Raw genomic sequence first — 115,343 nt, forward strand, 5'->3', positions numbered from 1 at the left:
GCGGCCGAAGGGGCCGTCGATCGGTGCGGTGACGATGGCGTGTCCGTCGGCGACGAGCGCGTCGTGAATGGCCTGAACGTCGGTGGCGTGCAGCCAGATCGCGGCCCCGAAGCCGGGCTGTGCGACGGAGGTGAGATCGGTGCCGGGCACGATCTCGCGCAGCGCGAACGCGATCGGCTTCGTGTCGAAGACGACGGCGTGCGGCGGGCCGGTCCGCGCGCGGACGAGGCCCAGATACTGCTCGTAGAACGCCTGTGCGGCGCTGAGGTCGCGTGTTTGCAGCGAGACGAAGTCGGGTCCGGTGACGGGCATGGTCGTTCTCCTTCTTGTGTGTCAGATTTCTGACATGAACTACGGTATGTCAGGATACTGACATGGGTCAAGACGGGGTCGACCTGGCGACATCGCTGGGGTACCTGCTGAAGGAAGCGTCGAGCGCGCTGCGCGTAGCGATGGAGGAGGTGTTGCGACCGCTCGGGATGAACGTGACGCACTACTCCTGCCTCGAACTGCTGGCGCAGCGCCCTGGCCTGTCGAACTCCGAGCTCGCGCGGGGCGCGTTCGTGACCAGGCAGACGATGAACGTGCTACTCCAGGCGCTGGAACGGGACGGCTACGTGACCAGGCCCGCGGCCGCCCCCGTGGGAAAAGTGCTGCCCACGCGACTCACCCCGCGCGGCCGCCGAAGCCTGGGTCAGGCCACCGTCGCGGTCCGCTCCGTCGAGCGCAGAATGCTCGCCGACCTGAGCGTGGATGAGCAAGCCGCCGCGTCCCGAATCCTGCGCAGCATGATCCATTCCCTGCGCGACAGCGGCGACGACTGACGCGTTGTCGGCCCCGTCCGTGCCGCACTAGCTATCTGGATCGCATTGGGGCGCAAGGTGTTTGAAACCTTCCGACCGTGGTCGCATGAATTATGTTGAAAGTGTGGAGATTTCGTGTCGACCAGGGCGGTCGGCGGTCGGCGACGGGTAGGTTGCGGGGCAAAGGTCTGAGTTCTCGCCGCGAGCGGCGGAACTGTCTCGGTAGGCGCCGAAGTTGTCTCGCCAGCCCGCGATCGACGAATTCCTGCCGTCCTCGACGGACGGGTTCGACCTCGTGAAACTGCACAGAAGCCGTTCTGGCGCGCGGTCGACCCGGTCCTGGCCGCGGTCGCGGCCCTCGGTTTCGCCCTCGTCCTGCGCCTCGTCTGGCGCGCGCGGACCCTGCCGGATCGGCATCTGTGCTGGTAGCACGCGGTGTCTTGGCATTCGACGCAGTATGACAGCAGCGTACCGGTCGGAATTGAGCATTCTGCGCATTCGCGTGTCGCTCACTTGCGCACATCGCATTCTCGTGGATGCTGTGAGGTAGAGCACATGCGCACCCGTGAGGAGGCGGACACCGATGTCAGAGAAGATCGACTTTCCGGTCCAATTGGTCCAGCCCGACGGCCGTCGCGTGCTAGCTCGAGAACACGCCGCGTTGATCGCCGACATCGGGCCCGATCAACTGCGGAACCTATACGAGGACATGGTCGTCACGCGGCGGATCGACACCGAGGCCACGGCTTTGCAGCGGCAGGGGCAGCTGGGTCTCTGGGCGCCGCTGCTCGGTCAGGAGGCCACCCAGGTCGGTTCGGCGCACGCGCTGCACCCCGACGACTACGTGTTCTGTAGCTATCGCGAGGCCGCCGTCGCCTACTGCCGCGGCGTGCATCCCACCGAGATCACCAGGATGTGGCGCGGTGTCGCGCACTCGTGCTGGGATCCGAGCGCGGTCAACATGACCAACCCGAACATCATCGTCGGATCGCAGGGGCTGCACGCGACGGGCTACGCGTACGCCGCTCATCTGGAAGGCGCGGAGATCGCGACAATCGCCTACTTCGGTGACGGCGCGAGCAGTCAGGGCGATATCGCCGAGGCGCTCGGTTTCGCGGCGAGCTGGAGCGCGCCGGTGGTGTTCCTCTGCCAGAACAACCACTGGGCGATCAGCGAACCGGTGCGGGTGCAGAGCCAGACCCCGATCGTGCGCCGCGCCTACGGTTACGGCATCCCCGGCGTGCAGGTCGACGGCAACGACGTGCTCGCGGTGCTCGCCGTGACCAGGCAGGCGATCGCGCGGGCGCGCAGCGGCGGTGGTCCCTCGTTCATCGAGGCGCTCACCTACCGGATGGGCCCGCACACCACCGCCGACGACCCCACCCGCTACCGCTCGTCGGCCGAGACCGAGGAGTGGGCGCGCCGCGATCCGATCGATCGGCTGCGGCGGCTGCTGGAGCGGGAGTCGTTGTTCGACAACGAATTCCAGCGCCGCGTCGCCGAGCACGCCGACGAGGTGGCTCGGCAGGTGCGCACCTCGACCATCGACATGCCCGATCCGGCCCCGATCGACCTGTTCGATCACGTCTACGCCTCCCCGCATGCGCTCATCACCGAAGAGCGACGGGAATACGCGGAGTATCTGGCTGGCGATCCCAGCGATGCGGCCGCGCGACCGGAAGGAGTCCCTTCATGATCACAACTTTCGCCGGCGCATTGAACACCGGATTGCGGCGCGCACTGGAGGACGACCCCAAGGTACTGCTCATGGGCGAGGACATCGGGCGCCTCGGTGGTGTGTTCCGGGTGACCGACGCGTTGCAGAAGGACTTCGGCAACAATCGGGTCATAGACACGCCGCTGGCCGAATCCGGTATCGTCGGCACGGCTTTCGGCATGGCGCTGCGCGGCTTCCGGCCGGTGTGCGAGATCCAGTTCGACGGATTCGTCTACCCCGCCTTCGACCAGATCGTCTCGCATGTGGCGAAGATCCACTACCGGACCCAGGGAAAGGTCATCGCGCCCATCACGATTCGCATTCCGTTCGGTGGCGGGATCGGTTCGGTGGAGCATCATTCGGAATCGCCGGAAGCCTATTTCGCGCACACCGCCGGGTTGCGCGTGATGAGTCCGAGCAATCCCGCCGACGCGTATCTGATGATCCGCCAGGCGATCGCGCTGGACGACCCGGTGATCTTCTTCGAGCCCAAGCGGCGCTACTGGGACAAGGCCGACGTCGATTTCCTCGCGCTGGATCGGGACGGCGATCTGCCGCTGGAGCGCGCCAGGGTCTGCACCGTGGGCGGTGACGCCACCGTCGTCGCCTACGGCGGCACCGTCGCCACCGCCCTGACCGCCGCGAAAATCGCTGCCGAGGAAGGGCATTCGCTCGAAGTGATCGACCTGCGCAGTCTCTCGCCGATCGATTTCGACACCATCGAGCAGTCGGTGGCCAAGACCGGCAGGCTCGTCATCACGCACGAGGCGCCGGTGTTCGCCGGCCTCGGCGCCGAGATCGCGGCGCGGATCACCGAGCGGTGCTTCTATCACCTGGAGGCGCCGGTGCTGCGGGTCGGCGGATTCGATATCCCGTATCCCCCGGCTAAGCTCGAGAAGTTCCATCTCCCCGATCCCGACCGCATTCTCGCCGCGGTGGATCGAACGCTCGCCGCTTGACGCCGGTACGCCGCAGTGAGAGGTGCCCACGTGGAAGATCGTGCCAACGAGCCCGGCCCGGGGAACGTCCTGGAATTCCGCCTCCCCGATCTCGGGGAGGGACTCGCCGACGCCGAACTGGTGTCCTGGTCGGTCGGGGTCGGCGACGAGGTGGAACTCAACCAGACGATCGCCGAGGTGGAGACGGCGAAGGCGGTGGTGGCGCTGCCTTCGCCGTTCGCCGGACGGGTGGTCGAATTGCTCGCGGAACCGGGCCAGACCGTGCCGGTCGGTGCGCCGCTGATCCGCATCGGCAGCGATCAGGCGCCCGCGCAACCGCCGCAGGACAGCGCGGCGGGCGAGACGAACGGCAACGGTCGCACCGCGGTGCTCGTCGGCTACGGGCCGGAAGGGGAAGCTGTGTCCAGGCGGCGCAGGCCCGCCGCCGCGCCGAACCCGCTGCCACCGCAGGGTGGTGATACACCCGAATCGATCCCGGAACAGCCTGCGGCACAGCTGGTTTCATCTGGCGATGCCGACAGTGCGGCGCGGCTGTCCACCGCTCGCGCCGCCGCGACGCCCGCGGCGCGGCGCCTGGCCCGCGAACTCGGCATCGATCTGTGGTTCGTCGCGGGCTCCGGCCCCGGTGGTGCCGTTACGGTGGACGACGTGCGGGGTGCGGTCCCCGTTTCCCAACCCCGCGCGACCGCGCCCGCCCCGGCCGGGGATACGCACGCCGACCCGAGCAGACCACAGGCGAGGGAGGAGCGGGTGCCGATCACCGGCGTCCGCAAGCGCACCGCGGCGGCGATGCTGGCGAGTGCGCGCACCATTCCGCAGGCCAGTACCTTCGTCACCCTCGATTTCACCGCGTCGATGGAACTGCTCGACCACCTGCGCAGCACGAAACCCTTCGCCGGGCTCACCCTCACCCCGCTCGCGCTGGTGGCGAAGTCCGCGCTCGCCGCGCTCGTCGAGTTCCCCGGCATCAATACGTTTTGGGACGAACAGAATCAGGAGATCGTCACCAAGCACTACGTGAATCTCGGCATCGCGGTGGCCACCGACCGCGGCCTGCTGGTACCGAACGTCAAAGAAGCGCAGTCGCTGAGCCTGCGCGATCTGACCAGGGAGATCGGCTGGCTGGCCGAGACCGCCCGCTCCGGCGGCGCGAGCCCCACCGACCTGCGCGGCGGCACCTTCACCATTACCAATGTCGGCGTCTTCGGTGTCGACACCGGTGTGCCGCTGGTGAATCCAGGTGAGGCGGCGATCCTGTGCCTCGGCTCGATCCGCAAGCGCCCGTGGGTGTTCCGCGACGAGCTCGCCGTCCGCTGGGTCACCACGCTGGGCATCAGCTTCGATCACCGCATGATCGACGGCGAACTCGCCTCCCGGTTCCTGTCGACGACCGCCTCGCTGCTGGAGGACCCGCTGACGCTGCTGAGCCGCATCTGAGGTGCTCGCCGGGGAACTCGGAATGTCACCTGGGGGAAACATTGCCGGGGGTTTGCCGTAAAGAACGGCGACTAGTTGTTTACCCATGGGAGAGGCAGCGCATTCCGTCGACAGCCGGTTGCCGTTCGGTCGGCAGCTGACCTTCGGCATCCAGCATGTTCTGATCATGTACACCGGGTGCATCACGGTGCCGCTGGTGTTCGGGGCGGCGGTGGGGCTGGACCGGAGCACGGTCGGGCTGCTGATCAGCGCGGACCTGCTCATCGCCGGGGTGATCACGCTGGTGCAGAGCCTGGGCATCGGCAGGCTGGCCGGCGCGCGGTTGCCGATCATCTGCGGGGCGACCTTCATCGCGCTGGACCCGATGGTGCTGATCGCCAAGGAGTACGGGATGGCGGCGGTATACGGGTCGATGATGGTCGGCGGTGTGGTCGGAGTGGCGCTGGCCTGGCCGTTCGCCCGGATGGCCAGGTTCTTTCCGCCGCTGGTCTCCGGGACGGTGCTGACCATCGTCGGTGTCTCGCTGATCGGGTCGGCGGGCAGGCTGATCATCGGAAACGATCCGGCGGCGCCATCGTTCGCGACGCCGTCGCATATCGCGCTGGCGGCCGTGGTGGTGGTGCTCGCGGTCGGCTTCATGTGTGTCGCGCACGGGATGTGGTCGCAGCTCGGGGTGCTGTTCGCGCTGGCGGTGGGGATCGTGATCGCGGTGCCGATGGGGCTGGTGGTCACCGACGGCATCGGCGAGGCCGCCTGGGTCGGCCTGCCCGAGCCGTTCCATTTCGGCGCGCCGCAGTTCCCGATCGCGGCCGTGGTGGCGATGAGCATCGTGATGGCGATCGTGTTCGCCGAGTCGACGGCGAGCATGCTGGCGATCAGCGAGATCACCGGAAAGCCGGTCGGCAGGGCCGATCTGGCCCGCGGCCTGATCGGCGACGGACTGTCCGGCGTGCTCGGCGGCGTCTTCACCGCGTTCGTGGACTCGATGTTCAACCAGAACGTCGGCGCCGTCGCGGCGACCAGGGTGCACAGCCGCTACGTGACCGCGACCAGCGGCGCGATCCTGGTGGTGCTCGGGGTGCTGCCGCGCTTCGGTGAGGTCGTCGCGGCGGTGCCGAAACCCGTTGTCGGTGGGGTCGGTCTGGTCCTGTTCGCGACGATCGCCATCGTCGGCATCGATACCCTGCGCAAGGCCGACATCGGCGACCGGGTCAATGCCGTCATCGTCGCCACCTCGCTCGGCGTCGGGTTGCTTCCGGTGCTGGCGAAGGGCATGTTCGACAAGTTCCCGTCCTCGGTGCAGATCCTGCTCGACAGTGGCATCGCGATGGGCGCGGTGACGGTGTTCGCACTGAACCTGCTGTTCAACCACAGCCGGGTCGGGGCATACGCGCGCCGCGACGAACTCGCCGATGCGCCTGTCGCACAGCTGGATCCGCCCACGGTAGCGGCAAGCACCGCACCGGCCTAGATGCTCGGGCCCGCGCCGGAACTCGGCGTCGCGCCCGACTGCTCAGTGCCTGAGCGACAAGACCTTTCGTGCGACCAGACCGGCGAGCAGGGCCCAGAAGGCGGCGCCGATCCCGGCGAAGCCGACGCCGGAGGCGGCGATGAGGAAAGTGAGCACGCCTGCCTCGCGGTGCTTTTCGGAGCCGAGGGCGCCGGTGAGCGCGGCGGCCAGGGTGGTGAGCAGTGCCAGGCCCGCGACCGTTTCCAGGACACCCGCGGGGGCGGTGGCGATGAACGTGACCACGGCCGCCGAGGCGAGCGTGATGCCCAGGTACACGGTGCCCGCGGTGAAGGTGGCGAGCCAGCGCTTCTTCGGATCGGGGTGCGCGGTGGGCGCGGCGGACAGCGCCGCGCTGATCGCGGCCAGGTTGATGGCGTGGCCGCCCGCGGGTGCGCCGATGATCGTGCCGAGGCCGGTCACGGTCATCGCCGCCCGCCAGGGGATCAGGTAGCCGAACGACTTCATCACGGCGGTGCCGGGAATGTTCTGCGAGGCCATGGTGACGATGTAGAGCGGTATCGCGACGCCGATGATCGCCTGCCAATTCCAGTGCGGGACAGTCAATTCCACTGTCGGAACCATGGCGGCGAGATCGAGCCCGCGGTGCTGGACCAGAATGCTGATGCCGGAGCCGATCGCCGCGGTGCCGAATGCCGCGATCACCGCCCAGCGCTTGGCGAAGCGTTGCAGGATCAGCCAGACCAGGATCACCGGCACCACCACCGCCGGGCTGGTCTGCACCGCCTTGACCGGCGCCAGGCACAGCGGCAGCAGCACGCCCGCCAGCATGGCCTGGGCGATCTCGACCGGAATCGCGGCGACCAGGTTGCCGAGCCGCTGCCACAGACCGGTGATCACGATCAACACCCCGGTGAGCACGAACGCCCCGACCGCGGCGGGCCAGCCGCCTGCCACCGCGCCCGTGCTCGCGAGCAGCGCGGCACCGGGGGTTGACCAGGCCAGCGTGATCGGCATCCGATACCGGAAGCTGAGCAGCATCATGCCGATCGCGGGGGTCAGGCACACCGCGAGCAGCCCGGACGCCGCCTGCGCCGGACTCGCGCCCGCGGCGCCGAGTCCGCTCAGCACCACCGCGAACGAACTGGTGAAGCCCACCAGCGCGGTGACGGCACCGGCGCCTAGCGGCTGTCCGAGTCCGACGGCGGCGGGCGGTGGCGCGTACTCCTCGGCGGGTGCCGCGGGCGCCGAGGAAAGGTTCGACATTGTGGCGATCCTGCCGGTAACTGGACTGCCGGTCACGGGCCAGTGCGGGGAAACTGGCCTGAATTCGGTGCGGGTGGGTACGGGTGTGGGTGTACCGGGTCGCGGTGCCTTACCGATGAGTAGTGCTGGGGTGCAGACACATTGCCCTGCTCAGATGCGTAATGTTGAAGGTATTCGGTGCGCGAAGGTGCGATTTCTGAACGAGGAGCTGGGTTGAGCGCGGTACTGATCTCGCCGGAGGAGCTTCGAGAAGCCTTGTCGGACAGGCAGGTTCGCCTGCTCGACGTGCGATGGGCGCTAGGCGACCCGGACGGCCCGCAGCATTACCTCGCCGGCCACATCCCCGGCGCGGTGTTCGTCGACATGGAAACCGAGCTGGCCGCGCCGCCCTCGCCCGCGCGCGGCAGACACCCGCTTCCCGATATCGCGCAACTGGAGAAGTGCGCGCGCAGCTGGGGCATTCGCCAGGGCGACGCGGTGGTCGTCTACGACGCGACCGGCGGCATGGCCGCGGCGCGGGCCTGGTGGCTGCTGCGCTGGGCAGGCATCGCCGACGTGCGCATTCTCGACGGCGGGCTGCCCGGATGGATGCGCGCGGACGGCGCGCTGGCCACCGGCACCGAGCCCGATCCCGAACCCGGCGATGTCGAGCTGACCCCGGGGCATCTGCCGGTGATCGACGCCGACGCGGCCGCCCGCTGGCGCGGCCATCTGCTGGATGCCCGTGCGGGCGAGCGCTATCGCGGTGAGGTGGAGCCGATCGACCCGCGCGCGGGCCACATTCCCGGCGCCGTCAGCGCGCCGACCGTCGAGAACCTGGACGCCAGCGGCCGCTTCCGTGCCGCGGCCGAATTACGCGACCGTTTCGCGGGATTCACCGCCGAGCCGGTCGCGGTGTATTGCGGGTCCGGCGTCACGGCCGCCCATCAGGTCGCGGCGCTGGCCGTCATCGGCATCGAGGCCGCGCTGTACCCGGGCTCCTGGTCGCAGTGGTCCAACGACCCGAAGCGGCCGGTCGCCACCGGAGCCTGAGCGCCGATTCAGCGACAGCCGCGCGCCACCGCGTGCAGGGCCGCGCGGTCGGCGGTGGTCACCGGTAGGTCGTAGCGGGCGGCGACGGTGAGATACCGGCCCGCGTAGAAGCAGTGGTTGGCACGGGCCGGTGGCAGCCACGCGGCCGGTGTCCGGTCGCCCTTGGCCTGGTTGGCGCGGCCGTCGGTGGCCAGCAGGTTGACCTCGAGATCGTTGGCGAAGCGGATCCGCCGCTCGCGCGGCCACCGGGCGGCGCCCAGGTCCCAGGCTGCGGCCAGCGGATACACGTGATCAATCTGCACGTCGTTGGCGTGGGCCTTGGCGAAGGTGAGCTCTTTGCCGGTGTAGGGGTCGTGCAGGATGCCGCCGACCACCACACAACCGCCGGTCCCCAGCCGGACACGCACCTCGACGAGCTGGCGGGCCAGCACGTTGTTTCGGGTGTCGCAGCCGTCGTGCCCGCCGGGGCCGTCGTTGTCGTCGGACCACGCGGTCCCGAACACGCAGCCCTGCCCGGGTCCGCACCCGCGTTCGTAACCCCCGGGATGCGGCCGATGCGGCACCACGCGCACCGCCGTCAGCAGGCGTTCCAGCTCGATTCTGGTCGGGCTACCGGGGGCGGGCGGCACCGCGCCGTCGCCCGGTAGCGCGCAGCCGGTGGCGCACAGCAGCACGAGCAGGCCGAGCAGCCAACGCCGAAGGTCCGCACCCATGACGCCAGATGTACCCGCAGGGACCGACATTCAGCGAACCCGAGGTGCGGCGGTGGTTCAGCGGGCGTCCCTCACAGCCAGGCGCGGGCCAGCAGCTCGTCGTCGGCGAGCTCGCTCGTGCGCGGCGGGAACCGGGTGGCCGAGATCGACTCCGCGTGTACCCCGTCGTGCCCGATCAGCCACGAGCCGCCGCGTTCCTCGCATTCGGCCAGTTTGGCGAAGGTGGCGAGCAGGAAGGTGATGGCCTCGTGCGGGTCGGCCGTGCGGGCCAGGCGCTGCGACTCACCGGGGCGGGACAGGTCGAGCCACACGCCGGACTGGCCGTCCAACCGCATGCCGACGATCTTCTCGGCCTTGATGAAGGTGAATTTGCGCCGCTCCCACGGCGTCGTCGGCGTGAAGCTCTGCTCGAGAACCTGGAGCAGAATCGTCATGGCTGCCTCCGCTTCCGTTGACACCTGACCGCGATTGTTTCTGCGATGACCAGCGGATATTCAAGTATGTTCCGCTGCGGCCCAGAAATCCAGAAAAGCCGGATCACGGCGGCCGTGGCGCTGTCGGACCCACCTGCTTGGATGGGCTGATGCTGCACGGTCTGTGGTCGCCGGGATCCGGGTTGCTGCTCTGGCACGATTCGCCCCTTACCGCGCTGCCCGAACCGCTGGGCAGCGTGTTGAGCGCGGCCAAGTTCCGGCACCGGGCACAGGTGCTGGTGGCGGGGCCCGGCGGCAGCACGACCGAGCAGGTCCGCGCGCACGCGCTCGCGCCGCAGCGCGCGGCCGAGGTGCTGCGGCAGCGGCTGCCCGCCGAGGCGGTGAGCGGTGACCTGCGGTTTCTTGCCCACGTCGCGCATGGGATCGAGCGCTGGGTGCGGGCGGGGCGGATCGTGCCGGAACTGCGCCGCGACGACGGTCAGTGGTGGGTGCGCTGGCGGCTGGTCGGCGGGGAACGGCAGCGCGCCTGGCTGGCCGAGCTGGCCGTCGCGATGCCCGCCGCGCTCCGGGTGGCCGGGCGGCCCAACGCCGTGCTCGACGATCTGGTCGGTGAACTCACCGACCCCATCGCGCGGGCACTCGTCGACCTGCCCGCGCCGACGCACCCGCTGGTGGACGCGCTGGTCCGCGACGTGGCCCTCGACCACGGCAGCTATCAGGTGGCCGAGCTGCTCGAACGATGGCGCGCCACGCTGAGCGGTGACGAACCGGAGCTGGTGCTGCGCCTGCTCGAGCCGGACGGCGAGCTCGGTACCGCCGACGAATCGGTGGCGCTGTGGCGGCTGGAGGTGTGCCTGCGCCTGGACGGGGAGGCGCCGAGTCCGGTTCCGCTGCACAGCGATCCGGCGCTGCTTCGGGTGGCGGGGGAGAAGCTCGGCGAGGCGCAGCGGGCCTATCCGCGACTGCGCGACCTGCCGAGCGATCCGCGTTCGATGGATCTGCTGCTGCCCACCGAGGTGGTCATCGATCTGGTCGAGCACGGTGCGCACGCGTTGCAGGCGGCCGGCGTGCGGCTGCTGCTGCCCCGCGCCTGGAATGTCAGCGCGCCCACGATGCGCCTGCGGGTGGAGAGCGCGGTGCCCGCGGCCGAAAGCACCGTCGGCATGCCGGGCCTGGTGTCCTACCGCTGGGAACTCGCGCTCGGCGACATCGTGCTGACCAAGGCCGAGATGGAGCGGCTGGTCCGTAGCAAGTCCGACCTGGTCCAGTTGCGCGGTGACTGGGTGCAGGCCGACCACAAGATGCTGGCCGCCGCCGCCCGCTACGTCGCCGCGCACGCCGACACCTCCGAGATCACCTTCGCCGATCTGGTCGGCGAGCTCGCGGCGGGCCGGGTGGAGCAGGTCCCGGTCACCGAGGTGAGCGCGACCGGCTGGGCCGCCGACATCCTGGACCGGACCAGGGAGCTCCCGCCGATCGAGCCGCCGGTCGGCCTCAAAGCACAGTTGCGTCCCTACCAGGAGCGTGGGCTCGCCTGGCTGGCGACCATGAGCCGCATGGGTTTCGGCGCGATCCTCGCCGACGACATGGGGCTCGGTAAGACCGTGCAGGTGCTCGCGCTGCTGGTGCACGAGCGCGAGACGGGCGCCCGCGCGACGAACACCGAGTCGGCCGGTCGTTCTCGCGCGGCGCAGCGGCCGGGTGCGACGGTGCTCTCGCTCGATGCCGCGCGGCAGCGCAAGGCCGCCAAGGACAAGGCGAGCGGCGGGGAGCAGGCGCGGAGTTCCGCCACGGCCGCAGGTGCGGCCGTGCGCCCGGATGGCACGCCGGGGCCGACCCTGCTGGTGTGCCCGATGTCGGTGGTCGGGAACTGGCAGCGCGAGACCGAACGATTCGCGCCGGATCTGCGGGTGTGGGTGCATCACGGCGCGGGGCGGCATTCGGGTCCGGAGCTGGACGCGGTGGTCGCCGAGGCCGATCTCGTGATCACGACCTATTCGCTGCTCGCCCGCGATCTCGACGAGTTGAAGCGGCAGGGCTGGGACCGGATCGTGCTCGACGAGGCACAGCACATCAAGAACGCCGGGACCAGGCAGGCCCGCGCCGCCCGTGCCCTGCCCGCGCGACATCGGCTGGCGCTCACCGGAACTCCGGTGGAGAACCGGCTGGAGGAATTGCGCTCGATCATGGATTTCGCGATGCCGAAGATGCTCGGCAGCCCGCAGACCTTCCGTGCCCGCTTCGCCGTGCCCATCGAACGCGAGCGAGACGAGAACGCGATCAGCAGGCTGCGCCTGATCACGCAGCCGTTCGTGCTGCGCCGGGTGAAGACCGACCCCGCCGTGATCACCGATCTGCCGGACAAGATCGAGATGACCGTGCGCGCGAACCTGACTGTCGAGCAGGCCGCGCTGTATCAGGCCGTGGTCGACGACATGCTCGCCAAGATCAAGGACGCGAAAGGCATGGCGCGCAAGGGCGCTGTGCTCGGCGCGCTGACCAGACTCAAGCAGGTGTGCAATCATCCGGCGCACTACCTCGGCGACGGCTCGGCGATCCTGCACCGCGGCGGGCACCGCTCCGGCAAGCTCGCCCTGGTGGAGGACGTGCTGGATGCCGTCCTCGCCGACGGTGAGAAGGCATTGCTGTTCACCCAGTTCCGCGAGTTCGGTGAGCTCATCGCGCCCTATCTGACCGAGCGCTTCGGCACCGAGATCCCGTTCCTGCACGGCGGGGTGCCCAAACAGCGCCGCGACACCATGGTGACCCGCTTCCAGGAGCCGGACGGTCCGTCGCTGATGCTGTTGTCGCTCAAGGCCGGTGGTACCGGGCTGAACCTCACCGCCGCCAATCACGTGGTGCACCTGGATCGTTGGTGGAACCCGGCGGTGGAGAACCAGGCCACCGACCGCGCGTTCCGGATCGGGCAGCAGCGCAATGTCCAGGTGCGCAAGCTGGTCTGCGTCGACACGATCGAGGAGCGGATCGACGAAATGATCAACGGTAAGAAGCAACTCGCCGATCTGGCGATCGGCGCGGGCGAGAACTGGATCACCGAACTCAGCACCGACGACCTGCGCGAACTGTTCACCCTCGGGGCGGAGGCGGTCGGCGAATGAGCACCGACGGCCCCGAGCAGGGGATCTATATCGACTACAGCCAGTTCGGCAAGCGTCGTCCGGTGCGCGGCGGGGCGGCGGCGCGCAGCAGGCGCGGTGGTTTCGGGCGCACCTGGTGGGGCAAGGCTCTGGTCGACGCGGTGGAGCAGATGGCAGAGCCGGGTCGCATGTCCCGCGGCCGGACCTACGCTCGCGCCGGGCAGGTGGTGAGCTATCACATCGAGCCGGGCGCGGTGACCGCCGAGGTGCAGGGCAGCCAGCCGCGGCCGTTCACCGCGGTGTTCACGGTGCGCCCGCTGCGCGAGGAAGAACTCGAGTTGCTGATCGAGACGATCCGCGAGGCGCCGGGCATGCTGGCCGAGATCGCTTCGGGCGCGCTGCCGACCGCGCTGGGCCCGCTGCTGCTGCCGACCACCGCGGCCGACCTGGACTTCAGCTGTAGCTGCCCGGATCCGGGCTGGCCGTGCAAGCACGTGGCCGCGGTCTGCTACCTGCTCGCCGAACGGCTCGACGAGCGGCCGCGGGAGATCCTCACACTGCGCGGGCTGGACCTGGACACGTTGATCGGCGGTATCGAACGTGACCTGCGCGCGGCGGATGACACCGACCCATACGGGGACGACGTCGAACTGCCGCGGCTGCCGAAGGTCGAATTCCGCCCGGCGACCGAGGATCTGGACCCGTTGCTGCTGCGTAAGGCGATGCGGATGACCGCGGCGGAGGAGCCGATCGCCGCGGCGGGACTGCGCGAACTCGCCGCGCTCTACCGGCAGTTGGAAGGCTGAGACCGACGGCACTGAGACCGACGGCACAGGGCATCGGCGCGAAGGCGAGCCGCACCGCGTTTGGTGAGCATCCGGCGTCGGGGCTTTCGGGGCGCCGCCGGACCTTCGGGGCGGGATCGAGTCCGGTGACACAGGGACCGGGACTTCCCGACACCGGATGCCTCCCTCAGTGTGCGCGTCACCCGGCCGCCCGGGTACTGCCCGTAGGTTGCCAGGCCGCTGCCCTTGCACCGAACTTCGGCAGCGCTCATGCCTTTTCGCGGGCCCCGGCCACCAGCACAGCAGCGAAGCACAGTGTCGCGATGATCGACATGACGATCACCGGCTCCGGGAAGTACAGCACCGCGAGCCAGCACAGTCCGCCCGACGCGGCCACGCAGACCCCGTTGAACAGCGACCAGCGGGCGAGCAACGGCGGGGCCGAGCGCACCGCGGCGATCGCCAGCAGCCCGAAAAGCAGTCCGAACCAACCCATCCCGACGCTGTATCCGGTGTTCAGGTCGAACACCGTGAGCTGGCGGCCACCCTCGAACAGCGCGGTGGAGACGTGCCGGGACAGCTCGTTGACCGTCGCTTCGGCGGGCGCGTCCGGGCCTGCGAAGACATGCACCACCAGCAGATGCGCCAGGCCGATCAGGCCGAGCAACGCCGAACCCGCGAAGTGGACCGGGACGGCCCAGCGAGCGGACAGGGTGGACGAGGGTGCCATCGCGGTCATCGCGACCTCCGTAACTCGGGCCGAGCGCTTGTTCCCAGAACGGAACAAAATTTATGTTATAGGCTGAGGATCGTGGCGGGCAAGAGTTCATGGCTGGAATCCGGACTGGAGATCCTCGGCACGGCGGGCCCCGCCGGGCTCACGATCGAGCGGCTGGTCGCGACGACCGGGCTGAGCACCGGCTCGTTCTATCACCATTTCTCGGGCATCACCGGCTACAAGGCGGCCTTGCTGGAGCACTTCGAGCAGGTGCACACCACCCGCTACGTGCGCGAGGTGACCGCCGCCGACGCGCTGGACCCGAGGGCACGTCTGGACCTGCTACTCGATCTCGTGCTGGCCGACGAGGAACCGGCCCGGTTGGACACCGCGGTCCGGTCCTGGGCGATCGAGGACCCCGCCGCGGCCGAGGTGAAAGCCCGGATCGACGCCGCCCGCCTGGGCATTCTGCGAAAGCTGTTGCAGGACAGCGGCTACGCGGAGACCGAAGCCGCGGAGACCGCGCGCATCCTCTATCTGCTCGTGCTCGGCGCGAGCAATATGCTGCCCGCGGTATCGGCGGAGGAGCTCCGGAGGCTGGCCCGGCGGGTCCTGTCATGAGCCCGGTGCGGGACGACCTTGGCGCGGCGGTGCCGATCATCGAGCCGCCGCGGCGGGTCGTGTCCCTGGTGCCCTCGCTGACCGAGGCGGTCGCCCGCACCTGTCCCGAAGTCCTTGTCGCCGCGACGCAGTGGTGCACACATCCGGCCGACCTGGGCGTCGAGCGGGTGCGCGGCACCAAGAACCCCGATGTGCGCCGCATCGTCGAGCTCGCCCCGGATCTAGTGCTGTGCAACATGGAGGAGAACCGGCGCATCGATGTCGAGCGGCTGCGCGCGGCGGGTATTCCGGTGTGGGTCACCAGGATCGAGACCGTGGACGAGGCCCTGGCCTCGTTGCGCCGGCTCTGCGTGGTCGCCCTCGGGGTCGGCCCTCCCGCCTGGCTGCTCGAGGCCGAATCCGTCTGGGCGGCACCGCCGCCCGTGCCGCCGCGCGCCGCGGTGATCCCGATCTGGCGGCACCCGTGGATGGTGGTGGGGCGCGACACGTTCACCGGCGATCTCGCCCGCAGGCTCGGCCTCCGTCTCGTGCACGCCGAGCGCCAGGAACGCTATCCGCGGCTCACCGAGGACGAACTGACCGTCGGCGTCGAACTCGCGGTGCTGCCGGACGAGCCGTACGTCTTCACCGAAACCGATGGCCCCGATGCCTTTCCGAACTGTGCTGTTGCCCTGGTCGATGGCCGCAGCCTCACCTGGTACGGCCCCTCGCTCGCCACAGCGCGGAACACGGTGACCCGCCAACTGTCTCGGGCCGTGCCCGGCGGCGCTCGACCGAATGCGTAGTCGAGGCGGGCCCGGCTACGCCGAGGTCGCGAACCGGTAGTCGGCGAGGTCGAAGTGCCCGCTGCGCCAGGCCGCCTCCACGGTGGTGGACGGGCGCAGCGGCACGTCGCCGTGCTTGTCGAAGTAGTAGCTGTTCGCCACCGCACAGCTGTCCTGCCAGAATACCTGCCCGCCACGGCGGTCCAGCATTTCCTGGAAGAACCGGTCGTTGGCTTCCTTGGTCACCTCGACGACCGTCGCGTTGCCCGCGCGGGCGTGGCGCAGGCAGCGCAGGATGTGCCTGGTCTGGTTCTCGATCAGGGCGAAGTAGGACGATCCGTTGTAGCCGTACGGGCCGATGATCGAGAAGAAGTTCGGAAAACCGGGCACGCTCACGCCCTCGTAGGCCTGCAGCCGATTCTCGTCCCACCATTTCTCCAGATCGAGGCCGCCGATGCCGCGCAGCCGGTAGGTCGGCATGTTGCCCGATTCCATCACCTTGAAACCGGTTGCCAGGACCAGGATGTCGACCGGATATTCGGTACCGGTCGCGGTGCGCACGCCGGTGCCGGTGATCGCCTCGATCGGATCGGTCTCCAGCACCACATTGTCGCGGTTGAACGTGGCCAGGTAGTCGTTCGAGAAGCTCGGCCGCTTGCAGCCCAAAGCGTAACGGGGCGTGAGCTTTTCCCGAGTCACCGGATCTTTGACCTGGCTGCGCAGGTGGGCGAGGCCCGCCCGCTCGCCGATCGCGGCGGTGGGCAGATTCTTGTGATAATGCGCCGCGATGGGGAAGGTGAGCTCGACATAGGTCTGGCTGATCAGCCGGGTCAGCGAGCGGGCGCCCGGCAGCCGCAGCGCCCACTGCACCGGCTTGGGCAGCGGGAGATCGAGCCGGGGCAGGCACCAGATCGGCGTGCGCTGGAACACGACGAGCTGCTCGACCCGCGGCGCGGTCTCCGGAATCACCTGCACCGCCGATGCGCCCGTGCCGATGATCGCGACCCGCTTGCCGCGCAGGTCCTGACGGTGATCCCAGCGCGAGGTGTGCATCGTGACCCCGGCGAAGGTGTCGACACCGGGAATCTCCGGCAGTTTGGGCCTGGTGAGCACGCCCGTGGCGCTGATGACGAAGCGTGCGGTCAGCTCGCCGCCGCTCGCGGTGCGCAGCCGCCAGCGACAACCGTGCTCGTCGAACTCGGCCTCGGTGATGGTGGTGCCGAACCGGATTCGCGGCCGCAGCCCGTATTTGTCCACGCACGATTCGGCGTAGGCCTTCAATTCCCGTCCCGGCGCGTAGGTGCGCGACCAGCCGGCCCGCTGCTCGAACGAGAACTGATAGCTGAACGACGGAATATCGACGGCGATACCGGGATAGGTGTTCCAATGCCAGGTGCCGCCGACGCCGTCGGCCTCGTCGACGATCAAGAAATCGTCGAATCCGGCCTCGCGGAGCTTGATCGCCGCGCCGATGCCGGAGAATCCGGCGCCGACGATGATCACCTCGTGCTCGATCCCGTTGTCGGACATGGCCACCTCCCACGTACCGGCGGCGCACACACCGCCTCGTGTGTTCCGGCGGCCGCGGGCTGGGGGATCGCGCGTAATTGGCCGCACCTGCCACCAATTAGGCGCGCGGTGGGGTACTTTGTCAACGATGAGCCTGCGCGTACCGGCCCGGACCTGGGGTGGGCGCACCGCGGCGGAGCGGAGCGCCGAACGCCGCGCGCGGCTGATCGACGCCGCCATGGCGATCTGGATCGATAGCGGCTGGGCGGCGGTGACGATGCGCGGAGTCTGTCAGCGCACCGCGCTCAACGACCGCTACTTCTACGAGCACTTCGCCGACCGGGACGACCTGCTCGGCGCCGCGTGGGATGCCGTGTGCGCCGAAGTATTCGCCGATCTCGCCGCCGTGGTCGCCGAGCAGGTAGACCGGCCGCCGCTCGTGCTGCTGCGCGCGGCCGTGACCAAAGCGGTGGCACTGCAATCCGACCACCACGGCCGCGCACGCATCCTGCTGGCCGACCACGCCGGCAGCGCCGTGCTCGAGCAGCGCCGCAAGACGATGCTCGGCGACGCGACCGAACTGCTCGTCGCCACGGCGCGGCCCCATCTGGCGCCCGGCGCCGACGAGGTCGAGCTCCGGATGAGCACGCTGGTCTGCATCGGCGGCTTCATCGAGCTGCTCACCGCGTGGCGGACCGGGGCGATGGACATCGACGGCCCGCGCATCATCGAGCACACCTGCGGTATCGGTGCGCTGTTCGCCGGCCGCTATCTGCCGCCGGAGGTCATTTCCGCTGATGCGTAACGGTTTTCGCGAGTCAATCGCCGATCCGGTACACGCGGCGGGCGTGCTCCGGCGATTGTCACACGGCGACGTGCCCCGAAGCTCGGGATCCGACGCCGGTTTCAGACGTTGCGGCGATATTGCCCGCCGACGGTGAAGAAGGCATCGGTGATCTGCTGCAACGTGCAGACGCGGGCGGCGTCCATCAGGACCTCGAAGATGTTGTCGTCGGTGCGGGCAACGGCGTCGAGGCGGGCGAGGGCGGCATGCGCGGCATCGCGGTGCCGGTGCTGGAACTCGCGGACCCGCCGCAGCTGAGACTGCTTCTCCTGCTCGGTACCTCGGGCCAGTTCGATCTCGCGGTGCGGCTCGCCGTGCGGATTGCGGAAGGTGTTCACCCCGATGATCGGCAGCGAGCCGTCGTGCTTGCGGTGCTCGTAGCGGATCGACTCGTCCTGGATCTTGCCGCGCTGATACCCGGTCTCCATCGCGCCGAGCACCCCGCCGCGCTCGCTGATCCGGTCGAACTCGGCGAGCACCGCCTCCTCGACCAGGTCGGTGAGTTCGTCGACGAGAAAGCTGCCCTGCAGCGGGTTCTCGTTCATCGCCACGCCCCACTCGCGGTTGATGATCAGCTGGATGGCCAGTGCCCGGCGCACCGACTCCTCGGTGGGCGTGGTCACCGCCTCGTCGTAGGCGTTGGTGTGCAGGCTGTTGCAGTTGTCGTAGATCGCGATCAACGACTGCAACGTGGTGCGAATGTCGTTGAAGCTCATCTCCTGCGCGTGCAGCGAGCGGCCCGAGGTCTGCACGTGGTATTTGAGCTTCTGGGCGCGCTCGTTGGCGCCGTAGCGGTCGCGCATCGTGATCGCCCAGATCCGCCGGGCGACCCGGCCGATCACCGAGTACTCCGGGTCCATGCCGTTGGAGAAGAAGAACGACAGATTCGGCGCGAAGTCGTCGATCGCCATACCGCGCGCGAGATAGGCCTCCACGTAGGTGAATCCGTTGGCCAGGGTGAAGGCGAGCTGACTGATCGGGTTCGCGCCCGCCTCGGCGATGTGATATCCCGAGATCGACACCGAGTAGAAATTGCGAACATTGTTGCGCACGAACCATTCCTGGATATCGGCCATCATGCGCAGGCTGAACTCGGTGGAGAAGATGCAGGTGTTCTGGCCCTGGTCCTCTTTCAAGATGTCGGCCTGCACGGTGCCGCGGACCGTCGCGAGGGTCGCGGCCCTGATATCCGCGGCTTCCTGTTCGGTCGGCGTGCGCCCCTGCTCGGTCGAGAAGCGTTGCAGTGCCTGATCGATCGCGGTGTTGAGGAAGAACGCCAGGATGGTCGGCGCCGGACCGTTGATCGTCATCGACACCGAGGTGGTCGGCGCGGTCAGGTCGAAGCCGTCGTAGAGCGCCTTCATGTCGTCGAGTGAGGCGATGGAGACCCCGGAGGTGCCGACCTTGCCGTAGATGTCGGGGCGCTCGGCGGGGTCGTGGCCGTACAGCGTGACCGAATCGAACGCGGTGGACAGCCGTTTCGCGTCGGCGTATTCGCTCAGTACCTTGAAGCGGCGGTTGGTGCGGAACGGATCTCCTTCGCCGGCGAACATCCGCGCCGGGTCCTCGTTGTCCCGCTTGAACGGGAAGACGCCCGCGGTGAACGGGAAATGGCCGGGCAGATGCTCCGACCGCAGGAACCGCAGCAGCTCACCGTGGTCGGTGTAACGTGGCAGCGCGACGCGCGGAATGAAGTTGCCGGACAGCGTTTCCCGGCGCAGCGGGGTACGGATCTCGCGGTCGCGGATCTGTACCACCCGTTCCTCGCCCCGATAGGACTCGGCCAGCGCGGGCCACTCGGCCAGCAGCGCCGCGTTGTCCGGCGTCAACTCGGCGCGGGCGGCGGCGGCCAGGTCGGCGACGGCGCGGTCGTCCGGCAGTTCCGCGGCGACCTGCTCCAGGCGCTGTACCCGCTGGGCGGTGACGAGCTGCGCGGTTGTCCGCGCATGGTAGGCGCGCACCGTCTCGGCGATCTCGGCAAGGTAGCGCACCCGTGCGGGCGGAATGATCTGGGCGAAGCGGGTGGAGGTGCGGGTATCGACCTTGGGCAGCACGCCGGGGTCGAGGTGCAGGCCGTGCGCGGTGAGCAGGCCGGTGAGGTGCTGATACAGCGCGGTGACGCCGTCGTCGTTGAAAGTGGCGGCGCTGGTGCCGAATACGGGCATATCCTCCGGTGCCGCGGTGAAGTCCTCCCGGTTGCGGATCAACTGGCGGGACACATCGCGCAGCGCGTCGGCCGCCCCGCGTCGCTCGAACTTGTTGATCGCCACCACATCCGCGAAGTCGAGCATGTCGATCTTCTCCAGCTGGGAGGCGGCGCCGAATTCCGGTGTCATGACATACATGGACACGTCGACCTGTTCGGTGACCGCGGCGTCACCCTGGCCGATCCCCGGTGTCTCCAGGATGATCAGGTCGTAGCCCGCTGCCTTGCAGGCGGTCACGATGAGGTCGATGTGGTCGGGCAGCTCCCGGCCGCCCCGGGTGGCCAGCGAGCGGAAGAAGATGTGGTCGCCGTCGAGGGCGTTCATCCGGATGCGGTCACCGAGCAGCGCACCGCCGCCCCTGCGGCGGGTCGGATCCACCGCGAGGATCGCGACGCGCAGCTTGTCCTGCTGGTCGGTGCGCAGCCTGCGCACCAATTCGTCGGTCAGCGAGGACTTTCCGGAGCCGCCGGTGCCGGTGATGCCGAGCACCGGCACGGTCCGTGCCTCGGCCGCCCGTCGCAGCGCGGCCTGGTCGTGCTCGGGCAGCACGCCCTGTTGCAGACAGGTGATGGCACGGGCCAGTGCCGCGCGTTCACCGGTGAGCACCGCGTCGAGTACCGGCGGTGCGGCGGCGAGGTCGATATCGCAGGCGCGGATCAACTGATTGATCATGCCGGGCAGGCCGAGGCGCTGACCGTCTTCGGGGGAGAAGATGGTGACTCCGGATTCGGCGAGGCGTGTGATTTCGTCCGCGACGATCACGCCGCCGCCACCGCCGAATATGCGAACATGTTCCGCCCCTGCCTTTTTCAGCGCGTCGGCGAGGTATTCGAAATATTCGACGTGGCCGCCCTGATATGAGCTCACCGCGACGCCATGGGCGTCCTCGGTGAGTACCGCGTCGACGACCTCGCGGACCGAGCGATTGTGCCCGAGATGGATCACCTCCGCGCCCTGTGCCTGCAGGATGCGGCGCATGATGTTGATCGCCGCGTCGTGCCCGTCGAACAGGGCCGCTGAGGTCACGAAACGAACGGGATTGATCGGCGTGTGAAGTGCGCTGCTGTCGGCCACGAGTTTCCTCCGCTGCTGCCACTCGGCGCCCGATAATAGGACGTCAAACTAATCCTACGGTGATGCCCATCACAGCGCCAGCGGGAAACGCCCGGTCGATTCGGGAAAGTTCGCCGCTGGGATTCTGCTCACCGTGACCGCAAATGGCGACAACGGCGTTCGGCTCGAGTTCCGATGGGACGCGATGCCCTGAATCAGAAATCCACGCACGAATTTCACCGAAGGACGATCCATGGGACGGAATTCTTATCGGCTCGCCGCCGCGGTAGCCGCCCTCGGCCTGTCGGCGCTCGCCGCACCGTTCGCGCACGCCGAACCCGCGCCCCTGAACGGGCTGTTCTCGCTCGCGCCCGGTGTCTGCTCCGGCGGCGCGGTGACCGGCAGCTTCTTTCGGATGATCCTGCCGACCGGTGACGCGGGCGGCCCGTACCTGGCCAACAGCGATTCGGCGTGCAGCGACCAGACGGTGACCCCGCTGTCCGCGGGTAGTGACGGTGGTCTGATCAGCGGGAGTTACCAGCCGCAACCCGCGGCCGCGTTCGACGGTGCGGGCAACGCGCAATCCGGACGGGTCACCACGCCGGTCCGCTTCTACGGCGTAGATTTCGCCACCGCGACCAACCCGACCGACCCGCAGACCGGCGGCGGCACGGGCACCCCGCAGTTGTTCTCCGATGGTGGTCAGCTCTCGGGCGACCTGAGCAGTCTCGGCGTGACCTGGAACAACCAGGTGTTCAACCAGGGCTCGCCGAAGCCGCGCGGTGGCCTGCCCGGCAAGACGAGTCCGGTGCGCGGCACCATCGACGGCGCGGGCAATTTCGTCATCGAGTGGACTAGTCAGATCGTCGGCGGTCCGTTCAACAACTTCACCGGGCTGTGGCACCTGGCCGGGCAGTACCGCGGCGGCAGTGTGCCGCAGGCCGCGCCCGCGGCCGCACCCCAGGCTCCGGCGCCCGCCGCGCCCGCGGCCGCTCCGGCGGCACCCGCGCCGCCCGCGCCAGGTGCCCCGGCCCCCGCGGCGCCGCCCGCGGCCGATGCCCCCGCGCCGCCCGCCGCCGACACGGTGGCGGTGGCCGACACGCAGGCCGCGCGCACCGATCCGGTGCTGGCCACCAAGACCGTCGAGGTCCCGCGTGACCGGGACACCCCGGCCTGGGTGGTGCCCACGTTGTTCGTCGCCGCGATCGTGGCGACCGCGGTGTTCACCAATGCGGACCGGATCGTCCGTCGGCAACGACAGTGACCGCCGTGTCGGGGCTGCCCGCCTATTCCGAGTTCGTCTCGAACCCGGAGCCCGCACCCCCGCGCCCCAGGAAGCGGTGGCCCTTCGTGGTGCTGGGGGTGCTCGGCGTAGCGCTGGTACTCGCCCCGATCGTCACCGGCATGTTCCCGCGAGCGGTCAAGGGCGAGGCCATGATCGACGCCTTCGAGCCCTACATGACCAGGTCCAGCCTCGACGGCTACCAGCACGATCTGCAGGTGCTCGAGGACGCGCGCACCAATGTCGTGACCTTGCGACAGCGCGGTCAGCAGCCGGGCGACTATGACCGGGTCGAGCAGTTCGTCCGGGACTATCCGCGGATCCGCGCGGAGATGTCCGGGATGATCTCGGCGATCGAGGACAACCGGCAGAACTATGAAAAGCTGTCCGCGGTCATCCCTTTCGGCACGCTGCCGTGGTTGCTCGCGCTGCCAGGCGTGGTTCTGGTCGCGGCAGGGGTTTTCGGGTACCGGCGGGCCGAAGCGGGGGAGCGGGCGCTGGTCTGGCGTTCGCTCGCCGGGCTCGCTGCGCTCGGCCTCATCGCGGTGCCGGTGTTCGGCGGGCTGTTCCCGGCCGCCACGGCGGGGCAGCCGTTGATCGACGACCTGCGCCCGATCCTCACCCATGACGAGGTCCGCGAGTTACAGGGCTATTTCGTCACACTGGTCGCCGCCGACGGCGAGCTCAACAGTCGCTACACCGGCGCGGTCCGCACCGCGCACCCTGACGCGGACCTCACCGGCATCACCACGCTCGAAGCGCGGTGGCAGCCGATGACCTCACGCTTCGCGGCACTGATCGGCGCGCTGAACGACAACGTACGCAACTTCGATGCCGTTGTCGCGCTGAATGATTCGACGCGTCCGTTGGGCTTCGGCGCGTTCCGTGGTCTCGGCTACGGCTATCTCGTGCCGGGAGTGCTCGCGCTCGTCGTCGCGGCCGCGGGTGTGCGGCAGCAGGCGGGTCGGGGCCCGGTTGCCGTGCCGGGAACGTCGAACGCGGCCGCCGCCGAGGCGAAATGACTATCCGCCGAGCAGGAGGGCAATCCGGAATGAGCCTACGAAAGACGATCGCGCTGGCCGCCTTCGCGGCGCTGGTGCTGGTGGTACCGGGCTGTTCCAGCGGGGACGAGGACAACTCGACCCCCGGCGGGCCCGAGCAGTTGGTCGGATTGCTGCGCTTCACGCCGGGATCGGTGTCGGGCGACGACGTCGCGGGCACCTGGTTCCGGATGGTCCAACCCGGCGGTACGCCGGAGAAGGGCCCCTACATGCCCAACGGCGATTCGCCTGCGCAGGGCGGGTCGACCACCCTGCTCGAGCCGGGCACGGCCGGGGGACTGCGCATCGGCGGATATCAGAGCGAGCCGAACCCCGGTTTCGCGCAGGGCAATTCGTTGTCCGCGTCGATCACCAAACCGACGAAGTTCTTCGCGGTCGAGTTCGGCATCTCGACCAACCCGGTGGACCCGCAGACCCAGCGCCGGGTGCCCCCGCCGACGGTGACCAACGACGGCGGCGCCCTGACCGCCGACCTGTCGTCGTGGGCGGCCTCGTGGAACGACCAGGAGTTCAACCAGGGCGCGCCGAAGCCGCCGGAGAAGCAGGACGCGCAGGTCGCCGGTGCTGAACAGGTGCAGAAGGTGTGGGACTGGGTCGCCAAGCAGTGGTTCGACAAGCCGAATTCCGATGCCGCGCAGGGTCCTTCGGCTACCGGCAGCTACGACCGCAAAACCAGGAAGTTCACCCTGCAGTGGACCAGCTTGATCGTCGGCGGGCCGTTCAACGGCTTCACCGGCGTGTGGCACCTCGAGGGCGTATTCGAACCCGACGCCGCCGCACCGACCACGCCGACGCCCTCGGCCAAGTAGACATCGAAGGAGTTCCGTCCGATGAGTTCCCGCACGACGAACCGGCCCGTGCTCACCGGGGCCATCCGCGCGGTGGCCGCGCTGACCGTGATCGGCAGTGCCGTCGCGGTCACCGCGCTGACCGTCCGCAACGATGACGAGGTCACCACGGTGGTGGTCACCCAGGCGCAGGCCGCGGCGGCCGCTCGGCCCGCGACACCGGTCGCGCCCGCGCCCCCGGCTCCCGCTCCGGCAGGCCCGGCGCCGGCCGCACCCGCTCCGGCGGGACCGGCACCCGTCGCCTCGGTTCCGCTTGGTTCGGGCAGTGTGCCCGCCTCGGTCGCGATCAACCCGGGAGCAGGCGCGCCCGCGGCGCCCAATGCCGGTGCGGCCCCGAACAGTTCGGTACCGCTCGGCTCGGGCGGTGCGCCGAACGGCTCGGTTCCACTCGGTGGTGGTGCCGCCGATCCGTTCGCGGCCGCGCCGGTGGCGACCCAGCCGCCGTGCCCGCTCGGCTGGCCCGCGCCGAAGCAGCAGGGTGGCCTCGCCTCGCTGATCGGGCTCGCGCCGCTGGCCGGTCCGTTCTCCTCGGAGGCGTTCGCCCTCGGCTCGGTCTATCAGCCCATCCTGCAGCTGGCCGGTCCGGTGCTGGCCGAGATCGCACCGGTGCTCGCGCAGTACCAGCCGGTGATCGATCCCATCATCACCCAGGTACAGGGCGTGGAAGCCATTGTGCTGCAGGCGATTCTGCCCTACTACGGCCCGTACCGGGGACAGCTGATCGCCGCGGAGGGCGAGCTCGCCAAGGCGCTGACCCCGATTCTCAACCGGGTATACAACAGCGAGGTCGCCTCCTGCTTCGTCGCGTGGCAGGGTCAGCTCATCGACCAGGCCAAGGGCGGCCGGATCACCGTCGCGTCGCTGGCGCACCCCGGCACCGTCGTGGAGCTCGGTCCTGAATCCTGACGTGCGGATGTCCGGATAGCGCGGATCGGACGCGGAATCCGGAGTCGGACGGCAGACCGTGGGCGTTCCTGCTGAGCGTGCTGGTGGCCGCGGTCTGCTTCTGGCTGTTCGTGGGGCAGCGGTCGACGGTGCTCGTGGTCGGCGGTGGTCTTGCGGTCGCGCTCGCGGCGGGCCAGGCGGCTACCGAGCTGACCGACAACCCGCTGACCGTCGCGGTCGTCGTCCTCGCGATCGGCGCACTGGTGCTGGGTGTCGGCGTCCTCCTGCTCACCCGGGGCGCGAAGCCCGAGGCCCCGGCGTCGGACTAGCCGACAGGCTGGTCCTGGCGGCGTGGGGTTCATCACACTCGGCAAAAGCATGGACGTCCAACTATAGGATGACCGCATACCGCACGCGCGGTGTCATGGTCGGCTACCAGGACAGGACTGGCATGGTTCGCGAACTCACTCACTTCATCGGCGGGCAGCATGTAGCGGGCGCCTCCGGCAACTTCGGCGATGTCTACGACCCGAATCTGGGTCAGGTCCAGGCCAGGGTGCCGCTGGCGAGCAAGGACGAAGTCGCCGCGGCGATCGCGAATGCCGAAGCGGCGCAACCGGCATGGGCCGCGCTCAACCCGCAGAAGCGGGCCAGGGTGCTGATGAAGTTCCTGACCCTGGTGCAGGACGACATGGACAACCTGGCCGCGTTGCTCTCCGCCGAGCACGGCAAGACCATCGCCGACGCCAGGGGCGACATCCAGCGCGGCCTCGAGGTGATCGAGTTCGCCACCGGCATCCCGCATCTGCTCAAGGGCGAATACACCGAGAGCGCGGGCACCGGCATCGACGTCTATTCGATGCGCCAGCCGCTCGGCGTCGTCGCGGGTATCACCCCGTTCAACTTCCCGGCGATGATCCCGCTCTGGAAGGCGGGCCCGGCGCTGGCCACCGGAAACGCGTTCGTGCTCAAGCCTTCCGAGCGCGATCCCTCGGTGCCGTTGCGCCTGGCCGAGCTGTTCCTCGAGGCGGGCCTGCCCGCCGGTGTGTTCAACGTGGTCAACGGCGACAAAGAGGCGGTCGACGCGCTGCTGCACGACCCGAGGATCAAGGCCGTCGGGTTCGTCGGATCCACGCCGATCGCTCAGTACATCTACGAGACCGCGACCGCGAACGGCAAGCGCGCCCAGTGCTTCGGCGGTGCGAAGAACCACGCGATCGTCATGCCGGATGCCGACCTCGACGATGTCGCGGACCAATTGATCGGTGCCGGTTACGGTTCCGCGGGCGAGCGCTGCATGGCCATCTCTGTCGCGGTGCCGGTCGGCCAGGAGACCGCGGACCGCCTGCTCGCCAAGCTGACCGAGCGGGTGCACAAGCTCAACATCGGCCGCTCCGACGACCCGGGCGCCGACTACGGCCCGCTGGTCGGCAAGGACGGTGTGGACCGGGTGAACAACTACGTCCAGATCGGCATCGACGAGGGGGCCGAACTGGTGGTGGACGGGCGCGGGGTGACCGTGCCCGGCGCCGAGGACGGATACTTCGTCGGCGCGACGCTCTTCGACAAGGTGACGCCGGAGATGCGGATCTACAAGGAAGAGATCTTCGGCCCGGTGCTGAGTGTGGTGCGCGCCAAGGACTATGAAGAGGGCCTGCGGCTGGCCAACGAGCACGAGTACGGCAACGGCGTCGCGATCTTCACCCGCGACGGCGACACCGCCCGGGACTTCGCGGCGCGCGTGCAGGTCGGCATGGTCGGCATCAACGTGCCGATCCCGGTGCCGATCGCGTACTACACCTTCGGTGGCTGGAAGCGTTCCGGGTTCGGTGACCTGAACCAGCACGGCCCGGACTCGATCCGCTTCTACACCAAGACCAAGACCGTGACGCAGCGCTGGCCTTCCGGCATGAAGGAAAGCAATGCCTTCGTGATCCCCACGATGGACTGACATGTTCATCCTCGACGAAGACGAGAAGGCGATCCGCGACACCGCGCGCGGCTTCGCCGACGAGTTCCTCGCACCCAACGCGCTGGAATGGGATGAGCAGAAGCACTTTCCGATCGACGTGCTGCGCAAGGCGGGCCCGCTCGGCCTAGGCGGCATCTATGTGCGGGAGGACGTGGGCGGTTCGGGCCTGCGCAGGCTCGACGCCGTGCGCATCTTCGAACAGCTCGCGACAGGCTGTCCGGCCATCGCGGCCTACATCTCCATCCACAACATGGCGACCTGGATGATCGACCGCTACGGCGATGCCGCGCAGCGGGATCGGTGGCTGCCGCGGTTGACCTCGATGGAGCTGCTCGCCAGCTACGCGCTGACCGAACCGGGTGTCGGTTCCGACGCGGCGGCCTTGAGCACCAAGGCCGTTCGCGACGGGGACGATTACATCTTCAACGGCGCGAAGCAATTCATCTCCGGTGCGGGCGCCACGGACGTGTACGTGGTGATGGCCAGGACCGGCGCCGACGGCGCGCGCGGCGTATCGGCGTTCATCGTGCCCGCCGATACGCGGGGCGTCTCCTTCGGCGCCAACGAGAAGAAGATGGGCTGGAACGCCCAGCCCACCCGGCAGGTGATCTTCGAGGATGCCAGGGTGCCCGCGGCGAATCTGCTCGGCGCCGAGGGCGACGGGTTCCGCATCGCGATGAACGGACTCAACGGCGGGCGGCTGAACATCGCCGCCTGCTCGGTCGGTGGCGCCCAGGCGGCACTGGACAAGACCGTGCCGTATCTGGCGCAGCGGCACGCGTTCGGCAAGTCGCTGTTGAAGAACGACGCGCTGCGGTTCCAACTCGCCGATATGCGTACCGAATTGGAGGCCGCGCGCACCCTGCTGTGGCGGGCGGCCGCCGCGCTGGACGCGGACGCGCCGGACAAGGTCGAGCTGTGCGCCATGGCGAAGCGCTTCGCCACCGACACCGGCTTCGAGGTGGCCAACAAGGCGCTGCAACTGCACGGCGGCTACGGCTACCTCGCCGAATACGGTGTGGAGAAGATCGTCCGGGATCTGCGGGTACACCAGATCCTGGAAGGGACCAACGAGATCATGCGGGTGGTCGTGGCCCGTGCGGTGGAAGGAGCGGCATGACCGACGCGGCTGAGCCCGAGGTCCGCATCGAGCAGCAGGACGGCCTCGGACTGATCACCCTGAATCGGCCCAAGGCCATCAACGCGCTGAATCATTCGATGACACTGGCCATTACCGAGGCGTTGCGCGCCTGGGCCGACGACGACGCGGTGCGCACCGTCGTGCTCACCGGTGCGGGGGAGCGCGGGCTCTGCGCGGGCGGCGACATCGTCGCGATCCACACCGACGCCACCGGCGGTGCGGTCGGTGCGGACTCGCCGACCGGCCGCTTCTGGCGCGACGAATACGTGCTCAACGCGCTGATCGGCCGGTACCCCAAGCCTTACGTCGTGGTGATGGACGGCATCGTGATGGGCGGCGGTGTCGGACTGTCCGGTCACGGCAGCCACCGCATCGTCACCGAGCGGTCCAAGATCGGCATGCCCGAGGTCGGCATCGGCTTCGTGCCGGATGTCGGTGGTACCTACCTGCTTTCGCGGGCGCCCGGCGAACTCGGCACGCATGTCGCGCTGACCACCGCGCGGATGGCCGCGGGCGATGCCATCGCGGCGGGCTTCGCCGACTACTTCGTCGCGACCGAACACCTGCCCGCGCTGCTCGATACGCTGCGCACCGAGGCCGTCGAGGTCGCGATCGCCAAATTCGCCACGGGCGCACCGGAATCCGGGCTGCTCGCGCAGCGGTCGTGGATCGATGCCTGCTACAGCGCGGACACCGTCGAGGAGATCGTCGCGCGGTTGCGGGCGCATCCGGCGCCGGAGGCAGCCGCCGCGGCGGCGGATATTCTCACGAAATCGCCTGTCGCGCTGAAGGTCGCGTTACGGTCGTTGCGGTCGGCGCGGAGCGCGCCGAACCTGGAGGTGGTGCTGAACGAGGAGTATCGAGTCTCCATCGCGGCACTGGCCTCGCACGATCTGGTGGAGGGCATCCGCGCGCAAGTGATCGACAAGGACCGTGCCCCGCGGTGGTCGCCGGCGACCCTCGCCGACGTCAGCGCCGCGCAGGTGGACGCATACTTCGCCGAATTGGGCGATCAGGAACTGGGTTTGGTGAGCAATGACTGAAAAAATCGGATTCCTCGGGCTCGGCCACATGGGTGCGCCGATGGCGGCGAACCTGGTGCGGGCCGGCTACGAGGTATTGGCCTTCGACCCGGTGCCAGCCGCACGGGAGCAGGCCGCGAAGGACGGCGCCACCGTCGTCGAGACCGCCGTCGAGGCGGCCGAGGCCGGTGTGGTGATCACCATGCTGCCCAACGGGCGCCTCGTGCTCGACGTCTACGCCGAGATTCTCCCGGCCGCCAAGCCCGGCACTCTGTTCATCGACTGCTCGACCATCGACGTGGCCGACGCGAAGTCCGCCGCCGTGCTCGCCATCGGCGCGGGTCATCGCGCGCTGGACGCCCCCGTCTCCGGCGGCGTCGCCGGTGCCGCGGCGGGCACCCTCACCTTCATGGTCGGCGGGGCGGCGGACGATTTCGCCGCCGCGTTGCCGGTGCTCGAGGTGATGGGCGGCAAGGTGGTGCACTGCGGCGGTTCGGGCGTCGGTCAGGCCGCCAAGATCTGCAACAACATGCTGCTCGGCATCTCGATGATCGGCCTGTCCGAGGCCCTGGTGCTCGGCGAACAGCTGGGCCTGACCCATCAGTCCTTCTTCGACGTCGTCTCCACCGCCTCCGGCCAGAGCTGGGCACTGACCTCCTACTGCCCGGTCCCCGGCCCGGTGCCGACCAGCCCGGCCAACAACGACTACCGGCCCGGTTTCGCCACCGCGCTGATGAACAAGGATCTCGGCCTCGCGGCGAACGCGCTGCGCGAGAACGGCATCGAGGGCAAGCTCGGCCTGCTCGCCGCGGAGATCTACGAGCGGTTCAACCAGACGTCGGGTGACCTGGACTTCTCGGCTATCGTCACCGACATCCGTGAACGTTCCGAGCGAGAAGGTGCCTGAGATGAATGCATCGCACAGCGATTCCGTGGGAGGTGGCGACCAGGCGACGGGCGGGCGCGACTTCGAGACGATCCTGTTGGAGCGCAAGGGACGGGTCGGCTGGATCACGCTGAACCGGCCCAAGGCGCTCAACGCGTTGAATGCGCAGGTTCTCGACGACGTGATCGCCGCGCTCGACGAACTCGAGCGCGACGAGGAGATCGGCGCGGTCGTCATCACCGGATCGGAGCGGGCCTTCGCGGCCGGCGCCGACATCAAGGAGATGCAGCCCAAGTCGTACATGGACATGTTCCTCAACGACTACTTCGCCCGCTGGGACCGGCTCGCCGAGTTCCGCAAGCCGACCATCGCCGCGGTCGCGGGCTACGCCCTCGGCGGCGGCTGCGAACTGGCGATGATCTGCGACATCCTGATCGCGGCCGATACCGCCAAGTTCGGGCAGCCGGAGATCAAGCTGGGCGTCATCCCCGGCATCGGCGGCTCGCAGCGGCTGACCCGCGCGATCGGCAAGGCCAAGGCGATGGATCTGGTGCTCACCGGGCGCAATATGGACGCCGAGGAGGCCGAGCGCGCCGGCCTGGTCTCGCGCATCGTGCCCGCCGCCGAGCTGCTCGACACCGCGCTCGAGGTCGCCGAGACGATCGCGTCGATGTCGTTGCCGGTCACCATGATCGCGAAGGAGGCGGTCAACCGCTCCTTCGAGACCACCCTCGCCGAGGGTCTGCGCTTCGAGCGCCGGGTCTTCCATTCGCTGTTCGCCATCGACGATCAGAAAGAAGGCATGAGCGCCTTCGTCGAGAAGCGTCCCGCGAAGTTCACCAACCGCTGATCCGCCGTCGGTCCGCCCGCCCGTGCACCGGACGGGCGGACCGCGGTCCGGACAGAATCGCTGTCCACTTAGCGGTTCCGGAACGGCGCGGTGCCTGGTTCCGCTCAGCCGAAGCCGGACGGCGAGGGCCCGATGATCTCCACGGGCGTCGGGGTGGTGCCGTTGCTCGGTTCGGTCGAACTCTTGTCCATGGCAAGGATTCCCGCGATGGTCGCGCCCAGTGCGGCGGTGACCGCGACGGCGGCGATGAGCTTGCGGCGATCGACCGGGCCGTGCACCAGCGACGCGGACAGCGCCGCGCCCGTGCGTGCCCGCGCCATCCGCACCTCGCCACCGTGGCGTTCGGCCGCAAGCAGCACCGCGCCGCGCGCCGAGACGTAGTCCGGTTCCGGGTCGTAGATGATCGGCAGGTCGATCAGCTCGGCCAGCTCGTCGCGGATGCTCGGGTTGCGCGTGCACCCGCCGAGCAGCACGAGCGCCTCGGGCCGCACCCCGCTCTCCTCGATGAGCTGATGCACGAACGACGCCGAATGGTGAATGCTCGCCGAGCAGAGTTCCGCCAGGTCGCTGCGGGTGACCACCTCGCGGCCGCCGGAGATCGGGTCGATCGCGGTGACCACCCGCTCGCTGCTCAACGACTCCCGATGCCTGCGGCTGGTGAGCTTGTCGGTGAGCACGCCGCCGCGCGCGAGCTGCCAGCGCAGCAGCGCGTCGTAGCCGTCGCCGCCGAGCACGGTGCTGCGTTTGCCCGCCAGGATGGTGTCGGTGCGGCAATCGGCGTGGGTGATGGTCAGGCCGGAACTGCCGAGGTCGTAGAGCAGTACCGAGCCGCTGTCGGGCAGTTGCCCGGTGAATCGCAGATAGCGCAGCTGCGCCAGCGGTTCGTCGACGATGGTGAGGCCGTTGCGACCCGCGCTGGCCCGGATGGCCTCGGCATGCAGGGTGCAGCGGCAGGTCACGGCGGTGCCGGTGACCAGTTCGTCGCGCCGGTCGGCGGCCGCGCGCATCTGCCGGATCGCTTCGAGTACCGGCTCATCGATCCCACCGCCGGGGCGGCGCAGCACCTGGCAGCGATCGATGGGGGGTAGGTGTGGCTGATCGGAATGCGTCAGCATCGCGCGTGCGCCACCAGCGCCCGCCGACACCCCCAAGACCAGCACCATGATTTACATGGTGGACCTTTTCCGCGTCGCTGCCAAGGCGACAGGGCGAGAAATTCGCTAGTTGGATGCCGGACCGTTACTCGGTCGCCGATTCGGGGGTGTATTGGACCGTCCAGTTCCGCCCGGTCATTGCGGTCCAGTCGCGGACCACTGTGCCTGCGCGGCACCGGTGTCGAAGTCGCCCGCGGCGTGCCGGAACTCCGCGAGCAGCTGGAGCAGGGTGTGCAGCCGGTCGGGCGCCAAGCCGGGCAGCGCGAAGACCTTCGTGTTCAGTTCCTCGGTGGCCTGCGCGACCAATTCCCTTCCGGCATCGGTGATCTCGATGAGCGTGGCGCGCCGGTCGGTAGGGTGCGGCACCCGCTCCACCAGGTGCGCCGCCTCCAGTCGGTCGACCGTGTTGGTGACGCTGGTCGGGTGCACCTGCAGGCGCGCGCTGGCCTTCGCCATCGGTAGCGCACCGGTCTTGCTGAAGCTCAACAGCATGAGCAATTCGTAGCGGGAGAAGGTCAAACCAGTTGGTTTCAGCGCCTCGTCCACCCGCGCCATGACGATTTGCTGGGCGCGCACCAGCGAGGTCACCGCGGCCATGCCGTCGGCGACATCCCCCCAGCCGTGATCGACCCATTGCCGATGGGCCTCCTCGATCGGGTCGAGTGGAAGCGGGCGTGGCCGAGACATGCCCTGATCATTCCATGGGGTCGCGCCGGGATCGGGGACATCCACGGGCACTGTGGATCACAGTACGGGCGACAGGAGAATCGAGGCTCGGGCCGGTCGCTTCGGATCGGACCCTGCTCTTCGGACCAGCGCCTCGTCCTTCGAGCCAGGCACCGCTCTTCGAATCAGACACCGCTCTTCGAATCAGGTTGAGCGCAAGGGTGTGTCCGTGGGCCCTGGTCCCGCACTATTGGTCACGAGGCGGGCGTGGCTGAGTGGTTGAGGCAACGGTCTGCAAAGCCGTTTACGCGGGTTCAATTCCCGCCGCTCGCTCCAAGGTCAGAGGGTGTTTCATGGAGGTCGGAGCCTGAGTTTGCGTCATGCGGTCCGCAGTTCGTCCGCAGCAGCTTGGGCACCGGCCTCCATGCCATCCGCAACGATGTCCAGATCGTCCGGGAACAGATGGCCGTACAAGTCGAGGGTGAGCGTCGCGGTTTTGTGGCCGAGCATCCTTTGGACGACCTTGATGTTCGCTCCGGCGCTGATCGCGAGAGACGCTGCGGTATGGCGTAGCCCGTGCGGTATGAGCCCCTTGAGGCCAGCCGAATTCGCAGCCTCGTTGAACGCGCGTCGGAACTCGTTGTACTCCAGGATTCCGCCGTCCTTCTCGCTCGGGAAGAGAGGTGCACTCGATTCGCTTCCCTCCGTGAGCTTTTCGAGGTCCTTCGCGAGCGTGGCAGGGATCGGAACCGTGCGCGCGGTGTGGTTCTTCGTGTCTGTCACCACGGTTCCTTGCCCCGTCACAGCAGTTGCCGAACGGGACACGCGGATACGCCGGTTGGCTACGTCAACATCCATCACCCGCAACGCTGACGCCTCACCGATGCGGATGCCTGTGTACGCCAGGGTGAACACGAGCGGACGCAACCGACCCGCAGCCAGGCCCAGCCGCATGACCTCCAAGTGGGTCAGGTATGGCCGCTCACCCGCCAGCGTCGACGGAAGCTCGATGTCGACGGCAGGATTGCTCACGAGCCGTTTCGATTTCACCGCGAACCGCAGCACCTGGCTAAACACCTGGTACGACTGGATGACGCGTGATGCCGACAGGCCCTTGCCCTTGAACCGAGTGCTTCCCGACTCCGACAGGAGCACGACCCATTCCTGAATGTCTTCAAAGTCGATGTCCCGCAACGGCACTGAACCCCACCGCCGCAGTACGACAGTATCGAGCAGCGAGCGATAGCCTGCCACGGTCTTCGGCTTGCGGAATTTCTTTGTCTCATACCACTTCTCTGCGACCACCGAGAACAGCACACCGCTACGGTCCGGGTCGACCCACGTACCGGTCACGACCTTGGTCGTCACTTCGCTATCAATCCAGCGCTGTGCCTGCACCTTGGTATCGAACGACTGCGACCGCTCTACGCCGTTGGGATCGACATACCGAGCCCGCCACCGCTTGCCCTTGCCGAAACGTTCCTCCGACTTCACCTTCTTCTTCGACTTCGCGCCCGTCACCGGGTCTGTTTCGACCACGGTAGGCCACCAGCGATCCTCGATGCCTGAACGCGGATTACGTCGAGTCGCCATCAGGCAGCCTCACCAGTTCCGGTCAACTTTTCTTGCTCCACGATCCATGCCAACACCACCGACTTCCGCCACACTCGCCGACGCGGACCAAGCTTGAAACTCGCTGGCCCCGAACCGACATGCGCCCACCACCGCCAGGTGGCTTCCGGAATCCCAGTCAGCGCCTCGCAGTCCTTGGCACGTAGGTAGGTCTCGTCCTCCATGTCATTCCCTCCCTTACGCCACTTCCGGCGAATCTTGCTGCGGGTCGCCGTGTTCGGGTGGCCCGTCCTGGTCGGCTGCTGCTGCCAGTTGGGCGTTCGTGTATTCGGCTTGATGGGCGAGCTTCTGCGACACCATCGCCATGATCAGGTGCTCACGAGGAGGCACGTTCGGGTCACCTGGCTGCACGGGCGTGATCACCAGCTGCTCTACCTCGGGACGCGGGATACCGGCCTGTTCGAGCATCTGCCGAACGAACTCGGTCCGGTCAGCCCGATGGTCGGCGAGGTCCTTTCCGGTCCACTTGCGCGACACCAGGACCCGGCGACCACGCAGGCCCAGGGTGGAGCGGCGGTGTGCCTTGCCCTTGCACACGCCGGGGATCGTCTTGGCCTTCGCACCCTTGGGGACGATGCCGTAGCGGAACCACACCCCGCACGTAGGCGAGCACGGCGTCAGCGCGAGTTCGGCATGGAGACGGTCGTAGTGGTCGGCGGCGGCCTGGGAGGCGGGTTCGATCACGTCGCCGATGGACTTGGTCAGGTACTTGGTCAGGTAGCCGATATGGCGCCTGGCTTCCTCGGTGCCGCCCAGGATGCCTTTGGCGTCGATCTGGGCACCGAAGCGGATCACGTGCGCGGGCTCCAGCTCGTCTACCGCGTCCATGGCGTCGAGGGCTTCGGCCCACGTGGTGACCGGCACCCGCTCACCCGTCTCGGGATCGATGGCGTCGGGGTCGACGAAACGGCCGGCCGCGTAGTCCCAGAACGGCATCCGATCCATGGAGTACACCTCCTGGTCGAAGTGCGGCCACCACACCTGGTGATAGGTCGCCGCGGCTACCTGCCGGATCAGCGCCTTCGGGTCGGTGCCCCGCACACCCATGTGCACGTGTGGCGCTCCCCGCCGTTGCGGTTCGACCGTGGCGAAGTACTGGATATCGCGCCCCGAGGCTCGCCGGTAGTTCTGCACGAACCGGTCGTAGAGGGCCGCGAAGTGGATGATGTCGCGGGCCGCCTGGCGGTAGTCGTAGGTCGAGGGGTCGACCGGTGCGCCGTGGGCGTCGACACGGCCGTAAGAGGGCAGGGTGAGGGTCAGGAACATCGAGGGCCGGTACTTGCCCGCGTACACCCGCCCCACGGTGGTCTTCTCCACCTTCTTACGCGGCAGGTCCGGCACCGCCTGACGCCGCTTGGTCGAACGCTGACGAGCAGTCCTCGGCTTGGGCTCCAGCGGCGGGAACCCACCCCGGATACCCGACGCTCGCAGCTCTTCGTCCAGCTCTCCCACCACCTCGCGAATCGCGTCCATGGCTTCCTGGTCGTCTTCGTCCTTGGCAGTCGTGTACTGCTCGGCCAACGCCGTGCGAGCCCTCAGCAAGTCACGCTGCTGCTCGGTCGGTTCGTTCTTGGCGATCACTGGTTCCTCCTCGATGTGCCAGCCCTCATGTGCCTGTTGCTGACGCAGCCGCAACGCCCGCAACGCGCACGCAGGGCACACGCACTCCAGCGTCGACTTACACGGCGTGCCAACGTATTTCGTGCTGCCATCGGCAGCGGTAGACATCATCGGCAACGGGCGTCGGCACACCCCGACCTTCTCCGCCGACGCCGCTGCCAACTCCGTCAAGTTCAACTTCGCTCGCCGGTCCGCCGCAGTCTCACGGACCGGCACCACTAGATCGATCACCACATCCGCGCCACTCACCCGATCACCCCGTGCACCCGCAGGCCCTCCAGCCGATCAGCCGACCACCGAACCGGCTTCCCACCATCAGCAGGCCACGCCTCCCACCACTCCGACTCAGCCACCGCAGCGCCATCAGGCCGCAGCTCCACCACCTCCGCCACCGGCCGAGGCGTCGCCTCCATCACCCCGCCGAAGCAGTTACACCGCTCATTCGCCGTATCCGGATCCACGTGCCCGCCCACGTACTCGCTACCACCGCACCGCTCGCACACCTCCCACACCGACTGGGCATGAAGCGACACGCACCGCGCCGAAACACAATGCTGCCCAAGGCAATACATGCACCATCCCGACAAGTTCAATCGCGGCGGACGAAGCTCGGTCGCGGAAGTGGTCGAAGCCTGCATGATGACCCCCTAGGTCAGTTCCCTTATGTTTATGACCCCTAAACTCGAATTCCGGTCCGATCCATTTGCCGAATTTAGGGGGGATAAACACGAGACTACGCCCGTTCATGCGTCCGGTCAAGGGGGTCTAAACTCAAGCTGTGGCCACTGGTGCTGACGACTTCGAACAGGTGCGGGACGACCCGGACCCGATCAGGCGCGGCCGCCGAGCCGCCGAACTGATGACCATCTACCAGCAGCGAGCCACCGAACTGGCGCGGCTACGGAAAGCTGCGATCGAGCAGGCTCACCGCGAGGGGATGAGTTATACCGAGATCGCCGAGCAACTTGGCATCACGAAGGGGCGGATCACGCAGATTCGCGCCACCGCCCCGCAGTCCGAACGCGCCTTCTTCGGTGTTGGCCCCGTGGCTGTCGGCATTCCGCGCCGACTGGGATTCGAGGAAGGGCGCGAACGGCCCTTCTTCGACGCAAACGACCAGGCAACGCAGGAGAAGGTGGAAGCCACTCTTGCGCGACTTTCCTTAGCCACCAGTCGATTTGCTATCGATCCCACTGACGAGAAGACGCCCGACGGCGATTGCGTCGTCATCTGTGGCCCCAAGTCCGCACCGGTCGCGCGACATCTACTGGATCGTGACCCGTACCTCGGTTTCGAGCGGACTGAAGAGGGTTGGTGGATTGCCGACGCCCGGACTGGGCAACGGCACCGCTCGCCCTACCTGCGGGATAATTCGGTCCGTTCCGATCTCGGCTACTTCTCGCGGCGGCGCGAAGACCACCACGTGATTGTCCATATCGCGGGCATTACTGCCGTCGGATCGCACGGCGTCGCGCATTGGATCGACCAGCATGTCGGCGAAATCTTCGACCCCTCAACGGAATTCGTCAGTGGGGTAGTGGAATGCGACTTCGACGCCGACTTTGCTGTCACGGGCAGTCGGTTGTTCGTCGGCCCGTATGCGGAGCGGGAATGAACGTCGCTACTGCCCAGCTTCCTTCGAAGTCCAACGAGGATCGAGTACTCACCGCAACCTCTAGTGTCATCGTGCTGGACGGAGCGACCTCATTTGACTCTGCGGCACCTGCGGGTGCTTACGTCGATGTCCTCGGGGACGAACTGTGCCGACGACTCAGCGGCACCGACGATCTTCGCGAAGCCCTGTCTGGTGCCATTGCCGCGACAGCAGACAGGCTGTCCATCCGGGCCGGGCACGCGCCATCGTGCACGGTCGCAATGCTGCGTCTCCGTCCCACTGCGCTCGACGTTCTGGTCCTAGGAGACTCGCCCGCAATTGTCGGCATGCTCGACGGTTCGCATCACGTCCTCGCCGATGAGCGACTCGAACGTCTCGACCTCCCGGAGTCCGATCAGTACCGCAATCGACTCCGCTCAGGTGCTGGATACGACGACGCCCACCGTGGAATTCTGCGATCCCTCCAGCGTCAGCAACGTCAGCGGCGCAACCGCGCTGGCGGCTACTGGATCGCTGAAGCGGATCCGACCGCAGCCCATCACGCGATCGTTGAGCAACTACCACCCGACGACGTGTCATGGGTCATCCTCGCGACTGACGGCGCTGCTAAACCTCTTGTGCCACTTGGTATCACGTGGCCGGAAATCGCCGACCTCGGACCCGCTGCGTTGTCGCAGCTCCTCGATCGATGCCAGCAATGGGAAGCTCACATCGACCCGGACGGCCAGCTTCAGCCGAGGGCCAAGCGGCACGACGACAAGACGATCGCGGTTGTTCGCCTGCCATAGCGCTCGTGATCCCTTGCCGAATTTAGCTATATAGGATCAAGAGCGGCGGCCCTACGGGCCGCCGCCGCCACGCCACGAACGCACGACGGCAGGGGGCTCCGCTGCGCTCCGCCCCGACCGGGGCGTCGGCGCGTCGGCGGCAGCCCTTCAGGCCAACCGCAACCTGATACCTGATAGCTCACTTCTTCAAGATCCCGAATCGGCCGGCGGGGGAGCGCTCGTCACGTCTACAGATCCGACGTGGTTCCGCTGGGTGCCCGCTTCCTCATGGCCCCATGATCTGACTTCGCACCGGGAGAGTAAAGGGCGCTACGCGTCGCTACGCGATGCCTACGGCACCCTTGACTATCCCTCCCTCAGCACAGGATGGCCAGTATGAGGAAGCGGGGAGGTCTAGGTGACAGGGCGGATAGACAACCTATCCGCGACAAAGTAAATACGGCGGGGGAGCACCGTCCACACCGCCGTATTCGTCCGCACACAGTCCGCAGCAGGCCCAGCCTCAGCCAACCTTGCCAACGTTCCAAACCGTTGTTTTCCCAGCTCGACTACCGGTGCCAACGTCAGCCAACGATGCCGTGACCTGCAAGTTTCCTGACTATCGAACTGCAAAGCCGTTTACGCGGGTTCAATTCCCGCCGCTCGCTCTGAACCCGGGTCCGGGGTCGTCGTTCGGGCGGTGCTCGGCGCGGTGTTACGCCACCGCCGCGCCGAGCGGCTCGGGCCCGTCGTGCGGCGTCGCGTGCCGCTCTCGCCGGACTATGTGAGTCCCGAGAAGTCGCGCAGCACAACGTGATTGCGGTCCGCGGTGGTGCCGAGGGTGTAATCCGGGAGCAGGCCGAAGTATTCGCCCCTCGTGGTCGCGCTCCAGCGGCGCGCGGCCGCGGTCCTGGTCTTGTAGAAGTTCACCATGTAGCCGCCCTCGTACAGGCGCAGCAGACTGTAGCCGCCCGGGTATTCCTTGACCGCGGCCACCTCCAGGAATTCGACCGCGCAGTCGGTGTCCGGGCGGGTCCGGCGATTGCGGTGGGTGTGGCCGCTGTGATGCAGGAAGACACCGGGTGTGCGCGCGTAGCTCGCCTGGAGTTCGGCGCTGTCGCGGCCGTTGAGGACGAATCCCGGACCCGCCAGATTGGTGCGACCGGACTCGGCGGTGACCGGATGATGGCCGAACACCAGCGTCGGCCGGTCCGGGTCGGCCCGCAGCCGCTCGCCGAACCGCTCGAACTGCGGGCGATCGATGGTCCCGCCCGAGCCGTCGAGTTCGCTGGTGTCCAGGCCGAGCACGCGCAACCCGCCGATCTCGTGCTCGACCAGTTCTTGGCGCGGGGTGAATGCTTCGGCCCAGCAGTCGTGGTGCTCGGCAGGCGCCGGGGCACAGCCGGCATAGTCCGGCCCGGTGTGTGGCCGATCGTGATTGCCGCGGACCACCAGGTAGTCGCTGCCGAGCGTGCCCCATGCGTCGAGTTGCGCGCGGACCGCTCGTGAATCCGCAAGCGACGCTTCGTCGGTGAGGTCACCCGCGATCAGCAGGTGCTCGGCGCCCCGATCGGGTCTGCGCAGATCGTCGAGCAGCGCGGCCAGCATCGCCTCGGGGTAGGGCGGCACGTCCTGGCGGAAGCCGGGCGGCAGATTCGCCACCAGCAGGCCGCTGACTTCCTCGCCGTAGTGGATGTCGTTGGCCAGCGCGATGGTGCGCAGCGGGCGGCCGGGCGGTGGCACCAATGTGGTGAATTCGCCGGTGATTTCGGGAGTACCCGGGCTCAGCGTGGTCAACGAGAGGGCGGGGATCGCGCGAACTCCGTTGGACCAGGCCTCGAATCGGTAGGCGCGACCCGGATCAAGTCCGTCCACCTCCGCGTAGTGGAACGGCGTCGGTTCCGGGTCGGACCAGTTCGGAACGGGGGTGTGCGGCGAATCCGCCGGTGCGAGGCGCACTTCCGTGTCCGCCGCGATCGGGACGAGCCGTCCCGCGTCGTCCGGGGTCAGCGTCGTCCAGGTGAGGATCACCGAGCGGTCGGTGATCGTGACCACCTTGAGATCGGTGGCGAGGATCGGATTCGATTGGGCCCGAGCCGAACCCGGCCGCGCCGTGCCGACCACCGGCAGCAGCGCCGCCAGGCCGAGCACGCCGAGCAGGGTCCGCCGGGACGGCCCGCAGCACGTCATGCGCGGCCGCGGATCGTCAGTTCTGGCCGGTGCTCGCGGAGCAAACCTTCCACTTGCCGTCTTCCTTCTTCAGGTGCTCGGTGGTGCTGGTATCGGTGTCCGGTTCCGTGCCGGGCAGTTCCAGGGTCAGCTTCCCGGTGATCCGCGCGGTCGCCAGCTCACCGTCGATCTTTATGTTGTCGATTTTATCGATCTCGACCGAGATGGCGGCGGTGTCGAATTCCAGTTTCTGCTCGGCGGGCAGCGCGTCGAACTCGGCGCGGTCGGCCGCGCACGCCTTGGCCGCGGCCGCCTGGAAACCCTTCGCCTCCAACGTGTTGTAGAAGTCGTGGATCGCGGACTGGATCCGCTGGGCGTCGGAGGCGAATGGTCCTTTGCCCTGAGCGGTGAGCACCGCCCCGATCACCACCACGCCGCCCAGAGCCAGCAACACCACCGCGATCAATGCGATGACGAGGCCGACCTTGCCCTTCCTGGAGGGTTGCCGTCCGGCGGGCGGTGGCTGCGTGGGATATCCGGCCTGCGGATAGACCGGTGGCGGGTAGCCCGTTGGCTGGTCAGGGTGCTGCGGATACTGCGATTCCGAGTACGGCGGTTGCCCGCCCGGCGGATAAGTCATCGTCTCGTCCTCCGTCAGCCCCCCTGGTTCCTGGAAGGTTACGGCAAACGAATGCCAGGACGCGGAAAAAGAGGCGACGGTCGGTATATCGGGCGGGTGGGCCCGGCATGTCGCCGACACAGTTGCTGATGTGTCATCGGTCACGTGGTCGCGCGGTCCGGATTAGCGCGGGCCGACCGGGGTAACCGAGGGGGAGTGCGGTGTCGGCCCCTCGGCGCTCCGCCTATATTGACCGAGCGGGGGATCAACGCTCATCTTCGTTCGTGCAGAGGGAGATTCTGATGCGCAGGGTGCTCTTCATCGGTGCGGGTGCCGCCGCCGGGTTGCTGGTCACGGCCGGATTCGCCGGGGCGGAGCCGGGCCAGGGCGCGGTGCAGGTCCGGGCGACGACCGGCGTCGATCAGCTCGCCGTCGCGGGCGCCGAGGTCGGCATCGAGCCCTGCGGCGCACCCCCTGCCCCTGCCGCGCTGGTCACCGGCACCGACGGGACCGTGCGCGCCGATCTGATGCCCGGCTGCTATCAGGTTCGGGTCACCGCGTCGCCGTCCGGCTGCTCGGTGCGCGGGGTGGAGTACGTCCAGATGATCGTCCTGCCGGGCGTCACCCAGACCGCACCCTTCCAATTCAGCTGCGCCTGAGAAGTTCTGTCCTGCTTTCGTAGGACTCGCGGCTTCCGTTGCGCGGGTTACGGTCGCGAGGTGGGGACTACTGAATTGGGTAACCGTCCTGCCTTGATCATCAGGGTGGGCATTGTCTTCGTCGCGGCGACTGTGTGGTGGTTGGTGCTGTACCACGTGTTCGCGCCCCCCGGTGAATACACGCGGTCGGCCCACGTGACGCGTGCCGTGGGCGCGGCGGTGTTCACCGTGCCGATGGTGCTGCTCGCCCGAAAGCTCCTCGACCGGAGGTCCCTCGATGGACTGGGCTTCTCCTCGGTGGCAGGGGGTTGCCGTGCGTTTCTCGTCGGCGCGGCGTTGTGGGGAATTCCGGCGTGGTCGGCCATGGCGCTGATGCTGTGGCTCGGGTGGGCCGATGTCACTGTGCTGGAACCATTTTCGCGCACGCTTCCCGCCCTGCTCGGGCTGCTCGTCCTGGTGCTCCTGTACGAGGCCGTGTCGGAGGAGCTCATCTTTCGCGGCTACTTCTTCGCCAATCTGAACGAACATTGGTCCACCGCGAGCACGGTCGTCGGACAGGCGGCGCTGTTCACCGGCTGGGGCGTGCTCATCGGCGCCGCCGGCTCGCTCGGCCGAGCCCTCCTGTTCTTCACCTTCTCACTGGTCCTCGGCGTCCTGCGCGCCGCAACCGGAAACATCATGACCTGCATGGGTTTCCACGCGGCCTTCCAGGTAACCACCCAGTTCCTCGCGAACAACTGGAACTACGTCGACCTGCACGACCCCGACCTTTCCATACAAGGCCTCGCCTTTGTCCTCCTCCCTTTCCTGACCGCCCCACTCGCCATGTGGTGGTGGCACAAGAATCGTCGCCCCATCCCGGCACCGAACTAGTCCCGCGCGTCGGGCGGGGTCCGCCCCGCCCATCAATCCAGCCTCCTCGACGAGTTAGGGGGCATCCTTGCCGCTGGGCGGGGTGTTGCCGTGTCCGACGTCCTCGGCGACCGATGCCCGCCATCTGCCTCGACTGCGCAACGCTGAGCTGGCTGGATCTCGGCGTCGGCTTGCGGGTGGGATGCTCGGCCAGCTCTGCCGTGGGTTCGCTCCGTTGACACGCTGTCGGATTCGCAATACCGTCAGTTTTCGAATACTGGCGGTATCTGACAAGGGAGTTTGGCACGTGCGTGGGCGTTCGGCGGACAGCGGGGGTGTGGTGACGACCGTGTCGCGGGCGCCGCGGGTGGTGATCATCGGGGCGGGTGTGTCCGGTATTGCCAGTGCGATCACGTTGCGGCGCAATGGGATCGACGATTTCGTGATCCTGGAGAAGGGCGACGATGTCGGTGGTGTGTGGCACTGGAATCGGTACCCGGGCCTGACCTGTGATGTCCCCTCGCAGCTGTATCAGTTCGGCTTCGCCCCGAAGCCGGATTGGTCGCAAGTGTTCGCGCCGGGCCCGGAAATCCAGCGCTACCTGGCCGACGTCGCCGATCGGTTCGGTCTTCGACCGCACCTGCGCACGCGTGCCGAGGTCACGGCGGCGACCTTCACCGGGTCGGGCTGGCGGGTCGAGACCGGCGACGGCAACAGCTACGAGGCGGACTTCGTGATCGCCGCCACCGGCGTGCTGCATCATCCGGCCACGCCCGACCTGCCGGGCCTGGACGAGTTCACCGGCACGGTGCTGCACACCGCGCGCTGGGACGACTCGGTGCCGACCGCGGACCGGCGCATCGCCGTCATCGGCACGGGATCGACCGGCGTGCAGGTGGTTTCGGCGCTGCAGCCGAAGGCAGGCCGGCTCGCGCATTTCGTCCGCAGCCCGCAGTGGGTGATCTGGGCGCCGATGTGGCTGCCGCAACCCGCCGTCGTGGGTGCGGTTCTGGATCGGCTGCCGCAGGTGAATCGCGCGCTGTATCGCGCGGGTATGACCGGCGCGAAACTGTTCACCGATATCGTCACCCGGCCGAGCTGGCGCCGTCGCGCGGTGCAGGAGTACGCGCGACTCAGTCTGCGCGTCCAGGTCCGTGACCCGCGACTGCGCGCCAGCCTGACCCCCGACTATCAACCGCTGTGTAAACGACAAGTGTTGTCCGGCAGCTACTATCGCGCGCTGCACGCCCGCAACGCCGAACTGGTCACCGACGCGATCGAGGCCGTGACGCCCACCGGCATCCGCACCGCGGACGGTAAGCACCACGAATTCGACATGATCGTGCTGGCCACCGGATTTCAGGCGCACAACTACATGCGCCCGATGAATCTGGCTGGCAGAGACGGGATCACGATCGACGACGCGTGGGTGAAGGGACCGCGGGCCTACCGCATGACCGCGGTACCCGGGTTCCCCAACCTGTTCACCGTGCTCGGGCCGAACTCGCCCACCGGCTCCATCCCGCTGCACCACGCCGCCGAGGTCACGGCGCGCTACATCGTCGGATGGATCAACCGTTGGCGCACCGGCGAATTCGACACCGTCGAGGTCACCGAGGCCGCTACCGCTCGATTCGAAGCCGAGGTCGGCAAGGCGCTCGAGCCGACGGTCTGGAACACCGGCTGCAATTCCTGGTACTTCACCGAGGGCGGCCATATCGACCTGCTGCCGTTCGATCGCGCCACCATGGAAGCGATGCTCGCCACCCCCGACGACCGCGACTTCCATCTGCGCAAGGTCTGCTGACTTCAACGACTCGGTGCGTGTTCGGCATAGCGATGGCCGATCTCGCTAGGCTCTGGGCATGCGGGTACCAGGGGCGTGGGTGGGGGTCGACGTCATCACGACTCGGTTGCGGCGGGAAGCGCGGTGTCGGCGTGACGGGCAGGCCGCCCGCCTGAGCCGCAGCGACATCATGGTGCATTCGGCCGCGGGCGAGCGCGTGGCGCGGGTGCTGACCCGCTGCGCGAGCACACTCGGCTTCGACGTCGAAGGCGAACGGTTATGGGCCGATATGGTCGCCGACCTCTTCGACGGGCCGTATGCCGACCGCACGGCCGACGAGGCCGGAATGTCGTTGCGCGCGCACTGGGTCAAGGCGCCGGACGGGGAGCCGCTCGGGCTGATCCTGTGGCTGGCACCGGGGCCGGTGCTGCCCCGCCCGATCTACAACAGCTGGATTCTGGATCTGGACGCGGTCGCCACCAGCAGCGCCGGAGACGATCTGGCCATGCTCGGCACCGACCGGGCGGCAGGCGAACCCCGGCCTATCCGCGATCTACTCCGCTTTGCCAATGCCGACGACGTGCCGCGCTTCCTTGCGCTGTACTGGGACGCCGCGACCGGGACCAAAGGTGTTGCCGCCGAGGCGATCTGGTCGATCCACCCACCAGGTTCCCCAGGCTGGGTGCATTTCTGGAGTGCCGCGCACCCCGGCGTCGGCCCCACCGCGCGCTCGGTCTACGGCATGAGTTTGCAGCTGGTGCACCGTCCCGAACCGGTGGTCTCCACATTGCGGCACATCGTTCAGTTCACCCGGCACACGCTGATCCTGGTCGACGCCGAACGCCGGATCACGCTGCACACCGAAGGGGTCTTGCGCGAGGAACTGCGTGACAGCAATATCGCCGCGCTGCTGGAGGACTTGCAGATCGCCCGCATCGTTTCCGGGCCGGAGACCAGTGTCGAGGCCACCGTCACGATCAACGGACGTCGTTACGAGGCCACCGCGTGGCCGCTGCCGAGCGTGCAGTCCAAACCCGTGCAGCCCGCCGCTATCGTGCTCCGGCCGGTCGAAAACAACTGAGCCGCAGGACTATCCGGCACGGCGCGGCTCGCGTGCGGTCCAGAGCACGGTCTGCCCCATCCTGGCGATCGATACCTCGGACCACGCGTGGCGCAGCGCGTAGCGCAACCCGTCCTCCGCGCTGCGCGCGTCGTCCGACAACGGGTAGGTCGGAAAGTATCCGGCGAGGGTCAGCTCGAGGACGGTCGGGGATGCGGCCAGCGTGGTCGCGCCGAAGAAGACTCCTTGGGGGCCGGTACTTTCGGCGACCCGTTGGCACGCGAATCCCTTTGCCACCCAGGTGACCGGCAGGCAATTGGTCAGCAAGCTTGCGCCGAGCATATTCGAGTGGTGATTCAGCGGTAGCTCACTCATGACAGTGCCGTAGTGCGCGCGACTATCGGTGCCGCGTTCGAGTAGTCCGTGGGCGGCCGCTTCGAGTGTGGGCACCGAGAGATCCCCGAGCTCGACCTTGTGATCGCGGTCGATACCAGACGGGAAGTGACCGGCCACGTTGGCGGCATGCGGGTCGATATCGAGGCGCACCGCGCACGAGAGGCGGCCGTGCTGATCCAGCAGATGCGTTGTCTCGCAACGCCATAGGACCTCGTCGTGGACGCCGAGCAGGACATGGTCGAAAAGGCGCAGCGACGCGGGAGCAGCCGGGGTGGGGCCATCGAGTTCTGCTCGGCCGAAGTGAGTGATCTGATCCATCGAGTGGACTCCAGGAGACACCGGGGCAGCCTGGAACACGGCCCCGTTCCAACGGGGGGATCTGCTTCCGGGCTCGGGAATCGCTCTCCGGCCGACGCTGTATCCAGCATAGCAAGTGCGTCTGTCTGGGCCAGGCGGGTCGAATTATCGCGGTGTACCGTGACCGATCTTTCCGAATGTGGGCAACCGAGCAAACGAAATCAGGCGCTTGGCTACCATGCCTGCCGGGCCGTGTTGAATAGATCATAGTTCTACCCATCGGCGGCCTCGGTGCGGTGATCATGACGAATACCGGCTCGAGAAGGAACGATGTGAATGCCAGGCAAGAACTCTGATCAGGGCACCGCGAGCCAGCGGGGACAGGATCGTGTGGTCATTGCGGGGCTCGGTACGGTCACCGGCTACGGCTGGGGACGCGAGGCGCTATGGCAGGGCTTGCTGAGCGGTAAACACGCGGCGCGGCCGCAACCGGGATTCGGCCCGGATCGGGACACCGACGGATGGGTGGCTCGGGTGCCCGACGGCGGCGATCCCGAGCTCGGGTCGGTGTATGTGCGGTCGGTGCAGGAGTCGGTGCGCGAGGCGGTCACCGATGCCCGCGCGCGGGGCTGGCGGCCGGGCCGGACGGTGGGACTGCTGCACGCGATCGTGCTCGGCGACACCGACGAATGGCACGACTTCTACGTCCACGATCACGGCAAGCGCCGCTCACGCGACTTCCTGCGGCTGCTGCCATCCACGCCGAACTCCAACCTGATGAGCGAGCACGGCTTTCACGGCCCGGCGATGAACGTCACGGCCGCCTGTTCCTCGGCGAATGCCGCGATCATGACCGCGCGGATGTGGCTGACCCAGGGCTTCGTCGACGACGTCGTGGTGGTGGCGAGCGATCTGAGCGCGATCCCCGACATCGTCCAGCCCTTCGTGACGTTGGGCGCGGCCGTCACCGACGAAGACCCGCTCACGGCCTGCCGACCCTTCCAGGAGGGCAGCCGCGGCTTCGGCTTCGGCGAGGCGGCCACGGCGTTCGTGGTGACCAACGCGGTCGAGCGGCCGTACGCGGCGGTGCTCGGCGGCGCCATGACCAACGACGGCTACCACGTGATCTCCGTCGAACCCACGCACGAGCAGATCTTCGCGTGCGTGCGGCAGGCGTTGACCGCCGCGCGGGTGGAGCCGGCGCAGGTGGCCTACCTGAACAGCCACGGTTCCGGCACCCAGCAGTGCGATGTGGCCGAAACCGCCGTGCTGGCAACCATTTTCGACGATCGCCCGCGCGTGCTGGCGACCAAACCGCTCACCGGCCACTGCCAGGCCGCCTCCGCGGGCGTCGAGGTGGCGGCCACCATCATGGGCTACGAACAGGGCGTCATGGTCTCGGCCCCGATCGTCTCCACCGCCCACCCCCGATTAGTCGACGGCGTCATCCCCCACACCGGCGAAGGCCTCACCATCAAAATCGCCCTCGGCATGGGCGGCAACAACTCCGCCCTGATCCTCGGCCCCGCCACCTGACCCCCACCACAAGAAAGGCCCCCGATCACAAGATCGGGGGCCTTTCTGTCTGTGCCCTCGGCAGGATTCGAACCTGCGGCCTTCTGCTCCGGAGGCAGACGCTCTATCCCCTGAGCTACGAGGGCGGGATAGGGCCGAGCGGGGCTTGGGGGCCGCCGATCGGGCTGGGAAAGCGTATCGCATCGGGGGCCGTGCGCCAAAAAGCGTGGCGGAGGCGGCGGTTGGGTCAGTTCAGCGGGAGGGGGGTGGCGCCGCGCGCGGTCAGCATGGTGGTGATGAGTTGGGCTTCGCCGCGCTGGGTTTTGTCCATGGTGTCGGCGAGTGTGCGGATCGCGGTGGTGTCGGCGTGCTCGGCGGCGTACTGGATCATCGACAGGCCGCCCTGATGGTGGCGCAGCATGAGTTGCAGGAACAGGGTGTCGAGTTCGGTGCCGGTGGCCTGTCGCAAGGCCGCGAGGTCGGCGGGGGTGGCCATGCCTGGCATCGCGGCCACCGGACCGGACATGGCCGCGGTGGTACCGGAGTGGCCGTGACCGCCGGGCTGCCCGCTCATCCAGCCCATGTACCCGTCGACGCTCTGCGCGGGCTTACCCCACAGCTGCAACCAGCCCTGCATGCGACCGACCTGGCTCTGCTGGGTGGTCAGGATGTCGTAGGCGAGGCGGCGCACGTCGGTGTCGGTGGACTTGACCAGCACGACGCCCGCCATCTCGACGGCCTGCGCGTGATGCGCCGACATGTCCTGGCTGAATCCGACGTCGACCGCGCCTGGGTCCGGCTCGGACGAACCGGTGAACGGCAGCCGGACGAGGGCGCCGATGGCGACGCCGAGCACGATCGCGGCGATCGCGCCGAGTACCAGCAGCGCGGTCCGCTGCCGCTGGAACTGGCCGCCGAGGCCGGACGCCGTGGGTTCGGTGTCCGGCTCCAGCTCGGTAGGCGTCACTGCTGCACCGGCGCGGGCTGGCCGGGCGCGGGCGCCGGCTGCGGCTTGCCGGGCTGATTCGGCAGCGGGGCACCGGGCAGGCCGGGGACCCCGGGCACACCGGGGAGACCACCCGGCAGGCCGGGAATGCCGCCGGGCATCTCGGACGGATCCGGCTGCAGGCCCTTACCGTCCATCGGCACCGCGTCGGGTCCGGGCGGGGTCGGGTCGTAGGGCGGCGGGTTGTCGGTGTCGAAGGCGATGGTCGAGCAGTCCGCGCCGACCTCGGGATAGGTGTAGGCGTTGAGGCGTAATGCGGTGATGAACTGACCGACGCGCTGATCGTCGGCCTTGTCCAGCTTCAGCTGATGGCCCCAGGACTGCAACGAGATCGGGCTGTCCAAGCCGGGATACGGCGACATCATCGAGTACGGCTTGTTCTTCACCTTGCTCGCCAGCAGGTCGCGGCCCGCGGCATCGACCTTGTCCGGGTTGTAGGTGATCCAGATCGCGCCGTGCTCGAGCGAGTGCACCGCGTTCTCCATCCGGATCGGCTTGTCGTAGACGATGCCGGTGCAGGTCGCCCAGGACGCGTCGTGCGGTCCGCCGAAGGCCGGGCTCTGGTCGTATGCGACGCGCTGGGTCGGGCCGATGTGCAGCCCCGCCGGGTATTCCTTCTTGACCACGCCGGAGATCGATTCGGACGGGTCCTTCTTGTCGGCGCTGGGCGTGTACTTGTCCAGGGCCGCCTTCTCCTGGTACTTCGGTACCAGGCTGTAGGCGAGCGCACCGATCAATGCGATGATGACTACGGCCGCGCCGATGGCCAACCAGGGAATCTGACGATTTTTCTTGGGAAGTTGACCCCGGCCGCCCCCTTTACGGGAGGCCGACAACTTCGCGCCGGCTTTGGTGGCCTTGGCCGATTTGGCGCTGGGACTGCTCGGCATCGCTCGTTGTGCTCTCTCGACGTGACGGATCCGCGTGCTGCTACAGGTTGCGGACGGTTCCGGCGCAATGCCCACCTGAGGTGCACACCCGCCAAGACCATAGGATAGAGACTCGTGACTCCAGCTGACCTTGCAGATCTCCTTCGCGCCACCGCGGCGAAGGTGCTCGTCGAACGTGGCCTCGATCCCGCGGTCCTGCCCGATGAGGTCACTGTTGAGCGCCCCCGCAACCCGGAACACGGTGACTATGCCACGAATGTGGCGATGAAGGTGGCAAAGCAGGCGGGCACGAATCCGCGCGATCTGGCCACCTGGCTGGCCGAGGCGCTGACCGCGGCCGACGGCGTCGAGGTGGCCGAGGTCGCCGGGCCGGGCTTCCTCAACATCCGCCTCGCCGCCTCGGCGCAGGGTGCGATCGTCGAGCAGGTGCTGGCCGCGGGTGCTGCGTACGGCACGGCCGAGACGCTGAAGGGCACCCGGATCAACCTCGAGTTCGTCTCGGCCAATCCGACCGGCCCGGTGCACCTCGGTGGCACCCGGTGGGCGTCGGTCGGCGACGCGCTCGGCCGGATCTTGGCCGCCCAGGGCGCCGAGGTGGTGCGCGAGTACTATTTCAACGATCACGGCGCGCAGATCGACCGGTTCGCCCGGTCCCTGGTCGCGGCCGCCACCGGTGCGCCGACCCCGGACGACGGCTACGCGGGCGCCTACATCGGCGAGATCGCGGGCACGATCGTGGCCGCGCACCCGGACGCCGTGGCGCTGCCCGAGGCCGAGCGGCTCGAGCTGTTCCGTGCCGAGGGCGTCGAGTTGATGTTCGCGCAGATCCGGCAGTCGTTGCACGAGTTCGGCACCGACTTCGACGTGTACTTCAACGAGAGTTCACTGTTCGCCTCCGGCGCGGTCGAGCAGGCCGTCGCGACGCTGAAGGATTCCGGCGACCTGTACGAGAAGGACGGCGCCTGGTGGATCGCGAGCACCGAATACGGCGACGATCAGGATCGCGTCGTCATCAAGAGCGACGGTAATCCGGCCTATATCGCGGGCGATATCGCGTATTTTCAGAACAAGCGGTCGCGCGGATTCGATCTGTGCATTTATATGCTCGGCGCCGACCATCACGGCTATATCGGTCGTTTGAAGGCCGCCGCGGCCGCGTTCGGCGACGATCCGGCGACCGTCGAGGTGCTGATCGGGCAGATGGTGAATCTGCTCAAAGACGGTGTCGCGGTGAAGATGAGCAAGCGGGCGGGCACCGTGGTCACGCTGGAGGATCTGGTCGAGGCGATCGGTGTCGACGCGGCACGGTATTCGCTGGTGCGCTCCTCGGTGAATTCGAGCATCGATATCGACCTGACCCTCTGGACCAGCCAGAGCAGTGAAAACCCGGTCTATTACGTGCAATACGCGCATGCGCGGGCCGCCTCGATCGCGCGCAATGCCGCCGAATTCGACTACACCAAGGTCAGCGCGGATCTCGCGTTGCTCACCGCGGACGAAGAGGGCGAACTCATTCGCACCCTCGGCGAATACCCGCGCGTGGTGAGCAGTGCGGCGAGCCTGCGGGAACCGCACCGGGTGGCCCGCTACCTGGAGGAGCTGGCGGGCACCTACCACCGCTTCCAGACCAACAAGAACCTGCGCGTGCTCCCGCTCGGCGACGAGCCGGTGAGCCAGACCAACGCCGCGCGCCTGGTGCTGGTCAACGCGACCCGGCAGGTGCTCGCCAACGGTCTGGCGCTGCTCGGCGTGAGCGCACCGGAGCGGATGTGAACGGGATCGCCGAATACGTCCCCGCGGCAAAACCATTTGCGCGGGCGGGCAAGGTAGTGAACGGGCAGCAGGCCTTTCGTATGGGTATGAAGAAGGGATCGATGTCCGTGAGGAAGCGCAGTGAGGTGGAATTGTGAGCGCGCATCCGGCCGGGCCGCGGCACGCGGAGATTCCGCACGCGCCGAGTTTGCCGGAGCGCCCGCTGGATCCGCGGCAGATGATCGATCTGCCCGCGAATGTCTGGCCGCGCAACGCGAGTCGCGATTCCGATGGTGTGGTGCGGCTGGCCGGCGTGCCCGTGCACGAATTGGCCGCCGAATTCGGCACGCCGCTGTTCGTGGTCGACGAGGACGATTTCCGTTCGCGCTGCCGCGATATGGTGCGCGCCTTCGGGCCGAACGCCCGAGTGCATTACGCGTCGAAGGCTTTCCTGTGTGGTGAGGTCGCGCGCTGGATTCGGGACGAGGGTCTCTCGCTGGACGTCTGCTCCGGCGGCGAGCTCGCGATCGCGTTGCACGCGGGTTTCCCGGCCGAGCGAATCGCCCTGCACGGCAACAACAAATCGGCCACCGAGCTGGAGTCCGCGGTGCGCGCCGGGGTCGGTCACGTGGTGGTCGACTCGCTGATCGAGATCGAACGGCTGGAGGCCGTCGCAGGCCGCGCCGGTGTGCTGCAGGACGTGCTGGTTCGCGTCACCGTCGGTGTGGAAGCCCATACGCACGAATACATTTCGACCGCGCACGAGGATCAGAAGTTCGGCTTCTCGATCGCGGGCGGTGACGCGATGGAGGCGCTTGCCCGCGTCTTCGACGCCGACAACCTGCGCCTGGTCGGCCTGCACAGCCATATCGGCTCGCAGATCTTCGAGATCGATGGTTTCGAGATCGCCGCGCGCCGCATGCTGCGTCTGCTGCACGACGCCATCGAGAAGTTCGGCGTGGAACGGACCGCACAGATCTCCACCCTGGATCTCGGTGGCGGCCTTGGTATTTCGTACCTGCCGAGCGACGATCCGCCGCCGCTCGACGATTTCGCCGCGAAGGTGCGCGACCTGGTCGCCGCCGAGGCGGCAAGCATCGGGCTGCCGGAGCCGAAGATCGCGGTGGAGCCGGGCCGTGCCATCGCCGGACCCGGCACCGTCACGCTGTACGAGGTCGGCACCACCAAGGACGTGTCCCTCGACGGTGGCCTGCGCAGGCGCTACATCAGCGTCGACGGCGGCATGAGCGACAACATCCGCCCCGCGCTGTACCAGGCCGATTACGACTGCCGCCTGGTCTCGCGGACCTCCGAGGCCCCGGCCGTGGTCGCGCGAGTGGTCGGAAAGCATTGTGAGAGTGGCGATATCGTCATCCGTGACACGTGGATGCCGGCGGACGTCGGTCCCGGCGATCTGGTCGCCGTCGCCGCGACCGGTGCGTATTGCTATTCGATGTCGAGCCGATACAACCAGCTGACCCGCCCCGCGGTTGTCGCGGTGCGTGACGGACAACCGCGACTCATTCTGCGCCGGGAAACGGTGGCGGATTTGCTCAGCTTGGAGGTTGAACAATGACGAATTCGGCTCAGATGGTGTGGGGCAGAGACCAGCCCATCGGCGTCGCGGTGCTCGGCATGGGCAACGTCGGCACCGAGGTGGTGCGGATTCTGCGCGAGCATTCGGAGGATCTGCGGTCCCGAGTCGGCGCGCCCGTCGTGCTGCGCGGCGTCGCGGTCCGCGATCTCGAGACCGACCGCGGTATCCCGGCCTCGCTGCTGACCACCGACGCGGACGCGCTCGTCGCACGCGACGATGTCGACCTGGTGGTCGAGGTCATCGGCGGCATCGATCCGCCGCGCCGGCTGATCCTGGCGGCGCTGAACGCGGGCAAATCCGTGGTGACCGCGAACAAGGCACTGCTGGCCGACTACACCGGCGAGCTCGCGGCCGCTGCCGAGCGCAGCCGCGCCGATCTCTACTTCGAGGCCGCGGTCGCGGGCGCCATCCCGGTGGTCCGCCCGCTCATCCAGTCGCTGGCCGGTGACCGGGTGAACCGGGTCGTCGGCATCGTCAACGGCACCACCAATTTCATCCTCTCCGCGATGGACGAGACCGGCGCCGATTACGCCGACACCCTGGCCGAGGCCACCCGCCTCGGCTACGCCGAGGCCGACCCGACCGCCGATGTGGAGGGCTTCGACGCCGCGGCCAAGGCCGCGATCCTCGCCTCGCTCGCCTTCCACACCCGGGTCACCGCCGCCGACGTGTATCGCGAGGGCATCTCCAAGATCAGCTCCGAGGATCTGGAGACCGCGTCCGCGCTGAACTGCACGGTGAAGCTGCTCGCCATCTGCGAGCGGGTCGCCGCCGGTCCCGGCGAGCCGAGCCCGGCGGAGGGCGGCAAGGAGCGGGTCTCCGTGCGCGTCTACCCGGCGCTGGTGCCGCGCAAGCATCCATTAGCAGCCGTGAGCGGGGCCTTCAATGCGGTGGTCGTCGAGGCGGAGAACGCGGGCAGGTTGATGTTCTATGGCCAGGGCGCGGGCGGCGCGCCGACGGCCTCCGCGGTACTGGGGGATCTGGTGATGGCCGCGCGCAACAAGTTCTACGGTGGCCGCGCACCAGGCGAATCGGTTTATGCTGAGCTGCCGATCGCACCGATCGGCGACACACCCACCCGCTACCACGTGAATCTGCAGGTGGAAGACCGTCCCGGGGTCCTGGCCGCGGTGGCGGGCGAATTCGCCAAGCACGGGGTGAGCATCTCGACCGTCCGCCAAGAGGGGCACGGCACGGGAGCCCGCCTGGTCGTGGTCACCCACCACGCACTGGAATCGGCGCTCGCGGACACCGTCGCCGCCCTGGCGGAGATGGAATCCGTCACATCCATCACCAGCGTTCTAAGATTGGAAGGCACCGAAGAATGAGCACTGCAGGCGTGGCACCGCAGGCCGGAGTGCACTCGCGCTGGCCGGGGCTGATCGCGGCCTACCGCGACCGGATCGCAGGCGCGGCCCAGTGGGAGCCGGTCACCCTGCTCGAGGGCGGTACGCCGCTGGTGCCCGCACCGCACCTGTCCGAGCTGACCGGCTGTGAGGTATATCTCAAGGTCGAGGGCCTGAACCCGACCGGCTCGTTCAAGGACCGCGGCATGACCGTGGCGATCACCGACGCGAAGTACCAGGGCCAGAAGGCGGTGCTCTGCGCCTCCACCGGCAACACCTCGGCATCGGCGGCCGCCTACGCCACCCGCGCGGGCATGACCTGCGCGGTGCTCATTCCGCAGGGCAAGATCGCGATGGGCAAGCTGGCCCAGGCGGTCATGTTGGGCGCGAAGATCATTCAGGTGGACGGCAACTTCGACGACTGCCTCGAGCTGGCGCGCAAGGTGACCTCCGATTTCCCGAGCATCGGCCTGGTGAACTCGGTGAATCCCGCGCGCATCGAGGGTCAGAAGACCGCCTCGTTCGAGATCTGTGACGTGCTCGGCCGCGCGCCCGACGTGCACGCCCTGCCGGTCGGTAATGCGGGCAACATCACCGCGTACTGGCGCGGCTATCGCGAGTACTACGCCGACGGCATCACCACCCAGCTCCCGCGCATGCTCGGCGTGCAGGCCGCCGGCGCCGCGCCGCTGGTGAACGGCGCTCCGGTGAGCGACCCGGAAACCATCGCGACCGCCATCCGGATCGGCGCCCCGGCGTCCTGGAACGGCGCGATGGCGGCCAAGGACGAGTCCGGCGGTACCTTCCGTGCCGCCACCGACGACGAGATCCTCGCGGCGTACCGGCTGGTCGCGGCGACCGAGGGCGTGTTCGTCGAGCCCGCGTCGGCGGCCAGCGTCGCGGGCCTGCTCGCGGCGCGCACCGAGGGCTGGCTCGATGCCGGGCTCACCGTCGTGTGCACCGTGACCGGCAACGGACTCAAGGATCCCGACACCGCCCTGCTGGGAATGCCGCAGGTGCAGGCGATTCCGGTCGACCCGGTCGCGGTCGCCGCCGAGCTAGAGTTGGCCTGAGTTGAATTCCAAGGATAGTCAGCTGGCCGAGCGGCGACGTGGCTCGGCGATGAGTCGGACACTGCCCGCGGGTCTCGCGGTGACCGCGCGGGTGCCCGCGTCCACCGCGAACCTCGGTCCCGGGTTCGACTCGCTCGGTATGGCGCTCGGCATGTTCGACGAGATCGACGTGCGCACTACCGATTCCGGGCTCAGCATCCGGGTCGAGGGGGAGGGCGCCGACGATGTGCCCTGGGGCCCTTCACATCTCGTGGTGCGCGCGATCGAGCGCGGTCTGGAGGCCGCTGGCGTCTGGGCCGATGGCCTCGATGTGGTGTGCCGCAACGTGATTCCGCATTCGCGCGGGCTCGGCTCGTCCGCGTCGGCGGTGGTCGGCGGGCTCGCGGCCGGCTGTGCCATCGCCGCGAAATTCGATCCGGCACTGGCCGCCTCGGCCGACCAATTGGTGCAGCTGGCATCGGAATTCGAAGGTCATCCGGACAACGCCGCGGCCAGCGTGCTCGGCGGCATCGTGGTGTCCTGGACCGAGACCGACCGGGCCGCCGACATCGGCCGTGACGGCGTTCCGGTGGCCGAACACCACGGCCGGGTCTACCGGGCCGTGCGGCTGGACGCGCACCCGTCGCTGCGCCCCGTCGTGCTCATCCCCGAGGAACGCTCGGCGACCGCGCACACCAGGGGCTTGTTGCCCGAGGTGGTGCCGCACGGCGACGCCGCGTTCAACGTCAGCCGGGCCGCCTTGGCCGTGGTGGCGCTCACCCAGCGTCCTGACCTGCTGATGCCCGCGACGGCCGACCGGCTGCACCAGGCCCAGCGTGCGCCCGCGCTACCGCTGACCACCACCTGGATTTCCCGGCTGCGAGCGGCGGGTATCGCGGCCACCGTTTCCGGTGCCGGACCGACCGTGCTGGCCCTCGGGACCGGCGAATTCCCTGCCGAACTCCGCGAACTCGCGGCTCTGGACGGCCTGCGCGTGGTCGAGCCCGGGCTCGCCGACGGAGTCCGGATCGACTGACGGCGCGTCTGCCTTGCCGATATTCGCAGTGTGCAGCTATCCTGAGCGAGTCCGTACATCGTGCGCATCAGACGCCGGTGCTTCATCAGGGCAATCGCTCCAGCAGGCTCCAGGCTCGAGCCTCCAGGCCATGGGGGTGCTGCGTAGCTGCGCAACTGGAATGATCTCTCCCACCTCTCACCACCGGTGGCGAAGCGGACGGACGCATCCGAGTCCGGCAGAATGCCCGGACTGCGGGACGAACCCTCGAAACAGCACACGGCAATCGAGGGAAGGAAAGGATTTCCGTGACAGATACGGACCTGCTCGCGACACCAGGGGTGGAATCCAACCCAGCCTCGGGCGACCGCGAAAGTGACTCCGGACAGATTTCGAAGATGAGCGAACAAACCGACGTCGCACGATCGGGGCTGACTGGAATGTTGTTGCCGCAGTTGCGCGCGCTCGCGGGGGAGCTCGGTATCCGAGGCACCTCCGGAATGCGCAAAGGTGATTTGATCGCCGCCATCAAGGAAAATCAGGCCGGAAAACCGGCGAAGGGCGAAAAGCCCGAGGGGGGTCAGGCCAAGTCCGCGGTTTCCGCCAAGGCCGAAACGTCCGGTAAAACCGAAGCTCGTGCCACCGCGCCCGCTCGCGCCGAGCAGGGCACCCTCGATGTCGGCACCGCCCCGGCGAAGGAGGCGCCCGCCGCCGAGACCGCCGCCCCGGCGAAGGAAAAGCAAGCCGCCGCCGCGAATCCGGCTCCGGCCGAGAACGCGCAGTCCACCTCGAACGAGTCCGAGGATTCGGGTCGCGAGGGTGGCCAGCGCGGCCGTGGTCGGCAGCGGCGCGGCCGTGACCAGGCGCGATCCGGCGGCGGCGAGGCCGCGGCCGATGCGCGTGGTGACGAGCCGAAGCAGGACGCCGAGCAGGGTGAGCGGCGCCGTGACCGCAACCAGTCCGGTGACCGCAACCAGTCGGGCGACCGGAACCAGTCCGGTGACCGCAACAACCAGAACGGCAACGGCGGCAACGCGAACGGCGGTCGCAACGACCGCAACAACGCGCGCAACGACGACGACGAAGAAGGCGGACGCGGGCGGCGGGGTCGCCGGTTCCGTGAGCGTCGCCGCGGGCGCGACCGCGAAACCGGTGGCGGGGGCGGCGAGGCCCGCGAGCTCGAGATCCGCGAAGACGATGTGTTGCAGCCGGTCGCGGGCATCCTCGACGTGCTCGACAACTACGCCTTCGTCCGGACCTCGGGTTACCTGGCAGGGCCGAACGACGTCTACGTCTCGATGAACCTGGTCCGCAAGAACGGCCTGCGCCGCGGTGACGCGATCACCGGTGCGGTGCGTGCCCCGCGGGACGGCGAGCAGAGCAACCAGCGGCAGAAGTTCGATCCGCTGGTGCGGCTGGACACGGTCAACGGCGGTGAGGTCGAGGCGGCCAAGCGGCGCCCCGAGTTCAGCAAGCTCACCCCGCTGTACCCGAACCAGCGGCTGCGGCTCGAGACCCAGCCGAACAAGCTGACCACTCGCGTCATCGACCTGATCATGCCGATCGGTAAGGGCCAGCGCGCCCTGATCGTCTCGCCGCCGAAGGCGGGTAAGACGACGATCATGCAGGACATCGCGAACGCCATCGCGATCAACAACCCCGAGGTCTACCTCATGGTTGTGCTGGTCGACGAACGGCCGGAAGAGGTCACCGACATGCAGCGCTCGGTGAAGGGCGAGGTCATCGCCTCGACCTTCGACCGGCCGCCGTCAGACCACACCTCGGTCGCCGAGCTCGCCATCGAGCGCGCCAAGCGACTGGTGGAAATGGGCAAAGACGTTGTGGTGCTGCTCGACTCGATCACTCGACTGGGTCGCGCGTACAACAACTCCTCGCCCGCGTCGGGCCGAATCCTTTCCGGTGGTGTCGATTCCACCGCGCTGTACCCGCCCAAGCGGTTCCTCGGCGCGGCGCGCAACATCGAGAACGGCGGCTCGCTCACCATCATCGCGACCGCGATGGTGGAGACCGGATCCACCGGTGACACGGTCATCTTCGAGGAGTTCAAGGGCACCGGCAACGCGGAACTCAAGCTGGACCGCAAGATCGCGGAACGGCGCGTGTTCCCCGCGGTGGACGTCAACCCGTCCGGCACTCGTAAGGACGAGCTACTGCTCAGCCCCGACGAGGCGGCGGTGCTGCACAAGCTGCGCCGCGTACTGTCCGGCCTGGACTCGCACCAGGCGATCGATCTGCTGATCGATCGGCTGAAGAAGTCCAAGAACAACCTCGAGTTCCTGATGCAGGTCAGCAAGACCGCGCCGGGCGCACTCGACGAATGAGTTCCTGAGTTGCACTGCCGAAAGGGCCTCGCTACCGCGGGGCCCTTTCGGCGTCTGCGGGCTGAAGAACATCAGCCAGTCCCGCCTCTCCGCGTCTTCAGCCCAGACTCGTGCGCCTCGATGGCGGCGTCGGCGGCCGACGGTCGGGTGCCGATCGCGTGCTGGATGTACCCGGTGAGTTACCCATGTGCTGACGAAATCGGTTGAACCGACGGCATTCGCCGAGAGGGCGCCCTGCCAACGGGGCCCTCTCGGCGTTGCGGGGCTGAAGAACATCAGCCCGATCATGGCCGCGCCGCTGACCAGTCCGCCGATGATGACTGCCGAGGTGCTCACCGCGCTCCCCTCCGGAGCAGTGTGCAGAGTCTCGACGTAGACGGTGGTTGTCGGGGCGGCGGTGGTCGGAATGTCGGGCAGTGCGCACCAGCCGACCGCGACAGCGAGGAGCAGCAGGCCGAAGATCGCGGACGCGACTCGGATGTTCACAAGTTCTCCCTTCTGTCACGGCACGCCGGCGTGCGCTCGACACTCGAGCTGGCTTTCCGCCGCAAGGGCGGTGTTCACGCGGCGAATCGGCCCGAGGACTCAACTCTATGAACGTCGCTGTTCGTATTCATGAGTAGCGGACTACCCGACTTCAGGGTTCCTGAGACAGCGTCGATCCGCGTGCCCGAACTTCCTGGGGCGACAGTGGTAGGGGGAGTACCTGGGGCGGGAACAAACCACCGCCCGGGGGTGTTTTGGGAGCGTAGTGACAGTTCTGGCATACTGAACGGTCGTTGCGTCTGCTCGCTCGAGCAGAGCTCCCGCCTAAGTCGGCTCCGGTTCACGTTCGCGCGATTTCCCACGTGAGCGACCCGGCGGCCAATATCGAGAGGACACCCATGAAGGCAGGAATCCACCCGACGTATGTCGACACCACGGTCGTCTGTGGTTGCGGCAACACCTTCCAGACTCGCAGCACCAAGGAGTCGGGACACATCACCGTCGAGGTCTGCTCGCAGTGCCACCCGTTCTACACCGGCAAGCAGAAGATCCTCGACACCGGTGGCCGTGTGGCCCGCTTCGAGGCGCGCTACGGCAAGCGGGCCGGCAAGAAGGCCGACACCGACGCCAAATAGCTTCCTCGCCGACGCCCGGTCCTGCGCTGCAGGCCGGGCGTCGGTGCTTTTGTCGGGCACCCCGGCCGGCGGCCGGCGGGACAGGAAACTAGAGAAGGAAGCGAAGCTGTGACGCAACCGTCCGCGATCGACGACATTCTGGCCGAGCACGCAGGCCTGGAAACGCAGCTGTCCGATCCGGCGCTGCACAACGATCCGGGCGCCGCGCGCCGGGTCGGCAAGCGGTTCGCCGAGCTCGCGCCGATCATGGCGACCTACACCAAGCTGAAGTCCGCGCGCGAGGACCTGGCCGCCGCGCGCGAACTCGCCGCCGACGACGCGGCCTTCGCCGCCGAGGTCCCCGACCTGGAACGTCAGGTCGGCGAGCTGGAACAGTCCCTTGCCGACCTGCTCGCGCCGCGCGACCCGCACGACGGTGACGACGTGGTGCTCGAGGTGAAATCCGGTGAGGGCGGCGAGGAATCGGCGCTGTTCGCCTCCGACCTGGCCCGCATGTACGTCCGCTACGCGGAGCGGCACGGCTGGAAGGTCGAGATCCTCGACGTCACCGTGTCCGATCTCGGCGGCTACAAGGACGCCACGCTCTCGATCAAGAGCCGCGACGCCGCACGCGACGGTGTGTGGTCCCGGTTCAAGTTCGAAGGTGGCGTGCACCGCGTGCAGCGGGTGCCGGTGACCGAGTCACAGGGCCGGATCCACACCTCCGCCGCGGGCGTGCTCATCTACCCCGAGCCCGACGAGGTGGAAGAGGTGCAGATCGACGAGAGCGATCTGCGCGTCGATGTCTACCGGTCCTCCGGCAAGGGTGGCCAGGGCGTCAACACCACCGACTCCGCGGTGCGACTGACCCATCTGCCCACCGGCATCGTGGTGACCTGCCAGAACGAGCGTTCGCAGCTGCAGAACAAGGCCCGTGCCATGCAGGTGCTGGCCGCCCGGTTGCAGGCGCTGGCCGAGGAGCAGGCCGATCAGGAGGCCGCGGCGGGCCGGGCCAGCCAGATCCGCACGGTCGACCGTTCCGAGCGCATCAGGACCTACAACTTCCCGGAGAACCGGATCACCGACCATCGCATCGGCTTCAAGGCGCACAACCTCGACGCGGTGCTCGACGGTGACCTGGACGCGCTGCTGGACGCGCTCGGTAAGGCGGACCGCGAAGCCCGAATGGCCGCGGAGTAAAGAGCTTTCGAGCATGTCGACAACCCGGGTGGCCCTGCGCCCCGCCATCAACGACGCCGTCGAGACGTTGCGGGCGGCGGGGGTGCACAGCCCGCAGGCCGACGCGGAATACCTTGCCGCGCATGTGCTCGGGGTGCAGCGCAGCCGGTTGCTGATGACGCCGCTCATCACGCCGGGGGAGTTGGCCGACTACCGCGCCATCGTGGTGCGCCGAGCGCAACGAATTCCGTTGCAACACTTGATCGGAACCGCGGCCATGGGCGAGATCGAGCTCATGGTCGGGCCCGGCGTGTTCGTGCCGCGACCGGAGACCGAGCTGCTGTTCGCCTGGGCGCTTGCGCAATTGGCGGCGCTGCCGCACGATCACGCCCCGCTGGTGGTCGATCTGTGCACCGGTTCTGGCGCGCTCGCGTTGGCCATCGCGCACGCCAGGCCCGACGCCGAGGTGCACGCCGTGGAACTCGATCCCGCCGCCCTGCACTGGGTCCGGCGCAACGCGGATCGGCGCGGCGCCGAGGGGGACACCCCGATCGTCCTGCACGCCGCCGACGTCACCGACCCGAACCTGCTGACCGAGCTCGACGGCCGCGTCGATGTCGTGGTGGCCAATCCGCCCTACATCCCCGACGGCGCGCAGCTCGATCCCGAGGTGGCCGACCACGACCCGCACCTGGCCCTGTTCGGCGGCCCGGACGGCCTGGACGTCATCCGCGCCATGGTGCCCACCATCGCCCGGCTGTTGCGTGCGGGCGGCAGCACGGCCATCGAGCACGACGACACCAACGGTTCCGCGCTGGCCGCGTTGCTGGCGGCCGGTGCTTTCGCCGACGTCGTCGAGCATCCGGACTTAGCGGGCAAACCACGCTTCGTTGCCGCAAATCGCCCCTGAAAGGTGGTCGTGGCGAGCCCGCGTGACAGGATGGTCCGGTGAGTACCGTCTACGACTGCGCGGATCCCGACCTGCGCGCCGCCGGACTGACCGCAGCCACCAGCGCGCTGAAATCCGGCAGGCTGGTCGTGCTGCCGACCGACACGCTCTACGGTCTGGCCGCGGACGCCTTCGATGCCACCGCCGTGAGCTCGCTGCTCGCGGCGAAGCGCCGCGGCCGGGACATGCCGGTGCCGGTGCTGGTCGGTTCCTGGAACACCATCGACGGCCTGGTCTTCTCGGTGCGCCCGCAGGCGCGGGAGCTGATTCGGGCGTTCTGGCCCGGCGGCTTGAGTCTCGTTGTGCAGCAGGCGCCTTCGCTCGCCTGGGACCTGGGTGACACCCGCGGCACGGTGATGCTGCGGATGCCGCTGCACCCGGTCGCGCTCGATCTGCTGCGCGAGGTCGGCCCGCTCGCCGTCTCCAGCGCCAATGTCTCCGGGCAGCCGCCCGCGCAGACCGCCGCGCAGGCCCGTGATCAATTGGGCGAGCTGGTCGCCACCTATCTCGACGGTGGTCCCGCCACGCACGCCGTCGCGTCCACCATCGTCGATCTGACCGCCGATCAGCCGCGCGTGCTGCGCGAGGGTGCCGTATCGATCGGCGATATCGCCGACGTCCTCGGCATGTCGCCGGAGGCGCTGTCCAGCGCCTCCGTCCGATGATCGATCAGGCGCCGGCGCGAATGGGTGAGCTGATGCTCGGGCGGTGTCGCGGATGACCGGTTCCGGTGCGGTGGTTCCCCTGCGGGAGCTGCTGCTGGTTCTGCTCATCTCCGCGGTGATCACCTTCCTCGCCACCGGCGGAATCCGTACGCTCGCCATCGGTTTCGGCGCCGTCGCCGTGCCGCGCGAGCGCGACGTGCACGTCAAGCCGATCCCGCGGATGGGCGGCGTCGGCATCTACGTCGGCGTGGTCGGCGCGATGCTGTTCGCGCATCAATTGCCCGCGCTGCGAAGAGGATTCGACTACAGCCCGAATATCCCGGCCGCGGTGCTGGTGGCCGCGACGATCATCGTCGCGGTCGGCATCGTCGACGACCGGTGGGGCCTGGACGCGCTCACCAAGTTCGCCGGGCAGGTGACCGCCGCCGGTGTCATGGCCGTGATGGGGCTGAGCTGGTACAGCATCTACAACCCGTTCAACAACACCACGGTGTTCCTGGACGCGTTGCAGGGTGGCCTGGTCACGGTCGCGGTGACCGTCACCCTGGTGAACGCGATGAACTTCGTCGACGGGCTCGACGGGCTGGCGGCCGGGCTCGGTCTGATCGCCGCGATCGCGGTGTTCGTGTTCTCGCTCGGTCTGATGAACGAGCAGGGCGGCTCGGTCGACACCTATCCGCCCGCCCTGCTGGCCGCCGCGCTGGCGGGCGCGTGCCTGGGCTTCCTGCCGCACAATTTCCAGCCCGCGCGCATCTTCATGGGCGACTCGGGCTCGATGCTGATCGGGCTGGTGCTCGCCGCGGTGTCGACCAGCGCGTCCGGGCGCATCCCGCTGCAGGGATTCGGCCCGCGCGACATCGTCGGGCTGCTCTCGCCGCTGCTGCTGGTCGGCGCGGTGATGTTCATTCCGGTGCTGGATCTGGTGCTGGCCATCGTGCGACGGGTGCGCGCGGGTGTGAGTTTCTCCACTCCGGACAAGATGCACCTGCACCATCGGCTGCTGCAGATCGGGCATTCGCATCGGCGCGTGGTGCTGCTCATCTACCTGTGGGTCGGCATCCTCGCTTTCGGCGCCGTCGGTACCGCCCTGATGGACCGTCGACTGGTCATCCTGCTGATGGCGGGCGGTCTGGTCTTCGCCCTCGTGGTGACCGCGATCCCGGGCCTGCGCCGCGGGGAGGAAGCCGAGCACCATCCGCCCTCCGGGTAAGGTTTCGTGACGTGAGTGTCGTTCCTACCCCTGTTCCCGGTCCCGACGCCCCGCTGAAGGCGGCGCTGCGCTACGGCTTGATCGGGCTGGGTGTGCTGGTGGTGCTCGCCGTCGCGATCGCCACGGCGGTCGCGGGCGTGCCCGGCCTGTGGGGTGCGCTGCTCGGCGCGGCCATCGGCGGTGGCTTCATCCTGACCACGGCCGCCGTGGTGTTGTTCGGCGCGAAATTGCCGCCGACCACCGCGGGCATGGTGATGCTGGCCAGTTGGGTCGGCAAAATGCTGGTCGCTTTGATCGTGATAGCGATCTTGAATCAATTCGACTTTTATGACCGAATCGCACTGTTCCTGACCGTCGTCGGAGCGCTGGTAATCGTGCTCGGCGCGGAGACGTACGGCGTTCTGCGACAGAAGGTTCCGTACGTAACGGTGCCCGATGTGTCGAGCGACACAGCTACCGACGAGTAATAACCACCACCCCCCTACACGCTGTCGTAGATAGCTTGGTAAAGTGTTGGTAAGCAAGCAACCAAGCGAAGGGCGGTCACCCCGGCCGCTCCGAGTGGCGCTATGCTTACTGCCGTGCCGGGCTCCGAGGGGTTCCGGTTCTGCATGTCGACGATGTCGCCGACACACGTACAGACGCCAGGTGGAATCCCAACCCGCCGCACAGCTGCTGACGAATTTCGAGCCGACCTGAGTCGACCCAAATTGATCGTCAATGTCCGATCGAACCGCGGGATCAACCGAACCCACGGCCCGAACACGGGAGAGAACGCTGAGCGTCACCACTTTGGCGGGCGAGTTCCACGCGCCATCGCTAACCGACTTCTTCCCTCCAGCGCTGCTGTTCGAGGGTACGCCGTTCGAACTCGATCGTTTGATGGCGATCCGGCTTCTGATGACCGGTGTCCTGATTGTCGTGATGATGCTCGCTTTTCGCAATCCGCGCCTCATCCCACGCGGGCTGCAGAACGTCGCGGAAACCGGTCTGGTCTTCGTCAAGGAGCAGATTTGCGACGAGGTTTTGGGCAAGGAATCCGGACGTAAGTTCTTCCCGCTCATCGCGACCATCTTCTTCGCGGTCCTGTTCCTGAACTTCTCCGGTGTCATTCCCGGATTGAACATCTCGTCGAACGCTCGAATCGGCATGCCGCTGGTCCTGGCCGTCATCGCGTACGTCGCCTTCAACTACGTCGGCATCAAAAAATACGGATTCTTTACGTACCTGCGCAGCAGCATCGTGGTGCCGAATGTGCCCCCTGCGCTCCACGTACTGCTGATTCCGATCGAGTTCGTCTCGACCTTCATCCTGCGTCCGTTCACGCTGACCGTCCGACTCATGGCGAACATGCTGGCCGGACATATCATGTTGGTGCTGTTCTTCAGTGCTACCTGGTTCTTCTTGTTCGACGCCGTCGCGTGGATGAAAGTGTTCTCGCCCTTCTCGCTCCTCGCGGGATTCGCGTTCACTCTCTTCGAGCTGTTGGTCATCTTCCTGCAGGCCTATGTGTTTGCGCTGCTGACCGCCGTGTACATCGGACTCGCACAACACGCAGATTCACACTGACCTGCCTGACCGAACACTTAAAACCTGCTACACCTCGTCGACCGGCGGGTGTGCAACAGAAAGGGAATGGAAGACTCATGAGCCTCGCGTACCTGGCCCAGGAAGCCGCAACCACCTCTGACAAGATCAAGGGCTACGGCGCCATCGGCTACGGTCTGGCGGCAATCGGCCCGGGCATCGGCGTCGGCATCGTCGTCGGTAAGGCCATCGAAGGCATCGCCCGTCAGCCCGAGCTGCAGGGCACCATCCGGACCAACATGTTCCTCGGCATCGCGTTCACCGAGGCGCTTGCCCTGATCGGCCTCGTCGCCGGCTTCATCTTCTGATTCCGATGAACGAGTTCTCTGTTCTCGCAGCGGGAAGCGGAGAGGATGTGAATCCTCTTCTCCCCGAGACTTACGACATCGTCTGGTCCGTGGTCTGCGTCGCGGTTATCGCGGTTCTCTTCTACAAGTACGTGATCCCACGTCTGATGAAGGTGCTCGACGAGCGCGCCGACAAGATCGAGGGCGGCATCAAGCGCGCCGAGGTCGCCCAGGAAGAGGCCCAGCTCACGCTGCAGCAGTACCAGCAGCAGCTGGCCGACGCCCGGCTCGAGGCCGCACGCATCCGTGAGGAAGCGCGCACCCAGGGCCAGCAGATCCTCGCGCAGATGCGCGCGGAGGCCCAGGCCGAAAGCGACCGCATCGTCGCCGCTGGTCAGCACCAGCTGGAGGCGCAGCGCCAGCACATCCTGACCGAACTGCGCACCGAACTCGGCCAGACCGCCGTAGATTTGGCCGAAAAGATTATCGGACAGTCGGTTTCGGACGAAGCTAAGCAGGCTGCGTCCATCGAGCGGTTCCTGGCCGAACTCGATGACGAGTCGAAAGCCGGCATCGGGGTCGGAAGGTAGCGACACGAAAGTGAGAAGCATGTACGCAGCGAGCCGCGAGGCCTGCGCCCGGTCTCGGGAGGCGCTCAGGGCCGCTCTGACCGGAAGCGACAGTGTCGCGGCCACAACGGGTTCCGAATTGTTCGCCGTTGTCGCCGTGCTGGACGACCAGCGTTCGCTGCGTGTTGCGCTCGCGGACGTGTCGGTGCCGGGTTCGGCCCGTGCCGAGCTCAGCGAGCGGGTCTTCGGTGGGAAGGTCAGCCCGGCCACGCAGGCGGTGCTGACCACCGCTGTGGCCCAGGACTGGTCGCGCACCTCCGACCTGGTCGACACCCTGGTGTTGCTCGGGCAGGAGGCGTTGCTCGAGTCGGCCGCGGACACCGGCCGGCTCGACGCGGTCGAGGACGAACTGTTCCGGCTCGGCCGGATCGTCAGCGACAACCCCGAGCTGGAGCAGGCCCTTTCCGATCGGACGAAGCCGGCCGAGGCCAAGCGGGCACTGATCGAACGGCTGCTCAACGGCAAGACCGAAACCATCACCCTCACCCTGGCAGAACAGGTGGTGGCCAGGCAGAAGACGGCAGTCGGCGCCGCGGCGTTCGACGAACTGTCCGACCTGGCAGCGGCTCGTCGTGACCAGATCGTCGCGCATGTCCGCGCGGCCATCGCACTCTCGGCACAGCAGCGGGAGCGGCTCGCCGCATCGTTGCACCGTATCTACGGCAAGCCGATTCAGGTGCACGTGCAGGTCGACCCGAGTCTGCTGAGCGGGCTGGTCGTACATGTCGGCGACGACGTGATCGACGGCAGCGCGATCGGCCGACTGGAACGGCTGCGTCGGTCCCTGGCCTGACGCCGCCCCACGGGTCGACCCACCCGGCTGCCGACCCCCGTCCCCCCGACATTCGACACAGCGAGAGCAGGAAGAACATGGCGGAGCTGACGATCTCCTCCGACGAGATCCGTAGCGCGATCGAGAGCTACACCCAGAGCTACACCCCGGAAACCTCCATCGAGGAAGTCGGTGTTGTCACCGACACCGCCGACGGCATCGCGCACGTGAGCGGTCTGCCCTCGGCGATGGCCAATGAGCTGCTCGAGTTCCCGGGTGGTGTGCTGGGCGTGGCCCTGAACCTCGAGGACCGCGAAATCGGTGCGGTCATCCTCGGCGAGTACGCCGACCTCGAAGAGGGCCAGCAGGTCCGCCGCACCGGCGACGTGCTCTCGGTGCCCGTCGGCGACAAGTTCCTCGGCCGCGTGGTCGACCCGCTCGGTCAGCCGATCGACGGTCTCGGCGAGATCGAGGCCGAAGAGCAGCGCGTGCTCGAGCTGCAGGCCGCGACCGTGCTGGAGCGCCAGCCGGTCGAGGAGCCGCTGGCCACCGGCATCACCGCCATCGACGCCCTCACCGCGATCGGCCGCGGCCAGCGTCAGCTGGTCATCGGTGACCGCAAGACCGGCAAGACCGCGGTCTGCATCGACGCGATCCTGGCGCAGAAGGCCAACTGGGATTCCGGTGATCCGTCGAAGCAGGTGCGCTGCATCTACGTCGCCATCGGTCAGAAGGGCTCCACCATCGCGGGCGTCAAGACCGCGCTGGAAGAGCACGGTGCGCTGGAGTACACCACCATCGTCGCGGCCCCCGCTTCGGACTCCGCCGGCTTCAAATGGCTTGCGCCGTACACCGGTTCGGCCATCGGCCAGCACTGGATGTACCAGGGCAAGCACGTTCTCATCGTGTTCGACGACCTGACCAAGCAGGCCGAGGCCTACCGCGCCATCTCGCTGCTGCTGCGTCGCCCGCCGGGCCGCGAGGCGTACCCGGGTGACGTCTTCTACCTGCACTCGCGTCTGCTGGAGCGTTGCGCCAAGCTCTCCGACGAGATGGGCGCCGGCTCGATGACCGGTCTGCCGATCATCGAGACCAAGGCCAACGACATCTCGGCGTTCATCCCGACCAACGTCATCTCCATCACCGACGGCCAGGTCTTCCTCGAGTCCGACCTGTTCAACAAGGGCGTCCGGCCGGCGATCAACGTCGGTACCTCGGTCTCCCGTGTCGGTGGCGCCGCGCAGACCAAGGGCATGAAGAAGGTCGCCGGCTCGCTGCGTCTGGAAATGGCCCAGTTCCGCGAGCTGGAGGCGTTCTCCGCGTTCGCCTCCGACCTCGACGCGGCCTCGCTCGCTCAGCTCGAGCGCGGTGCCCGCTGGGTCGAGCTGCTCAAGCAGGACCAGTACTCGCCGGTCGCCGTCGAGGACCAGATCGTCTCGATCTACCTGGTCGACGCGGGCTACTACGACTCGGTTCCGGTCGCCGACATCCGTCGGTTCAACCGTGAGCTGCTCGAGCACCTGCACCGCTCCGCCGCCGACGCCTTCAAGACCATCGAGGGCGGCAAGGTGCTCGCGGACGAGGCCGCCGACCAGATCAAGGCCGAGACCGACAAGTTCAAGCAGGGCTTCCTCGCCTCCGACGGCACCCGCGTCGTGAACGAGGCCGAGGCGGGCGACCTCGAGCACGAAGAGGTCGAGACCCTCTCGGTCACTCGCAAGCACGTCGAGAAGTGACCCAGGTTCGAGACTGATGCGAGCTATGGGTTACCCAATGCAAGCGAATGAAGGGAGTGTGAACCGCTGATGGCAAGCTTGCGTGAATTGCGCTCCCGCATTCGTGGTGTGAATTCGATCAAGAAGATCACCAAGGCCCAGGAGCTGATCGCGACATCGCGAATCTCCAAGGCGCAGGCCAGGGTCGCGGCCGCCAAGCCCTATGCCGAGGAAATCACCAAGGTCCTCAGCGAGCTGGCGAGCGCGTCGCAGAACCTGACCCATCCGCTGCTGACCGAGCGTGCCGACCCGCGCCGGGCGGCCGTGCTGGTGATCACCAGTGACAGCGGCATGGCCGGTGGCTACAACTCCAACGTGCTCAAGCGCGCCGAGGAGTTGATGCACACGCTGCGTGGCGAGGGCAAGGAACCGGTGATCTACGTGATGGGCAACAAGGGCCTCACGTACTACACCTTCCGCAACCGCACGCCGGTCGCGTCGTGGACGGGCTTCTCGCAGCAGCCGAAGTACACCGATGCCTCGGCGGCCTGCAACCACCTGGTAGAGGCCTTCATGGCCGGCTCCGACGGCACGGTTCCCGCGCCGAACGGAACGGGCGACATCGCGGGCGTCGATGAGCTCCACATCGTGTACACGCGGTTCGTGTCGATGCTGACGCAGACCCCGGAGGTGCGTCGGCTGGCGCCGATCCAGGTCAGCTTCGTCGACGAGAACTTCGACATGGGTGAGGATTTCGTGTCCGATTCGCCGACGGCGGACGTGCACGCGCAGTACGAATTCGAGCCCGACGCGAGTGTGCTGCTGGCAGCCCTGCTGCCGAAGTACATCAACACGCGTATCTACTCATCGTTGCTCGAGGCAGCGGCATCCGAGTCCGCGGCTCGGCGCACCGCAATGAAGGCAGCCACCGACAACGCCAACGAACTGGCCACTGATCTTTCCCGGCAGGCGAACTCGGTGCGGCAGGCACAGATCACCCAGGAAATCAGTGAAATCGTGGGCGGCGTGAACGCGCTGGCTGCGAGCTCGGACCGCGACTAGCGCCGCGGCCTGAGGGACGGGCCCGGAGGAGGTAGCGGAGCGTGACCACGCAGGGGCCCCGAAGGCCGCAATCTGACACAGAGAGAATCCAAACCAAATGACCGCAGCTGTCACCCAAGACAACACGAGTCGGACCGGCGCGTCTACGGGACGCGTTGTCCGAGTCATCGGCCCCGTCGTGGACGTCGAGTTCCCGCGCGGATCGATCCCCGACCTGTTCAACGCCTTGCACGCCGAGATCACCCTGACCTCGGTGGCCAAGACCCTGACCCTCGAGGTCGCCCAGCACCTCGGCGACGGCATCGTCCGCTGCATCTCGATGCAGCCGACCGACGGCCTGGTCCGTAGCGCGCCGGTCACCGACACCGGCAAGCCGATCTCGGTGCCGGTCGGCGACGTCGTCAAGGGGCACGTGTTCAACGCGCTCGGCGACTGCCTCGACACCCCCGGCCTCGGCCGCGACGGTGAGCAGTGGGGCATCCACCGCAAGCCCCCGTCATTCGATCAGCTCGAGGGCAAGACCGAGATCCTGGAAACGGGCATCAAGGTCATCGACCTGCTCACCCCGTACGTGAAGGGTGGCAAGATCGGCCTGTTCGGTGGCGCCGGCGTCGGCAAGACCGTGCTCATCCAGGAGATGATCACCCGTATCGCGCGGGAGTTCTCCGGTACCTCCGTGTTCGCCGGCGTCGGCGAGCGCACCCGTGAGGGCACCGACCTGCGCCTGGAAATGGAAGAGATGGGCGTCCTCCCGGACACCGCCCTCGTCTTCGGCCAGATGGACGAGCCGCCGGGCACCCGTATGCGCGTCGCCCTCTCGGCCCTCACCATGGCCGAGTACTTCCGCGACGTGCAGCACCAGGACGTGCTGCTGTTCATCGACAACATCTTCCGGTTCACCCAGGCCGGTTCCGAGGTCTCGACCCTGCTCGGTCGCATGCCCTCGGCCGTCGGTTACCAGCCCACGCTGGCCGACGAGATGGGTGAGCTGCAGGAGCGCATCACCTCAACCCGTGGCCGGTCGATCACCTCGCTGCAGGCCATCTACGTGCCCGCCGACGACTACACCGACCCGGCCCCGGCGACCACCTTCGCCCACCTCGACGCGACGACCGAGCTTTCCCGCCCGATCTCGCAGAAGGGCATCTACCCGGCCGTCGACCCGCTGACCTCGACCTCCCGCATCCTGGAGGCCTCGATCGTCGGCGATCGGCACTTCGCCGTGGCCAACGAGGTGAAGCGAATCCTGCAGAAGTACAAGGAACTGCAGGACATCATCGCCATCCTCGGCATGGACGAGCTCTCCGAAGAGGACAAGGTCCTCGTCGGCCGCGCCCGTCGCCTGGAGAAGTTCCTCGGCCAGAACTTCATCGTGGCCGAGAAGTTCACCGGCCAGGTCGGTTCGGTGGTTCCGCTGGAGCAGACCATCGACGACTTCGACCGGGTCTGCAAGGGCGAGTTCGACCACTTCCCGGAGCAGGCGTTCAACAGCTGCGGTGGTCTCGACGATGTCGAGGCGGCCGCGAAGAAGATCGCCGGAAAGTAGTCCCCGATGTCGGAAATGTCAGTTGATCTCGTTGCGGTCGAACGACTGCTCTGGTCCGGCCAGGCATCGTTCGTCAGCGCGCAGACGACCGAGGGCCAGATCGGCATCATGCCGGGCCACGAGCCGCTGCTCGGCCAGCTGGTGGAGGGTGGCATCGTGTCCATCGTCGACACCGACGGTCAGCGGATCGTCGCGGCGGTGCACGGCGGCTTCTTCTCGGTGACCGCGACCACGGTCCGGATCCTGGCCGAGTCCGCGGAGTTCGCGGACGAGGTGGATGTCGAGGCGGCACGTCGCGTGCTGGCCGACTCGGCGGCCAGCGAGGAAGACCAGCTGGCGGCGCAAGCCCAGGTACGCGCGGTGGAGCAGATCGCGAACGCGTAAGCGACAACCGAGATTCGAGCATCAGACTGTCGGCGGCGAAGGCTACTTCGCCGCCGACAGTCGTTTCAATACACGGGTGGCCCGTTTGTAAACTTGGGGCCGTGGTTGAATGACGGCACGGCGGTGATCGCGATGGGCCCGGAGCCGGATCCTCGGAGGGCTTGCGAGCACCGCCAATTGAATAGGGTGTCGACGACACGGCGACAGAGCGAAGGGACGAACTGCATTGCAGACCGGGATGGTTCTCCTGATCATTCTGGTGCTCACGCTCGTGTTCCTCGCCCTTGCCTCGACCTATCGCCTGATCATGTTGCGCCGCGGCGGCACCGCCGCGATCCTGCGGGTGCTGCCCGCGCGCGGCGGGCAGGGCTGGCGGCACGGACTGATCCGCTACGACGAGGACCGATTGGTCTTTTTCAAGCTGACCAGCCTCAAGCTCGGACCCGATTGCACGATTCATCGTCAGGGCATCGAGATCGGTGACCGCCGCGCACCGGTCGGCGACGAGTACGACATCATGACCGACGACATCGCGGTGATCGCGGTGACCGACCGCGACGGCAGCTACGAGCTGGCTCTGGATCGCGCCGCGCACACCGCGTTTCTTTCCTGGGTGGAGTCGCGGCCGTCCGACCGCACCCGACGGATGCGCTAGCGGGCGCACCCGCGCTGCCGGTGCGCGACAACGGATAGGCTGAGCGTCGTGAGTGTGCATCTGACGCGGATCTATACGCGAACCGGCGACGATGGGACCACGGGTCTCAGCGATTTCTCGCGGGTGGCGAAGACCGATCCGCGCCTGGTCGCCTATGCCGATTGTGACGAGACCAACGCCGCCATCGGTGTGGCGATCGCGCTGGGTGAACCGACCGAGCAGGTGCGCGCGGTGCTGCTGCAGATACAGAACGATCTGTTCGACGCGGGCGCGGATCTGTCCACGCCGGTGGTCGCCGAGCCGAAGTACCCGCCGCTGCGCATCGAACAGCGCTACATCGATCGGCTCGAGGGCTGGTGCGACGAGTTCAATGCCGAACTGCCCGCACTGAATTCGTTCATCCTGCCGGGCGGCACCCCGTTGGCGGCGCTGCTGCACACGGCGCGCACGGTGGCGCGACGCGCCGAACGTTCGGCCTGGGCCGCGATCGAGACACACCCGGACGACACGAATGTGCTTGCGGCCAAGTATCTGAATCGCCTCTCGGACCTGCTGTTCATCCTGAGCCGCGTGGCGAATCCCGGCGGCGATATCCTGTGGAAGCCCGGCGGAAGCAGGTCGAGCACCTGATAATGCTCGGGACACGAGGACACTTGTCTCGGGTACATGGGTAAACACCCCGGGTATACCCAGAACTGAGCCCGGCGCCATACCGCCGGCCCGAAACCGAACGACCGTGGCACCCACTGGTGCGCTGAATACCCGGAGTGGCGGAGCTGGATACCCGAAGTGGCGGGCCGGTGCCGCAACTATCCTTGCACCCAACAGTGCGCCGAATACGCGGAGAGGCGGCATGGAACGGTTTTTGGTTACCGGCGGGAATCGACTCGTCGGTGAAGTCGCGGTGGGAGGCGCCAAGAACAGCGTCCTCAAGCTGATGGCCGCTGCCCTGCTGGCCGAGGGCACCACCACGATCACGAACTGCCCGGACATTCTCGACGTGCCGCTGATGGGTGACGTGCTGCGTGGTCTCGGCTGCGATGTCACGATCGATGCGGGGACGGTCACCATCAATACCCCCGCGGAGCCGAAGTACCACGCGGATTTCCCCGCGGTGACCCAGTTCCGCGCGTCGGTGTGTGTGCTCGGCCCGCTGATGGCCCGCTGCAAGCGAGCCGTCGTCGCGCTGCCTGGCGGTGACGCCATCGGTTCGCGTCCGCTCGATATGCACCAGGCCGGGCTGCGGTTGCTCGGCGCGACCAGCGAGATCGAGCACGGTTGCGTCGTCGCCCGCGCCGACGAACTGCAGGGCGCCAAGATCCGGCTCGACTTCCCGTCGGTGGGCGCCACCGAGAACATCCTGATGGCCGCGGTGCTCGCCGAGGGCGAGACCGTGATCGACAACGCCGCCAGGGAACCCGACATCGTCGACCTGTGCAACATGCTCGTGCAGATGGGTGCGCGGATCACCGGCGCGGGCACCTCGGTGCTCACCGTGCAGGGGGTCAAGCGCCTCTCGCCGACGACGCATCGGGTGATCGGTGACCGGATCGTCGCCGCGACCTGGGGCATCGCCGCAGCCATGACGATGGGCGATGTCCGGGTGACGGGCGTGAACCCCAAGCACCTGTCCCTGGTGCTGGACAAGCTGCGTTCCGCGGGCGCGCGGATCTCGTTCGAGCAGGACGGTTTCCGCGTGGTGCAGGCCGAGCGCCCGCGCGCGGTGAACTTCTCGACGCTGCCGTTCCCTGGTTTCCCCACCGACCTGCAGCCGATGGCGATCGGGCTGGCGGCGATCGCCGACGGCACGTCGATGATCACCGAGAACGTCTTCGAGGCGCGCTTCCGTTTCGTGGAAGAGATGATCCGGTTGGGCGCCGACGCGCGCACCGACGGGCATCACGCTGTGGTGCGCGGTATTCCGCGCCTGTCGAGCGCGCCGGTGTGGTCGTCCGATATTCGGGCCGGCGCCGGTTTGGTACTCGCCGGTCTGGTTGCCGAGGGCACGACCGAGGTGCACGACGTCTTCCACATCGACCGCGGCTACCCCAATTTCGTTGAGCAACTACAGGCTCTGGGTGGGGAAGTGACCCGGGTCGGCGCGGCGCAATGACGCGTTAACCTCGAAAACCCTTTGTGACCAGGCGATTTGACATGGTGCACGCAGACACGTAACTTTATTCAAGTCAGAGCGACACGGACACCGACCCGGAGCCGAGGAGCTGAGCCGAAAGGCTGAGCGAGAGGCCTGGGAAACGAGGTAGGACGAGGAGCGCCTGACGCTCACACTAGCTTGATCGAGACCCTGATTTGGATTCGGGGGAGCGGCTGAGCTAAGCTGGATAAGTTGCCTCACTGATCGAGCGGGTTGATTCCCGGGAGATGGTGTGTGCGTGTGTTCTTTGAGAACTCAATAGTGTGTCGATGAATGTCAGTGCCAATTATTTATTGGTTCCGGCCTCTCTGGACCCCCGTCTGGGTGAGGTTGGACATTTAGTCAGCAAATACTTTTGCTGGCGTTTTGTTTTGCTGGGTTTTCGGACTCTAGTTTAGATATTTCTGATTCGCCCTTTTGGGGGTGTTTCGAGAGTCTTCAACGGAGAGTTTGATCCTGGCTCAGGACGAACGCTGGCGGCGTGCTTAACACATGCAAGTCGAGCGGTAAGGCCCTTCGGGGTACACGAGCGGCGAACGGGTGAGTAACACGTGGGTGATCTGCCTCGCACTTCGGGATAAGCCTGGGAAACTGGGTCTAATACCGGATATGACCTTTCAGTGCATGCTGTTTGGTGGAAAGATTTATCGGTGCGAGATGGGCCCGCGGCCTATCAGCTTGTTGGCGGGGTAACGGCCCACCAAGGCGACGACGGGTAGCCGACCTGAGAGGGTGACCGGCCACACTGGGACTGAGACACGGCCCAGACTCCTACGGGAGGCAGCAGTGGGGAATATTGCACAATGGGCGAAAGCCTGATGCAGCGACGCCGCGTGAGGGATGACGGCCTTCGGGTTGTAAACCTCTTTCGACAGGGACGAAGCGAGAGTGACGGTACCTGTAGAAGAAGCACCGGCCAACTACGTGCCAGCAGCCGCGGTAATACGTAGGGTGCGAGCGTTGTCCGGAATTACTGGGCGTAAAGAGCTTGTAGGCGGTTTGTCGCGTCGTCCGTGAAAACTTGGGGCTCAACCCCAAGCTTGCGGGCGATACGGGCAGACTTGAGTACTTCAGGGGAGACTGGAATTCCTGGTGTAGCGGTGAAATGCGCAGATATCAGGAGGAACACCGGTGGCGAAGGCGGGTCTCTGGGAAGTAACTGACGCTGAGAAGCGAAAGCGTGGGTAGCGAACAGGATTAGATACCCTGGTAGTCCACGCCGTAAACGGTGGGTACTAGGTGTGGGTTTCCTTCCACGGGATCCGTGCCGTAGCTAACGCATTAAGTACCCCGCCTGGGGAGTACGGCCGCAAGGCTAAAACTCAAAGGAATTGACGGGGGCCCGCACAAGCGGCGGAGCATGTGGATTAATTCGATGCAACGCGAAGAACCTTACCTGGGTTTGACATACACCGGAAACCTGCAGAGATGTAGGCCCCCTTGTGGTCGGTGTACAGGTGGTGCATGGCTGTCGTCAGCTCGTGTCGTGAGATGTTGGGTTAAGTCCCGCAACGAGCGCAACCCTTGTCCTGTGTTGCCAGCGGATTATGCCGGGGACTCGCAGGAGACTGCCGGGGTCAACTCGGAGGAAGGTGGGGACGACGTCAAGTCATCATGCCCCTTATGTCCAGGGCTTCACACATGCTACAATGGCCGGTACAGAGGGCTGCGATACCGTGAGGTGGAGCGAATCCCTTAAAGCCGGTCTCAGTTCGGATCGGGGTCTGCAACTCGACCCCGTGAAGTTGGAGTCGCTAGTAATCGCAGATCAGCAACGCTGCGGTGAATACGTTCCCGGGCCTTGTACACACCGCCCGTCACGTCATGAAAGTCGGTAACACCCGAAGCCGGTGGCCTAACCCTTGTGGAGGGAGCCGTCGAAGGTGGGATTGGCGATTGGGACGAAGTCGTAACAAGGTAGCCGTACCGGAAGGTGCGGCTGGATCACCTCCTTTCTAAGGAGCACTTCTACGCTGGTCGGTTCGAAGAGTCGTCCTCGACCGCGTCAGAGACCGTTTAGTCCCCGTCTGTGGGACTGCGGACGCTCATGGGTGGAACGCTGACAAGTTTCATCGCACTCGATCGGGACTGTGTTCCTGGTCGCGGTGGATATACCGACACACTATTGGGTCCTGAAAGAACAGACGTTCTTTCCAGGCAAGATAACGATCCGCTCGGATCTCCTTGATACCGCAGGGTTTTGGTTCTGTTGGTCTTGGATGAGGGTTTGAGTGGGTGTGTTGTTTGAGAACTGCACAGTGGACGCGAGCATCTTTGTTAGTAAGTGTTTAAGAGCGTACGGTGGATGCCTTGGCACCAGGAGCCGATGAAGGACGTAGGAGGCTGCGATAAGCCTCGGGGAGCTGTCAACCGAGCTGAGATCCGAGGATTTCCGAATGGGGAAACCCAGCACGAGTGATGTCGTGTTACCCGCATCTGAATATATAGGGTGTGTGGAGGGAACGTGGGGAAGTGAAACATCTCAGTACCCACAGGAAGAGAAAACAATAGTGATTCCGTGAGTAGTGGCGAGCGAAAGCGGATGAGGCTAAACCGTTTAGATGTGATACCCGGCAGGGGTTGTCTAGACGGTGTTGTGGGGTCTTTCTTCTCAATTCTGCCGGATTGGGCGTGAGTCAGAAACCGTTGGGTTAGTCGAAGTGGTCTGGAACGGCCTGTCGTAGAGGGTGAGAGTCCCGTAGACGAAAACTCAACGGCTTGCGTGGAAGATACCCGAGTAGCAGCGGGCCCGTGAAATCTGCTGTGAATCTGCCGGGACCACCCGGTAAGCCTGAATACTCCCTGGTGACCGATAGCGGACTAGTACCGTGAGGGAAAGGTGAAAAGTACCCCGGGAGGGGAGTGAAATAGTACCTGAAACCGTGCGCTTACAATCCGTCAGGGCCTGCGAGTGACTTGTCACTGTGGGTGATGGCGTGCCTTTTGAAGAATGAGCCTGCGAGTTAGTGGCATGTGGCGAGGTTAACCCGTGTGGGGTAGCCGTAGCGAAAGCGAGTCCGAATAGGGCGTTGGAGTCGCATGTTCTAGACCCGAAGCGGAGTGATCTACCCATGGCCAGGGTGAAGCGACGGTAAGACGTCGTGGAGGCCCGAACCCACTTAGGTTGAAAACTGAGGGGATGAGCTGTGGGTAGGGGTGAAAGGCCAATCAAACTCCGTGATAGCTGGTTCTCCCCGAAATGCATTTAGGTGCAGCGTCACGTGTTTCACGCCGGAGGTAGAGCTACTGGATGGTCTAGGGGGCCTACAAGCTTACCGAAATCAGCCAAACTCCGAATGCCGGTGTGTGAGAGCGTGGCAGTGAGACTGCGGGGGATAAGCTTCGTAGTCGAGAGGGAAACAGCCCAGATCGCCGGCTAAGGCCCCTAAGCGTGTACTAAGTGGAAAAGGATGTGGGGTCGCGAAGACAACCAGGAGGTTGGCTTAGAAGCAGCCACCCTTGAAAGAGTGCGTAATAGCTCACTGGTCAAGTGATCCTGCGCCGACAATGTAGCGGGGCTCAAGTACACCGCCGAAGCCGCGGCATTCACACAATACATCCGTCATTCTCTACGGAGGGTGGTGCAGTGGTGTGGATGGGTAGGGGAGCGTCGTGCAGCCATGGAAGCAGCAGTGTGAACTAGTTGTGGAGGCTGTGCGAGTGAGAATGCAGGCATGAGTAGCGAAAGACGAGTGAGAAACTCGTCCGCCGAATGACCAAGGGTTCCTGGGCCAGGTTAATCCGCCCAGGGTGAGTCGGGACCTAAGGCGAGGCCGACAGGCGTAGTCGATGGACAACGGGTTGATATTCCCGTACCCGTGTATCCGCGCCCAATGGCGAATCAGTTGTGCTAAGTATCCAAATGTGGACGGATCTCCTTCGGGAGACTGGAAGCGGCTGCATATGACCCTGGCTGTAGTAGTCAAGCGATGGGGTGACGCAGGAAGGTAGCTGGGCCAGTCAGTGGTTGTACTGGTGTAAGCCTGTAGGGCGTTTGGTAGGCAAATCCGCCAGACATGTGGCCTGAGAGGTGATGCGTAGCCGATTGAGGCGAATTCAGTGATCCTATGCTGCCGAGAAAAGCCTCTAGTGAGTTGGTACACGGCCCGTACCCCAAACCGACACAGGTGGTCAGGTAGAGAATACTAAGGCGATCGAGAGAACTGTGGTTAAGGAACTCGGCAAAATGCCCCCGTAACTTCGGGAGAAGGGGGACCCGGTCTGGTGATGGAACGTGCTTCCTGAGCTGGGTTGGGTCGCAGAGACCAGAGAGAAGCGACTGTTTACTAAAAACACAGGTCCGTGCGAAGTCGTAAGACGATGTATACGGACTGACGCCTGCCCGGTGCCGGAAGGTTAAGAGGACCGGTTAGCGACTTCGGTTGCGAAGCTGAGAATTTAAGCCCCGGTAAACGGCGGTGGTAACTATAACCATCCTAAGGTAGCGAAATTCCTTGTCGGGTAAGTTCCGACCTGCACGAATGGCGTAACGACTTCTCTGCTGTCTCAACCACAGACTCGGCGAAATTGCATTACGAGTAAAGATGCTCGTTACGCGCGGCAGGACGAAAAGACCCCGGGACCTTCACTATAGCTTGGTATTGGTGTTCGGTACGGTTTGTGTAGGATAGGTGGGAGACTGTGAAATCGGCACGCCAGTGTCGAGGGAGTCATCGTTGAAATACCACTCTGATCGTATTGGACTTCTAACCTCGGACCATGATCTGGTTCAGGGACAGTGCCTGGTGGGTAGTTTAACTGGGGCGGTTGCCTCCTAAAATGTAACGGAGGCGCCCAAAGGTTCCCTCAGCCTGGTTGGCAATCAGGTGTCGAGTGCAAGTGCACAAGGGAGCTTGACTGTGAGAGCGACAGCTCGAGCAGGGACGAAAGTCGGGACTAGTGATCCGGCACCGGCAAGTGGAAGCGGTGTCGCTCAACGGATAAAAGGTACCCCGGGGATAACAGGCTGATCTTCCCCAAGAGTCCATATCGACGGGATGGTTTGGCACCTCGATGTCGGCTCGTCGCATCCTGGGGCTGGAGTAGGTCCCAAGGGTTGGGCTGTTCGCCCATTAAAGCGGCACGCGAGCTGGGTTTAGAACGTCGTGAGACAGTTCGGTCTCTATCCGCCGCGCGCGTCAGAAACTTGAGGAAGGCTGTCCCTAGTACGAGAGGACCGGGACGGACGAACCTCTGGTGTGCCAGTTGTTCCGCCAGGAGCACCGCTGGTTAGCTACGTTCGGAAGGGATAACCGCTGAAAGCATCTAAGCGGGAAGCCTGTTCCAAGATGAGGTTTCTCACCACCTTCGAGTGGTTAAGGCCCCCCACAGACCATGGGGTTGATAGGCCAGAACTGGAAGCCCGGTAACGGGTGTAGGTGACTGGTACTAATCGGCCGAGGACTTACCAACAAAGAAGCTACGCGTCCACTGTGCAGTATCTGAAACAACACACGGCACTGCAGCAGGCATGAACTTACTGAACCCCGTTCGGGTTTGGTGGGTGGGTGTCAGCGCTGTTGTGTGGATAGTTTCATAGAGTTACGGCGGCCATAGCGGCAGGGAAACGCCCGGTCCCATTCCGAACCCGGAAGCTAAGCCTGCCAGCGCCGATGGTACTGCACTCGACAGGGTGTGGGAGAGTAGGACACCGCCGGAACATCATTGCAGAAGACCCCCGACACCGTCGGGGGTCTTCTTGCGTTCCAACCCTTCCCGGGATCCACACCCTTTCCCGGGATCCACACCAGTTCTGGAGGCTCAGAACTAGTGTGGATCCCGAGAAGCGGTGTGGATCCGGAGTCAGAACAGGCGGAATTCGGTGCTCTCGGTGCCGCGCAGGCTGTCGTAGTCCAGGACGAGGCAGCGGATGCCGCGGTCCTCGGCGAGCGTGCGGGCCTGCGGTTTGATCTGCTGGGCGGCGAAGACGCCGGTGACCGGGGCCAGTAGTGGGTCGCGGTTGAGCAGTTCGAGGTAGCGGGTGAGCTGTTCGACGCCGTCGATCTCGCCGCGGCGTTTGATCTCGACGGCGACGGTGGCGCCTGCCGCGTCGCGGCACAGCAGATCGACGGGGCCGATCGCGGTCATGTATTCGCGGCGGATCAGGGTGTAGCCGGGGCCGAGGGTTTGCACGTGCTCGGCGAGCAGCTCCTGAAGATGGGCTTCCACACCGTCTTTCACCAAGCCGGGGTCGACCCCGAGCTCGTGCGAGGAATCGTGCTCGATGTCCTCGATGGTGATGCGGAGTTCTTCGCCTGCCTTGTTGGTGACGACCCAGAGCGCCTTGGCGCCGTCGGGTACATCGGCGGCTCCGCGCTCCTCCAGCCAGCACGGCGGGCTCATCCAGTTCAGCGGTTTATAGGAACCGCCGTCGGAGTGCACGAGCACCGAGCCGTCCGCTTTCATCAACAGCAGGCGGCGGGCCATGGCCAGATGGGCGGTGAGTCGCCCTACGTAGTCGACCTGACAGCGAGCAATCACTAGGCGCACCCAAGCACTGTAGGTGAACGGCCGCAGGGAGTTGTCGTCAGCCCGCCGCGCGTGCTCGTTTCCTGGACTACGCACGAGACCCTGGCTCATAAGTCCGCGCCGCGGTGAAACGGACGGGTAGGCGCATCGGTTTGCCGTACGGGCCCACAGTGTCCGCCGCGGCGTACTCGGTGACTTCGAAACGGACGTGCGTGACCCAGGTGGGTCCGCCCACCGAATGGTGATAGACCAGTGTCCAGCTCGCCGCCCGGCCGCGTTGTCGTCGTCACCGAGACAAATCCCGGTATCGGCTCCTGCTCCGCCTTGCCCGGCGACGAGCTGAACCGCGGCGACATTCGGCCGGACTTACGAGACAGGCCTAGCCGAAGAGCACCGCGCCGGCGAGGACCGCGCTGGTGCCGAGAAGCGCCAATTCCACCTTGGTGAACGCGCGGGTGACCGGTGTCTTGGTGCGGATCATGCCGTAGCCGACACCGGAGCCGATACAGAAGGCCAGCAGGTGCCCCACGCTGGTGAAGCTCTGGCCGAGCAGGACTCCGCCCACGGCCGCGACGAACCAGCCTGCGGCCCAAGGGATACGGGAGCGTCGCGGGACCACGAAGACGAGCGCGCCGATCAACGCCATCGCCCCGTAGCTGATGCCGACGTCCTCGCTCCACCGCACACTCGCGGGCAGCCAGTCGAATTCGACCGCCACCCACAGACCGGCGGCGACGAGCAGGGTCGCGCCGATATGCCCGGCGAGGAAGACCCGCACCATGTGCAGCGCGCCGAAGCGCAGTTCCGCCAGCGCGAGCAGACAGGCCAGCATCGGCATGATCAGCCAGGCGACGCCGACATCGCCGATCACCAGCGCGCTCGACAGCAGGGTGACCACGCGGCCCTGCAGCAGGTTGTGCAGGTTGGTGCTGGCGTGCAGCACCACGTTGGACTGGGCCGAGTCGCTGAGCACGGAGAAGATCGAGGTGACCAGTACGAGCGCGGCCAAATAGCCGATGGTCGCGGGCACCCGAGGTCGCCACCGACGCGAACCGACGACCGTCGGCTGGTCGTCCGTGGTCGCCGTGACGGCCATGCATACCTCCGTTGTCCTGCCCGATCAGGGTATTCCCGGTGCTGGTGCCGCGAAACCGCGCGCCGGCGCGGGTGGTGCCCCGCTGTGTCGCACGAAGTGGTGCGCCACTGTGTCATACGAGGTGGTGCCCCACTGTGCCATACGAACCTGAGGACGGCAGGGGAAGCGGCGAAGGCCCGGTAATAGGGTGGAGGTATGCCTCGTCGGAAACCGCGCACAGACGGTCAAGGCGGCCGCTCGCGCACGGGTGGCGCGCCCCTCGGTGACGTCTTCGGCCGCACCGAAACGGGGCCGGGGGACGAAACCTATGTGGTGCGTACGATTCCCGGCACCCGTGCGACGAAGCCCTACCGCTGTCCCGGCTGTGACCACGAGATCGCGATCGGTGTCGCGCACATCGTCGCCTGGGCCGCCGACGGCGGCGAGGACGACCGCAGGCACTGGCACACCGGCTGCTGGAACGGCCGCCGCACCCGCGGCATCACCCGCCGCTGGTCTTGACGTACGTCTGCGCGCCAACACGGTCGCCGCACCCATGGGACCACCCGGCGTTGGTCCTGGCATATGTCTACGCGTCCACACGTTCGCCGCCACCCGTGGCAGTCACCCAGCGCTGGTCCTGATGCACTTCTGCGCGCCTCCGTTCGCTGCACCCGTGGGGTCACCCGGCGTTGGTCTTGGCGTACGTCTGCGCGTCCATACGTTCGCCGCCACCTGTGGGGTCACCCGGTGCTGGTCTTGATGTACGTCTGCGCGCCCCGTTCGCCGCCACCCGTGGGGTCACGCGCCGCTGGTCTTGACGTACGTCTGCGCCCAGTTCGCCGCACCTGTTGGGGCTACCCGCCGCTGGTCCTGATGCGCGTCTGTGCGTCCACACGTGCGCCGTCACCCGTGGGGTCACCCGGGTCGGTCTTGGCGTACGTCTGCGCGCCCACACGTTCGCCGTCGCCCGTGGGATCACGCGCCGTTGTTCTTGACGCACTTCTGCGCGCCCCGTTCGCTGCGCCCGTGGGGTCACGCGCCGTTGTTCTTGGCGTACGTCTGTGCGTCCACACATTCGACGCACCCGTGGGGGTCATTACCCGCCGCTGGTCCTGATGCGCGTCTGCGCGTCCACACGGCTGCCGTCACCCGTGGGATCACTCGCCGCTGATTCTTACACAGGTCTGCGCACGCACGGCCGGCGCGAAAACTCAAGGCCGCGAACACCAGCGGGGTGGTGGCGAACACCAGCAGGGCCGCGAATACCAGCAGGGCCGCGAATACCAGCAGGGCCGCGAATACCAGCAGGGCCGCGAATACCAGCAGGGCCGCGAATACCAGCAGGGCCGCGAATACCAGCAGGGCCGCGAATACCAGCAGGGCCGCGAATACCAGCAGGGCCGCGAATACCAGCAGGGCCGCGAACACCAGCAGGGCCGCGAACACTAGGAAGGCCGCCCCGGTTCGGGACGGCCTTCAGGTGGATTCGGTTGGGGTACTGCGCAAGTCGCCGCGAGCCCGCCGTTAGTTGCTGACGTCGGCGTTCTCACGCTCCTCGTCGACGATCTCGTCTTCCTCGGCCGCGACCTCGGGGATCGCCTTACGGTTGCCACCTGCGACCTGCTTGGTGTTGCCGCCGATGGACTTGCGGTTGTCCGGAACCCCGTCCAGCAGTTCGCTTTCGCGGTTGACGGCGGCGAGCATGGCGGGCACGGAGTCGAGCTGGCCGCGGATACCGAGCAGCTGGGCGAGCACGCGGCCGCGCAGCACGCGCATCTCCTCGGCCAGTTCCTTCGCGTGCGCGATCTTGCGCTCGGAGGTCTGGGTCGCGGAGGTGATGAGGCGGTTGGCCTCGTCGGTCGCGTCCTTGATCCGCTGTGCGGCCTCGGCGCGGCTGGTGGCCTCAAGCTCTTCCATGGCGCGGGTGAGCTTGGTGCGCCGTTCGGCCATGGTGACTTCGAAGTCCTGCTGGTTCGCCTTGCGCTTGGCGTCGGCTTCCTTACCGAGACGATCGGCCTCGGCCTGGGCGGCCTCGATGATCTTGGCGGACTCGGTGCGCGCGTTGGCGAGGGTCTGCTCGAACTCGATCTCGAGCGCCTCGCGCTTTTCCTTGGTTTCGGCCAGCAACGACTCGTACTTGCCACGCATTTCGGTGGCCTGCTGCTCCGCGATCGACACCATCTCCGCGGCTTCTGCCTGTGCCAGGGCGCGAACCTCGGAGGCCTCGTCGGAGGCCAGCCGCAGCATGCGGGAGATGCGGTCGGACATGCCTTCCGCGGTGGTGGGCGGCACCGAGAGACGGTCGACCTCCTTGCGGAGCTCGTCGATCTCGTCACGCGCATCCTCGAGCTGGCTCGCGAGGTTACGGGCTTGTGCCGCAGCAGCATCCCGGTCGGTAGCGGTGACTCTTAGTTCGGCGTCGAAGCGGTCGAAGTAGTTGCGTACCTCGTCTTGCGCATAACCCTTGCGCACAACGGTGAAGGGCAGTGCAACGAAGCGATTGCGATCGGACTCAGGTGACGACATGGCACACAAACTACAGCCTACCGAGTCCCGATGGTGACTCGACCGCGAATGTGATTCCGATGAGTTTTTCGTGCCCGATCTTGATACTAGTGCGTAACATTCGCGTTCGGCTCGACCAACTCGATCAGCACACCGCCAGCATCCTTGGGATGGATGAAGTTGATGCGCGAATCCGCTGTTCCAGACCTCGGCGACTCGTACAGCAAACGCAGACCGCGCTCGCGCAGGTGCGCGCAGACCGCGTCGATGTCGGTGACGCGGTAGGCCAGTTGTTGCAGGCCCGCGCCGTTACGGTCGATGAACTTCGCGATGGTCGACTCGGCGTTCAGCGGGGCCAGCAACTGCAGGGCAGTAGCGCGATCGGGCGCGCCGGGCAGCGACAGCATCGCCTCGTGCACGCCCTGGCTCTCGTTGACCTCGCGATGGGTCTCGACCATGCCGAGATTCTCCGCGTACCAGGCAACCGCGACATCCAGATCGGGCACGGCGACACCGACGTGGTCGACGGCGACGACGTAGTCCGCGGGGATGAAATCGGACGAATCCATATCGTTGCTCACTACTCGAAGGTAGCTCGTACCTGCGTACCGGCAACCTGGGCACAGGAGTTACCGTTGAGTACGGAATCCTGCGAAACAACGAAGCGAGGCTCGTCGTGACCACTGTGCCTACCCCATCCGCCGACTCCGCCTCCGACCGTCCGCGGAGCGTGATCGTCTCCGGTGCGCGTACTCCGGTCGGCCGGCTGCTCGGCGGGTTGAAGGACTTCAGCGGTTCCGATCTCGGCGGTTTCGCCATCAAGGCCGCGCTGGAGAAGGGCGGCGTCGCGCCCGAGCAGGTCGACTACGTCATCATGGGCCAGGTGCTCACCGCGGGCGCGGGGCAGATCCCGGCCCGGCAGGCGGCGGTGGCCGCGGGCATCCCGATGGACGTGCCCGCGCTGACCGTCAACAAGGTGTGTCTGTCCGGTATCAACGCAATCGCGTTGGCCGATCAGCTGATTCGGGCGGGCGAGTACGAGATCGTCGTCGCGGGCGGCCAGGAATCGATGAGCCAGGCGCCGCATCTGCTGGAGAAGAGCCGCGAGGGCTTCAAGTACGGCGATGTCACGATGCGCGATCACATGGCCTACGACGGGCTCTACGACATCTTCACCGATCAGCCGATGGGCGCGCTGACCGAGCAGCGCAACGACACTGAGCCGATCAGCCGCGAGGAGCAGGACGCGTTCGCGGCGGCCTCGCACCAGCGCGCCGCCGAGGCGTGGAAGAACGGCCTGTTCGACGACGAGGTGGTGCCGGTCGCGGTGCCGCAGCGCAAGGGGGACCCGCTGCTGGTCGCCGCCGACGAGGGCATCCGCGCCGACACCACGGTGGAGTCGCTGGCCAAGCTGCGTCCGGCGTTCCGCAAGGACGGCACGGTGACCGCGGGCAGCGCCTCGCAGATCTCCGACGGTGCGGCCGCGGTCGTGGTGATGAGCAAGGCCAAGGCCGAGGAACTCGGCCTGAGCTGGATCGCCGAGATCGGCGCCGCCGGTGTGGTCGCGGGCCCGGATTCGACGCTGCAGGACCAGCCGGCCAACGCCATCGCGAAGGCCTGTGCGCGCGAGGGCATTTCGCCCGCCGACCTGGATCTGGTGGAGATCAACGAGGCGTTCGCCGCGGTCGGTGTCGCCTCGACCCGCAAGCTGGGCATCGATCCGGCGAAGGTGAACGTCAACGGCGGCGCGATCGCGATCGGCCATCCGCTCGGCATGTCCGGTGCGCGCATCCTGTTGCATCTGGTGCTGGAGCTGAAGCGCCGTGGCGGCGGTGTCGGCGCGGCCGCGCTGTGCGGCGGCGGCGGTCAGGGCGACGCCTTGATTGTCCGAGTCTGAGTTCTGCGCCACTCGTTCGGCTCGCCCTTCACGAAAATCCTTCGTGAAGGGCGATTTTCGTGAATCGGACGGGACGCTGTGATCCGTCCCACTACGACACGTCGTAGTGCATGCGGCACAATAAGGCCTATGGGCAATGTCTTCGACCTGAGCACTGCCGCGAAGCGGCTTCGTTTCATCGCGGTGCTGGAGGCGATCTCCTGGGTTTTCCTCATCATCAGCAGCGTGCTGAAGCGGCTTCCTGACCCGATCATGTGGCCGGTGAAGGTTTTCGGCATGACGCACGGCATCGTCTTCGTGCTGTTCGTGCTCTCCGTCATCGTCGCCTCGCGGGAGCTGGCGTGGAGCGGCAAGACCACGCTGCTCGCGCTGCTGTCGAGCATCCCGCCGTTCTTCACCGTGCTGTTCGAGATCTGGGCCGTGCGGACCGGCAAGCTCGGTGAGCTGAGCAACCAGGTTTCCACCGAGTCCGCGGCCCCGGCCTCGGCCACCTCGTGACAAACTGGAAACCGTGACTCGACCTGCTGCACGCCGTACTTCGCCCGCCGTTGCCGCCGCCATGTCCGGGGCCGTGGATCTGTCCAGCCTGAAGCAGCCCCCCGCCGGAGCCGCCGGCGGGCCAGGTGGCGGCGACTACGCGGTGAACGAGGCGAATTTCGAGACGAAGGTGCTGCGCCGCTCGGTGCAGGTGCCGGTGGTGGTCGCGCTGTACTCGCAGCGCAGTCCGGGCAGCGTCGAGCTGGTCCGGACGCTGGAACGACTGGTCGGCGAGAGCGGCGGGGCGTGGGATCTGGCCACCGTCGAAGCCGAGTCGAACATGCGGATCGCGCAGGCGTTCGGGGTGCAGGGCATTCCGACCGTCATCGCGGTCGCGGGCGGTCAGCCGCTGGCCGATTTCCAGGGCGCGCAGCCCGAGCCGCAGGTGCGGCAGTGGCTCAGTGCCGTCGTCGACGCGGTGGCGGGCAAGCTGCCCGGCGGCGAGACGCCCGATGAAGCGCCGGAGGACCCGCGCTTCATCGCCGCGGAAACGGCGCTGGAACAGGGTGACATGGCCGGCGCCGAGGCGGCCTACGAGGCGATCATCGCCGCGGAGCCGGGCAACGAGGAGGCCAAGGGCGCGCTGCGGCAGCTGCGCTTCCTGGCTCGCGCGCAGGCGATCCCGCAGACCGCGATCGCGACCGCCGACGCCGACCCGTCGAACGTGGCCGCCGCGCTCGACGCCGCCGACGTCGAACTGCTGAGCCAGCTGCCCGAGGCCGCGTTCGAGCGCCTCATCGCGGTGGTCAAGCGCACCGCGGGCGACGACCGCACCAAGGCGCGCACCCGGCTGCTCGAACTCTTCGAATTGTTCGACCAGGCAGAGCCGTTCGTGGTGGCGGCACGGCGCAAGCTGGCCGCCGCGCTCTACTGATCGTCGGCGCGCTCGGCCCCGCCGCTCAGGTCCGCGGGGCCAGCCAGACGGCGCTGTTGGGCGCGAGCGCGAGGGTGGCCGAGGCCGGACGGCCGTGCCACGACTCCTCGCTCGCCCGCACCACGCCCATATTGCCGATGCCGGAGCCGCAGTACTCGGCGGCATCGGTGTTCAGGATCTCCGTCCACGGCCCCGCGCTCGGCAGCCCGACGCGGTACTCGCCGTGCACCGAGCCGGAGAAGTTGAAGACGCACGCCACCACGGACCCGTCGGACCCGTAGCGCAGAAACGACAGCACGTTGTTCGCCTGGTCGTTCGCCTCGATCCAGGAGTAGCCGCCCGGCGTGGTGTCCTGGCTCCACAGTGCCGGACGCTCCCGGTACACGGTGTTGAGTGCGCGCACGGTCGCGGTGATGCCGAGGTGCAGTGGGTTGTCCAGCTCGGGCCAGTCCAGCCCGCGATCGTGCGACCACTCGCGGAACTGACCGAAGTCCTGCCCCATGAACAGCAGTTGCTTGCCGGGATGCGCCCACATGTAGGCCAGAAGCGCACGCACCCCACTTGCCTTGGCGAAATCGTCACCGGGCATCCGGGTCCACAGCGTGCCCTTGCCGTGCACCACCTCGTCGTGACTGATCGGCAGCACGAAGTTCTCGCTCCACGCGTACATCAGCGAGAAGGTGATCTCGTTGTGGTGCCAGGACCGATGGATCGGGTCGCGGCGCAGGAAATCGAGGGTGTCGTGCATCCAGCCCATGTTCCACTTCATGGTGAAACCGAGGCCGCCGACGTCGGTGCCGCGGGTGACGCCCGGCCAGCTGGTGGATTCCTCGGCGATGGTGACCACGCCGGGATGGTGGCGGTGCACGGTGTTGTTGAGGTCCTGCAGGAAGTCGACGGCCTCCAGGTTCTCCCGGCCGCCGTGCACGTTCGGCTCCCAACCGCCTTCCGGGCGTGAGTAATCCAGGTACAGCATGGAGGCGACGGCGTCGACGCGCAGGCCGTCGATGTGGAACTCCTCGATCCAGTAGCGCGCGTTGGCCACCAGGAAATTGCGCACCTCGTTGCGTCCGAAGTCGAAAACGTAGGTGCCCCAGTCGAGTTGCTCGCCGCGGCGCGGGTCGGCGTGCTCGTAGAGCGGGGTGCCGTCGAAGCGGGCCAGCGCCCATTCGTCGCGCGGGAAGTGCGCGGGCACCCAGTCGAGCAGCACGCCGATGCCGGCCCGGTGCAGCCGGTCGACGAAGGCACGGAAGTCGTCGGGGGTGCCGAAGCGAGCGGTCGGGGCGTAGTAGGAGGTGACCTGATAGCCCCAGGAGCCACCGAACGGGTGTTCGGCGATGGGTAGCAGTTCGATGTGGGTGAATCCGGCCGCCCGCACGTAATCGGCGAGCTGGTCGGCCAATTCGCGATAGCCGAGGCCGGGGCGCCAGGAGCCGAGGTGCACCTCGTAGATGCTCATCGGCGCCTGGGTGGGGTCGGTCTTCGCGCGGGTGTCGAGCCACTGCTGGTCACCCCACACGTGCTGACTCTCGGTGACGATCGAGGCCGTGGCGGGCGGCGCCTCGGTGGCGAAGGCCATCGGATCGGCATGATCGACCGTGCGTCCGTCGGCGCCGTGCACCCGGAACTTGTACATGGTGCCGGGGCCGACGCCGGGCACGAAGACCTCCCAGATGCCCGACGTGCCGAGGGCGCGCATCGGCGCGCTCTGCCCGCCCCACCCGTCGAATTCGCCGAAGACGGTGACACCGCGCGCATTCGGCGCCCATACCGCGAACGAGGTGCCGTGCACCTCGCCGTCCAGGGTGGTGTAGCGGCGCGGGTGTGCGCCGAGCACCTCCCAGAGTCGTTCGTGGCGGCCCTCGCCGATCAGATGCAGGTCCAATTCGCCTACGGTCGGCAGGAATCGGTAGCCGTCGGCGCTGAGCACCGTCTGACCGCCAGGGTAGGTGGTGCGGAGACGGTAGTCCATGAGCTCGGGGTAGGGCAGCACCCCGGCGAATACGCCGTGCCCCAACGACTTCAGCGGGTGATCGATACCGCCGACCTGGGCCGTCACCGAATCCGCGTGCGGGCGTAGCGCTCTGATCTCGGTGCCGTCCGGGTGCGGGTGCGCGCCGAGCACGGTGTGCGGGTCGGGGTGGGTGCCCGCGGCGAGCAGCATCAGGTCCCTGCGGCGCATCACAGGGTCCTCCGGTAGGCCAGCTCGGTGCGGGCCTGCTGGGCCACCGGGGGCAGCGCGAGGATGTGCGCGACCGCGTGTGCCGGGTCGAGGCGCACGTAATTCGTTTGGGCCCAGTGGTATTCCTCGCCGCTGACCTCGTCCTGCACCACCGGGTGGTCGTGCCATTCCCGGCCGATGGCGGGCAGGTCGAGCGAGATCATGCCCCATTCGGCGGCGAACGGGTTCAGGTTCACCACGACGAGCACGGCGTCGCCGCTGATCGGATCGACCTTCGAATAGGCGATCAGCGCGTCGTTGTCCACGTGGTGAAAGTGGATGCAGCGCAACTGTTGCAGCGCCGGATGCGCCCTGCGGATCTCGTTGAGCCGGGTGATCCACGGCTCCAGCGATTCCCCGCGGGCCAGCGCCTCGGCGAACGGGCGCGGGCGCAATTCGTACTTCTCCGAATCCAGGTATTCCTCGCTACCCGGTCGCACCGCTTGATGTTCGAACAGCTCGAAGCCGGAGTACATGCCCCAGGTCGGTGCGAGGGTGGCGGCCAGTGCCGCGCGGATGGCGAACATGCCCGGACCGCCGTGCTGCAAGCTCTCGTGCAGGATGTCCGGGGTGTTGACGAACAGGTTGGGCCTTGCCTCGTCGGCCTTCGCGGCCAGCTCCCTGCCGAACTCGACGAGCTCCCATTTCGCGACCCGCCAGGTGAAATACGTGTAGGACTGGGTGAATCCGCGACGCGCGAGGCCGTACAGCCGGGCGGGCCGGGTGAACGCCTCGGACAGGAACAGCACGTCCGGGTCGTCGCGGCGCACGGTGGCGATCAGCCATTCCCAGAAGTCGGCGGGCTTGGTGTGCGGGTTGTCGACCCGGAAGATCTTCACGCCCAACGCGATCCAGTGCCGGACCACGCGCAGCACCTCGGCGTAGAGGCCGTCTGGATCGTTGTCGAAGTTGACCGGGTAGATGTCCTGGTACTTCTTCGGCGGGTTCTCCGCGAAGGCGATGGTGCCGTCCGGCAGCGTGGTGAACCACTCCGGGTGCGCGGCCACCCACGGATGGTCCGGCGCGCACTGCAACGCCAGGTCCAGGGCCACCTCCAGGCCCAGTTGAGCTGCGGTGTCCACGAATTCGGCGAAGTCGGCCTCGGTGCCGAGGGCCGGATGCACGGCGTCGTGGCCGCCGTCGGCGGAGCCGATCGCCCACGGCGAGCCGACATCGCCCGCCTCCGCGACCAAGGTGTTGTTGCGGCCCTTGCGGTTGATCACCCCGATCGGATGGATCGGCGGCAGGTAGACCACGTCGAAGCCCATCGCGGCGATCCTGGGCAATTCCTTTGCCGCGGTGGCGAAGGTGCCGTGGATCGGTGTGCCGGAGCGGTCCCGCCCGCCGGTGGAGCGGGGGAAGAACTCATACCAGGAGCCGAACAGCGCGCGCTGCCGATCCACCTGCACGGTGTGCTGCGGCCCGCGGGTCACCATGTCGCGCAACGGCGTCGCGCGCAGGATCTCGGCGATCTCGTCCGCGAACGCGGGCGCGACGCGGGCGGGCAGTTGCTCGTCGCTGCGCAAGGCGGCCGCGGCGGCACGCAGTCGCTCGAACTGCTTCTTCGGCACGGCCTGCGCGGCCCGCTCCAGCAGCCGGGCGCCGAGCTCGAGATCGTTGTCCAGGTCGGCGGCGCTCTGCCCGACCGCGAGCTTGGCCTCGACTGCGGCGCGCCAGGTGGCGATCGGATCGCTCCAGCCCTCGATGCGATAGGTCCACAGGCCGGGCAGGTTCGGCGTGAAGGTGGCGTTGAAGACATCGGGCTCGAAGTCGGGCGCCATCCGGATCCGGATCGGCCGCGACGAGCCGGGCGCCCGCACCGCCAGGGTCGCGGCGACGGCGTCGTGCCCCTCCCGCCAGACCACGGTGCGCACCGGGAAGACCTCCCCGACGACGGCCTTGGCAGGTCGACCGCCTGCGATGGACGGGGCAGTGTCATCGATTGCGATGCGGCCGGTCACGGGACCAACCTACCGGCACCCGCCGAGATGCACCGGATCAGCGCGGCGGTCGCGGGTCAGCGCGCACCGGCCACGGGTTTCGGTCAGGCGCGGTAGCCCTCGAGCAGGCGGCGCAGGGCGGCCGAGGTGTCGGCGAGCGCGTTCAGGTCCGTGGTGGTGGCCAGCCACAGGGCGGCCTCGTTCATCGCGCCGGAGAGCAGGTGCGTCAGCGGGGCGACCGGCTGCCGGGCGAGTAAGCCCGCCTCGATCAGGGTGTGCAGGGCTTGCTCGAGGTGGCGGGCCGAGGAGGCCGCGTCCAGCGCGCGCCATTGGTTCCAACCGAGGACCGCGGGGCCGTCGATCAGCATGATCCGCTGGATCCGCGGGTCGGTACAGGCACTCAGAAAGCACTCGCACCCCGCGACCAGTTGCTCCCACGGGTCGGTGACCGCCTCGGCGGCCGCTGCCACCCGCGCGCCGACCTCCTGCTGCACCTGCTCTAGCACCGCGCCGAACAGCGCGGCCTTGCTCTCGAAATTGTGATAGAGCGCGCCCTTGGTCACGCCCGTTTCCGAGACGATCTCCGATAAGCCAACGGCGCCATAGCCTTTCGTCGCGAACAGGCGCCGGCTCGTGCGCAGCAGCGCGCGCCGGGTCTGCTCGCGCTGCTGGGTACGGGTCGTGCTCGGCATTGCCCACCTCTCCCTTGACATACCGATGGTATGCGATCTAGCTTAGCTCACATACCATCGGTATGTGAGAGGCGAGAGCATGAAACTGAACAGCTTCTATCCGGTCATCGGTACCCCAGAGATCGCGGCGGCCCGCGACTTCTACACCACCTGGCTGGGATTCGAGATCACCTTCGAGGCCGACTGGTATGTGAGCCTGCGGCGCAAGGGCGACGTCGAGTACGAGCTCGCGCTGCTCGACTTCACCCACCCCACCGTCCCCGCCGCCTACCGCAAGCCGGTGCAGGGCCTGCTGCTCAACTTCGAAGTCGACGATGTGGACGCCGAGTGGGAGCGCCTGGTGGTGCGGGGCGGGATCGAGGCACAGCTCGCGATCCGGTCCGAGGAGTTCGGCCAGCGCCACTTCATCATCGCCGACCCCGGCGGCGTCTTGATCGACGTGATCACCGAGATCCCGCCCACCGGCGAGTTCGCGGCGCAGTACACGGCGGAGAAGGCCGGCGCGACCGACGGATCGGTGCGGGAACAGTCCCTGCCGATAGATCCGCACCGGTCTATAAGTGCAGGACTGTGAGGTACTGCCGCCGGGGCGACTCGGGGTCGGTAGTTCGGTAGGGTTCGCGGAGTGAAGGCCCTCCGTCGTTTCACCGTCCGCGCCCACCTCCCCGAGCGGCTGGCCGCACTCGGGGAGCTCGCCACGAACCTGCGGTGGTCGTGGCACCCGCCGACCCAGGACCTGTTCGCGGAGCTGGATCCGCAGCGGTGGCTGGAGATGGGTCACGACCCGGTCCGGATGCTCGGCGAGGTGCCCGCCGCGCGGCTCGACGAGCTGGCGGCCGACCCCGGCTACGTGGGCCGGGTGGACGCCGCCGCCGCGGACCTGCGGGCGTACCTGGCGGCGCCGAGCTGGTTCGAGCGCCGGGCCGGCGAGGAGGGCGTGCGCGGGATCGCCTATTTCTCCATGGAATTCGGCGTCACCGAGGTGCTGCCCAACTACTCCGGCGGGCTCGGCATCCTGGCGGGCGATCATCTGAAGGCGGCATCGGATCTCGGCCTGCCCCTGATCGGCGTCGGATTGCTGTACCGCTCCGGCTATTTCCGGCAGACGCTCTCGGCCGACGGCTGGCAGACCGAGCACTACCCGGACCTCGATCCGCAGGGCCTGCCGTTGCGGCTGCTCACCTCCGAGCAGTCGGATTCGGAGACCGCGCCGGTGCTCATCCACGTCGCGATGCCGGACCAGCGGGTGCTGCGGGCCAGGGTATGGATCGCGCAGGTCGGCCGGGTGCCGCTGCTGCTGCTGGATTCCGATATCGCCGAGAACGATCCGGAACTGCGCGCGGTGACCGACCGCCTCTACGGCGGCGACCAGGAACATCGGATCAGGCAGGAGATTCTCGCAGGCATCGGTGGCGTGCGCGCGGTGCGCGCTTACACCGCGGCGAACGGACTGCCCGACCCTGATGTGTTCCACATGAACGAGGGCCACGCGGGATTCCTCGGCGTCGAGCGCATTCGTGAATTCGTCGCCGCCGGAAAGGATTACGACACCGCGCTGGCCGCGGTCCGGGCCGGCACGGTGTTCACCACGCACACTCCGGTGCCCGCGGGCATCGACCGGTTCCCGATGCCGATGGTGCGCCGCTATTTCGGTGGCGCGCACGGCGACTCCGAATCCGCCATGCTGCCGGGGCTTTCCGTCGATCGGATCGTCGCGCTGGGTCGCGAGTCCGATCCGTCCGTGTTCAACATGGCGCACATGGGTCTGCGACTTGCCCAGCGCGCCAACGGTGTATCGAAACTGCATGGCGAGGTGAGCCGCGCCATGTTCGCCGGGTTGTGGCCGGGTTTCGACGCGGCGGAGGTGCCGATCGGTTCGGTGACCAACGGCGTGCACGCGCCGACCTGGGCCGCGCGCGAGTGGTTCGACAAGGCGCGCGAGCATGTCGGCGCCGAACTCGTCGAGGAGGCGCGCGGCTGGGAACGGTTGCGTGACGTCGATCTCGGTGAGCTGTGGTCGACGCGGAACACGTTGCGCGCCATCCTGGTTGCCGAGGTGCGCCGCCGGGTGCGCGCGTCCTGGCTGGATCGCGGCGCGGCGGAGGCCGAATTGGGTTGGGTGGACGACGTTTTCGACCCCGACGTGCTGACCGTCGGTTTCGCGCGCCGGGTGCCGACCTACAAGCGGCTCACGCTGATGCTGCGCGATCCGCAGCGGCTGCGCGCGCTGCTGCTCGACCCGCGGCGGCCGATGCAGCTGGTGGTCGCTGGCAAGAGCCACCCCGCCGACGACGGCGGCAAGGCGCTCATCCAGCAGGTGGTGCGCTTCGCCGACGACCCCGAGGTGCGCCACCGCATCGTCTTCCTGCCCGACTACGACATGTCGATGGCCCGCTACCTGTACTGGGGTTGCGATGTGTGGCTGAACAATCCGCTGCGCCCGCTGGAGGCGTGCGGTACCTCCGGCATGAAGTCCGCGCTCAACGGCGGACTGAACCTGTCCATCCGCGACGGCTGGTGGGACGAGATGTACGACGGCGAGAACGGTTGGGCCATCCCGACCGCCGACGGCGTGCGCGACGAGCACCGCCGCGACGACCTCGAGGCCGCCGCGCTCTACGACCTGTTCGAGCGCACGGTCGCACCCCGCTTCTACGATCGCGATGCCGCGGGCATGCCGGTGCGCTGGGTCGAGATGGTGCGCCACACCTTGCAGACCCTCGGCCCGAAGGTGCTGGCCTCCCGCATGGTTCGCGACTACGCGGTCGAGTACTACGCGCCCGCCGCCGACGCCTACCAGCGCGCGACCGCCGACGACTTCGCCGTCGCGCGGGCCATCGCCGACTATCGGCGCCGAGTCGAGGCGGCCTGGCCGTCGGTGAAGGTGATCCAGGTGGACAGCGCCGGACTGCCGGACACCCCGATCATCGGTGCTCGGTTATCGCTGACCGCGCGCATCGACCTCGGCGGGCTGACCGTCGACGACGTGGTCGTGCAGGCCGTGCTCGGCCGGGTGTCGCCGTCGGACGACCTGTCCGACGTGGTGACCGTCCCGATGACGCACCAGGGCACGGACTCCGGGGTGGCGCACTTCGCCGTCGACACCCCAGTGCCGCTCTCCGGTGCCGTCGGATACACGGTGCGCGTACTGCCGCGCAACGCGCTGCTCGCCGGCGACGCGGAACTGGGCCTGGTGGCCGCGCCCAACGCGTAGGCGTGTGAGCTGGGACAACCGCCCGGTCGCGACCGGTGCGTGAATTCCCCGATTCAGTGAACGGTCGGTTACCGTGCCTGGGCACGCCCGTACCGTTTCCCGACTGGAGATCGCCCATGGCCACCGCCGCCCCGACCGAGCCCCGAGGTCGCATCGACGCGTTCTTCGGTATCAGCGCGACCGGTTCGACCATGAAACGCGAGTTGATGGCGGGCACGGTGACGTTCCTGGCCATGTCCTATGTGCTCGCCGTGAACCCGTCGGTGCTCGGCGACGAAGGCGCGCTCGGGGCCAAGGGCATTCCGATGCAGGCGGTGTTCACCGCGACCGCCGTCGCCGCGGTGTTCGGCACGTTGGTCATGGGTCTGTGGGCGAAGTATCCGATCGCGCTCGCGCCCGGCATGGGCCTCAACGCCTTCTTCGCCTATTCCGTGGTGCTCGGCATGGGCATTCCGTGGGAGGTCGCGCTCTCGGGCACCTTCCTGTCCGGCGTCATCTTCTTCCTGCTCGCGGTCACCAAGATCCGGGAGCGCATTCTCAACGCGATCCCGATGCAGATGAAGCTGGCCGTCGGCGCGGGCATCGGGTTGTTCGTGGCGTTCCTCGGGTTGAAGAACGCGGGCATCGTGGTGAACAGCGACGCCACCCTGGTCACCCTGGGCGACTTCACCAAGGGGACCACCCTGCTCGCCCTGTTCGGTCTCGTCGTGACCGTGGTGTTCCTCGTCATCGGCTGGCACGGCGCGGTGCTCTACGGCATCGTGCTCACCGCCGCGGTCGGCATCGTCAGCGGGCTCGTCGACCTGCCCAACGGTGTGGTCGCGGCGCCGAAGGGCCTGGAGCACACCTTCGGGCAGGCGATCATCAACCTGCCCGACGCCTTCACCGCGCAGATGGGCGTCGTCATTCTGACCATGCTGTTCGTCGACTTCTTCGACGCCTCCGGCACCCTCATCGGCGTCGCCAACCAGGCGGGCCTGCTCGACAAGGACGGCAAGCTGCCGCGCGCGGCCAGTGCGCTGGCCGCCGACTCCGTCGGCACCATGGCGGGCGCCGTCATCGGCACCTCCACCACCACCGCGTACGTCGAATCCACCGCGGGCGTTTCCGCCGGCGGGCGCACCGGGTTGACCGCCGTGACCACCGCGGGCTGGTTCCTGGTCGCGATGTTCTGTTACCCGATCTTCGCGGTCGTCGCTGGCTCGGGTGAGGTCACCGCCCCGGCGCTCATCGTGGTCGGCATCCTGATGGCGCGCGCGCTCGGCGAGATCGATTGGAACCGTCTCGAATATTCGGTGCCCGCCTTCATCACGATCGTGATGATGCCGCTCACATACTCTATCGCCAACGGTCTGGCGATGGGCATGCTGTTTTATCCGATTGTGATGGCGGCGAAGGGCCGGATCAAGGACGTGCATCCGGCCATGTGGGCCTTGCTCGTCGTATTCCTCGGCTACTTCTTCTTCCTTGCGGAGTGAACTCCCGTCAGGATGAAAACGTAGAACAGGAATAAGACCGGGTCTTGGGAAGTTGGATCGGCTCGTGTGATAATCGGACCGCAGTCCGCTTCATCACCGAGGCCAGTGGGCCAGTTGTTCGGAATCGACTCGCAGGGACGAGGACCAGCATGACCACGAAAGCTGTACTGGAACGCACTACCACCGATCCCCAAGTGGACAACATTTCGGCCGACATCGGGTTGCTCGTCATCCGCGTCGTTTTCGGCCTGCTGATGGCCGTGCACGGCAGCCAGAAACTGTTCGGCTGGTTCAAGGGGCCGGGTTGGCAGGCCAACGCCGACGGATTCGAACTCTCCGGCTACAACCCGGGCAAGGTGTTCGGCACGCTGGCCGGACTCACCGAACTCGGTGGCGGCCTGATGCTCGCCGTCGGGCTGCTGACACCGCTGGCCGGTGCCATCATCCTGGGCACGATGATCAACGCGATCAACACCCTCTGGAGTTTTGGACTGTTCGGCAACGACACCTACGAGATGCCCCTGCTGTACGCCGCGATCGGCGCCGCGATCGCCTTCACCGGACCGGGCAGGTTCTCGCTGGATCACGGTCGCCCGTGGCAGCGGCACGGAGTCGTCTGGGGAGCAGGCGCAGTTGCCCTGGCCGTCGTCGCGGCGGTACTGACCCTGATCCTGAAGTGGGTGCTGTAGACAGCACGGCGACGTCTCTGCCGAGACTCCGGTGAACCCGCGGGTCTCGCCTCCGATCCGGGGGCGGGGCCCGCGCCGCTGCTTCACCACGCCGTGTGCGGTCATGTCACACTCCAGGACCGCGCTTCGTCTTCCCCTTGTTCCGTCGATGAGTCGAGTTACAAGGAGACGATGATGGCCATCGAGATCAGCAATCCCGCACAACTGCACGACCCCACCGGCTTCGGCTACAGCCACGTGGCGCGGGTGACCGGGGAGCTGGTGTTCATCGCGGGGCAGTACGACTCCGACGCGCAGGGGCACACCACAAGCGGTGACTTCGCCGCGCAGGTCGACAATGCCTTCGCCAACCTCGGAATAGCCTTGCGCTCAGCCGGTTTGGACTATGCCGACGTCGCGCAACTGCGCACCTTCATCGTCGGTCACGACCTCGACAAGCTCGCGGTGCTCAGCAAGAAGGTCGCCGAGATCTGGGGCGAGCGCCCGCCGGTCCAAACCCTCTCCGGCGTCGCCGCCCTCGCCATGCCCGAGATGCAGTTCGAGGTCGACGCCGTCGCCGTGCGGGGCTGAGCCGAGGGGGAACTGGTGGCGGAACGCTCTCGCGCTTTGCCGCCACCAGTTCCCCCTGATCACGCGTTCAGTTCGGGGGGTAGCCGTAGGCGCGCCGACCTGGCATTCTGCATCCTGAGTGGAACGGTCCAATTGGATAGATCTATTTTGGAACGGAACCAGGGGGAGAACTTGTGCGTCTTATCCTGTGTCGGGAGTCCGGGCCGTAGTCAGGAGAGATATGCGAACCGCCAGTGTGTCGAGGGTTGCCATCCGGACCGTGCTGGCCGGCGCCGCGGTCACCGCGCTGGTCACCGGCTGCTCACCGACCAAGGACGGCACGCCGACGACGAGCGGGCCGAAGACTGTCAACGGGGAGAAGACGGTCGAGTGGAACCCGTGCACGCAGTTGTCGGATGAGGCGTTGCGGGCTGCTCGGATGGACCCGGCGACGAAGGATGTGACGACGGATGCACCGGTGGAGCCGGTGGATGCGCGAATCTGTCAGTGGAATGCGGTCGACGGACCGTATCTCGTATCTGTGTCGTCCACGATCTACTCCCTCGATGATCTCCGGACGAACGCCAAGCTCGCCGAGTTTCGTGAGGTGCGGGTCGGGACGCGAACGGGACTGATCTCCCGGGAAAAGTCGGATACCCAGAAGCTGCGGTGCCATGTGAGTCTTCCCATCGCGCACGGCATCGTCGAGGTGGGCGCGATATGGCGATATGGCGAGCCGGCGACGAAGGAACCTTGCGACCTGGCCATCCGGCACGCGAACGATCTCGAGCCATATCTGCCCAAGTAGCTGCGCGCCATTCGCATTTGGTGGCAACGAGATTCGACTGGGTGCTGACGAACTGGTCGCAGCAGAATGGAGGTGGGACGTGGCGGAGACCGAGCAGCCTGATATGCAAAGTATGAAGGTGCGCTGGCAGACGCTTTATAAGCAGGCAGAGGGTGGTGAACTCCGTCTGGACGAGGAGATCGGCGGCAAACTGGCACAGCGTGCCGAGCAGATGATCGACAAGCTCCAGAGTATGTGGGCAGCCGCGAACAACTTGGATCGTGTCACCGGGTTCGGCACATTGGAATCGGCGAAAGCTCTTCAGAACAAATTCGCACTCAAAGCGAACAATGGCGATGATGCTGCGGTGAAAAGGCTCGAACAGAGCATTGATGCAGTAACTCTGATGCGAGACACTTATAAGTTGGCCTGCGGGAAGCTGTCTGAAGCCGACAAGGCAGCTGCCGACAAACTTGCCGGACTGGACATGGGGAACTCCTGATGGTGTCGTTCAACGATTTTCAGGTGGCGATCAACTCCCTGGCGGTGGGGTTCGGTTTCGTCACCGATTCCCCGGCTGTAGCTGACCAGAACAAGACGGACGATCAGCAGCGGGCCGCCGACCAGAAGGCCAAGTGGGATCAGGATCGCAGCTTCGTCAACAACGAGTGGGCAAGCTTGCTGGCGGCTTATGGTGGCGCATTCGATGCTCGGGCGATCAGGGCGCAGGATCCGTTCGAAACCATGTCGCACCAGCAGATCTACGATGGCGTGAAGGATGTGAGCGAGGCGGAGATCAACCGCACGGCTGATGGCTGGCGGCAACTGGCGGGCCATGCGAACACGGCCGTCGATGAGTTTTCCAAGGGCGTCGAGCAGGACATAGCCGAGCATTGGAACGGTAAGTCTGGAAACAGTGCTATAGATGCAACCCGTCAGTTCGCCGCATCCTTCACCAAACTTGCCACCGGATTCCAAATGGTCGCGCACGGTTTGGATTTGACGCAAGGTCATCTCGCGCAAGCGAAAGGCAGTGTCGGGAAACCGGATAACTACACCGTCGGCGATCGCATCATCGACTTCCTGCCGCTCCAGAACGTCATCAAAGGCCCCACCTACCGTGCCGAGGAAGCGGAGAAGCAGGCGCGGTTCGTGATGACGCAGTATTACCGGCCGGGGGTGAACGAGGTCGACGGGATCACGCCGATTCTGCCGGAGCCGACGACCACGATCGATACGAGCAAGGCGCCGGGGCCGGGGACGGACTCGGGCAGCAACGCGTCGAACAATCCGGGTAGCAACAGTCCGTCGAACAGCGGGTCGCCCGAGGGGAACAAGGCGACGGAGGATCCGTCGGGGCAGGACCCGACGACGTCGGAGTCGACGCAGCCGAGCGGCACGGATTCGACCGACGATCAGGACAAGTCGAAGCAGAGCACCACGCCCGCGTCGACGACGCCGTCGAGCACCACCACGACGGATTCGAACACCCCGAAGACGCAGTCGCCGACGACGAACGTCCCGTCGACGCATACGGGCACGCCGTCGGGTGTTCCTGGTTCGCCGGGGAGCCCGCGCGTCACGCCGGACCCGGGCAAGAGCATTCCGGGTAAGGCGAACGCGGGGACGCAGACGGCGGCGGCGAACGCCGCTACGCGCGCGGCGACATCGGGCCGGGCGGGCGCGTCGGGCATGGGTGGCATGGGCGCGCCGGGGGCGCGCGGCAAGGGTGACGAGGACGACGAGCACAAGACGCCGGACTACCTGATCTACGACCGAGGTTCGGAGCTGCTTGGTACGCAGCCGCCTGCGCTACCGCCGGGTGGAGTCATCGGCGGATGAGCGAATCTCGCTGGCGCATGGACGGTTTGATGTTCGAGGTGGCGCTGGAGGCGCTCGGGCGCGACCGGTTGCCGTATCCATTGCGCTTTTCGGTGGAGGGTGTCGAGGCGTATGAGGACTATGTCCGGTTGCGCGCGCAGGCGAGGGAACGGCTCGCGGGCATCGGGAGTCGGGAGCTGTACACCGCGCTGACGGTGTTGACCGAGCCGCAGGTACGGGTCGAGGTGCACGGCTTCTTCGGTAAGGATTTCAAACAGGTGGTGCGCGTGCACGCGGGCATGACCGGTCGCGACGCGACGGTCGCCGTCCAGATGCCCGGCCCCACACAGGATTACGGCCGCGATATCGTGTTGACCCGGTGTCCGCCGCGGGCGCTGCCCGGCTTGATCACCGCCCAGCTGCCCGGTTGTGCGCCGGGCCGGTTCCCGGCGATCAGCGGGCGGCGTTCGGATGTGAACCGGGTCGAGTACGCCCGGCACCCGACCAGGCTGTCGCATACCGAGCAGCTCAATCGCATTGTGCGCAGGCCCCGGTCCGGGCTCGGCGAGGTGGGTGTGTTCGCGGGCGGCGCGATCGACAGCAGGCCGACCACGGATGGGAGCGGCTTCCACTGGATGGACTATCTGCCCGCCGACGGCCGCTACCTGCTGCACAATCACGGGCACGACGAGTTCACGCTCACCCCCGCGACGGCCGAGGAGATCCAGCGTCAGCTGCACACCTTGCTCGACACCACCTATCGTGCGGTGGCGCACACCGGGTAGTCACGGGTGCAGCACCAGGATGGTGGTGGCACCGTGGTGGAATTCGTACTCGGTTGCGCGTAGTTCGGTGCCGATCCCTTTGTCGGCCAGTTCTTTTCGCAGTCGCGCCACGAGCGCGTCCTGCTGGGTGCCGAGGTGGTCGACCAGCGGATAGAGCCGGACCTCGCCCGCGCACACCCTGGCCAGCTCGAGTAGGGCGGTCAGGTGGAAGTGCGCGTCCAGCCGGTCGGCGTAGGTGAACAGCAGGTGGGAGCTGAGTACCAGGTCGAAGCCGCGGTCGGGGAAGGGGAGCGAGGGGAGTTCGGTGGCGACGTAACGCCCGGGATGGGCGATCAGGTCGGTGCCGAAGCGGCGGGCCGCGGCATGGCGCAGCTGCCGATGTCGTTCCGGGCTGCCGTACCAGTCCCATCGATATCGATGAGAATGTGCTGTGGCCCAATCGCTTCCGCGATCCGTTTCGGTGAGTGCGAACGCGCGCAGTGCGTCGGGCGCGCGGGCATATACCGGATCGGCGGCGGTGACCTGAGCGCCGAGTTCGCTCGCCTCGGCGGTGAAACTCGCTGCGCCGCCGGGGCAATCGAGAATTCTGCCGCGCAGGTCGGCGTCGGAGAGGGTGAATATCGCGCGATATTCGGTCAATGATCTTGCGCTGACCAAGAATTCGCCGAGGGCATCACTGTCGGAAGGGTGCTTCATCTGGAAACGGTCTCATGTATCGACCGGACACGACAGGGATTTGTGGTGTCCCCGCGCCGCGTGCAGGGCTTGGCGCGGGGACCGCCGATACTTCTGGTGGGAATTGGGGTTCACCGAAGTACCAAGGCCCAATTTACTTCTGTTCGGAAGTAGGTGCGCCAGAATGTGCGCGGTATCACACGGCATTCGCGGTGAGCCGTTTCAGAGCTTTGACTACGACCTCGGGGTCGGCGGTCTCCCAGTACGGCGGCAGCGTGGCGCGCAGGTAACCGCCGTAGCGGGCGGTGGCCAGCCGGGAATCCAGGATGGCCACCACGCCGCGGTCGTCGACGCTGCGCAGCAACCGCCCGGTGCCCTGGGCGAGCAGCAGTGCCGCGTGGTTGGCTGCGACGGTCATGAAGCCGTTGCCGCCGCGCGATTCCACCGCCCGCTGTCGCGCGGTGAGCAGCGGATCGTCGGGGCGCGGGAAGGGAATCCGGTCCAGGATCACCAGGCTCAGCGACGGGCCAGGCACATCGACGCCCTGCCACAGCGACAGCGTGCCGAACAGCGAGGTCTCCGGATCGTCGGCGAACTTGCGCACCAGCGCGCCGGTGGCGTCGTCGCCCTGGCACAGCACCGGGGTGTCCAGTCGCTCGCGCAGCGCCTCGGTGGCCGCCTTCGCAGCGCGCATGGAGGAGAACAGGCCGAGGGTGCGGCCGCCCGCGGCGGTGATGAGCTTCTCGATCTCGTCCAGGTACGCGGGGGCCAGGCCGTCGCGGCCTGGCGGCGGAAGATGCTTGGCGACATACAGAATGCCCGACTTGGCATGGTCGAACGGCGAGCCGACGTCGAGCGAACTCCAGCGCACCCTGTCCGCGTCGGCGGGCGCGGCGGCGCCGTTGGCCATGCCGGGGTCGGCGCGGCCTGGCGTCTGCGGGGGCAGCCCCCAGGTGATCGCCAATCCGTCGAACGAGCCGCCGATCTGCAACGTGGCCGAGGTCAGCACCACGGTGGCGGTGCCGAAGAGCCTGCTGCGCAGCAGCCCGCCCACCGAAAGCGGCGCCATCCGCAGCGAGCGGCGGGTGACCCCGCGGATCTCGTCGGCGGACAGCCAGATGACATCGCGCCGGTTCGCCGGATCGGGCTCGTCGAAGGCGGTGAGCGCGCGCACGGCGCTGTCGTGCACCTCGTCGATCGCGGCGAGCGCCTGCGTGCGCGCGGCGGCGGTCTCCGGATCGCCCTGCTGGGTGGTGCCGCCCTGCGGCGCGAGCGCGGTGCGCGCGTTCCACGCGGCGTCGCGGACGAGCGCGAGCACCGGGGCGACACCGCTCGGCAACTGTTCCCAGCGCGCGGCGGGCAACTCGTCGAGCACCTCGTGCCAGGCTTCGGCGGCGCTTTCGAGGCGGTCGACCTCTTGTTCGTCGATGAGCTTGGCGCAGCGGCGCGCGGCCGCGCTGATCGCGCTCGCGGCCAGCTCCGCGGTGGCCACACCGGTGACCCGATCGACCAGCTCGTGTGCCTCGTCGATCACCACGACATCGTGTTCGGGCAGCACCTGGATACCGCTGATCGCGTCGATGGCGAGCAGCGCGTGATTGGTCACCACCACGTCGGCCTGCGCCGACTCGGCCCTGGCGCGCTCGGCGAAGCAGTCCTGCCCGAACGGGCACCGCGACTTGCCGAGGCACTCGCGCGAGGAGACGCTCACCTGCCGCCAGGCGCGGTCGGTCACGCCGGGCGCCAGTTCGTCGCGGTCGCCGGTCTCGGTGTCGGAGGCCCACTCGTTGAGCCGCTGCACCTCGCGGCCGAGCCGGGAGATCGCGAACGCGTCGAACAGCTCGGCCTCGGCAGGCTCGTCCGGGATCACGCTGTTGATCTTGTTCAGACACAGATAGTTGTTGCGGCCCTTGAGGATCGCGAATTGCGCGGCGCGACCGAGCGGCTTGCGCAGCGCCTCGGACAGCCGCGGCAGGTCCCGGTCGACGAGCTGGCGCTGCAGCGCGATCGTCGCGGTCGAGACCACCACCGTGCGTCCCGTACGCACCGCGTGCCGCAGGCTCGGCACCAGATAGGCCAGCGACTTGCCGGTGCCCGTGCCCGCCTGCACCGCGAGGTGCTCCTTGGTGTCGATGGCGTGGTCGACGGCGGTGGCCATGGTCAGCTGTCCGACACGCTCTTTGCCTCCGAGCGCCTGTACAGCGGTGGCCAAAAGTTCGGGTACGGGCGGCAGTTCGGGCACGCGAGCAGCCTACTGCGCAGCACCGACACCGGTTGCGGCCCGCATGGCGATCGGGCTACCCGCCGACGCTTCCTTCGAGGTCGACGCCCGCGGCGCGCATCCGATCCAGTGCGGCCTCGGTCGTGTCGTGCCCGACGCCCGCGGTCAGTTCGAGCAACACGCGGGCGTCGAAGCCTTCGATTCTGGCGTCCAGCGCGGTCGCGCGCACGCAGTGGTCGGTCGCGATGCCGACCACGTCGACCGCCGAAATGCCGCGCGCTCGGAGCCAGTCGGCCAGGGTGGTGCCGTCGGCGGCGGTGCCCTCGAAACCGGAGTAGGCGGCCGAATACGCGCCCTTGGAGAAGACCTCCTCGATCGCCTTCGTGTCCAGGTTCGGGTGGAACTCGGCACCGGCGGTTCCCGCGCGGCAGTGCGGCGGCCAGGAGTCGACGTAGTCCGGGTGCGCGGAGAAGTGGTCGCCGGGATCGATGTGGAAGTCGCGGGTGGCGACAACGGCGGCGTAGGCGACGCTCGCCACCTGCTCGCTGATCCGGGACGCGACCGCGGCGCCGCCGGTGACGGCGAGCGATCCGCCCTCGCAGAAGTCGTTCTGGACGTCGACGATGATCAAGGCTCGGGTCACGGTGACCTCCCGCGTGTGAACTGTGTCCCTGCACGTCATTCTGCCGCGCGACGCGCCGCGGCGGCCGAGCGGGCGCGGACGCGCGCGGCGAATTCCGGTGCCGGGACCTGTAAACACCGGCGACCCGCCCGGTGATTACTTGATGGCCCCCGCGCCCATGGCCGACGACTCAGGCCCGCCGATTCGAGCTACGGAGCATCCTTCATGACCCGCCTCAACCTGTTCATCAGCGTGATCCTTTGCACCACAGCCTATCTCGCGACCTCGTTCCTGCTCGGCAACCGCCCCGGCGCCGCGCCCGAGTGGGTCGGGTTCATTGTCGGCGGCGTGCTGTTCGCGGTGCTCTTCACCGGCGGGATGCTGCTGTACCGCCGGTTCGCGGGCACCCCGGTGCGCGCGCGATCGCGCCACCGGGACTCCGAATCGACGAACGCGTAGCGCGGGCGCTCAGCTCGCGAACGTGGTCGGGATCGCGGGCTCGCCCGCGGAGAGCTTCAGCCCCTCCCAGGGCAGGCTGATCAGGCCGCGCGCCACGTGGTCGCGGCTGTCCGCGAGGGTCGGCAGGTCCGCCACCTGCTTGCCGTCGCGCACCAGCGGAACGAGCAACTCCCTGGCCTCGAAGCCGTTCACCTCGGGCGCCGGGCCCGCGGCCGGGTACACGATCTCCTCGACGATGGTTCCGGTCGGCCGGGACAGCCGGATCGCCCGCTTGGTGCCGCCGCGCGACTCCTTGTGACTGCTGCGCTTGGCCACCGGCACACCCTCGACCTCGACCAGCTTGTAGACCATGCCCGCGGTCGGCGCGCCAGACCCGGTGACCAGCGAGGTGCCGACGCCGTAGACGTCGACCGGCTCGGCCCGCAGCGCGGCGATCGCGTACTCGTCCAGGTCGCCGGACACCACGATCCTGGTCTTGGTCGCGCCGAGCCCGTCGAGCTGATCGCGCACCTGCCTGGCCAGCACGCCGAGGTCGCCGGAGTCGATCCGGACGCCGCCGAGCTCCGGCCCGGCCACCTCGATGGCGGTGGCCACACCGCGGGTGATGTCGTAGGTGTCGACCAGCAGCGTGGTGCCGATGCCGAGCGCCGCGACCTGACTGCGGAACGCCGCCGCCTCGTGTTCGCCGCTGCCGCCGGCCAGGCCGGTGTGCAGCAGGGTGAACGCGTGCGCGCTGGTGCCCGCGCCGGGCACGCCGTAGCGCCGCACCGCCGCCAGGTTGGAGGTGGCGTCGAAGCCGGCGAGGTAGGCGGCGCGGGAGCTGTCCGGCGCGGCCTGCTCGTGGGTGCGCCGCGAGCCCATCTCGATCATCCGCCGACCGCCCGACGCGCTGACCATCCGCGCGGCCGCCGACGCGATCGCGCTGTCGTGGTTGAGGATCGACAGGATCAGCGTCTCCAGCACGACGCACTCGGCAAAGCTGCCGCGCACCGAGAGGATGGGGGAGCCGGGGAAGTACAGCTCACCTTCGGCATAGCCGTCGATCTCGCCGGTGAAGCGGTACGCGCGCAGCCAGTCCACGGTCTCGGCGGGCAGGAAGCGCGCGATGACGGCGAGCTCGGCTTCGGCGAAGTGGAAGTGCTCGAGCGCCTCGAGCACCCGCGCGGTGCCCGCCACCACGCCGTAGCGGCGTCCGTGCGGGAGTCGGCGGGCGAACACCTCGAAGGTGCAGCGGCGGTGTGCCGACCCGTCGGCCAGCGCGGCCGCGAGCATGGTCAGTTCGTACTGGTCGGTCAGCAGCGCGGTGCTGGTGCCGCCATCGCGGATGTCCACGCAGCCACTGTAGACAGCGAGACCGCGCATCATAGGACGGCGCCCGGTCGGTGAGCTGGAAAATGCCGGAATCCGGTCGGATCGGGGTGTTGCTCATTCGGAGTCGAGTCGTACCCTTGACGTTATGGCCTTGTGCAACATAGTCCGAGGCGGCGTCGTGGTGGACGCCGTGGACGCGACGCTGTCGGCGGCACAGGCGACCCCGGAGGCGGTCGAATACACCGAGATCTTGGAGGCGGAAGATCGCCCGTGGGTCACTGTGGTCTGGGACGACCCGGTCAACCTCATGCACTACGTCGCCTACATCTTTCAGAAGCTTTTCGGCTACAGCAAAGCGAAGGCGACCGAGCTGATGCTCCTGGTGCACAACGAGGGCAAAGCGGTGGTTTCCTCCGGTTCCCGGGACAAGATGGAACACGACGTCCAACGGCTGCACGCCGCCGGGCTCTGGGCGACCATGCAGCGGGACGACTGACCAGGACGACTACCCTGACGCCGTGCGGAAGTGGAGCAGGAAGAACTCGCTGAGCGGTCTCAAACTGCGATCCGAGATGGACGCACGCGAGGCCAACGTGCTGCGGTCGTTGGTCGGTGCGGTGTCCGGATTGCTGACCGAACGAGCCGATGCCGCGCCGGAGGACGATCTCGCCGCGTTGACCGGGCTGCGCACGGGTAACACCGTCGCCCCCGACGATCCGCGGCTGCGCAGATTGCTGCCCGACTTCCACCGGCCCGAGCCGGGCTCGCCCGACGCCGACCGCGCCGACCTGAACAGCGCGCTGCGTGGGCTGCACGAGCCGGAGATCATCGACGCCAAACTGGCCGCGGGCGCGGTGATCCTGGAAACGGTGCCCACCGCGGGCGGCAAGATCGTGTTGACCCCCGAGCAGGCCGACGCCTGGCTGACCGCGCTCACCGATGTGCGGCTCGCCCTCGGCACGGTGCTCGGCATCGACGCGGACACCCCCGATCATCTGAGCCCCGACGATCCGCGCGCGCCGCACCTGGACGTCTACCACTGGCTCACCTGGATGCAGGATTCGCTGTTGCAGGCGCTGGCGCCCTGAGTCCGCCCCATCCACAGGCAGGAGCCGACGTATGAATGCGCAAGCGGGCGCCCGGAATTCGCTGACCGACGTGGCAGGCCTGCTGGTCGGGCATCAGCACGTCATCGACGCCGACGCCACCCTCGGCACCGGCGCCGCGACGGGCACCACCGTGGTCTACGCCCCGAACGGCGCGGTGGCGGCCGTCGATGTTCGCGGTGCCGGGCCGGGCACCCGCGAGACCGACCTGCTCGATCCGTCCAACACGGTCCGGCAGGCCAACGCGATCCTGCTCAGCGGCGGCAGCGCCTATGGTCTGGCCGCCGCCGACGGCGTGATGCGCTGGCTGGAGGAGCAGGGCCAGGGCATCCCGATGGATCCGACCGACCCGAGCCGGGTGGTGCCGATCGTGCCCGGCGCGGTGATCTTCGATCTTCCGGTGGGCGCGTGGCACATTCGGCCCACCGCGGACTTCGGCTATCGGGCCGCGGCGGCCGCGGCCCCCGAATTCGAGCGGGGCACGGTGGGCGCAGGCGTCGGCGCGCGGGCCGGCTCGATCAAGGGCGGCATCGGCACCGCGAGCGTGGTGATCGGTAGCGGCGCCGCGGCGGGGGCGACGGTGGCCGCGCTCGTCGTCGCCAACTGTGCGGGCTCGGTGATCGATCCGCGCACCGGCCTGCCGTGGGGTGTCGGCACCGATGGCGCGGAGTATTTCGGCCTGCGTCCTGGCACTGCCGAGCAGGTAGCGCGGGCGAACGCGCTGCCGGGCAAGCGAATGGCGCTCAATACGACGATCGGCGTGATCGCCACCGACGCGCCGCTGGACCCCACCGGTTGCCGCCGCCTGGCCGTGGTCGGGCACGACGGACTGGCCCGTGCCGTCCGTCCCGCGCACTCACCGTTCGACGGCGACACCCTCTTCGCGCTCGCCACCGGCACTTGGGCACCGCCGCGGCGCGGGGCGCTGCCGCCCGCGTTCCCGGCGGACGTGCAGCTGATCGACCAGCTCGGCACCGCCGCCGCGCTCTGCGTCGAGCGGGCGATCGTGGACGCCATCCTGTGCGCGAGTGCGGTGGCCGGCGTGCCCGCGTATCGCGACCTGTTCCCGCCCGCGCACTGATCGCGCGTGCCCCGGACACGTCGGACTCGAGCGGGCGAAACCGACCGGCCGACCGGTCGCGGGGAATAGCCGAATATTGTGACTGGTTGTCGACTGCGATGAGTCGGCACAGCGGAAAGGTTTGACTCGTGCTGGTGATCAGGGCCGACCTCGTGACGGCGATGGTGGCGCACGCGCGCGCCGACCACCCCGACGAGGCCTGCGGCATCATCGCCGGACCTGAGGGTTCGGATCGCCCGGAGCGATTCGTCGCGATGATCAACGCCGAGCGTTCGCCGACCTTCTACCGTTTCGATTCCGGCGAGCAACTGCGCGTCTGGCGCGCGATGGACGACGCCGACGAGACACCGGTGGTGATCTATCACTCGCACACCGCCACCGAGGCCTACCCGAGCCGCACCGATGTGTCCTACGCGTCCGAGCCCGACGCCCACTATGTGCTGATCTCCACCCGTGATCCGGAACAGCACGAGCTGCGCAGCTACCGAATCGTCGACGGCGAGGTCACCGAGGAACCGGTGCGGATCGTCGACGCGTACGAAACCGTCTGAACCGATGCCTGTTCGTGAAACCGAGGAGTTCTCATGCCGGTAACCGTGTCCATCCCGACCATCATGCGTGGCCTCACCGGCGGTGAGAAGCGCGTGCAGGCGCAGGGGGCCACCCTGTCCGCGCTGATCGCCGATCTCGACGCGAACCACCCGGGCCTGGCCGAGCGGCTGCTCAAGGACGGCAAGCTGAACCGCTACGTCAACATCTACGTCGACGACGAGGACGTGCGTTTCGCCGGCGGCCTCGAGGCCGAGGTGCCCGCCGACGCGAGCGTGACCATCCTGCCTGCCGTCGCCGGAGGCTGACCGACACCGTGGCGCGCTACGAATCGCTGATCGCGACGCTCGGCAACACCCCGCTGGTCGGGCTGCGCACCCTGTCCCCGCGCTGGGACGGTGCCGACCACGTGCGGCTGTGGGCCAAGCTGGAGGACCGTAACCCGACCGGTTCCATCAAGGACCGGCCCGCACTGCGGATGATCGAACAGGCCGAACGGGACGGACTGTTGCAGCCCGGCTGCACCATCCTGGAACCCACCAGCGGCAACACCGGTATCTCACTGGCCATGGCCGCCAAGCTCAAGGGGTATCAGCTGGTCTGCGTGATGCCGGAGAACACCTCGGTGGAGCGGCGCCAGCTGCTCACCATGTTCGGCGCGCGGATCATCGACTCCCCGGCGGCGGGCGGGTCGAATCAGGCGGTGGCGCTGGCGAAGGAGATCGCGGCGCAGCATCCGGACTGGGTGATGCTCTACCAGTACGGCAACCCGGCCAACGCGCTGTCGCACTACGAGACCACCGGTCCGGAGATCCTGGCCGATCTGCCCGAGATCACCCACTTCGTCGCGGGCCTCGGCACCACGGGCACGCTGATGGGCACCGGCCGATTCCTGCGCGAGAAGGTGCCGAACATCGAGATCGTCGCCGCCGAGCCGCGCTACGGCGAGCTGGTCTACGGGCTGCGCAACATCGAAGAGGGCTTCATCCCCGAGCTGTACGACGAGTCGGTGCTGACCACTCGCTTCTCGGTGGGACCGTTCGACGCGGTGAAACGCACCCGTGAACTGGTCGCGGAGGAGGGCATCTTCGCGGGGATCTCGACCGGGGCGATCCTGCACGCCGCGCTCGGGGTCGCCAAGAAGGCGGCGAAGGCGGGCACCCGTGCCGATATCGCGTTCGTGGTGGCCGACGGCGGCTGGAAATACCTGTCGACCGGCGCGTACGACGGCACGCTCGAAGAGGCCGAGGAACGGCTCGACGGGCAGCTCTGGGCCTGAGTCCGCGCACCGGGACGCCCGCACCGCAGGTCGGTACCCTCGAAGGGACGGGCGGTGGCCCGCGCTACGAGGAGGTGCCGATGACCGGCGTCGGTTCGTCATTCGATCCGGATCGGATAGCGCGGATCCGCGCGCAACTGGCGAAACCGGGTGCCGCGGCGCCCAGGGTTCCCGGCACGCCCGCGCAACCGACCAATTTCGCGGTGCTGCGGCAGCTGTGGTTGCGCGCCGGTCTGCTGATCGGCGGGTTCGTCGCGCTGCTCTACGGCATCGAGGGCGTCGATACCCTCGACAACAACCAGCTCGACAACGCGGGGATCCATCCCAGGGAGGCCGACGGGCTCTGGGGGATCCTGTTCGCTCCGGTACTGCACGGTGGCTGGCCGCACCTGATCGGCAACACGCTGCCGGTGCTCGTCCTCGGTTTTCTCGCGCTGTGCGCGGGCATCGGGCGTGGTCTGGCCGCCACGGCGATCATCTGGGTCGTAGCCGGTTTCGGCACCTGGCTGACCGGGGCCACCGGTTCGGTGCACCTGGGCGCGTCGGCTCTGGTGTTCGGCTGGTTGACATTCTTGATCTCGCGCGGCTGGTTCGCGCGCAACGTGGGGCAGATCGTGCTCGGGCTGGTCGTGCTGGCGCTCTACGGGTCGCTGCTGTGGGGGGTATTGCCCGGTCAGCCCGGAATCTCTTGGCAGGGCCATCTTTTCGGGGCGGTGGGTGGTTTGCTCGCCGGCTGGGTACTCTCTGGTGATGCACGTCGAAGTCGTCGCGGGGATCAGCAGGGAATCATTGCGTCGCCACGGTGAGCGTGCGACCCTTCGAGAAATGTGGGGGATAGGTTCTTGAGCGCAGAATCGTCGTGGCAGCATGGGGGAATGCGCCTAACCGTCCTCGGGTGCTCGGGCAGTGTGTCCGGCCCGGATTCCCCAGCGTCGGGGTATTTGCTGACCGGCCCGGATATGAAGCCGGTGGTGATCGATTTCGGACCCGGCGTGCTCGGCGCGTTGCAGCGCTATGCCGACCCCGGTGAGGTCGACATCTTTCTCACCCACTTGCATGCCGACCATTGCCTCGACCTGCCCGGTCTGCTGGTCTGGCGGCGCTACCATCCGACACCACCGGTCGGCCGGGCCATTGTGCGCGGCCCCTCCGACAGCGCGCTGCGCATCGGCAACGCCTCGGCCGAGGTCGGCGGCGAATGCGACGACTGGTCCGACGTGATCGATCACCGCCCGTGGAACGTCGACGAGACAGTCGAATTCGGGCCGGGCCACACCGTGACGGCGTTCCGAATGTTCCACCCGCCGGAGTCCTACGGTCTGCGCATCGTGACGGCCGCCGGACGGACCTTCGTCTACACCGGTGACACGGCGATGTGCGAATCGGTGCGCGAACTCGCCCGCGGCGCCGACGTCCTGATGGCCGAGGCATCCTGGACCCACGACCCGGCGAATCGGCCGCCCGGCATTCATCTTTCGGGCACCGAGGCGGGCCAGATCGCGGCCGAGGCAGGGGTCAAAGAACTGCTGCTCACCCATATCCCGCCGTGGACCTCGCGGGAGGACGTGATCGCGGAGGCGAAGGCGCAGTTCGCCGGGCCGGTGCACGCGGTGGCGCCGGGCGAGACGTTCGATCTCTGAACGGGACACCCCGTCGGCTCCGCCGACAACCTTCCCCTGTGCTTACCCACCCCGTCGGCTCCGCCGACAACCTTCCCCTTAGGCTGTCCGCGTGTCTAGACGAGCCGATGGCAGGGCGGACGACGAACTCCGCGAGGTACGGATCACCCGGGGGTTCACCACCCATCCCGCCGGCTCGGTGCTGGTGGAATTCGGGCAGACGCGGGTGATGTGCACCGCCAGCGTCACCGAGGGGGTGCCGCCGTGGCGGCGTGACTCCGGACTCGGTTGGCTCACCGCCGAATACGCGATGCTGCCCGCGGCGACGCACACCCGCAGCGGCCGCGAGTCGGTGAAGGGCCGTGTCGGCGGTCGCACCCAGGAGATCAGCCGGTTGGTCGGCCGTTCGCTGCGTGCCTGCATCGACTTGGCCGCGATCGGTGAGAACACCATCGCGATCGACTGCGACGTGCTGCAGGCCGACGGCGGCACCAGGACGGCCGCGATCACCGGCGCCTACGTCGCGCTGTCGGACGCGGTCACCTACCTGGGCGCCGCGGGCGGACTGGCCGACCCGCAGCCGATCTCCTGCGCGATCGCGGCGGTGAGCGTCGGCGTGGTGGACGGCCGGGTGCGACTCGACCTGCCCTACGAGGAGGATTCGCGCGCCGAGGTCGACATGAACGTGGTCGCCACCGATACCGGCACCCTGGTCGAGATCCAGGGCACCGGCGAGGGCGCCACCTTCCCGCGCTCCACCCTGGACAAGCTGCTCGACTCCGCGCTCGCCGGTTGCGAGCAGCTGTTCGCCGTCCAGAAGGAGGCGCTGGCCCTGCCGTATCCCGGCGTGCTGCCGGAGCCGTCCGAGTCGAAGAAGAAGTAATGCCCCGTCGCGTGCTGGTGGCCAGCCGTAATGCCAAGAAGCTGAACGAACTGCGCCGCATCCTCGCCGAGGCGGGGATCGCGAGCATCGAGATCGTCGGCCTCGACGACGTGCCCGCCTACGACGAGGCGCCCGAGACCGGCGCGACCTTCGAGGAGAACGCGCTCGCCAAGGCGCGTGACGGTGCCGCCGCCACCGGATTGGCTTGTGTCGCAGACGATTCCGGCATCGAAGTGGACGCGCTCAACGGCATGCCCGGCGTGCTCTCGGCGCGCTGGGCGGGCAGGCACGGCGACGACGCGGCCAACAACGCGCTGCTGCTGGCCCAGCTCGGTGACGTGCCGGACGAGCGCCGCGGCGCCCGGTTCGTCTCCACCTGCGCACTGGTCGTCCCCGGCGGCGCGGAGATCGTCGTCCGCGGCGAATGGCCGGGCACGATCGGCCGCAAGCCGATGGGGGAGGGCGGTTTCGGCTACGACCCGCTGTTCCTGCCCGACGGCGGCGAGACCTCCGCGGCGCAGTTGACGCCCGCGGAGAAGGACGCGGTGTCGCACCGCGGCCGGGCGCTGACCCAGCTGCTGCCCGCGCTCACCGAACTCGCGGGCTGAGCCCCTGGGTTCTGTCTCGAAGTCCCGTCCGGTGGCCGGACTTCGAGAAAGAACCTAGACCCCGAAGTCCTGCTTGACCTTCTTCGCGTTGACGTGCTCGACGAAGAAGGACAGCAGCGGGATGGTGCCCGCGAGCAGGGTGCCGACGGTGCGCAGCACCGGCCAGCGCACCTTGACCGCGAGGTCGGCGGTGACCAGCAGGTAGACGAAGTACACCCAGCCGTGCACGACGGCGATCCAGCTCGGGGTGTGCACGTCGAAGCCGTACTTGGCGATCATCTCGCCGGTGAGCAGCAGCAGCCAGAGGCCGGTGACCCA

The 115,343-nt window shown here is 67.4% G+C and carries 104 protein-coding genes, 2 tRNA genes and 3 rRNA genes (2 of these 109 only partly in view); 79 read left to right on the forward strand and 30 right to left on the reverse strand.

Going from position 1 to position 115,343, the window contains the following annotated elements; all coding sequences use genetic code 11:
- Positions 1-312, reverse strand: the 5' portion of a protein-coding gene (locus F5X71_RS05910; protein WP_167461017.1) for a VOC family protein. 57 nt of this gene lie to the left of the window's left edge; 312 of the gene's 369 nt are visible here — the first part of the coding sequence; it begins with the start codon at positions 310-312; its stop codon lies beyond the left edge, outside the window.
- A 62-nt stretch (positions 313-374) separates the two neighbouring features.
- On the opposite strand from F5X71_RS05910, the gene F5X71_RS05915 reads away from it, so the two are divergent.
- The 5 genes from F5X71_RS05915 (at position 375) to F5X71_RS05935 (ending at position 6,387) form a co-directional block, all read left to right on the forward strand.
- On the forward strand, positions 375-824 hold the full coding sequence (locus F5X71_RS05915) for a MarR family winged helix-turn-helix transcriptional regulator (RefSeq protein ID WP_167461018.1): 450 nt from the start codon (positions 375-377) through the stop codon (positions 822-824).
- Positions 825-1,386: 562 nt separating this feature from the next.
- The gene (gene pdhA, locus F5X71_RS05920; RefSeq protein WP_167461019.1) at positions 1,387-2,499 is read left to right on the forward strand and encodes a pyruvate dehydrogenase (acetyl-transferring) E1 component subunit alpha; all 1,113 of its coding nucleotides are present in this window, start codon (positions 1,387-1,389) and stop codon (positions 2,497-2,499) included.
- On the forward strand, positions 2,496-3,479 hold the full coding sequence (locus F5X71_RS05925; protein WP_167461020.1) for an alpha-ketoacid dehydrogenase subunit beta: 984 nt from the start codon (positions 2,496-2,498) through the stop codon (positions 3,477-3,479). Before pdhA ends, F5X71_RS05925 begins: the two co-directional genes overlap by 4 nt.
- 30 nt (positions 3,480-3,509) lie before the next feature.
- Positions 3,510-4,916, forward strand: coding sequence for a dihydrolipoamide acetyltransferase family protein (locus F5X71_RS05930; protein ID WP_167461021.1), 1,407 nt, complete (start codon positions 3,510-3,512; stop codon positions 4,914-4,916).
- A gap of 85 nt (positions 4,917-5,001) precedes the next feature.
- Positions 5,002-6,387, forward strand: a complete 1,386-nt coding sequence (locus F5X71_RS05935) for a uracil-xanthine permease family protein (RefSeq protein ID WP_167461022.1) — start codon at positions 5,002-5,004, stop codon at positions 6,385-6,387.
- Between the two features lie 42 nt (positions 6,388-6,429).
- On the opposite strand, the gene F5X71_RS05940 is transcribed toward F5X71_RS05935, so the two are convergent.
- Complete coding sequence (locus tag F5X71_RS05940; RefSeq protein ID WP_167461023.1) at positions 6,430-7,650, reverse strand: benzoate/H(+) symporter BenE family transporter; 1,221 nt, start codon at positions 7,648-7,650, stop codon at positions 6,430-6,432.
- Between the two features lie 213 nt (positions 7,651-7,863).
- Here F5X71_RS05940 and F5X71_RS05945 point away from each other — a divergent pair, with 213 nt between their 5' ends.
- Positions 7,864-8,682 carry a sulfurtransferase gene (locus F5X71_RS05945; RefSeq protein ID WP_428981454.1) on the forward strand — a complete coding sequence of 273 codons (819 nt, stop codon included), beginning with the start codon at positions 7,864-7,866 and terminating at the stop codon, positions 8,680-8,682.
- Positions 8,683-8,690: 8 nt separating this feature from the next.
- Here the strand turns inward: F5X71_RS05945 and F5X71_RS05950 are convergent, their stop codons facing one another.
- Entirely contained in the window at positions 8,691-9,395 is a 705-nt protein-coding gene (locus F5X71_RS05950) for an HNH endonuclease family protein (protein ID WP_167461024.1), read from the reverse strand.
- 71 nt (positions 9,396-9,466) lie between these two features.
- Positions 9,467-9,829, reverse strand: a complete 363-nt coding sequence (locus tag F5X71_RS05955) for a hypothetical protein (protein ID WP_167461025.1) — start codon at positions 9,827-9,829, stop codon at positions 9,467-9,469.
- A 149-nt stretch (positions 9,830-9,978) separates the two neighbouring features.
- Here F5X71_RS05955 and F5X71_RS05960 point away from each other — a divergent pair, with 149 nt between their 5' ends.
- Both F5X71_RS05960 and F5X71_RS05965 read left to right on the forward strand, forming a co-directional pair.
- Complete coding sequence (locus tag F5X71_RS05960; protein ID WP_167461026.1) at positions 9,979-12,948, forward strand: DEAD/DEAH box helicase; 2,970 nt, start codon at positions 9,979-9,981, stop codon at positions 12,946-12,948.
- Positions 12,945-13,733, forward strand: coding sequence for an SWIM zinc finger family protein (locus F5X71_RS05965; RefSeq protein ID WP_167461027.1), 789 nt, complete (start codon positions 12,945-12,947; stop codon positions 13,731-13,733). The genes F5X71_RS05960 and F5X71_RS05965 overlap by 4 nt, the downstream gene beginning before the upstream one ends.
- A 247-nt stretch (positions 13,734-13,980) precedes the next feature.
- On the opposite strand, the gene F5X71_RS05970 is transcribed toward F5X71_RS05965, so the two are convergent.
- Complete coding sequence (locus tag F5X71_RS05970) at positions 13,981-14,451, reverse strand: LIC_13387 family protein (protein ID WP_167461028.1); 471 nt, start codon at positions 14,449-14,451, stop codon at positions 13,981-13,983.
- A 72-nt stretch (positions 14,452-14,523) separates the two neighbouring features.
- Here F5X71_RS05970 and F5X71_RS05975 point away from each other — a divergent pair, with 72 nt between their 5' ends.
- Positions 14,524-15,051, forward strand: coding sequence for a TetR/AcrR family transcriptional regulator (locus tag F5X71_RS05975; protein WP_167461029.1), 528 nt, complete (start codon positions 14,524-14,526; stop codon positions 15,049-15,051).
- Entirely contained in the window at positions 15,048-15,836 is a 789-nt protein-coding gene (locus tag F5X71_RS05980) for a helical backbone metal receptor (RefSeq protein ID WP_167461030.1), read from the forward strand. The genes F5X71_RS05975 and F5X71_RS05980 overlap by 4 nt, the downstream gene beginning before the upstream one ends.
- A gap of 15 nt (positions 15,837-15,851) precedes the next feature.
- On the opposite strand, the gene F5X71_RS05985 is transcribed toward F5X71_RS05980, so the two are convergent.
- A complete protein-coding gene (locus tag F5X71_RS05985; RefSeq protein WP_167461031.1) occupies positions 15,852-17,345 on the reverse strand; it encodes a flavin-containing monooxygenase in 1,494 nt (497 codons plus the stop codon).
- A 127-nt stretch (positions 17,346-17,472) separates the two neighbouring features.
- Here F5X71_RS05985 and F5X71_RS05990 point away from each other — a divergent pair, with 127 nt between their 5' ends.
- Complete coding sequence (locus F5X71_RS05990; RefSeq protein ID WP_167461032.1) at positions 17,473-18,129, forward strand: TetR/AcrR family transcriptional regulator; 657 nt, start codon at positions 17,473-17,475, stop codon at positions 18,127-18,129.
- Between the two features lie 101 nt (positions 18,130-18,230).
- Here the strand turns inward: F5X71_RS05990 and icmF are convergent, their stop codons facing one another.
- Entirely contained in the window at positions 18,231-21,449 is a 3,219-nt protein-coding gene (gene icmF, locus F5X71_RS05995; protein WP_167461033.1) for a fused isobutyryl-CoA mutase/GTPase IcmF, read from the reverse strand.
- A gap of 232 nt (positions 21,450-21,681) precedes the next feature.
- On the opposite strand from icmF, the gene F5X71_RS06000 reads away from it, so the two are divergent.
- The 10 genes from F5X71_RS06000 (at position 21,682) to F5X71_RS06045 (ending at position 31,375) form a co-directional block, all read left to right on the forward strand.
- The gene (locus F5X71_RS06000; protein WP_194250758.1) at positions 21,682-22,692 is read left to right on the forward strand and encodes a hypothetical protein; all 1,011 of its coding nucleotides are present in this window, start codon (positions 21,682-21,684) and stop codon (positions 22,690-22,692) included.
- On the forward strand, positions 22,689-23,732 hold the full coding sequence (locus F5X71_RS06005; RefSeq protein WP_167461034.1) for a hypothetical protein: 1,044 nt from the start codon (positions 22,689-22,691) through the stop codon (positions 23,730-23,732). The genes F5X71_RS06000 and F5X71_RS06005 overlap by 4 nt, the downstream gene beginning before the upstream one ends.
- 29 nt (positions 23,733-23,761) lie before the next feature.
- A complete protein-coding gene (locus tag F5X71_RS06010; RefSeq protein ID WP_167461035.1) occupies positions 23,762-24,580 on the forward strand; it encodes a hypothetical protein in 819 nt (272 codons plus the stop codon).
- Positions 24,581-24,601: 21 nt separating this feature from the next.
- Positions 24,602-25,525, forward strand: a complete 924-nt coding sequence (locus tag F5X71_RS06015; RefSeq protein ID WP_167461036.1) for a hypothetical protein — start codon at positions 24,602-24,604, stop codon at positions 25,523-25,525.
- 77 nt (positions 25,526-25,602) lie between these two features.
- Complete coding sequence (locus tag F5X71_RS06020; protein WP_167461037.1) at positions 25,603-25,833, forward strand: hypothetical protein; 231 nt, start codon at positions 25,603-25,605, stop codon at positions 25,831-25,833.
- A 122-nt stretch (positions 25,834-25,955) separates the two neighbouring features.
- Positions 25,956-27,455, forward strand: a complete 1,500-nt coding sequence (locus F5X71_RS06025) for a CoA-acylating methylmalonate-semialdehyde dehydrogenase (protein WP_167466254.1) — start codon at positions 25,956-25,958, stop codon at positions 27,453-27,455.
- Between the two features lies 1 nt (position 27,456).
- Positions 27,457-28,596 (forward strand): acyl-CoA dehydrogenase family protein, encoded by a 1,140-nt coding sequence (locus F5X71_RS06030; protein ID WP_167461038.1) that lies wholly within the window; start codon positions 27,457-27,459, stop codon positions 28,594-28,596.
- Entirely contained in the window at positions 28,593-29,660 is a 1,068-nt protein-coding gene (locus tag F5X71_RS06035) for an enoyl-CoA hydratase/isomerase family protein (RefSeq protein WP_167461039.1), read from the forward strand. The genes F5X71_RS06030 and F5X71_RS06035 overlap by 4 nt, the downstream gene beginning before the upstream one ends.
- Positions 29,653-30,546: a 3-hydroxyisobutyrate dehydrogenase gene (gene mmsB / locus F5X71_RS06040; protein WP_167461040.1), complete on the forward strand. Its 894-nt coding sequence runs from the start codon at positions 29,653-29,655 to the stop codon at positions 30,544-30,546. The genes F5X71_RS06035 and mmsB overlap by 8 nt, the downstream gene beginning before the upstream one ends.
- A 1-nt stretch (position 30,547) precedes the next feature.
- On the forward strand, positions 30,548-31,375 hold the full coding sequence (locus tag F5X71_RS06045; protein WP_167461041.1) for an enoyl-CoA hydratase: 828 nt from the start codon (positions 30,548-30,550) through the stop codon (positions 31,373-31,375).
- 104 nt (positions 31,376-31,479) lie between these two features.
- On the opposite strand, the gene F5X71_RS06050 is transcribed toward F5X71_RS06045, so the two are convergent.
- A complete protein-coding gene (locus F5X71_RS06050; protein WP_167461042.1) occupies positions 31,480-32,538 on the reverse strand; it encodes an Hsp70 family protein in 1,059 nt (352 codons plus the stop codon).
- Positions 32,539-32,664: 126 nt separating this feature from the next.
- A complete protein-coding gene (locus tag F5X71_RS06055) occupies positions 32,665-33,216 on the reverse strand; it encodes a MarR family winged helix-turn-helix transcriptional regulator (RefSeq protein ID WP_167461043.1) in 552 nt (183 codons plus the stop codon).
- A gap of 240 nt (positions 33,217-33,456) precedes the next feature.
- On the opposite strand from F5X71_RS06055, the gene F5X71_RS06060 reads away from it, so the two are divergent.
- A tRNA-Cys gene (locus F5X71_RS06060) sits at positions 33,457-33,531 on the forward strand.
- 42 nt (positions 33,532-33,573) lie between these two features.
- On the opposite strand, the gene F5X71_RS06065 is transcribed toward F5X71_RS06060, so the two are convergent.
- A complete protein-coding gene (locus tag F5X71_RS06065; protein WP_167461044.1) occupies positions 33,574-34,788 on the reverse strand; it encodes a tyrosine-type recombinase/integrase in 1,215 nt (404 codons plus the stop codon).
- A gap of 216 nt (positions 34,789-35,004) precedes the next feature.
- The gene (locus F5X71_RS06070) at positions 35,005-36,696 is read right to left on the reverse strand and encodes a replication initiator (protein WP_342803761.1); all 1,692 of its coding nucleotides are present in this window, start codon (positions 36,694-36,696) and stop codon (positions 35,005-35,007) included.
- Positions 36,697-37,225: 529 nt separating this feature from the next.
- Here F5X71_RS06070 and F5X71_RS06075 point away from each other — a divergent pair.
- Positions 37,226-38,062 (forward strand): sigma-70 family RNA polymerase sigma factor, encoded by an 837-nt coding sequence (locus F5X71_RS06075; RefSeq protein ID WP_238815738.1) that lies wholly within the window; start codon positions 37,226-37,228, stop codon positions 38,060-38,062.
- Positions 38,059-38,850, forward strand: a complete 792-nt coding sequence (locus F5X71_RS06080; RefSeq protein ID WP_167461045.1) for a protein phosphatase 2C domain-containing protein — start codon at positions 38,059-38,061, stop codon at positions 38,848-38,850. Before F5X71_RS06075 ends, F5X71_RS06080 begins: the two co-directional genes overlap by 4 nt.
- A gap of 759 nt (positions 38,851-39,609) precedes the next feature.
- Here the strand turns inward: F5X71_RS06080 and F5X71_RS06085 are convergent.
- Complete coding sequence (locus F5X71_RS06085; RefSeq protein WP_167461046.1) at positions 39,610-41,019, reverse strand: metallophosphoesterase; 1,410 nt, start codon at positions 41,017-41,019, stop codon at positions 39,610-39,612.
- Between the two features lie 16 nt (positions 41,020-41,035).
- Positions 41,036-41,638 (reverse strand): hypothetical protein, encoded by a 603-nt coding sequence (locus F5X71_RS06090; RefSeq protein WP_238815739.1) that lies wholly within the window; start codon positions 41,636-41,638, stop codon positions 41,036-41,038.
- Between the two features lie 281 nt (positions 41,639-41,919).
- Between F5X71_RS06090 and F5X71_RS06095 the strand changes: the two genes are divergently transcribed.
- The 4 genes from F5X71_RS06095 (at position 41,920) to F5X71_RS06110 (ending at position 45,995) form a co-directional block, all read left to right on the forward strand.
- On the forward strand, positions 41,920-42,276 hold the full coding sequence (locus tag F5X71_RS06095) for a hypothetical protein (protein WP_167461047.1): 357 nt from the start codon (positions 41,920-41,922) through the stop codon (positions 42,274-42,276).
- Positions 42,277-42,369: 93 nt separating this feature from the next.
- A complete protein-coding gene (locus F5X71_RS06100; RefSeq protein ID WP_167461048.1) occupies positions 42,370-43,149 on the forward strand; it encodes a CPBP family intramembrane glutamic endopeptidase in 780 nt (259 codons plus the stop codon).
- Positions 43,150-43,435: 286 nt separating this feature from the next.
- The gene (locus F5X71_RS06105) at positions 43,436-44,935 is read left to right on the forward strand and encodes a flavin-containing monooxygenase (RefSeq protein WP_238815740.1); all 1,500 of its coding nucleotides are present in this window, start codon (positions 43,436-43,438) and stop codon (positions 44,933-44,935) included.
- Positions 44,936-44,993: 58 nt separating this feature from the next.
- Complete coding sequence (locus F5X71_RS06110) at positions 44,994-45,995, forward strand: hypothetical protein (protein ID WP_167461050.1); 1,002 nt, start codon at positions 44,994-44,996, stop codon at positions 45,993-45,995.
- A gap of 9 nt (positions 45,996-46,004) precedes the next feature.
- On the opposite strand, the gene F5X71_RS06115 is transcribed toward F5X71_RS06110, so the two are convergent.
- Positions 46,005-46,688 (reverse strand): hypothetical protein, encoded by a 684-nt coding sequence (locus F5X71_RS06115; RefSeq protein WP_167461051.1) that lies wholly within the window; start codon positions 46,686-46,688, stop codon positions 46,005-46,007.
- A 315-nt stretch (positions 46,689-47,003) separates the two neighbouring features.
- Here F5X71_RS06115 and F5X71_RS06120 point away from each other — a divergent pair, with 315 nt between their 5' ends.
- Entirely contained in the window at positions 47,004-48,203 is a 1,200-nt protein-coding gene (locus tag F5X71_RS06120; RefSeq protein ID WP_238815741.1) for a beta-ketoacyl synthase N-terminal-like domain-containing protein, read from the forward strand.
- A gap of 52 nt (positions 48,204-48,255) precedes the next feature.
- Here the strand turns inward: F5X71_RS06120 and F5X71_RS06125 are convergent.
- From F5X71_RS06125 to F5X71_RS06135, 3 genes are all read right to left on the reverse strand, one after another.
- Positions 48,256-48,328, reverse strand: a tRNA-Arg gene (locus F5X71_RS06125).
- A gap of 101 nt (positions 48,329-48,429) precedes the next feature.
- Positions 48,430-49,149, reverse strand: a complete 720-nt coding sequence (locus F5X71_RS06130; protein WP_238815742.1) for a DUF305 domain-containing protein — start codon at positions 49,147-49,149, stop codon at positions 48,430-48,432.
- The gene (locus F5X71_RS06135) at positions 49,146-50,078 is read right to left on the reverse strand and encodes a DUF3105 domain-containing protein (RefSeq protein ID WP_167461052.1); all 933 of its coding nucleotides are present in this window, start codon (positions 50,076-50,078) and stop codon (positions 49,146-49,148) included. The genes F5X71_RS06130 and F5X71_RS06135 overlap by 4 nt, the downstream gene beginning before the upstream one ends.
- Before the next feature lie 114 nt (positions 50,079-50,192).
- Between F5X71_RS06135 and argS the strand changes: the two genes are divergently transcribed.
- From argS to rrf, 26 genes are all read left to right on the forward strand, one after another.
- The gene (gene argS, locus F5X71_RS06140) at positions 50,193-51,851 is read left to right on the forward strand and encodes an arginine--tRNA ligase (protein WP_167461053.1); all 1,659 of its coding nucleotides are present in this window, start codon (positions 50,193-50,195) and stop codon (positions 51,849-51,851) included.
- A gap of 133 nt (positions 51,852-51,984) precedes the next feature.
- Positions 51,985-53,406 (forward strand): diaminopimelate decarboxylase, encoded by a 1,422-nt coding sequence (lysA, locus tag F5X71_RS06145; protein WP_167461054.1) that lies wholly within the window; start codon positions 51,985-51,987, stop codon positions 53,404-53,406.
- On the forward strand, positions 53,403-54,755 hold the full coding sequence (locus F5X71_RS06150) for a homoserine dehydrogenase (protein WP_167461055.1): 1,353 nt from the start codon (positions 53,403-53,405) through the stop codon (positions 54,753-54,755). Before lysA ends, F5X71_RS06150 begins: the two co-directional genes overlap by 4 nt.
- On the forward strand, positions 54,752-55,846 hold the full coding sequence (thrC, locus tag F5X71_RS06155) for a threonine synthase (RefSeq protein ID WP_167461056.1): 1,095 nt from the start codon (positions 54,752-54,754) through the stop codon (positions 55,844-55,846). Before F5X71_RS06150 ends, thrC begins: the two co-directional genes overlap by 4 nt.
- 49 nt (positions 55,847-55,895) lie before the next feature.
- Positions 55,896-56,861 (forward strand): homoserine kinase, encoded by a 966-nt coding sequence (thrB, locus tag F5X71_RS06160; protein WP_167466259.1) that lies wholly within the window; start codon positions 55,896-55,898, stop codon positions 56,859-56,861.
- 287 nt (positions 56,862-57,148) lie between these two features.
- Entirely contained in the window at positions 57,149-59,182 is a 2,034-nt protein-coding gene (gene rho, locus F5X71_RS06165) for a transcription termination factor Rho (protein ID WP_174817016.1), read from the forward strand.
- 884 nt (positions 59,183-60,066) lie between these two features.
- Positions 60,067-60,303, forward strand: coding sequence for a 50S ribosomal protein L31 (gene rpmE, locus F5X71_RS06170; RefSeq protein WP_167461058.1), 237 nt, complete (start codon positions 60,067-60,069; stop codon positions 60,301-60,303).
- Between the two features lie 108 nt (positions 60,304-60,411).
- Positions 60,412-61,482, forward strand: coding sequence for a peptide chain release factor 1 (prfA, locus tag F5X71_RS06175; RefSeq protein WP_167461059.1), 1,071 nt, complete (start codon positions 60,412-60,414; stop codon positions 61,480-61,482).
- A 13-nt stretch (positions 61,483-61,495) separates the two neighbouring features.
- Positions 61,496-62,371 carry a peptide chain release factor N(5)-glutamine methyltransferase gene (gene prmC, locus F5X71_RS06180; RefSeq protein ID WP_167461060.1) on the forward strand — a complete coding sequence of 292 codons (876 nt, stop codon included), beginning with the start codon at positions 61,496-61,498 and terminating at the stop codon, positions 62,369-62,371.
- A gap of 38 nt (positions 62,372-62,409) precedes the next feature.
- Positions 62,410-63,075 carry an L-threonylcarbamoyladenylate synthase gene (locus F5X71_RS06185; RefSeq protein ID WP_167461061.1) on the forward strand — a complete coding sequence of 222 codons (666 nt, stop codon included), beginning with the start codon at positions 62,410-62,412 and terminating at the stop codon, positions 63,073-63,075.
- Between the two features lie 52 nt (positions 63,076-63,127).
- On the forward strand, positions 63,128-64,285 hold the full coding sequence (locus F5X71_RS06190) for a glycosyltransferase family 4 protein (RefSeq protein ID WP_014982064.1): 1,158 nt from the start codon (positions 63,128-63,130) through the stop codon (positions 64,283-64,285).
- An 11-nt stretch (positions 64,286-64,296) separates the two neighbouring features.
- Positions 64,297-64,752: a hypothetical protein gene (locus tag F5X71_RS06195; protein ID WP_167461062.1), complete on the forward strand. Its 456-nt coding sequence runs from the start codon at positions 64,297-64,299 to the stop codon at positions 64,750-64,752.
- A 253-nt stretch (positions 64,753-65,005) separates the two neighbouring features.
- Positions 65,006-65,854, forward strand: coding sequence for a F0F1 ATP synthase subunit A (gene atpB, locus F5X71_RS06200; protein ID WP_171904504.1), 849 nt, complete (start codon positions 65,006-65,008; stop codon positions 65,852-65,854).
- 77 nt (positions 65,855-65,931) lie between these two features.
- A complete protein-coding gene (locus F5X71_RS06205; RefSeq protein ID WP_167461063.1) occupies positions 65,932-66,180 on the forward strand; it encodes an ATP synthase F0 subunit C in 249 nt (82 codons plus the stop codon).
- Positions 66,181-66,185: 5 nt separating this feature from the next.
- Positions 66,186-66,749: a F0F1 ATP synthase subunit B gene (locus tag F5X71_RS06210; protein ID WP_167461064.1), complete on the forward strand. Its 564-nt coding sequence runs from the start codon at positions 66,186-66,188 to the stop codon at positions 66,747-66,749.
- A 19-nt stretch (positions 66,750-66,768) separates the two neighbouring features.
- Positions 66,769-67,581 carry a F0F1 ATP synthase subunit delta gene (locus tag F5X71_RS06215; RefSeq protein ID WP_167461065.1) on the forward strand — a complete coding sequence of 271 codons (813 nt, stop codon included), beginning with the start codon at positions 66,769-66,771 and terminating at the stop codon, positions 67,579-67,581.
- Positions 67,582-67,658: 77 nt separating this feature from the next.
- Positions 67,659-69,296, forward strand: a complete 1,638-nt coding sequence (atpA, locus tag F5X71_RS06220) for a F0F1 ATP synthase subunit alpha (RefSeq protein ID WP_167461066.1) — start codon at positions 67,659-67,661, stop codon at positions 69,294-69,296.
- Positions 69,297-69,365: 69 nt separating this feature from the next.
- Positions 69,366-70,337, forward strand: coding sequence for a F0F1 ATP synthase subunit gamma (locus F5X71_RS06225; RefSeq protein ID WP_167461067.1), 972 nt, complete (start codon positions 69,366-69,368; stop codon positions 70,335-70,337).
- Positions 70,338-70,434: 97 nt separating this feature from the next.
- The gene (atpD, locus tag F5X71_RS06230) at positions 70,435-71,883 is read left to right on the forward strand and encodes a F0F1 ATP synthase subunit beta (RefSeq protein WP_167461068.1); all 1,449 of its coding nucleotides are present in this window, start codon (positions 70,435-70,437) and stop codon (positions 71,881-71,883) included.
- A gap of 6 nt (positions 71,884-71,889) precedes the next feature.
- Positions 71,890-72,267, forward strand: a complete 378-nt coding sequence (locus F5X71_RS06235) for a F0F1 ATP synthase subunit epsilon (RefSeq protein ID WP_167461069.1) — start codon at positions 71,890-71,892, stop codon at positions 72,265-72,267.
- Between the two features lie 238 nt (positions 72,268-72,505).
- A complete protein-coding gene (locus F5X71_RS06240; RefSeq protein ID WP_174817017.1) occupies positions 72,506-72,922 on the forward strand; it encodes a DUF2550 domain-containing protein in 417 nt (138 codons plus the stop codon).
- Between the two features lie 48 nt (positions 72,923-72,970).
- Positions 72,971-73,552 (forward strand): cob(I)yrinic acid a,c-diamide adenosyltransferase, encoded by a 582-nt coding sequence (locus tag F5X71_RS06245; protein ID WP_167461071.1) that lies wholly within the window; start codon positions 72,971-72,973, stop codon positions 73,550-73,552.
- Positions 73,553-73,775: 223 nt separating this feature from the next.
- Positions 73,776-75,035 (forward strand): UDP-N-acetylglucosamine 1-carboxyvinyltransferase, encoded by a 1,260-nt coding sequence (murA, locus tag F5X71_RS06250; RefSeq protein ID WP_167461072.1) that lies wholly within the window; start codon positions 73,776-73,778, stop codon positions 75,033-75,035.
- Positions 75,036-75,515: 480 nt separating this feature from the next.
- A 16S ribosomal RNA gene (locus tag F5X71_RS06255) occupies positions 75,516-77,032 on the forward strand.
- Between the two features lie 323 nt (positions 77,033-77,355).
- Positions 77,356-80,489: ribosomal RNA gene (locus tag F5X71_RS06260) — 23S ribosomal RNA — on the forward strand.
- Between the two features lie 130 nt (positions 80,490-80,619).
- Positions 80,620-80,736, forward strand: a 5S ribosomal RNA gene (gene rrf / locus F5X71_RS06265).
- Together the 16S, 23S and 5S rRNA genes form the textbook arrangement of a ribosomal RNA operon.
- 143 nt (positions 80,737-80,879) lie before the next feature.
- Here the strand turns inward: rrf and nucS are convergent.
- The gene (gene nucS, locus F5X71_RS06270; RefSeq protein WP_167461073.1) at positions 80,880-81,566 is read right to left on the reverse strand and encodes an endonuclease NucS; all 687 of its coding nucleotides are present in this window, start codon (positions 81,564-81,566) and stop codon (positions 80,880-80,882) included.
- A 358-nt stretch (positions 81,567-81,924) separates the two neighbouring features.
- A complete protein-coding gene (locus F5X71_RS06275) occupies positions 81,925-82,641 on the reverse strand; it encodes a rhomboid-like protein (RefSeq protein WP_167461074.1) in 717 nt (238 codons plus the stop codon).
- Between the two features lie 195 nt (positions 82,642-82,836).
- On the opposite strand from F5X71_RS06275, the gene F5X71_RS06280 reads away from it, so the two are divergent.
- Positions 82,837-83,142, forward strand: coding sequence for an ATP/GTP-binding protein (locus tag F5X71_RS06280; protein WP_167461075.1), 306 nt, complete (start codon positions 82,837-82,839; stop codon positions 83,140-83,142).
- Between the two features lie 513 nt (positions 83,143-83,655).
- Here the strand turns inward: F5X71_RS06280 and F5X71_RS06285 are convergent.
- The 3 genes from F5X71_RS06285 to mce form a co-directional block, all read right to left on the reverse strand.
- Positions 83,656-84,069 (reverse strand): hypothetical protein, encoded by a 414-nt coding sequence (locus F5X71_RS06285; protein ID WP_238815743.1) that lies wholly within the window; start codon positions 84,067-84,069, stop codon positions 83,656-83,658.
- A 78-nt stretch (positions 84,070-84,147) separates the two neighbouring features.
- Positions 84,148-85,149, reverse strand: a complete 1,002-nt coding sequence (locus F5X71_RS06290) for a hypothetical protein (protein ID WP_167461076.1) — start codon at positions 85,147-85,149, stop codon at positions 84,148-84,150.
- A gap of 86 nt (positions 85,150-85,235) precedes the next feature.
- Positions 85,236-85,697 carry a methylmalonyl-CoA epimerase gene (gene mce, locus F5X71_RS06295; protein ID WP_167466261.1) on the reverse strand — a complete coding sequence of 154 codons (462 nt, stop codon included), beginning with the start codon at positions 85,695-85,697 and terminating at the stop codon, positions 85,236-85,238.
- 116 nt (positions 85,698-85,813) lie between these two features.
- Between mce and F5X71_RS06300 the strand changes: the two genes are divergently transcribed.
- The 3 genes from F5X71_RS06300 (at position 85,814) to F5X71_RS06310 (ending at position 88,436) form a co-directional block, all read left to right on the forward strand.
- Complete coding sequence (locus F5X71_RS06300; RefSeq protein WP_167466262.1) at positions 85,814-87,025, forward strand: acetyl-CoA C-acetyltransferase; 1,212 nt, start codon at positions 85,814-85,816, stop codon at positions 87,023-87,025.
- Positions 87,026-87,154: 129 nt separating this feature from the next.
- Positions 87,155-87,523, forward strand: coding sequence for a DUF3817 domain-containing protein (locus F5X71_RS06305; protein WP_167461077.1), 369 nt, complete (start codon positions 87,155-87,157; stop codon positions 87,521-87,523).
- Positions 87,524-87,584: 61 nt separating this feature from the next.
- Positions 87,585-88,436, forward strand: a complete 852-nt coding sequence (locus F5X71_RS06310; protein ID WP_167466263.1) for a tetratricopeptide repeat protein — start codon at positions 87,585-87,587, stop codon at positions 88,434-88,436.
- 25 nt (positions 88,437-88,461) lie between these two features.
- Here F5X71_RS06310 and glgB read toward each other — a convergent pair whose 3' ends face one another.
- The 3 genes from glgB to F5X71_RS06325 all read right to left on the reverse strand — a co-directional run bounded on the left by glgB (position 88,462) and on the right by F5X71_RS06325 (position 93,289).
- A complete protein-coding gene (gene glgB, locus F5X71_RS06315; RefSeq protein WP_167461078.1) occupies positions 88,462-90,618 on the reverse strand; it encodes a 1,4-alpha-glucan branching protein GlgB in 2,157 nt (718 codons plus the stop codon).
- Positions 90,618-92,618 carry a maltotransferase domain-containing protein gene (locus tag F5X71_RS06320; protein ID WP_167461079.1) on the reverse strand — a complete coding sequence of 667 codons (2,001 nt, stop codon included), beginning with the start codon at positions 92,616-92,618 and terminating at the stop codon, positions 90,618-90,620. The genes glgB and F5X71_RS06320 overlap by 1 nt, the downstream gene beginning before the upstream one ends.
- Before the next feature lie 83 nt (positions 92,619-92,701).
- Positions 92,702-93,289 (reverse strand): TetR/AcrR family transcriptional regulator, encoded by a 588-nt coding sequence (locus tag F5X71_RS06325; RefSeq protein ID WP_167461080.1) that lies wholly within the window; start codon positions 93,287-93,289, stop codon positions 92,702-92,704.
- 79 nt (positions 93,290-93,368) lie between these two features.
- Here F5X71_RS06325 and F5X71_RS06330 point away from each other — a divergent pair, with 79 nt between their 5' ends.
- The 9 genes from F5X71_RS06330 (at position 93,369) to F5X71_RS06370 (ending at position 102,612) form a co-directional block, all read left to right on the forward strand.
- Positions 93,369-93,863 (forward strand): VOC family protein, encoded by a 495-nt coding sequence (locus F5X71_RS06330; RefSeq protein ID WP_167461081.1) that lies wholly within the window; start codon positions 93,369-93,371, stop codon positions 93,861-93,863.
- Positions 93,864-93,914: 51 nt separating this feature from the next.
- Positions 93,915-96,503: an alpha-glucan family phosphorylase gene (gene glgP / locus F5X71_RS06335; protein ID WP_167461082.1), complete on the forward strand. Its 2,589-nt coding sequence runs from the start codon at positions 93,915-93,917 to the stop codon at positions 96,501-96,503.
- Between the two features lie 116 nt (positions 96,504-96,619).
- Positions 96,620-97,981: an NCS2 family permease gene (locus F5X71_RS06340; RefSeq protein WP_167461083.1), complete on the forward strand. Its 1,362-nt coding sequence runs from the start codon at positions 96,620-96,622 to the stop codon at positions 97,979-97,981.
- 149 nt (positions 97,982-98,130) lie between these two features.
- Positions 98,131-98,670, forward strand: a complete 540-nt coding sequence (locus F5X71_RS06345; RefSeq protein ID WP_167461084.1) for a DoxX family protein — start codon at positions 98,131-98,133, stop codon at positions 98,668-98,670.
- A gap of 174 nt (positions 98,671-98,844) precedes the next feature.
- Complete coding sequence (locus tag F5X71_RS06350) at positions 98,845-99,240, forward strand: RidA family protein (RefSeq protein WP_167461085.1); 396 nt, start codon at positions 98,845-98,847, stop codon at positions 99,238-99,240.
- Between the two features lie 220 nt (positions 99,241-99,460).
- Positions 99,461-100,027 carry a DUF3558 domain-containing protein gene (locus tag F5X71_RS06355; protein ID WP_167461086.1) on the forward strand — a complete coding sequence of 189 codons (567 nt, stop codon included), beginning with the start codon at positions 99,461-99,463 and terminating at the stop codon, positions 100,025-100,027.
- Positions 100,028-100,106: 79 nt separating this feature from the next.
- Positions 100,107-100,508, forward strand: coding sequence for a hypothetical protein (locus F5X71_RS06360; protein ID WP_167461087.1), 402 nt, complete (start codon positions 100,107-100,109; stop codon positions 100,506-100,508).
- Positions 100,508-101,848, forward strand: coding sequence for a hypothetical protein (locus F5X71_RS06365; RefSeq protein ID WP_167461088.1), 1,341 nt, complete (start codon positions 100,508-100,510; stop codon positions 101,846-101,848). The genes F5X71_RS06360 and F5X71_RS06365 overlap by 1 nt, the downstream gene beginning before the upstream one ends.
- Entirely contained in the window at positions 101,845-102,612 is a 768-nt protein-coding gene (locus F5X71_RS06370) for an ESX secretion-associated protein EspG (protein ID WP_238815744.1), read from the forward strand. Before F5X71_RS06365 ends, F5X71_RS06370 begins: the two co-directional genes overlap by 4 nt.
- Here the strand turns inward: F5X71_RS06370 and F5X71_RS06375 are convergent, their stop codons facing one another.
- The 3 genes from F5X71_RS06375 to F5X71_RS06385 form a co-directional block, all read right to left on the reverse strand.
- A complete protein-coding gene (locus tag F5X71_RS06375) occupies positions 102,613-103,308 on the reverse strand; it encodes a class I SAM-dependent methyltransferase (RefSeq protein WP_238815745.1) in 696 nt (231 codons plus the stop codon).
- A gap of 175 nt (positions 103,309-103,483) precedes the next feature.
- On the reverse strand, positions 103,484-105,529 hold the full coding sequence (locus F5X71_RS06380) for an ATP-dependent DNA helicase (RefSeq protein ID WP_167461089.1): 2,046 nt from the start codon (positions 105,527-105,529) through the stop codon (positions 103,484-103,486).
- 55 nt (positions 105,530-105,584) lie between these two features.
- Positions 105,585-106,190 (reverse strand): isochorismatase family protein, encoded by a 606-nt coding sequence (locus F5X71_RS06385; RefSeq protein ID WP_167461090.1) that lies wholly within the window; start codon positions 106,188-106,190, stop codon positions 105,585-105,587.
- Positions 106,191-106,355: 165 nt separating this feature from the next.
- Here F5X71_RS06385 and F5X71_RS06390 point away from each other — a divergent pair, with 165 nt between their 5' ends.
- Positions 106,356-106,589 (forward strand): hypothetical protein, encoded by a 234-nt coding sequence (locus tag F5X71_RS06390; protein WP_167461091.1) that lies wholly within the window; start codon positions 106,356-106,358, stop codon positions 106,587-106,589.
- A 9-nt stretch (positions 106,590-106,598) separates the two neighbouring features.
- On the opposite strand, the gene F5X71_RS06395 is transcribed toward F5X71_RS06390, so the two are convergent.
- Positions 106,599-107,951, reverse strand: a complete 1,353-nt coding sequence (locus F5X71_RS06395) for a nicotinate phosphoribosyltransferase (protein WP_167461092.1) — start codon at positions 107,949-107,951, stop codon at positions 106,599-106,601.
- A gap of 94 nt (positions 107,952-108,045) precedes the next feature.
- Here F5X71_RS06395 and clpS point away from each other — a divergent pair, with 94 nt between their 5' ends.
- The 10 genes from clpS (at position 108,046) to rdgB (ending at position 115,025) form a co-directional block, all read left to right on the forward strand.
- A complete protein-coding gene (gene clpS, locus F5X71_RS06400) occupies positions 108,046-108,396 on the forward strand; it encodes an ATP-dependent Clp protease adapter ClpS (RefSeq protein ID WP_014982109.1) in 351 nt (116 codons plus the stop codon).
- Positions 108,397-108,418: 22 nt separating this feature from the next.
- Positions 108,419-108,988: a DUF2017 domain-containing protein gene (locus F5X71_RS06405; protein WP_167461093.1), complete on the forward strand. Its 570-nt coding sequence runs from the start codon at positions 108,419-108,421 to the stop codon at positions 108,986-108,988.
- Between the two features lie 31 nt (positions 108,989-109,019).
- A complete protein-coding gene (locus tag F5X71_RS06410; RefSeq protein ID WP_167461094.1) occupies positions 109,020-110,087 on the forward strand; it encodes a P1 family peptidase in 1,068 nt (355 codons plus the stop codon).
- A gap of 128 nt (positions 110,088-110,215) precedes the next feature.
- A complete protein-coding gene (locus F5X71_RS06415; RefSeq protein WP_167461095.1) occupies positions 110,216-110,638 on the forward strand; it encodes a Mov34/MPN/PAD-1 family protein in 423 nt (140 codons plus the stop codon).
- 33 nt (positions 110,639-110,671) lie between these two features.
- Positions 110,672-110,944, forward strand: coding sequence for a MoaD/ThiS family protein (locus tag F5X71_RS06420; RefSeq protein ID WP_167461096.1), 273 nt, complete (start codon positions 110,672-110,674; stop codon positions 110,942-110,944).
- An 8-nt stretch (positions 110,945-110,952) separates the two neighbouring features.
- Positions 110,953-111,915, forward strand: coding sequence for a cysteine synthase (locus F5X71_RS06425; RefSeq protein ID WP_167461097.1), 963 nt, complete (start codon positions 110,953-110,955; stop codon positions 111,913-111,915).
- Positions 111,916-111,995: 80 nt separating this feature from the next.
- Positions 111,996-112,721: a rhomboid family intramembrane serine protease gene (locus tag F5X71_RS06430; RefSeq protein WP_238815746.1), complete on the forward strand. Its 726-nt coding sequence runs from the start codon at positions 111,996-111,998 to the stop codon at positions 112,719-112,721.
- A 69-nt stretch (positions 112,722-112,790) separates the two neighbouring features.
- On the forward strand, positions 112,791-113,555 hold the full coding sequence (locus tag F5X71_RS06435; protein ID WP_167461098.1) for a cyclic nucleotide-degrading phosphodiesterase: 765 nt from the start codon (positions 112,791-112,793) through the stop codon (positions 113,553-113,555).
- A gap of 91 nt (positions 113,556-113,646) precedes the next feature.
- Complete coding sequence (gene rph / locus F5X71_RS06440) at positions 113,647-114,417, forward strand: ribonuclease PH (RefSeq protein WP_167461099.1); 771 nt, start codon at positions 113,647-113,649, stop codon at positions 114,415-114,417.
- Complete coding sequence (gene rdgB, locus F5X71_RS06445; protein WP_167461100.1) at positions 114,417-115,025, forward strand: RdgB/HAM1 family non-canonical purine NTP pyrophosphatase; 609 nt, start codon at positions 114,417-114,419, stop codon at positions 115,023-115,025. Before rph ends, rdgB begins: the two co-directional genes overlap by 1 nt.
- Before the next feature lie 54 nt (positions 115,026-115,079).
- On the opposite strand, the gene F5X71_RS06450 is transcribed toward rdgB, so the two are convergent.
- On the reverse strand, positions 115,080-115,343 hold the 3' portion of the coding sequence (locus tag F5X71_RS06450) for a DUF3817 domain-containing protein (RefSeq protein ID WP_226887509.1). The gene runs 36 nt beyond the window's last position; only the last 264 of its 300 coding nucleotides appear in the window; the start codon falls outside the window, past its right edge; its stop codon occupies positions 115,080-115,082.

This window comes from Nocardia brasiliensis, assembly GCF_011801125.1.
In the GTDB taxonomy this organism is placed as follows: domain Bacteria; phylum Actinomycetota; class Actinomycetes; order Mycobacteriales; family Mycobacteriaceae; genus Nocardia; species Nocardia brasiliensis_C.

Bases quoted from the DNA above. Each gene is read 5' to 3' on its own strand.
- F5X71_RS06030 (WP_167461038.1), top strand. From the start codon at position 27,457: ATGTTCATCCTCGACGAAGACGAGAAGGCGATCCGCGACACCGCGCGC.
- rdgB (WP_167461100.1), top strand. From the start codon at position 114,417: ATGCCCCGTCGCGTGCTGGTGGCCAGCCGTAATGCCAAGAAGCTGAAC.
- F5X71_RS06110 (WP_167461050.1), top strand. From the start codon at position 44,994: ATGCGGGTACCAGGGGCGTGGGTGGGGGTCGACGTCATCACGACTCGG.
- F5X71_RS06370 (WP_238815744.1), top strand. From the start codon at position 101,845: ATGAGCGAATCTCGCTGGCGCATGGACGGTTTGATGTTCGAGGTGGCG.
- murA (WP_167461072.1), top strand. From the start codon at position 73,776: ATGGAACGGTTTTTGGTTACCGGCGGGAATCGACTCGTCGGTGAAGTC.
- F5X71_RS06205 (WP_167461063.1), top strand. From the start codon at position 65,932: ATGAGCCTCGCGTACCTGGCCCAGGAAGCCGCAACCACCTCTGACAAG.
- F5X71_RS05970 (WP_167461028.1), bottom strand. From the start codon at position 14,451: ATGACCGCGATGGCACCCTCGTCCACCCTGTCCGCTCGCTGGGCCGTC.
- prmC (WP_167461060.1), top strand. From the start codon at position 61,496: ATGTCGACAACCCGGGTGGCCCTGCGCCCCGCCATCAACGACGCCGTC.
- F5X71_RS06150 (WP_167461055.1), top strand. From the start codon at position 53,403: ATGACGAATTCGGCTCAGATGGTGTGGGGCAGAGACCAGCCCATCGGC.
- F5X71_RS06235 (WP_167461069.1), top strand. From the start codon at position 71,890: ATGTCGGAAATGTCAGTTGATCTCGTTGCGGTCGAACGACTGCTCTGG.
- F5X71_RS06340 (WP_167461083.1), top strand. From the start codon at position 96,620: ATGGCCACCGCCGCCCCGACCGAGCCCCGAGGTCGCATCGACGCGTTC.
- F5X71_RS06385 (WP_167461090.1), bottom strand. From the start codon at position 106,190: ATGACGTGCAGGGACACAGTTCACACGCGGGAGGTCACCGTGACCCGA.
- F5X71_RS06395 (WP_167461092.1), bottom strand. From the start codon at position 107,951: ATGCGCGGTCTCGCTGTCTACAGTGGCTGCGTGGACATCCGCGATGGC.
- glgB (WP_167461078.1), bottom strand. From the start codon at position 90,618: ATGCGCCGCAGGGACCTGATGCTGCTCGCCGCGGGCACCCACCCCGAC.
- atpB (WP_171904504.1), top strand. From the start codon at position 65,006: ATGTCCGATCGAACCGCGGGATCAACCGAACCCACGGCCCGAACACGG.
- F5X71_RS05925 (WP_167461020.1), top strand. From the start codon at position 2,496: ATGATCACAACTTTCGCCGGCGCATTGAACACCGGATTGCGGCGCGCA.
- F5X71_RS06050 (WP_167461042.1), bottom strand. From the start codon at position 32,538: ATGGTGCTGGTCTTGGGGGTGTCGGCGGGCGCTGGTGGCGCACGCGCG.
- F5X71_RS06015 (WP_167461036.1), top strand. From the start codon at position 24,602: ATGAGTTCCCGCACGACGAACCGGCCCGTGCTCACCGGGGCCATCCGC.
- F5X71_RS05985 (WP_167461031.1), bottom strand. From the start codon at position 17,345: ATGTCCGACAACGGGATCGAGCACGAGGTGATCATCGTCGGCGCCGGA.
- clpS (WP_014982109.1), top strand. From the start codon at position 108,046: ATGGCCTTGTGCAACATAGTCCGAGGCGGCGTCGTGGTGGACGCCGTG.
- F5X71_RS06045 (WP_167461041.1), top strand. From the start codon at position 30,548: ATGAATGCATCGCACAGCGATTCCGTGGGAGGTGGCGACCAGGCGACG.
- F5X71_RS06350 (WP_167461085.1), top strand. From the start codon at position 98,845: ATGGCCATCGAGATCAGCAATCCCGCACAACTGCACGACCCCACCGGC.
- F5X71_RS06305 (WP_167461077.1), top strand. From the start codon at position 87,155: ATGGGCAATGTCTTCGACCTGAGCACTGCCGCGAAGCGGCTTCGTTTC.
- thrC (WP_167461056.1), top strand. From the start codon at position 54,752: ATGAGCACTGCAGGCGTGGCACCGCAGGCCGGAGTGCACTCGCGCTGG.
- F5X71_RS06115 (WP_167461051.1), bottom strand. From the start codon at position 46,688: ATGGATCAGATCACTCACTTCGGCCGAGCAGAACTCGATGGCCCCACC.
- F5X71_RS05935 (WP_167461022.1), top strand. From the start codon at position 5,002: ATGGGAGAGGCAGCGCATTCCGTCGACAGCCGGTTGCCGTTCGGTCGG.
- F5X71_RS06365 (WP_167461088.1), top strand. From the start codon at position 100,508: ATGGTGTCGTTCAACGATTTTCAGGTGGCGATCAACTCCCTGGCGGTG.
- F5X71_RS05950 (WP_167461024.1), bottom strand. From the start codon at position 9,395: ATGGGTGCGGACCTTCGGCGTTGGCTGCTCGGCCTGCTCGTGCTGCTG.
- F5X71_RS06095 (WP_167461047.1), top strand. From the start codon at position 41,920: ATGCGCAGGGTGCTCTTCATCGGTGCGGGTGCCGCCGCCGGGTTGCTG.
- F5X71_RS06135 (WP_167461052.1), bottom strand. From the start codon at position 50,078: ATGCCGAGCAGTCCCAGCGCCAAATCGGCCAAGGCCACCAAAGCCGGC.
- F5X71_RS06435 (WP_167461098.1), top strand. From the start codon at position 112,791: ATGCGCCTAACCGTCCTCGGGTGCTCGGGCAGTGTGTCCGGCCCGGAT.
- F5X71_RS06025 (WP_167466254.1), top strand. From the start codon at position 25,956: ATGGTTCGCGAACTCACTCACTTCATCGGCGGGCAGCATGTAGCGGGC.
- mce (WP_167466261.1), bottom strand. From the start codon at position 85,697: ATGGATTCGTCCGATTTCATCCCCGCGGACTACGTCGTCGCCGTCGAC.
- F5X71_RS06055 (WP_167461043.1), bottom strand. From the start codon at position 33,216: ATGTCTCGGCCACGCCCGCTTCCACTCGACCCGATCGAGGAGGCCCAT.
- F5X71_RS06065 (WP_167461044.1), bottom strand. From the start codon at position 34,788: ATGGCGACTCGACGTAATCCGCGTTCAGGCATCGAGGATCGCTGGTGG.
- thrB (WP_167466259.1), top strand. From the start codon at position 55,896: ATGAGTCGGACACTGCCCGCGGGTCTCGCGGTGACCGCGCGGGTGCCC.
- F5X71_RS06000 (WP_194250758.1), top strand. From the start codon at position 21,682: ATGGGACGGAATTCTTATCGGCTCGCCGCCGCGGTAGCCGCCCTCGGC.
- F5X71_RS06355 (WP_167461086.1), top strand. From the start codon at position 99,461: ATGCGAACCGCCAGTGTGTCGAGGGTTGCCATCCGGACCGTGCTGGCC.
- rpmE (WP_167461058.1), top strand. From the start codon at position 60,067: ATGAAGGCAGGAATCCACCCGACGTATGTCGACACCACGGTCGTCTGT.
- F5X71_RS06225 (WP_167461067.1), top strand. From the start codon at position 69,366: ATGGCAAGCTTGCGTGAATTGCGCTCCCGCATTCGTGGTGTGAATTCG.
- F5X71_RS05980 (WP_167461030.1), top strand. From the start codon at position 15,048: ATGAGCCCGGTGCGGGACGACCTTGGCGCGGCGGTGCCGATCATCGAG.
- F5X71_RS06330 (WP_167461081.1), top strand. From the start codon at position 93,369: ATGAAACTGAACAGCTTCTATCCGGTCATCGGTACCCCAGAGATCGCG.
- F5X71_RS06010 (WP_167461035.1), top strand. From the start codon at position 23,762: ATGAGCCTACGAAAGACGATCGCGCTGGCCGCCTTCGCGGCGCTGGTG.
- F5X71_RS06080 (WP_167461045.1), top strand. From the start codon at position 38,059: ATGAACGTCGCTACTGCCCAGCTTCCTTCGAAGTCCAACGAGGATCGA.
- F5X71_RS06240 (WP_174817017.1), top strand. From the start codon at position 72,506: ATGGTTCTCCTGATCATTCTGGTGCTCACGCTCGTGTTCCTCGCCCTT.
- F5X71_RS06310 (WP_167466263.1), top strand. From the start codon at position 87,585: ATGTCCGGGGCCGTGGATCTGTCCAGCCTGAAGCAGCCCCCCGCCGGA.
- F5X71_RS05965 (WP_167461027.1), top strand. From the start codon at position 12,945: ATGAGCACCGACGGCCCCGAGCAGGGGATCTATATCGACTACAGCCAG.
- F5X71_RS06420 (WP_167461096.1), top strand. From the start codon at position 110,672: ATGCCGGTAACCGTGTCCATCCCGACCATCATGCGTGGCCTCACCGGC.
- F5X71_RS05940 (WP_167461023.1), bottom strand. From the start codon at position 7,650: ATGTCGAACCTTTCCTCGGCGCCCGCGGCACCCGCCGAGGAGTACGCG.
- F5X71_RS06345 (WP_167461084.1), top strand. From the start codon at position 98,131: ATGACCACGAAAGCTGTACTGGAACGCACTACCACCGATCCCCAAGTG.
- F5X71_RS06375 (WP_238815745.1), bottom strand. From the start codon at position 103,308: ATGAAGCACCCTTCCGACAGTGATGCCCTCGGCGAATTCTTGGTCAGC.
- F5X71_RS05960 (WP_167461026.1), top strand. From the start codon at position 9,979: ATGCTGCACGGTCTGTGGTCGCCGGGATCCGGGTTGCTGCTCTGGCAC.
- F5X71_RS06430 (WP_238815746.1), top strand. From the start codon at position 111,996: ATGACCGGCGTCGGTTCGTCATTCGATCCGGATCGGATAGCGCGGATC.
- F5X71_RS06390 (WP_167461091.1), top strand. From the start codon at position 106,356: ATGACCCGCCTCAACCTGTTCATCAGCGTGATCCTTTGCACCACAGCC.
- mmsB (WP_167461040.1), top strand. From the start codon at position 29,653: ATGACTGAAAAAATCGGATTCCTCGGGCTCGGCCACATGGGTGCGCCG.
- F5X71_RS06035 (WP_167461039.1), top strand. From the start codon at position 28,593: ATGACCGACGCGGCTGAGCCCGAGGTCCGCATCGAGCAGCAGGACGGC.
- F5X71_RS06290 (WP_167461076.1), bottom strand. From the start codon at position 85,149: ATGTCGTCACCTGAGTCCGATCGCAATCGCTTCGTTGCACTGCCCTTC.
- F5X71_RS05915 (WP_167461018.1), top strand. From the start codon at position 375: ATGGGTCAAGACGGGGTCGACCTGGCGACATCGCTGGGGTACCTGCTG.
- F5X71_RS06275 (WP_167461074.1), bottom strand. From the start codon at position 82,641: ATGGCCGTCACGGCGACCACGGACGACCAGCCGACGGTCGTCGGTTCG.
- F5X71_RS06325 (WP_167461080.1), bottom strand. From the start codon at position 93,289: ATGCCGAGCACGACCCGTACCCAGCAGCGCGAGCAGACCCGGCGCGCG.
- F5X71_RS06280 (WP_167461075.1), top strand. From the start codon at position 82,837: ATGCCTCGTCGGAAACCGCGCACAGACGGTCAAGGCGGCCGCTCGCGC.
- F5X71_RS06190 (WP_014982064.1), top strand. From the start codon at position 63,128: ATGACCGGTTCCGGTGCGGTGGTTCCCCTGCGGGAGCTGCTGCTGGTT.
- F5X71_RS06085 (WP_167461046.1), bottom strand. From the start codon at position 41,019: ATGACGTGCTGCGGGCCGTCCCGGCGGACCCTGCTCGGCGTGCTCGGC.
- F5X71_RS06215 (WP_167461065.1), top strand. From the start codon at position 66,769: ATGTACGCAGCGAGCCGCGAGGCCTGCGCCCGGTCTCGGGAGGCGCTC.
- atpA (WP_167461066.1), top strand. From the start codon at position 67,659: ATGGCGGAGCTGACGATCTCCTCCGACGAGATCCGTAGCGCGATCGAG.
- pdhA (WP_167461019.1), top strand. From the start codon at position 1,387: ATGTCAGAGAAGATCGACTTTCCGGTCCAATTGGTCCAGCCCGACGGC.
- F5X71_RS05990 (WP_167461032.1), top strand. From the start codon at position 17,473: ATGAGCCTGCGCGTACCGGCCCGGACCTGGGGTGGGCGCACCGCGGCG.
- atpD (WP_167461068.1), top strand. From the start codon at position 70,435: ATGACCGCAGCTGTCACCCAAGACAACACGAGTCGGACCGGCGCGTCT.
- F5X71_RS06090 (WP_238815739.1), bottom strand. From the start codon at position 41,638: ATGACTTATCCGCCGGGCGGGCAACCGCCGTACTCGGAATCGCAGTAT.
- F5X71_RS06120 (WP_238815741.1), top strand. From the start codon at position 47,004: ATGCCAGGCAAGAACTCTGATCAGGGCACCGCGAGCCAGCGGGGACAG.
- F5X71_RS06210 (WP_167461064.1), top strand. From the start codon at position 66,186: ATGAACGAGTTCTCTGTTCTCGCAGCGGGAAGCGGAGAGGATGTGAAT.
- F5X71_RS06410 (WP_167461094.1), top strand. From the start codon at position 109,020: ATGAATGCGCAAGCGGGCGCCCGGAATTCGCTGACCGACGTGGCAGGC.
- F5X71_RS05955 (WP_167461025.1), bottom strand. From the start codon at position 9,829: ATGACGATTCTGCTCCAGGTTCTCGAGCAGAGCTTCACGCCGACGACG.